The 115,343-nt window shown below is 35.6% G+C and carries 97 protein-coding genes and 1 tRNA gene (2 of these 98 running past the window's edge); 36 read left to right on the plus strand and 62 right to left on the minus strand.

What is annotated here, in order from left to right; translation table 11 throughout:
- A protein-coding gene (gene lolB1 / locus O6P34_RS04905) for a lipoprotein insertase outer membrane protein LolB1 (protein ID WP_269686210.1) crosses the window boundary here: on the plus strand, positions 1-366 show its 3' portion. The gene continues 405 nt to the left of window position 1, outside the view; only the last 366 of its 771 coding nucleotides appear in the window; its start codon lies off the left edge, out of view; its stop codon occupies positions 364-366.
- A 23-nt stretch (positions 367-389) separates the two neighbouring features.
- Positions 390-1,709: a murein hydrolase activator EnvC family protein gene (locus O6P34_RS04910; protein WP_269686211.1), complete on the plus strand. Its 1,320-nt coding sequence runs from the start codon at positions 390-392 to the stop codon at positions 1,707-1,709.
- A gap of 64 nt (positions 1,710-1,773) precedes the next feature.
- On the opposite strand, the gene O6P34_RS04915 is transcribed toward O6P34_RS04910, so the two are convergent.
- The 3 genes from O6P34_RS04915 to O6P34_RS04925 are packed head-to-tail and all read right to left on the minus strand — an operon-like array spanning position 1,774 to position 5,169.
- Complete coding sequence (locus O6P34_RS04915) at positions 1,774-2,721, minus strand: transglutaminase family protein (RefSeq protein WP_269686212.1); 948 nt, start codon at positions 2,719-2,721, stop codon at positions 1,774-1,776.
- A gap of 6 nt (positions 2,722-2,727) precedes the next feature.
- Complete coding sequence (locus O6P34_RS04920) at positions 2,728-3,681, minus strand: alpha-E domain-containing protein (protein ID WP_269686213.1); 954 nt, start codon at positions 3,679-3,681, stop codon at positions 2,728-2,730.
- A 51-nt stretch (positions 3,682-3,732) separates the two neighbouring features.
- Positions 3,733-5,169, minus strand: coding sequence for a circularly permuted type 2 ATP-grasp protein (locus tag O6P34_RS04925; RefSeq protein ID WP_269686214.1), 1,437 nt, complete (start codon positions 5,167-5,169; stop codon positions 3,733-3,735).
- A 455-nt stretch (positions 5,170-5,624) separates the two neighbouring features.
- Between O6P34_RS04925 and O6P34_RS04930 the strand changes: the two genes are divergently transcribed.
- A complete protein-coding gene (locus O6P34_RS04930) occupies positions 5,625-6,371 on the plus strand; it encodes a lysophospholipid acyltransferase family protein (protein WP_269686215.1) in 747 nt (248 codons plus the stop codon).
- Between the two features lie 105 nt (positions 6,372-6,476).
- On the opposite strand, the gene recA is transcribed toward O6P34_RS04930, so the two are convergent.
- The 4 genes from recA to O6P34_RS04950 form a co-directional block, all read right to left on the minus strand.
- The gene (recA, locus tag O6P34_RS04935) at positions 6,477-7,484 is read right to left on the minus strand and encodes a recombinase RecA (RefSeq protein ID WP_269686730.1); all 1,008 of its coding nucleotides are present in this window, start codon (positions 7,482-7,484) and stop codon (positions 6,477-6,479) included.
- A gap of 216 nt (positions 7,485-7,700) precedes the next feature.
- Positions 7,701-8,216 (minus strand): acyl-CoA thioesterase, encoded by a 516-nt coding sequence (locus tag O6P34_RS04940; protein WP_269686216.1) that lies wholly within the window; start codon positions 8,214-8,216, stop codon positions 7,701-7,703.
- Positions 8,217-8,255: 39 nt separating this feature from the next.
- Entirely contained in the window at positions 8,256-8,639 is a 384-nt protein-coding gene (locus O6P34_RS04945) for a DoxX family membrane protein (RefSeq protein ID WP_269686217.1), read from the minus strand.
- Between the two features lie 4 nt (positions 8,640-8,643).
- Positions 8,644-9,792, minus strand: a complete 1,149-nt coding sequence (locus O6P34_RS04950) for a DNA polymerase III subunit (protein WP_269686218.1) — start codon at positions 9,790-9,792, stop codon at positions 8,644-8,646.
- A 268-nt stretch (positions 9,793-10,060) separates the two neighbouring features.
- Between O6P34_RS04950 and O6P34_RS04955 the strand changes: the two genes are divergently transcribed.
- From O6P34_RS04955 to O6P34_RS04995, 9 genes are all read left to right on the plus strand, one after another.
- A complete protein-coding gene (locus tag O6P34_RS04955) occupies positions 10,061-11,248 on the plus strand; it encodes a phosphoglycerate kinase (protein ID WP_269686219.1) in 1,188 nt (395 codons plus the stop codon).
- Positions 11,249-11,584: 336 nt separating this feature from the next.
- Positions 11,585-13,636 (plus strand): LysM peptidoglycan-binding domain-containing protein, encoded by a 2,052-nt coding sequence (locus tag O6P34_RS04960; protein ID WP_269686220.1) that lies wholly within the window; start codon positions 11,585-11,587, stop codon positions 13,634-13,636.
- A gap of 48 nt (positions 13,637-13,684) precedes the next feature.
- Complete coding sequence (locus tag O6P34_RS04965; protein WP_269686221.1) at positions 13,685-14,659, plus strand: DUF4837 family protein; 975 nt, start codon at positions 13,685-13,687, stop codon at positions 14,657-14,659.
- Between the two features lie 115 nt (positions 14,660-14,774).
- Positions 14,775-15,578: an NAD-dependent epimerase/dehydratase family protein gene (locus O6P34_RS04970; RefSeq protein WP_269686222.1), complete on the plus strand. Its 804-nt coding sequence runs from the start codon at positions 14,775-14,777 to the stop codon at positions 15,576-15,578.
- A 2-nt stretch (positions 15,579-15,580) separates the two neighbouring features.
- Positions 15,581-16,504, plus strand: coding sequence for a DMT family transporter (locus O6P34_RS04975; protein ID WP_269686223.1), 924 nt, complete (start codon positions 15,581-15,583; stop codon positions 16,502-16,504).
- A 52-nt stretch (positions 16,505-16,556) separates the two neighbouring features.
- Complete coding sequence (locus O6P34_RS04980; RefSeq protein ID WP_269686224.1) at positions 16,557-17,027, plus strand: methylated-DNA--[protein]-cysteine S-methyltransferase; 471 nt, start codon at positions 16,557-16,559, stop codon at positions 17,025-17,027.
- Between the two features lie 81 nt (positions 17,028-17,108).
- On the plus strand, positions 17,109-17,822 hold the full coding sequence (locus O6P34_RS04985) for a 3'-5' exonuclease (RefSeq protein WP_269686225.1): 714 nt from the start codon (positions 17,109-17,111) through the stop codon (positions 17,820-17,822).
- Positions 17,823-17,876: 54 nt separating this feature from the next.
- Positions 17,877-19,316 carry a nucleoside recognition domain-containing protein gene (locus tag O6P34_RS04990; RefSeq protein ID WP_269686226.1) on the plus strand — a complete coding sequence of 480 codons (1,440 nt, stop codon included), beginning with the start codon at positions 17,877-17,879 and terminating at the stop codon, positions 19,314-19,316.
- Positions 19,317-19,473: 157 nt separating this feature from the next.
- Positions 19,474-21,075, plus strand: coding sequence for a fumarate hydratase (locus O6P34_RS04995; RefSeq protein WP_269686227.1), 1,602 nt, complete (start codon positions 19,474-19,476; stop codon positions 21,073-21,075).
- Between the two features lie 107 nt (positions 21,076-21,182).
- Here the strand turns inward: O6P34_RS04995 and O6P34_RS05000 are convergent, their stop codons facing one another.
- From O6P34_RS05000 to O6P34_RS05050, 11 genes are all read right to left on the minus strand, one after another.
- Complete coding sequence (locus O6P34_RS05000) at positions 21,183-21,842, minus strand: CoA transferase subunit B (protein ID WP_269686228.1); 660 nt, start codon at positions 21,840-21,842, stop codon at positions 21,183-21,185.
- 2 nt (positions 21,843-21,844) lie between these two features.
- Positions 21,845-22,546 (minus strand): CoA transferase subunit A, encoded by a 702-nt coding sequence (locus tag O6P34_RS05005; RefSeq protein ID WP_269686229.1) that lies wholly within the window; start codon positions 22,544-22,546, stop codon positions 21,845-21,847.
- A 164-nt stretch (positions 22,547-22,710) separates the two neighbouring features.
- Positions 22,711-25,023 carry a penicillin-binding protein 1A gene (locus tag O6P34_RS05010; protein ID WP_269686230.1) on the minus strand — a complete coding sequence of 771 codons (2,313 nt, stop codon included), beginning with the start codon at positions 25,021-25,023 and terminating at the stop codon, positions 22,711-22,713.
- A 10-nt stretch (positions 25,024-25,033) separates the two neighbouring features.
- Positions 25,034-25,513 (minus strand): gliding motility lipoprotein GldH, encoded by a 480-nt coding sequence (locus O6P34_RS05015; protein ID WP_269686231.1) that lies wholly within the window; start codon positions 25,511-25,513, stop codon positions 25,034-25,036.
- Positions 25,497-26,801, minus strand: coding sequence for a PSP1 domain-containing protein (locus tag O6P34_RS05020; protein ID WP_269686232.1), 1,305 nt, complete (start codon positions 26,799-26,801; stop codon positions 25,497-25,499). The genes O6P34_RS05015 and O6P34_RS05020 overlap by 17 nt, the downstream gene beginning before the upstream one ends.
- Before the next feature lie 187 nt (positions 26,802-26,988).
- Positions 26,989-27,219 (minus strand): ferredoxin, encoded by a 231-nt coding sequence (locus O6P34_RS05025; protein WP_269686233.1) that lies wholly within the window; start codon positions 27,217-27,219, stop codon positions 26,989-26,991.
- On the minus strand, positions 27,219-28,460 hold the full coding sequence (locus tag O6P34_RS05030) for a peptidase U32 family protein (protein ID WP_269686234.1): 1,242 nt from the start codon (positions 28,458-28,460) through the stop codon (positions 27,219-27,221). Before O6P34_RS05030 ends, O6P34_RS05025 begins: the two co-directional genes overlap by 1 nt.
- Before the next feature lie 6 nt (positions 28,461-28,466).
- On the minus strand, positions 28,467-29,825 hold the full coding sequence (trhO, locus tag O6P34_RS05035; RefSeq protein ID WP_269686235.1) for an oxygen-dependent tRNA uridine(34) hydroxylase TrhO: 1,359 nt from the start codon (positions 29,823-29,825) through the stop codon (positions 28,467-28,469).
- A 174-nt stretch (positions 29,826-29,999) separates the two neighbouring features.
- On the minus strand, positions 30,000-30,410 hold the full coding sequence (locus tag O6P34_RS05040) for a BrxA/BrxB family bacilliredoxin (protein ID WP_269686236.1): 411 nt from the start codon (positions 30,408-30,410) through the stop codon (positions 30,000-30,002).
- A gap of 105 nt (positions 30,411-30,515) precedes the next feature.
- Positions 30,516-31,676 carry a lycopene cyclase family protein gene (locus O6P34_RS05045; protein ID WP_269686237.1) on the minus strand — a complete coding sequence of 387 codons (1,161 nt, stop codon included), beginning with the start codon at positions 31,674-31,676 and terminating at the stop codon, positions 30,516-30,518.
- 17 nt (positions 31,677-31,693) lie between these two features.
- Positions 31,694-32,449 (minus strand): transporter, encoded by a 756-nt coding sequence (locus O6P34_RS05050; RefSeq protein ID WP_269686238.1) that lies wholly within the window; start codon positions 32,447-32,449, stop codon positions 31,694-31,696.
- 97 nt (positions 32,450-32,546) lie between these two features.
- Between O6P34_RS05050 and O6P34_RS05055 the strand changes: the two genes are divergently transcribed.
- Both O6P34_RS05055 and O6P34_RS05060 read left to right on the plus strand, forming a co-directional pair.
- Positions 32,547-34,418, plus strand: a complete 1,872-nt coding sequence (locus O6P34_RS05055) for an Nramp family divalent metal transporter (RefSeq protein ID WP_269686239.1) — start codon at positions 32,547-32,549, stop codon at positions 34,416-34,418.
- Positions 34,419-34,566: 148 nt separating this feature from the next.
- Positions 34,567-35,220, plus strand: coding sequence for a metal-dependent transcriptional regulator (locus O6P34_RS05060; RefSeq protein ID WP_269686240.1), 654 nt, complete (start codon positions 34,567-34,569; stop codon positions 35,218-35,220).
- Here O6P34_RS05060 and O6P34_RS05065 read toward each other — a convergent pair.
- The 4 genes from O6P34_RS05065 to O6P34_RS05080 form a co-directional block, all read right to left on the minus strand.
- Positions 35,217-35,339, minus strand: coding sequence for a FeoB-associated Cys-rich membrane protein (locus O6P34_RS05065; RefSeq protein WP_269686241.1), 123 nt, complete (start codon positions 35,337-35,339; stop codon positions 35,217-35,219). The genes O6P34_RS05060 and O6P34_RS05065 overlap by 4 nt on opposite strands.
- A gap of 6 nt (positions 35,340-35,345) precedes the next feature.
- Positions 35,346-37,445, minus strand: a complete 2,100-nt coding sequence (gene feoB / locus O6P34_RS05070; RefSeq protein WP_269686242.1) for a ferrous iron transport protein B — start codon at positions 37,443-37,445, stop codon at positions 35,346-35,348.
- A 6-nt stretch (positions 37,446-37,451) separates the two neighbouring features.
- Positions 37,452-37,685 carry a FeoA family protein gene (locus tag O6P34_RS05075; protein ID WP_269686243.1) on the minus strand — a complete coding sequence of 78 codons (234 nt, stop codon included), beginning with the start codon at positions 37,683-37,685 and terminating at the stop codon, positions 37,452-37,454.
- Between the two features lie 121 nt (positions 37,686-37,806).
- Positions 37,807-38,472, minus strand: coding sequence for an SCO family protein (locus O6P34_RS05080; RefSeq protein WP_269686244.1), 666 nt, complete (start codon positions 38,470-38,472; stop codon positions 37,807-37,809).
- Positions 38,473-38,609: 137 nt separating this feature from the next.
- Here O6P34_RS05080 and O6P34_RS05085 point away from each other — a divergent pair, with 137 nt between their 5' ends.
- Positions 38,610-40,673: a M13 family metallopeptidase gene (locus O6P34_RS05085; RefSeq protein ID WP_269686245.1), complete on the plus strand. Its 2,064-nt coding sequence runs from the start codon at positions 38,610-38,612 to the stop codon at positions 40,671-40,673.
- Positions 40,674-40,752: 79 nt separating this feature from the next.
- Here O6P34_RS05085 and O6P34_RS05090 read toward each other — a convergent pair whose 3' ends face one another.
- The 8 genes from O6P34_RS05090 to hemA all read right to left on the minus strand — a co-directional run bounded on the left by O6P34_RS05090 (position 40,753) and on the right by hemA (position 47,460).
- Positions 40,753-41,157, minus strand: a complete 405-nt coding sequence (locus O6P34_RS05090; RefSeq protein WP_269686246.1) for a c-type cytochrome — start codon at positions 41,155-41,157, stop codon at positions 40,753-40,755.
- 11 nt (positions 41,158-41,168) lie between these two features.
- Positions 41,169-42,161, minus strand: coding sequence for a porphobilinogen synthase (gene hemB, locus O6P34_RS05095; RefSeq protein WP_269686247.1), 993 nt, complete (start codon positions 42,159-42,161; stop codon positions 41,169-41,171).
- 99 nt (positions 42,162-42,260) lie between these two features.
- Positions 42,261-43,163, minus strand: coding sequence for an oxygen-dependent coproporphyrinogen oxidase (hemF, locus tag O6P34_RS05100; RefSeq protein ID WP_269686248.1), 903 nt, complete (start codon positions 43,161-43,163; stop codon positions 42,261-42,263).
- Positions 43,163-43,543 carry a hypothetical protein gene (locus tag O6P34_RS05105; protein ID WP_269686249.1) on the minus strand — a complete coding sequence of 127 codons (381 nt, stop codon included), beginning with the start codon at positions 43,541-43,543 and terminating at the stop codon, positions 43,163-43,165. The genes hemF and O6P34_RS05105 overlap by 1 nt, the downstream gene beginning before the upstream one ends.
- Before the next feature lie 12 nt (positions 43,544-43,555).
- Positions 43,556-44,581: a uroporphyrinogen decarboxylase gene (hemE, locus tag O6P34_RS05110; RefSeq protein ID WP_269686250.1), complete on the minus strand. Its 1,026-nt coding sequence runs from the start codon at positions 44,579-44,581 to the stop codon at positions 43,556-43,558.
- A gap of 22 nt (positions 44,582-44,603) precedes the next feature.
- Positions 44,604-45,287: a uroporphyrinogen-III synthase gene (locus O6P34_RS05115; RefSeq protein ID WP_269686251.1), complete on the minus strand. Its 684-nt coding sequence runs from the start codon at positions 45,285-45,287 to the stop codon at positions 44,604-44,606.
- A complete protein-coding gene (gene hemC, locus O6P34_RS05120) occupies positions 45,287-46,207 on the minus strand; it encodes a hydroxymethylbilane synthase (RefSeq protein ID WP_269686731.1) in 921 nt (306 codons plus the stop codon). Before hemC ends, O6P34_RS05115 begins: the two co-directional genes overlap by 1 nt.
- Complete coding sequence (gene hemA, locus O6P34_RS05125) at positions 46,204-47,460, minus strand: glutamyl-tRNA reductase (protein WP_269686252.1); 1,257 nt, start codon at positions 47,458-47,460, stop codon at positions 46,204-46,206. Before hemA ends, hemC begins: the two co-directional genes overlap by 4 nt.
- Positions 47,461-47,688: 228 nt before the next feature.
- Here hemA and O6P34_RS05130 point away from each other — a divergent pair, with 228 nt between their 5' ends.
- The 6 genes from O6P34_RS05130 (at position 47,689) to O6P34_RS05155 (ending at position 53,031) form a co-directional block, all read left to right on the plus strand.
- The gene (locus O6P34_RS05130; protein ID WP_269686253.1) at positions 47,689-48,561 is read left to right on the plus strand and encodes a helix-turn-helix transcriptional regulator; all 873 of its coding nucleotides are present in this window, start codon (positions 47,689-47,691) and stop codon (positions 48,559-48,561) included.
- A 97-nt stretch (positions 48,562-48,658) separates the two neighbouring features.
- Positions 48,659-49,672: a ferrochelatase gene (hemH, locus tag O6P34_RS05135; RefSeq protein ID WP_269686254.1), complete on the plus strand. Its 1,014-nt coding sequence runs from the start codon at positions 48,659-48,661 to the stop codon at positions 49,670-49,672.
- Between the two features lie 77 nt (positions 49,673-49,749).
- Positions 49,750-50,304 (plus strand): CopD family protein, encoded by a 555-nt coding sequence (locus O6P34_RS05140; RefSeq protein ID WP_269686255.1) that lies wholly within the window; start codon positions 49,750-49,752, stop codon positions 50,302-50,304.
- A 2-nt stretch (positions 50,305-50,306) separates the two neighbouring features.
- Positions 50,307-51,779 carry an ATP-binding protein gene (locus O6P34_RS05145; protein WP_432419585.1) on the plus strand — a complete coding sequence of 491 codons (1,473 nt, stop codon included), beginning with the start codon at positions 50,307-50,309 and terminating at the stop codon, positions 51,777-51,779.
- Between the two features lie 10 nt (positions 51,780-51,789).
- A complete protein-coding gene (locus O6P34_RS05150; RefSeq protein ID WP_269686256.1) occupies positions 51,790-52,572 on the plus strand; it encodes an enoyl-CoA hydratase/isomerase family protein in 783 nt (260 codons plus the stop codon).
- A gap of 60 nt (positions 52,573-52,632) precedes the next feature.
- Positions 52,633-53,031 (plus strand): hypothetical protein, encoded by a 399-nt coding sequence (locus O6P34_RS05155; RefSeq protein ID WP_269686257.1) that lies wholly within the window; start codon positions 52,633-52,635, stop codon positions 53,029-53,031.
- Positions 53,032-53,100: 69 nt separating this feature from the next.
- Here the strand turns inward: O6P34_RS05155 and O6P34_RS05160 are convergent, their stop codons facing one another.
- The 3 genes from O6P34_RS05160 to O6P34_RS05170 form a co-directional block, all read right to left on the minus strand.
- Entirely contained in the window at positions 53,101-53,754 is a 654-nt protein-coding gene (locus O6P34_RS05160) for an HD domain-containing protein (protein WP_269686258.1), read from the minus strand.
- Positions 53,755-53,843: 89 nt separating this feature from the next.
- Positions 53,844-54,830 carry an acyl-ACP desaturase gene (locus O6P34_RS05165; protein WP_269686259.1) on the minus strand — a complete coding sequence of 329 codons (987 nt, stop codon included), beginning with the start codon at positions 54,828-54,830 and terminating at the stop codon, positions 53,844-53,846.
- A gap of 11 nt (positions 54,831-54,841) precedes the next feature.
- Positions 54,842-55,576 (minus strand): lysophospholipid acyltransferase family protein, encoded by a 735-nt coding sequence (locus O6P34_RS05170; RefSeq protein ID WP_269686260.1) that lies wholly within the window; start codon positions 55,574-55,576, stop codon positions 54,842-54,844.
- 125 nt (positions 55,577-55,701) lie between these two features.
- On the opposite strand from O6P34_RS05170, the gene rnpA reads away from it, so the two are divergent.
- From rnpA to O6P34_RS05185, 3 genes are all read left to right on the plus strand, one after another.
- Positions 55,702-56,091 (plus strand): ribonuclease P protein component, encoded by a 390-nt coding sequence (rnpA, locus tag O6P34_RS05175; RefSeq protein ID WP_269686261.1) that lies wholly within the window; start codon positions 55,702-55,704, stop codon positions 56,089-56,091.
- 108 nt (positions 56,092-56,199) lie between these two features.
- A complete protein-coding gene (locus O6P34_RS05180) occupies positions 56,200-57,834 on the plus strand; it encodes a S41 family peptidase (RefSeq protein ID WP_269686262.1) in 1,635 nt (544 codons plus the stop codon).
- Positions 57,834-58,640 (plus strand): OmpA family protein, encoded by an 807-nt coding sequence (locus O6P34_RS05185; RefSeq protein WP_269686263.1) that lies wholly within the window; start codon positions 57,834-57,836, stop codon positions 58,638-58,640. Before O6P34_RS05180 ends, O6P34_RS05185 begins: the two co-directional genes overlap by 1 nt.
- On the opposite strand, the gene O6P34_RS05190 is transcribed toward O6P34_RS05185, so the two are convergent.
- The 4 genes from O6P34_RS05190 to O6P34_RS05205 all read right to left on the minus strand — a co-directional run bounded on the left by O6P34_RS05190 (position 58,641) and on the right by O6P34_RS05205 (position 63,492).
- Entirely contained in the window at positions 58,641-59,087 is a 447-nt protein-coding gene (locus tag O6P34_RS05190) for a GNAT family N-acetyltransferase (RefSeq protein ID WP_269686264.1), read from the minus strand.
- Between the two features lie 113 nt (positions 59,088-59,200).
- The gene (locus tag O6P34_RS05195; protein WP_349293441.1) at positions 59,201-61,597 is read right to left on the minus strand and encodes a M20/M25/M40 family metallo-hydrolase; all 2,397 of its coding nucleotides are present in this window, start codon (positions 61,595-61,597) and stop codon (positions 59,201-59,203) included.
- 21 nt (positions 61,598-61,618) lie between these two features.
- The gene (locus tag O6P34_RS05200) at positions 61,619-61,966 is read right to left on the minus strand and encodes a hypothetical protein (RefSeq protein WP_269686265.1); all 348 of its coding nucleotides are present in this window, start codon (positions 61,964-61,966) and stop codon (positions 61,619-61,621) included.
- Positions 61,963-63,492, minus strand: coding sequence for a bifunctional GNAT family N-acetyltransferase/carbon-nitrogen hydrolase family protein (locus O6P34_RS05205; protein ID WP_269686266.1), 1,530 nt, complete (start codon positions 63,490-63,492; stop codon positions 61,963-61,965). Before O6P34_RS05205 ends, O6P34_RS05200 begins: the two co-directional genes overlap by 4 nt.
- A 183-nt stretch (positions 63,493-63,675) precedes the next feature.
- On the opposite strand from O6P34_RS05205, the gene O6P34_RS05210 reads away from it, so the two are divergent.
- A complete protein-coding gene (locus O6P34_RS05210) occupies positions 63,676-64,008 on the plus strand; it encodes a single-stranded DNA-binding protein (RefSeq protein WP_269686267.1) in 333 nt (110 codons plus the stop codon).
- Between the two features lie 60 nt (positions 64,009-64,068).
- On the opposite strand, the gene O6P34_RS05215 is transcribed toward O6P34_RS05210, so the two are convergent.
- From O6P34_RS05215 to metG, 3 genes are read right to left on the minus strand one after another with little or no spacing between them, the layout of a single operon-like run.
- The gene (locus O6P34_RS05215; RefSeq protein WP_269686268.1) at positions 64,069-64,698 is read right to left on the minus strand and encodes a chloramphenicol acetyltransferase; all 630 of its coding nucleotides are present in this window, start codon (positions 64,696-64,698) and stop codon (positions 64,069-64,071) included.
- Positions 64,698-65,384, minus strand: a complete 687-nt coding sequence (locus O6P34_RS05220) for an HAD family hydrolase (protein ID WP_269686269.1) — start codon at positions 65,382-65,384, stop codon at positions 64,698-64,700. Before O6P34_RS05220 ends, O6P34_RS05215 begins: the two co-directional genes overlap by 1 nt.
- A 60-nt stretch (positions 65,385-65,444) precedes the next feature.
- Complete coding sequence (gene metG, locus O6P34_RS05225) at positions 65,445-67,505, minus strand: methionine--tRNA ligase (RefSeq protein WP_269686270.1); 2,061 nt, start codon at positions 67,503-67,505, stop codon at positions 65,445-65,447.
- Between the two features lie 286 nt (positions 67,506-67,791).
- On the opposite strand from metG, the gene O6P34_RS05230 reads away from it, so the two are divergent.
- Positions 67,792-72,582, plus strand: coding sequence for a DUF8693 domain-containing protein (locus O6P34_RS05230; protein WP_269686271.1), 4,791 nt, complete (start codon positions 67,792-67,794; stop codon positions 72,580-72,582).
- Between the two features lie 178 nt (positions 72,583-72,760).
- Complete coding sequence (locus tag O6P34_RS05235) at positions 72,761-76,675, plus strand: DUF8693 domain-containing protein (RefSeq protein ID WP_269686272.1); 3,915 nt, start codon at positions 72,761-72,763, stop codon at positions 76,673-76,675.
- Between the two features lie 58 nt (positions 76,676-76,733).
- On the opposite strand, the gene bioB is transcribed toward O6P34_RS05235, so the two are convergent.
- The 7 genes from bioB to O6P34_RS05270 form a co-directional block, all read right to left on the minus strand.
- Positions 76,734-77,819 carry a biotin synthase BioB gene (gene bioB / locus O6P34_RS05240; RefSeq protein WP_269686273.1) on the minus strand — a complete coding sequence of 362 codons (1,086 nt, stop codon included), beginning with the start codon at positions 77,817-77,819 and terminating at the stop codon, positions 76,734-76,736.
- Between the two features lie 104 nt (positions 77,820-77,923).
- Complete coding sequence (locus tag O6P34_RS05245; RefSeq protein WP_269686274.1) at positions 77,924-78,361, minus strand: hypothetical protein; 438 nt, start codon at positions 78,359-78,361, stop codon at positions 77,924-77,926.
- Positions 78,362-78,477: 116 nt separating this feature from the next.
- Complete coding sequence (locus tag O6P34_RS05250) at positions 78,478-79,407, minus strand: bifunctional riboflavin kinase/FAD synthetase (RefSeq protein WP_269686275.1); 930 nt, start codon at positions 79,405-79,407, stop codon at positions 78,478-78,480.
- A 98-nt stretch (positions 79,408-79,505) separates the two neighbouring features.
- A complete protein-coding gene (locus O6P34_RS05255; protein WP_269686276.1) occupies positions 79,506-81,563 on the minus strand; it encodes a M43 family zinc metalloprotease in 2,058 nt (685 codons plus the stop codon).
- Between the two features lie 156 nt (positions 81,564-81,719).
- Positions 81,720-82,394: an aminoacyl-tRNA hydrolase gene (gene pth / locus O6P34_RS05260; RefSeq protein WP_269686277.1), complete on the minus strand. Its 675-nt coding sequence runs from the start codon at positions 82,392-82,394 to the stop codon at positions 81,720-81,722.
- Positions 82,395-82,649: 255 nt separating this feature from the next.
- On the minus strand, positions 82,650-83,261 hold the full coding sequence (locus tag O6P34_RS05265; protein WP_269686278.1) for a 50S ribosomal protein L25/general stress protein Ctc: 612 nt from the start codon (positions 83,259-83,261) through the stop codon (positions 82,650-82,652).
- 89 nt (positions 83,262-83,350) lie between these two features.
- Positions 83,351-84,292, minus strand: a complete 942-nt coding sequence (locus O6P34_RS05270; protein ID WP_269686279.1) for a ribose-phosphate pyrophosphokinase — start codon at positions 84,290-84,292, stop codon at positions 83,351-83,353.
- 291 nt (positions 84,293-84,583) lie between these two features.
- On the opposite strand from O6P34_RS05270, the gene O6P34_RS05275 reads away from it, so the two are divergent.
- Positions 84,584-84,663 (plus strand) — tRNA-Leu (locus O6P34_RS05275).
- 225 nt (positions 84,664-84,888) lie between these two features.
- On the opposite strand, the gene O6P34_RS05280 is transcribed toward O6P34_RS05275, so the two are convergent.
- The 3 genes from O6P34_RS05280 to O6P34_RS05290 form a co-directional block, all read right to left on the minus strand.
- Entirely contained in the window at positions 84,889-85,287 is a 399-nt protein-coding gene (locus tag O6P34_RS05280) for a DUF2452 domain-containing protein (protein ID WP_269686280.1), read from the minus strand.
- 254 nt (positions 85,288-85,541) lie between these two features.
- A complete protein-coding gene (locus tag O6P34_RS05285) occupies positions 85,542-85,937 on the minus strand; it encodes a response regulator (RefSeq protein WP_269686281.1) in 396 nt (131 codons plus the stop codon).
- Positions 85,934-88,771 carry a PAS domain S-box protein gene (locus tag O6P34_RS05290; RefSeq protein ID WP_269686282.1) on the minus strand — a complete coding sequence of 946 codons (2,838 nt, stop codon included), beginning with the start codon at positions 88,769-88,771 and terminating at the stop codon, positions 85,934-85,936. The genes O6P34_RS05285 and O6P34_RS05290 overlap by 4 nt, the downstream gene beginning before the upstream one ends.
- A gap of 256 nt (positions 88,772-89,027) precedes the next feature.
- Between O6P34_RS05290 and O6P34_RS05295 the strand changes: the two genes are divergently transcribed.
- From O6P34_RS05295 to O6P34_RS05325, 7 genes are all read left to right on the plus strand, one after another.
- Positions 89,028-90,947, plus strand: a complete 1,920-nt coding sequence (locus tag O6P34_RS05295) for a glycoside hydrolase family 97 protein (protein WP_269686283.1) — start codon at positions 89,028-89,030, stop codon at positions 90,945-90,947.
- A 366-nt stretch (positions 90,948-91,313) separates the two neighbouring features.
- Positions 91,314-91,901: an MltR family transcriptional regulator gene (locus O6P34_RS05300; RefSeq protein WP_269686284.1), complete on the plus strand. Its 588-nt coding sequence runs from the start codon at positions 91,314-91,316 to the stop codon at positions 91,899-91,901.
- Positions 91,902-91,946: 45 nt separating this feature from the next.
- Complete coding sequence (locus O6P34_RS05305; RefSeq protein WP_269686285.1) at positions 91,947-92,150, plus strand: hypothetical protein; 204 nt, start codon at positions 91,947-91,949, stop codon at positions 92,148-92,150.
- A 19-nt stretch (positions 92,151-92,169) separates the two neighbouring features.
- Positions 92,170-92,445: a hypothetical protein gene (locus O6P34_RS05310; RefSeq protein ID WP_269686286.1), complete on the plus strand. Its 276-nt coding sequence runs from the start codon at positions 92,170-92,172 to the stop codon at positions 92,443-92,445.
- Between the two features lie 161 nt (positions 92,446-92,606).
- Positions 92,607-93,665: a ligand-binding sensor domain-containing protein gene (locus O6P34_RS05315; protein WP_269686287.1), complete on the plus strand. Its 1,059-nt coding sequence runs from the start codon at positions 92,607-92,609 to the stop codon at positions 93,663-93,665.
- A gap of 414 nt (positions 93,666-94,079) precedes the next feature.
- Positions 94,080-94,949, plus strand: coding sequence for a DUF5694 domain-containing protein (locus tag O6P34_RS05320; protein ID WP_269686288.1), 870 nt, complete (start codon positions 94,080-94,082; stop codon positions 94,947-94,949).
- A gap of 338 nt (positions 94,950-95,287) precedes the next feature.
- A complete protein-coding gene (locus O6P34_RS05325) occupies positions 95,288-95,443 on the plus strand; it encodes a hypothetical protein (RefSeq protein ID WP_281324531.1) in 156 nt (51 codons plus the stop codon).
- Between the two features lie 394 nt (positions 95,444-95,837).
- Here O6P34_RS05325 and O6P34_RS05330 read toward each other — a convergent pair whose 3' ends face one another.
- The 11 genes from O6P34_RS05330 to O6P34_RS05380 all read right to left on the minus strand — a co-directional run bounded on the left by O6P34_RS05330 (position 95,838) and on the right by O6P34_RS05380 (position 113,417).
- Positions 95,838-97,019, minus strand: a complete 1,182-nt coding sequence (locus tag O6P34_RS05330; RefSeq protein ID WP_269686290.1) for an aldose epimerase family protein — start codon at positions 97,017-97,019, stop codon at positions 95,838-95,840.
- Positions 97,020-97,252: 233 nt separating this feature from the next.
- Positions 97,253-98,767: an L-arabinose isomerase gene (gene araA, locus O6P34_RS05335; protein ID WP_269686291.1), complete on the minus strand. Its 1,515-nt coding sequence runs from the start codon at positions 98,765-98,767 to the stop codon at positions 97,253-97,255.
- A gap of 90 nt (positions 98,768-98,857) precedes the next feature.
- Positions 98,858-99,559, minus strand: a complete 702-nt coding sequence (locus O6P34_RS05340) for an L-ribulose-5-phosphate 4-epimerase (protein ID WP_269686292.1) — start codon at positions 99,557-99,559, stop codon at positions 98,858-98,860.
- Positions 99,543-101,234 (minus strand): ribulokinase, encoded by a 1,692-nt coding sequence (locus O6P34_RS05345; protein ID WP_269686293.1) that lies wholly within the window; start codon positions 101,232-101,234, stop codon positions 99,543-99,545. Before O6P34_RS05345 ends, O6P34_RS05340 begins: the two co-directional genes overlap by 17 nt.
- 166 nt (positions 101,235-101,400) lie before the next feature.
- Positions 101,401-103,386 carry an alpha-L-arabinofuranosidase C-terminal domain-containing protein gene (locus tag O6P34_RS05350; RefSeq protein ID WP_269686294.1) on the minus strand — a complete coding sequence of 662 codons (1,986 nt, stop codon included), beginning with the start codon at positions 103,384-103,386 and terminating at the stop codon, positions 101,401-101,403.
- 34 nt (positions 103,387-103,420) lie between these two features.
- Positions 103,421-104,407, minus strand: coding sequence for an arabinan endo-1,5-alpha-L-arabinosidase (locus O6P34_RS05355; RefSeq protein WP_269686295.1), 987 nt, complete (start codon positions 104,405-104,407; stop codon positions 103,421-103,423).
- 11 nt (positions 104,408-104,418) lie between these two features.
- Positions 104,419-105,411: a glycoside hydrolase family 43 protein gene (locus tag O6P34_RS05360; RefSeq protein WP_269686296.1), complete on the minus strand. Its 993-nt coding sequence runs from the start codon at positions 105,409-105,411 to the stop codon at positions 104,419-104,421.
- A gap of 93 nt (positions 105,412-105,504) precedes the next feature.
- Positions 105,505-107,121, minus strand: coding sequence for an arabinan endo-1,5-alpha-L-arabinosidase (locus O6P34_RS05365; protein WP_269686297.1), 1,617 nt, complete (start codon positions 107,119-107,121; stop codon positions 105,505-105,507).
- 10 nt (positions 107,122-107,131) lie between these two features.
- The gene (locus tag O6P34_RS05370; protein ID WP_269686298.1) at positions 107,132-108,679 is read right to left on the minus strand and encodes an alpha-N-arabinofuranosidase; all 1,548 of its coding nucleotides are present in this window, start codon (positions 108,677-108,679) and stop codon (positions 107,132-107,134) included.
- A 99-nt stretch (positions 108,680-108,778) separates the two neighbouring features.
- Positions 108,779-110,326 (minus strand): RagB/SusD family nutrient uptake outer membrane protein, encoded by a 1,548-nt coding sequence (locus O6P34_RS05375; protein ID WP_269686299.1) that lies wholly within the window; start codon positions 110,324-110,326, stop codon positions 108,779-108,781.
- Positions 110,327-110,354: 28 nt separating this feature from the next.
- Positions 110,355-113,417 carry a SusC/RagA family TonB-linked outer membrane protein gene (locus tag O6P34_RS05380; protein WP_269686300.1) on the minus strand — a complete coding sequence of 1,021 codons (3,063 nt, stop codon included), beginning with the start codon at positions 113,415-113,417 and terminating at the stop codon, positions 110,355-110,357.
- Between the two features lie 649 nt (positions 113,418-114,066).
- On the opposite strand from O6P34_RS05380, the gene O6P34_RS05385 reads away from it, so the two are divergent.
- Positions 114,067-114,756, plus strand: a complete 690-nt coding sequence (locus O6P34_RS05385; RefSeq protein WP_269686301.1) for an NUDIX hydrolase — start codon at positions 114,067-114,069, stop codon at positions 114,754-114,756.
- A 190-nt stretch (positions 114,757-114,946) separates the two neighbouring features.
- Here O6P34_RS05385 and fsa read toward each other — a convergent pair whose 3' ends face one another.
- Positions 114,947-115,343: the 3' portion of a fructose-6-phosphate aldolase gene (gene fsa, locus O6P34_RS05390; RefSeq protein WP_269686302.1), read on the minus strand. Its footprint extends 260 nt past the window's final position; the window shows 397 of its 657 coding nt (coding positions 261-657); its start codon lies beyond the right edge, outside the window; it ends in the stop codon at positions 114,947-114,949.

Below are 115,343 nucleotides of genomic sequence, written 5' to 3' on the forward strand. Positions count from 1 at the left end.
TTATTGGGTGAGGCATTTGATGATTTTAGCAAAGGAAAATACAGCGAATCATTTGACGAACAGACTTATAGATTGGATGATTTTTCTGATGATAATGTAAAAAAATCATTCTTTTTAGATGCCGATAGATTTTTAATTCAAAAACAAGAAATTTCCCAAACTGCCGAGGAGCGAATGATTCAGGTTGCTTACTCAGATAATAAAGTGTTTAGCGAGGCAATAGTTCCGTTGAATGTCTCTATAAATACCTTTCAGAAAAAAGGAAAAACAGAAATTAATTTGAATTACAATGTGGTTACTTTCAATGAAGAACTTTCTTTTCCTTATAGTGTTCCAAATGGGTACAAAAGAATTATAATTAAGTAAATTTGCAAAAATATATTTTCAATATGCCAAAATTTCTCCTAAGCCTGATTTTTGTATGCATGACTTCGCTAATGTGGAGCCAGGAATCGCAACAAGAAAAATTAGAACAACGAAAAGCTCAAATCCAGCAAGAAATCAGAGAAAATGAAAAGTTGTTACAGTCCGTTAAGAAAAAAGAAAAATCAGCGGTTAATGTAATTGTAATTCAAATCAATAAGATAAAGCTTAAAGAGAAATTAATCAATACTACCGAAAGGCAAACAAAGCTTTTGAGTAATGATATGTATATAAATCAGATGCAAATCAATAAGCTAAAAAGAGAATTGGCTTTGCTAAAGGAGGATTATGCAAAGATGATTGTCAAGTCTTACAAAAGCCGTTCCGAGGAAAGCAGAGCGATGTTTTTATTGTCTTCAGAGAATTTTTTGCAGGCATACAAAAGAGCGCAATACATGAAACAGTATACGAGCTATAGAAAAGTGCAAGGAGAAGAAATTAAATCTAAATCTAGTGAGCTTGTTCAGTATAACGAAAAACTGGATGTTCAAAAAACCGCTAAGAAAAAATTAATTGCCGAAAATGAAAAAGAACGACAAGCTTTAGAGAAAGAAAAGAAAGAGCAGGAAAAGCTGGTCAATTCTATCAAAAAAGATAAAAATAAAATTACGGCTGACATCAAGAAAAAACAAAAAGAGTCGAAAGCCATAGACAGACAAATAGACCGATTAATTCGGGAAGCCATTGCCGAAGCCAATAGAAAAGCGGCTATAGAAAGAGCAAAAGCAAAAGCTTTGGCCGCTGCTAATGCTAGTTCTAAGACACTTACAAAAGCAGAAATAAAAGAAGAGTCTAAAAAAATGGAGCGTGAAGCTGCTTCTGCCTCAGTGTCGTCCACTAAAATAGAGTTAACTCCAGAAGCTAAGATTATAGCGGATAATTTTAAAGCAAACAGAGGAAGACTGCCTTTTCCTGTAGAAAGAGGTTTTATCTCTTTGGGGTATGGCGATCAAGCGCATCCGGTTTACAAATCCTTAATGATTCATAATAGTGGTGTAGAAATCACAACAGATCAAGGTGCTAATGCCAGAGCAGTATTTGATGGTGTAGTTTCGAGTGTGATTGTATTGTCGCCGGTTAATAAAGCAGTTATGATTCAGCACGGGGATTTCTTCACTGTATATCAAAATTTGAGCTCGGTGAGTGTGAGTAAAGGAGATAAAGTAAGCCGAAAACAAAATATTGGTAGAGTGAGAACCAGTGGAGAAACGGGTAAAACGGTAATCAAATTTTTAATTCTTCAAAACACAACTTATAATAATCCAGCCAGTTGGTTGTCGATGTAGTAGATTGTTTTTTATATAAAAAAGAAGAGCCCAGTTTATTTAAACAGGGCTCTTTTGTTATTATTTATTGTTGCTGTTGCTGCTGTTGTTCGATGTAATCGAGCTGTTCTTGAACGGCTTCAGAAACTTTTTCTAATTGTACGTTGTTTATTTCTTCAAATTTTCTGCCGTCTTCGTATCCAATGGAAACCGATACGGAAAGCGTTTGTTTTGAGAGTCCCTTAAAAGTCCCTTTTACCAGTGTGCAGTCATAGAAATTTCTTCCTACCGAAAGTTTTACATGGTTGTCCATAGTCCAAATATTGTTGGTAGGATCGAGTCCTAACCAGCCTTGATTTGGCGAATAAATTTCAACCCATGCATGTGTGGCGCCTTCGCCTCTTAGACCGCCTTCGTTTGGACAAATATAGCCACTTACGTATCGGGAAGGAATTCCGGCTGTACGAAGGAGTTGTAATAAAACGTGTGCAAAATCTTGGCAGACTCCTTTTCTAATTTCCAAAATTTCATCAATAGTTGTTTCTATATTTGTTATTCCTTTCGAGTATGTAAAATTGTTGAAAATGTATGTATTGCATTGTTGTGCAATCTCAATAATTGATTTGTTGGTGTAATCAATTTCATTTAGAATTGCATAGATTTCATTTTCTTTTTTGATTACTTCCGGATAGCACAGTCTTAAAAGCATGACGCTATTTTGTTTTTCATGGGCTAAATCAGCAACAGTGGTTGATTCGATTTCGGGAATCTTTAACGAATGATTTACACGTACAATCATCCTGGACTCTATAGTCATTTCGGTATGTGCTTCAATGGTATTAAAATTCCCAACGCAATTCCCATAATAATCTTTAGAAATTTCAATTTCAGGATCATTATTTATTAAAAGTTGGTGCTGTAATACATCTTGATTTTCAAAGTTGTGCGGAAATAAACGAATCTCGTTTATGCTTTCTTTTATGGGCCAATTGTATTGGTATTTTGTAATATGAATGATGTTAAAAAGTGCCATTTATAGTTAGGTATAAGAGAAAAATAATTTAGAAAAATCGGTCGAAAATTGATTTAATTGCTCTTTCGTGTGGTTTAGAACTTCTTCTAATTGCTGATTACTCAGGTTGTGATAGTCCGTATATTCAACATAACTTTTAAGTCTTCCAAATTGGTTACTCAGTGTTCTGGCTTCGTTTAAAGTATTGTCTTTGAACAAATAATTTAAATGAGTGCTGATTAACTCTAAAGTATAAATTACAGAATGAGCGAAGTCTTTATTGAAAATTACTTGTTGAACCACTTTGCGATTGTGCGGAATATTGCTATAGCTTTTTAGATACATTTCATAACCAGAAAGCGACAATAATAATCGTCTCCAATACAATAAGTCTTCATCGCCCTCAAGGTTGTAGCCAATAGGGGCAAAGTAGGTTTGAGTCAAAGAAATGGTCTGCAAACATCTTTCGATATGTTTTCCAATTCCGGAAAAACACCAGCCGGAACCCCTCGGCATTGTTACTTGCAGAATACCATTGTAAAGCAAAAACTCTTTATTGAGTTTAGTAACAATCTTCAAAGCACCTGATGTTTCCAGTTTTTTGGGTAATTCAGGGGAGTTAATATAATGGTATAATGAGTTGATGTGTTCCCAAAGTTCTTTGGTAATTTTATCTTGTGATCCTCTGGCATTTTCTCTGGCTTTATTGACCAAGTTTTTTACGGAGTTATTGTTTTGACTGTCGCAGATGATATATTTAAGGATAAATGCGGTATCGTGTTGTACTTCCTTTATTTTTTCTTTAGGCAGGTCTGTATAATATTCTAATAATGGTTTGAATCCTTGGTTATCGTCAATTTCTTTATCAAAAGAGAGGATATAAAAGGTATTTAAAGTTAGCATCATTCCGTCTGTTCTTTCCATGTATCGGTCTAACCAGAACATTCCATCTGCTACTCGACTAAGCATATTTACTTTCATTTTTCGTATCGTTTTTTTAAATAGTGAAAAAGATTTTTTTCATTGTTTAAGTTATTGTATAATCCAAGTGTCTTTACTGCCGCCGCCTTGTGATGAATTTACTACTAGAGATCCTTCGGTAAGTGCGACTCTGGTTAGTCCTCCGGGTACTATTTCTACTCCTTTTGGACCACATAATGCATAGGGTCTTAAATCGACATGACGTAGTTTTAATTCACCGTCTATTAAACACGGAACTGTACTGAGTTGAATTATGGGTTGTGCAATAAAATTTCTAGGGTTATTACAAATGGCAATTTTTGCATTTTCTAATTCTTCATCGGTTGCTTTATTACCCATAATCATTCCGTATCCGCCACTTTGATTGGTTTCTTTGATAACCATGTTGCCCATGTCTGCAAATACAAGTTCGCGTTCCTCTAAATTTTCCATTTGATATGTCGGAACATTTTTAAGAATAGGTTCTTGATTCAGGTAATATTTTATCATGTCAGGTACGTAAGCATATACCGCTTTATCATCGGCCACACCGTTTCCTACTGCATTTACTAAAGCTACATTTCCTTCTCGGTAGGCACTTATAAGGCCCGGAATTCCTAAGGTACTGTCTGGTTTAAATACCAAAGGGTCAAGATATTCATCGTCTAATCTTCGGTAAATTACATCAACCTGATGAAGTCCCGAAGTAGTTTTCATGTAGACTTTGTTGTTGTTTACAACTAAATCTCTTCCTTCAACTAATGGAATTCCCATTTGTCTGGCGAGGAAAGTGTGTTCATAATAAGCAGAATTATAAATACCTGGAGTTAGTAAAACCACATTAGGGTTTGAGATGTTTCTTGGCGATAATGAAACCAAAATATTATGGAAAATCATGGGGTAATTGCTCACCATCCCAACATTGTTAGAAGAAAGAATGCCTGGAAAAATACGTTTGGTAATCTCTCGGTTTTCCAGCATGTAACTTACGCCGCTTGGACATCTGAGATTATCTTCCAGTACATAAAATTCTCCTTTTGCACCACGAATTAAATCAATTCCTGCGATATGAACATGAATATTATGTGGCAACTTAATGCCTTGAACTTCTTGAATATAATGCGGACAAGACGCAATTAAGGAAGCCGGAATTATTCCGTCTTTTATAATATTTTGATCGTTATAAATGTCTTCCAAAAATAAATTCAGCGCTTCCAGTCTTTGTTTAATTCCAGATTCAATTTCGCTCCATTCGTTTTTGGTAATAATTCTTGGAATAATATCAAATGGAAAAATACGTTCAATTCCTTGATTATCATCACTGTAAACAGTAAATGTAATTCCTTGATTCATAAAAAAATCGGCTGCTTGTTTTTGTTTATCGCTCAGGTATTCATAATCTGAGTTTTGTAATTTTTCTAATACCTCACGGTAGGAATCTCGAACTCCTTCATTTGAAAACATTTCATCCCAACCATTAAGGTTTAATTTAGGTGTCAACTTCATCATTTTTTCATTATTAAAAAATTAAACTTTTGAATGTTTTTGTCTAAAACATTAACTTTTTTAGCTAAAATATCATTTTATTTTCTTAAAAAATGGTATTTTAATGATTATTTGTTAATTTATGTCAAATTCTTTTTTTGATAATTCTTTTTTGACAATTCTTTTATTTTATATTATCCTTTTTTTAAATTTCACATTTGAAAAACATACAATTTAGTGCTAATCCCTGATATAATAGGGGTTTGTTTTGTTAAAGTATAAATATATTATTGTTAGGTATGTTTTTTAATGGGGGTAATTGTTAATTTAAAGTAAATTTAAAAATCGGAAAAGCTACAGTTTTTATTTACTACTAAAAGAAGGCTGTCTATTGAAAAATTAATCTTTTAAATACTTATTTCAACAGACATTTGAATTCTTTTGTCAAAAATCATTCGTGATTTCTTACTTTTGATATCATGAGAGGAATAAAAATAGTTTTTTGGATACTTTGGCGGGTTTGGTTTTATGTTTTAATGGCCATTCCTATTCTTGTTATGTTTCCTTTTTTAGTCGCCTCAATAGTTACAGAGAGCGGTTATCCCTATTTTTTTAAAATGGCCAGGATTTGGTCAAAATTCATTCTTTTCGGAATGGGATTCTATTATAAAATAGACAAGGAAGAAGCTTTAGATCCAGATAAAAGTTATATGATAGTTGCTAATCATACTTCGATGGCCGATATCATGCTGATGCTTGCCGTGATAAACAAACCGTTTGTTTTTGTTGGAAAAAAAGAATTATCAAAAATTCCGTTGTTTGGATTTTTCTACAAAAGAACCTGTATTCTGGTCGATAGAAATTGTTCTAAAAGTAAAAGAGATGTTTTTGATAGCGCCCAAAAAAGATTAAACCGCGGATTAAGTGTTTGTATTTTCCCCGAAGGTGGTGTTCCTAATGATGAATCGATAGTATTGGATACGTTTAAAGATGGTGCTTTCCGCTTAGCGATAGAACATCAAATTCCTATAGTTCCCATAACTTTTGCCGATAATAAAAAAAGATTTTCTTATACTTTTTTCAGCGGAAGCCCAGGAATTATGCGGGTAAAAATCCATGCTCTTGTTGATACTTCAGGTAAAACAGGCGATAATCGAAAAGAAATTCGAGAAGGAGTTCGTGAAATAATTTACACACAATTACAAGCATTTGAAAATAAAAAGTAAAAGGTTTTTATTCTTGTTATTTCGTTATTTGCAATTCATATGATTTTCTAAATAAAAAAAGAGTTCACCTTGGCGAACTCTTTTTTAGTATATTAAAACTATTATTTAGGCGTTTGCCAATTCTTTGATGTGCGCTTTAATTTTAGCTTCCAACTCATCCGCTAATTCCGGATTATCTTTTATTAAAGATTTTACCGCATCACGTCCTTGTCCTAATTTGGTTTCACCATAACTAAACCAAGAACCAGCTTTTTTGATGACTTCAAATTCTACGGCAAGATCTAAAATCTCTCCGGTTTTTGAAATTCCTTCTCCATACATGATATCAAATTCAGCTACTTTAAAAGGTGGTGCCACTTTGTTTTTCACCACTTTTACTTTGGTTCTGTTTCCAAGTACGTTATCACCATCTTTAATTTGAGTAGAACGACGAATATCTAAACGAACTGAAGCATAAAATTTTAATGCATTTCCACCCGTTGTTGTTTCCGGATTTCCAAACATTACTCCAATTTTCTCTCTCAATTGGTTGATAAAGAAAACCGTACAATGAGTTTTGCTGATGGTTCCTGTTAATTTTCTTAACGCTTGTGACATCAAACGAGCATGAAGACCCATTTTTGAATCTCCCATTTCACCTTCAATTTCACTTTTTGGAGTCAAAGCCGCAACGGAGTCAATTACTACAATGTCAATGGCGCCGGAACGAATTAAGTTTTCGGCAATTTCTAATGCTTGTTCTCCATTATCCGGTTGGGAAATGATTAGATTTTCGATATCAACACCTAATTTTTCCGCATAGTTTCTATCAAAAGCGTGTTCCGCATCAATAAAAGCAGCAATTCCACCCGCTTTTTGAGCTTCGGCGATAGCATGAAGTGTCAAAGTAGTTTTTCCTGACGATTCTGGACCGTAAATTTCTATAATTCTTCCTTTTGGATATCCGCCAACTCCTAAGGCTAAATCGATTCCTAAAGATCCAGAAGAAATAGTTTCTACTTCCTCGATAGCTTTATCGCCCATTTTCATCACCGTACCTTTTCCGTAGGTTTTATCAAGTTTGTCAAGCGTAAGTTGTAGCGCTTTTAATTTGGCTTCTTTCTCTGAACTCATCTTTTCTTTCATCTATTTTTGTTTGTTTTCCTTATGGTTTTGGAAACGTTCAGAACAAATTATATTTGCCTTGTTTCCGGTTTGTATAAACGTATATTTCGTAAAAATACTTCTTTTTTTTGAAGTTGCAAAGCCTGTTTCACAACCAAATTTTTTTTGAAAATATTTAAATCGAAACCATTTATTTCTTCTTGATTTTAAATCCGAAGCTGTGATCTATTTTTCTACAAATAATGCTCTCAATTCGGTGGCTTCACTAGGTTTAATTTTCCCAGCAAGAAGCAAGCTCAGTTGTTTTCGTCGTAATGCATCATCAAAACGGTGTTTTTCCAGTTCGGTTTCGGGCATTATCGGCGCGACTTCTACAGGTCTTCCGGTGTCATCAACGGCTACAAAGGTATAAATGGCTTCGTTGGCTTTGGTACGATTTCCAGATTCTCGGTCTTCTGTCCAAACATCTATAAATATTTCCATTGAACTTTTGAAAGCTCTGGAAACTTTGGCTTCGACAGTAACAACACTGCCTAGCGGAATGGCTCTGTTAAAGGCTACGTGGTTGACAGATGCTGTAACCGTAATTCTTCGCGAATGTCTTCTGGCAGCGATACTTGCTGCACGATCCATACGGGCTAATAATTCGCCGCCAAAAAGATTGTTTAAAGGATTGGTTTCGCTCGGTAGAACCAAATCGGTTAAAATGGTTAAGGATTCTGAAGGATGTTTTGGAGTCATTTTTTAGGATGTAAATTACTTTTTTAAATTTAAAATGGTTTAATTCAACCAATACACCGCTATTACAGCAGGAATAAAATAGATGACAATAGTTCTGGCGCCATCATAATCTTTGGCCAGGCGTTGTCCAAAAAGCAACATCAATAAGGTTATGCTGGAAAAAATTGCTCCGTAAAAACCAAATAATCTTCCGCTGTTTACGACTAATTCTATTGCGCCTACCACGCACAAAATACCTGAAATTAATTCTAAAATTAAAACATTAAGTAAGGCCAAAGGCACGTGGTTTTTTAATTGGGTTTTTGCAAAATGTTCTTTCAGCCATGCTACATTATCTTTCCAATAGAATAATTTGTCATAACCGGATTGCAGAAAAGTAATAGCTAAAAAAACTAGGATTAAAATAGAAGCTACGTTATTCATATTTTTATTTTTTATGGATTAGACGTGTGAGTTTAATGGATAAATCGGTTAAAACTATTTTTGCATTTCCGTTTCTTTCAATGTGGTACATCGCATCCGAAAGTTCTTTGAAAATATCATTTATATTATTTCCGTTTACAAAAGGAGCAAAGTTTTCCAGTTTGAATTTTTCGACTTTTGGTTCCAGATATACTAAATCTCTGGTTTCATAATTAAGCAACAAAGCTTGTCGGAACATTTCGATACAAAATTGCAGGAATTTTTTCTGCGTTTCTCGTCCTAAACCTGCAATTTGTTCACTCCAAAGAATCAAATCCTGAATTGCAGCTGCGTTACCTTTGGCTTTAAATGCGGCTCTGACCCAAGTTACGAACCATTGTTCAAAAGGAAATTCCTCGCCATCTTCTTCCAGCAAATGCAATGCTTTGTTGTAATTGCCTTGTGCTTGATGAGCGATTTTATAAGCCGTTTTTTGGTCTGTTTGATAGTGAAAAACTAATGCTTCGGCAATTGCTTTTTCGCTTAATCCATTGAAATTTAATACCTGACATCGGGAGCGAATCGTTTGTATAATATCCTCTTCGTTTTCAGAAATTAAAATAAACACCGTTTTTTCGGGTGGTTCTTCCAATAATTTCAGCAGTTTATTAGAAGCTGCAATGTTTAATTTATCGGCCATCCAGACAATCATAATTTTATAACCGCCTTCATAAGATTTTAAGGATAAAGACTTTAAAATTTCCTGAGCATCATCAACCCTGATTTCGCCTTGTTTATTTTGAACACCTAAAACAGCATACCAATCAAACAAACTTCCATACGGATTTTCGATGATGAATTGCCTCCAATCTGCAATGAAATCAATACTTTTTGGATTTTTTTTGACTTCATCTGTGCTTACTGTCGGGTAAACAAAATGCAAATCGGGATGCGAAATTTTTTCGAATTTGATATTGCAAGATTCGTTTTCGCCACAATTTTCACCATTTTTATTGTTGCATAAAATATATTGGGAATAAGCAATTGCCATCGCCAAAGTCCCGCTGCCTTCGGGCCCTACAAACAGTTGAGCATGCGGAATTCTGCCTAAATCAGCACTTTTTGTCAAATGACTTTTGATGTATTCCTGCCCTAATATTTCTGAAAATTGCATAAAGCAAAGATAGAAGAAAATGGTATAGTCAAAAATTTTCGGATGCAAAGTTTTAGCAAAGTGGTGTTTCTAAGGAGGGATTAAAAACATTTAATTTTTAGAGTTAAGCTGACATTTTAGTTTTTAAAATATCATAAAGCCTATTTAATTATTAAATTACAACGATTTCGTTGATAAAAGCTATATTTTTCTATTATTTTCGGATTTATTAGTAATTTAAAAGTATTATATTTGTTATTCTTTCAAAATAAACTAAAAAACAGATATAATGAAGACTATAAACGATTTTGATTTTGCTGCTAAAAAAGCCATAATCCGCGTTGATTTCAACGTGCCTCTAGACGAAAATTTTAATGTAACGGATGCTACTCGTATCGAAGCAGCAAAACCAACTATTGATAAAATTCTTGCTGATGGCGGAAGCGTAATTTTGATGTCACACTTAGGCAGACCAAAAGGAGCAGAAGATAAATATTCATTGAAACATATTTTGAAAACAGCTTCAGAAATTCTTGGAGTTCCAGTTCAGTTTGCTTCAAATTGTATTGGTGAAGTAGCTAAAACGGCTTCCGATAATTTAAAAGCCGGAGAAGTTTTATTATTAGAAAATTTACGTTTTTACAAAGAAGAAGAAGCTGGTGATGTTGCTTTTGCAAAAGAATTAGCCTCTCTTGGAGATATTTATGTAAACGATGCTTTTGGGACCGCACACAGAGCACACGCTTCAACTACAATTATTGCGCAATTTTTTCCAAATGAAAAATGTTTTGGTTTATTGTTAGCAAAAGAAATAGAAAGTTTAAACAAAGTATTGAAAAACAGCGAAAAACCAGTAACAGCAGTTCTTGGAGGTTCAAAAGTTTCTTCGAAAATTACAGTTATCGAAAATATTTTGGATAAAGTAGACCACATGATTATTGGTGGTGGAATGACTTTTACTTTCGTGAAAGCTTTGGGTGGAAAAGTAGGAAATTCAATTTGTGAAGATGACAAACAAGAATTGGCTTTGGAAATCTTGAGATTGGCTAAAGAAAAAGGAGTTCAAATTCACATTCCGGTTGATGTTGTTGCCGCTGATGATTTTTCGAATACTGCAAACACACAAATTGTTGATGTAAGAGAAATTCCTGACGGTTGGGAAGGATTAGATGCAGGACCAAAATCATTGGAAAACTTCAAAAAAGTAATTTTAGAATCAAAAACAATTCTATGGAACGGACCATTAGGTGTTTTTGAAATGGAAAGTTTCGCAAACGGAACAATACAATTAGGGAACTTTATTGCAGAAGCAACTGCAAACGGTGCTTTCTCACTTGTGGGTGGTGGAGATTCTGTTGCAGCTGTAAAACAATTTGGTTTTGAAGATAAAGTAAGCTACGTTTCAACTGGAGGAGGAGCAATGTTAGAAATGCTTGAAGGTAGAATTTTACCTGGAATCGCTGCAATTTTAGACTAATTTAAATTTGATTGGTATGCCGAAACACAATTTCAAAGCATATTTCAAAACAGAATAATAAAAAAGAAAAACCTTAGAGATATTAATTTATCTCCGAGGTTTTTTTGTTTTCTAAAGAGCGCAATCAAATTCTAATTTCCTTTTTCAGCTTTATTTTTTGGAAAGAAATTAAAAGTTCAAACGCGTTATTTTAGTCCAAAACAAAGAAAATTCTTTAGAAATACCCCGAATATTGATTTTTTAACAATATTTATTGAATTTTTTAGTTATAACCTATTAAGTTTGTAAAAATGGTTTTATAATCATTTGAATTTTAGTCTGTTGATCATAAAAAATATGAATATAAAAAATACCACCTTATCGCTTTTTCTACTGCTGACGGCCACTGTTTTTTCGCAAGGTATTGCCGAAAATAAATGGGAAACTAAAGTAGAAACAAAACTATCCTATTTAGACTCCATTAAAAAAACCTTCGTAAATGATGACATGGCTTCCTGTGTAGATAGCTTGTGGATGAAGGAGTTGACCAATGTAGATTTGTATAATAACTTAAATGACGATATTAAAAACATTAATATTGATGAAAAAGTAGATTATGAACTCCCTACAGAATTACTAAAAGAAAGACTGGCAGAAATGGATGCCAAATCTCCCTTTAATATAGAGTACAACCAAGGACTGGAAAACATAATCAAGTCATTTCTAAAAAACAGAAAGAAATCATTTGAACGATTAATGGCCATTTCAGAGTATTATTTTCCATTATTTGAAGAAGCTTTAGCAAAACAAAATGTTCCTTTAGAAATAAAATATTTAGCAGTTGTAGAATCAGCTTTAAACCCAAAAGCAGTTTCAAGAGTAGGCGCAACAGGACTTTGGCAGTTTATGTACCAAACCGGAAAACAATATGGTTTGAATATTGATTCCTATGTTGACGAACGAAGCGATCCTTTGAAAGCCAGTGAAGCAGCAGCCCAATACATGACAAATATGTACGCTATTTTTGGAGATTGGGATTTAGTTTTGGCATCTTACAACTCAGGTCCGGGAAATGTTTCTAAAGCCATCAGACGTTCCGGAGGACAACAGAATTATTGGAACATCAGAAAAAATCTTCCCAAAGAAACCCAAGGTTATGTTCCTGCTTTTCTCGCAACAATGTACATTTATGAATACCATAAAGAGCACGGAATACGTCCAGATCGTGCGTTAGTTAAGCATTTTGCTACTGATACAATAATGATCAAAAAGCAAATGTCTTTCAAACAAATATCTGATTTATTGGATATTTCTGTGGCTCAGTTGCAACTTTTGAATCCGTCATATAAATTAAATGTTGTTCCGTTTTATCAAAATCAAAGTCATTTTTTGAGATTGCCGCAAGATAAAGCAGCCGTTTTTGTGTCTAATGAAGATCGCATTTATGCCTATGCACAACACGAAGTAAACCGCAGGGAAAGACCGTTCCAAGTTACAAGAGCAATTGCTGTTCGTGATACGGTTAATTATACAAAACAACGAGTTACGCTTCCCAACACGAAGTATTATAAGGTGAAACGCGGAGACAATCTTTCGGCTATTGCCAATAAATATGATGTATCGGTTTCTGAAATAAAAAGATGGAATAATCTTCGCAGTAATTCCCTTGCTTATGGCAGAAACTTGAAAATCATTAGCAATGAAAGCATTGTAGAAACAGTCAAAAAAGAAACAAAATCAGATTCAATTTCTACAGCACTTGTTAAAGATAACCAACGATTAGCTGCAACAGAGGCCAAAAATAAAGAAGAAAAGAAATCAAATCGTTCGGATTCTGAAGCGACGACAGTAAGTTATTATGTGGTTCAAAAAGGAGATAATTTAAATGCAATTGCCAAAAAGTATAATGTTACCGTAGCCGAAATTCAGGAATGGAATAATCTTTCGAACGGAACAATTCAATTGGGTTCTTCCTTGAAAGTAGATAAAAAAGAAACGGATGCTAAAGAAGCTGTCGCTTCAGCAGCTGAATTCAAAGATGTGGAATATGTAGTTCAAAAAGGAGATAATTTAGGAAGTATCGCTAAGAAATTCGGTTCTTCACTTTCTGATTTGAAACAATGGAATAATTTATCCGATACTACGATTGCATTTGGAAACACTTTGATTGTTGCCAAAAAAGAAATTGCTATTACAACTAATAATGCAACTGCAGACACCTTCAAAAAGAAAGACGATTATACTAAAGCATCAAAAAAATCAGGCATTGAATACTATGTAAAAAAAGGAGATTCCTTATATAGTATTTCTAAAAAATATCCTGGCGTAACCATTTCTGATATTAAAAAATGGAATGATATTCGCGAGGAAGAATTGAAACCCGGAATGAAGCTTAAAATAAACGGATAATACAATAATCTTCTATAAATTTGGGTTTTATTTCATAATTGAATTATAATGAATAAAACCCATTTTTTATACCTTCTATTTACACTCATCTTTTTTTCTTGTTCTAAAAAGAACGATGTTTTGCCTCGTGAAACATCAGGGAAAATAAACACCATTTCGGTTATCATTGATGATCCGTTATGGAACGGCGAAATTGGTGACAGCATCCGGAACAAGTTTGCTTCGCCAGTAATCGGATTGCCTCAGGAAGAGCCCCTTTTCACTATAAATCAATATCCTGTAAAACTTCTCGAAGGATTTGCGACCGACAGCAGAACGATTATTGTGGTAAAAAAAGCGGCGAAAAATAGTTTTGAAATTAATAAAAACCAATATGCTTCACCACAAAACGTGTTTCATATTTCGGGAAAAACCAGCGCGGCCATTATCGACACTATTGAAAAAAATGCTCCGAAAATAGTGCAAATGATTAAGGAAATGGAAATCGCCGAAACCCAAAAAATCAATAAACAATCGCTGATTAACCCCAAAATCATTACCAATAAATTTCATATTACATTAAATATTCCTTCCGGTTACGAATACATGCTTCATAAAAGTAAATTTATTTGGCTGAAGAAAGAGATTATCAGCGGAAACATGAGTTTGTTAATTTACCAAGTTCCGTTGCATTCGATAAAAAAAGGAGACAACGAAATCGCATCTATTGTACGAATGCGCGATTCTATTGGTAAATACATTCACGGCACCGACCCGAATACTCCCATGATTACAGAAGAAGGATATGCGCCGTATCTATTTAAAATACAACTTGACGGCAAACCTACGTATGAAACCAAAGGAACTTGGGAACTCAAAAATGATTTCATGGCAGGACCATTTATCAATTATGCAATTGTAGATAAAGCTTACAGCAGGATTTTAGTTTTAGAAGGATTTTGTTATTCTCCCTCTAAAGAAAAACGAGATTTAATGCACGAATTAGAGGCAATTATAAAATCGGTTCATATCGTGAAAAGATAATTGATACCTTCAAAATATATTTTTTACTTCAGGATAATTTTGTCAAAACAATAAAAAAGCCTTCTTAAAAAAGCCTAGTTTTGCAGGATAAAAAGGGAAATTAATACACATAAACATGACAAAAATTAGTATTCTTGGTTGCGGTTGGTTGGGTTTGCCTTTGGCGAAAGCCTTATTGGCAAAAGGATTTTCGGTTAATGGATCAACAACTTCACAAGAGAAACTTTCGATATTGCAAAACGACGGAATTAATCCTTTTTTGATTCAGCTTGACAGCAAAAGCGTTTCGGGAACAATTGAAACTTTTTTGCAAGGAAGCACCATTTTAGTTCTTGACATTCCACCAAAATTAAGAGGAAACAGTAGTGAAGATTTTGTTGGAAAAATCCAAAACCTAATCCCTTTTATTGAAAAATCATCCGTTGAAAACGTACTTTTTATCAGTTCCACATCCGTTTATGGAGAAAAAAATGATAGTGTAACCGAAGAAACTCCCTTAAATCCGGATACCGAAGGCGGGCGACAATTGGTAATTGTAGAGTCGCTTTTGCAAAAAAACGAAAATTTTAAAACTACCATTCTTCGTTTTGGAGGCTTGATTGGCGAAGACCGAAATCCTGTAAAATTCCTCGCAGGAAGAGAAAATATAGAAAATCCTGATGCACCAATTAATCTGATTCATCAAGAGGATTGCATCGGTATTATTCTGAAAATTATTGAGGAAGAGTCTTGGAATGAAACCTTCAATGCAGTTAGTCCGTTTCATCCGTCACGGGAACAATATTATACCCAAAAAGCATTAGAATTGAATTTGGCAGCACCAAAATTCAGTCATGAAAAACCCTCTTTTGGAAAAACAATTGAGAGCACAAAAGTGGAAAAAATAGTAAAGTATACTTTTTTAAGAAAAGATTTATAGCTGTGAGAACTAAAATAAAAAATGCATTTTCGTCTAAAATAAATGCGATTGGTTTACCCATTCTTGCTTTATGCTGGGTGAGTTTTTTTTGGGGAACCACTTGGATTGCTTCAAAAGAAGGGGTGAAGCATATGCCCGCTTTGCAACTCGCAGCGATTAGACAATTTATAGGTGGATTTCTATATTTGGCTTTTTTTATATTAAAAAAAACGCCTTGGCCAAAAGGAAAACAGTGGAAAAGTATTTTGATTCTAAGTGTGCTGAATTTTGTATTGAGTAACGGATTAAGCACTTGGGGTGTAAAGTACATCAGTAGCGGTCTGGGTGCTATTATTGGCGCTATTTTCCCGTTATGGATTGTTATTATCACTTTTTTTAGAGGAGAACGATTGGCTCGATTGGCGGTAATTGGATTGTTTATAAGTTTTACAGGGGTTTGTGTCGTTTTTTACGATCATTTGGGTGATTTTCTGAAACCCGATTTCCGATTTGGAATTTTTATTTCTCTGATTTCTACCTTAACATGGGCGTTTGGATCTTTATATACGAAGAAAAAAGCGGCTAGTTTTAATCCATATTTTAGTTTAGGATTACAAATGTTTATTTCGAGTATTTTGCTTTTTGCATTTACCGGAGCAACAGGAACTTCGGTCAGTTTGGGTGAAATCCCTATGATTTCCTGGTGGTCAATTGCTTATTTAGTGCTTTTTGGTTCTGTTTTGACTTTTATTGCGTTTATTTATTCGTTGCAACATCTTCCGGCAGCGATCAATAGTGTTTATGCTTACATAAATCCAATTATTGCGGTGATTTTAGGATTTGTAATTTTTGGAGAACCGCTTACAGTTGCCCTTGCTATTGGTGGCGGAGTAACATTATTTGGGCTTTATTTGGTGAATTTTTCGATGCGAAAAGCCCGCAAATAACTTTGTTTAAACGTCTTTGAGAAGTTCATAATTTAATTTTTACACTTATAAAATGGAAATTACGAATATAAAAACACCTTTGGGAATTACTACCATCATGGGAGATGAAAATGGTATTTCGGTAATTTCGGTTTCGGATGAAGGGGAGATTTCAGAACAGATTCCGGCAGTTTTACAAGAAGCTGTTTCTCAATTAATGGCTTATTTTGAAGGGAAAAGAACCACTTTCGATTTTAAACTCAATCCAAAAGGAACGGAATTTCAACAAAAAGTATGGAACGGATTACTAGAAATTCCTTTTGGAAAAACGATTAGTTATTTGGAATTATCCAAAAAATTAGGTGATGTAAAAGCTATTCGGGCTGTGGCTTCAGCCAATGGTAAAAATCCGCTATGGATTGTGGTTCCGTGTCACAGAGTAATTGGAACGGATGGTTCGCTCACGGGTTATGCAGGAGGTTTATGGCGTAAAAAATGGCTTTTAGAACATGAAAATCCTACAACACAGCAAAGTTTGTTTTAGTTGGTTATGAATAAATTTCTTATATTCGTTTAAGAAAAACCGTGCAAATCTGTAAAATCCGCGTCGTCTGCGTGCCATAAAATGATAGAAAAAATAAACCTCAATAATATCTTATTTTTAGATATAGAAACCGTTCCGGAAGCTGAAGATTTCAATGCTTTGGATGCTGAAATGCAAAATCTTTGGGAACACAAAACGCAATATCAGCGTAAAGACGAATATACTCCTGAAGATTTTTATGACCGCGCCGGAATTTGGGCTGAGTTTGGAAAAATTGTTTGTGTTTCAGTAGGCTATTTTACGATTAAAGGTGATGTTCGAAATTTTCGGGTGACTTCTTTTTTTGGAGATGAAAAGAAAATTCTGCACGATTTTAATAATTTGCTGAACAATCACTTCAACCAGCCACAGCATGTTTTGTGCGGGCATAACGCTAAGGAATTTGATATTCCGTTCCTCGCCCGACGTATGATTATCAATCAAATTGCTATTCCAAATAAGTTGAATCTCTTTGGGAAAAAACCTTGGGAAATTCCACATTTAGATACGTTAGAATTATGGAAATTTGGCGATTACAAGCATTTTACTTCTCTGAAATTGATGTGTAAAGTTCTGGGAATTCCTTCTCCAAAAGGCGATATCGACGGTAGTCAGGTGGGACATGTTTTTTATGTAGACAAAGACATTGACCGCATTGTAACGTATTGTGAAAAAGATACGATTGCTGTGGCGCAAATTTTCCTTCGACTTCGACGTGAAGATTTATTGATCGAGGATGAGATTATTCATGTCTAAGTATTCTTCATTGCAATTGTTATTGATTTATTACATTTACAAAAATTATAAATTATGGTATTGAGTAGATTTTGGTTGGCTATTTTTATTTCTTCAATAGTATTTGTAGTCATCGGTTTGTTTTCCGAAAACAGTTACACCATTGATTATATCTTGAATGGTAAGAAAGATGACCCCATTTTACTAACCGAAAAATACATCGAGCAAGTTCCTGCTTTTATCCGAGACAGTATCAAAAAAGCGCCAGATCAAACGATGATTATCAATAGGGATACCATCAATGCTGATACGACTTATGTGTTTAAAAATAAAGTGGTTAAAGTTTATAGCGGAGTTCAAAAATCAGATGGATTATTACCCACTTGTAAAAACACATTAGTAGATTTAATTTTGCCGCTTATTGCTTATTTAGCTTTTTTTTGCGGCTTGATGGAACTTTTAATCATTTCTGGAGCCACAGAAAAATTAGCCAAAGTATTGAGCCCGGTGTTTGTGAAAGTGTTTCCAAGTGTTCCTGAAAATCATCCTTCAATTTCCTATATGACGTTGAATTTTGCCGCCAATTTTCTGGGTCTTGATTCTGCTGCAACTCCTTTTGGATTAAAGGCTATGGAGAGTTTGCAAACCATCAATCCAGATAAAGACAAAGCCAGTGATGCGCAAATTATGTTTATGTGTTTGCATGCCTCAGGTCTTACATTAATCGCAACCTCTATCATTGGGTATCGTGCAGCTGCGAATGCTGCGAATCCCGCCGATGTAATGTTGCCTTGTATCATCACTTCTTTTATCGGTACAATCGCTGCATTTTTAATTGTTGGAATTAAACAAAAAATTAATTTCAAAAGTGCCTCTTTGGTAGTTGGTTTAATGACATTAATAGCTGCTATTGTAGGTTTGTTATTGTATGTAAACCATTTGGATTTAATTGGAAAAAATTATTTCACATCCAATCTTTCCGCTTTAATTTTAGTTGGAATCATTGCATTTACTTTGATTCTTTCCTTCGTTAAAGAAAAGAAATTTACAGAAGCAAATACAACTGTTTATGAAACCTTTGTGGTTGGTGCCAATAATGGTGTTAAAACAGGAGTTACTATTTTCCCTTATGTTTTGGGAATGTTAGTGGCTATATCTTTATTCAGAAACAGTGGTTTGTTTGAAATTATTAGTGAATGGATTGCTTTTGGATTTTCAAATTTGGGAGTAAGTAAACAAATCACCGATGCTTTACCGGTAGCATTGCTTAGACCTTTTAGCTCTGCAGGTTCACGAGGATTTTTGATTGATTCGATGAATACTTTTGGTGCTGATTCCTTAACGGGAAGATTAAGTTCTATTTTTCAATGTAGTGCCGAAAGTACTTTTTATGTGATAGCGGTTTACTTTGGTTCCGTTAATATAAAAAATACGCGTTACGCTTTAGGAACGATGCTTTTGGTAGATTTAATCTGTGTAATTACCGCTATTTTGGTAGCAAGTTGGTTTTTTTAAAATAATTAAAAATCCAGATTTTTGGTTGTCAAAGTAGGCGAACCAATGACTTTTTTAGATCTAATTTTAAATCATTCTAAAGCATAAGTTGATATAAATCAGGTTTAGTTCTTTTGACAATTCTTATATTTACATTTCTAAAAATTAATTATAAAATATGGACTTTATATACCAGGATCCTTATCCTATTTTAAAAGACGATACCCAATACCGAAAAATTACTTCTGATTACGTAACTGTAGAAAAACTAGGAGATAGAGAGATTTTAACAATTGACCCAAAAGGATTAGAATTGTTATCGCAAGAGGCTTTAAAAGATGTTTCTTTTATGTTGCGTACGGCTCATTTAGAAAAATTAAAAGCAATTCTTGACGATCCGGAAGCAACCGATAATGATTGTTTTGTGGCATATAATTTATTGCAAAATGCAGTTGTGGCTATTGAAGGTGAATTGCCTTCTTGTCAGGACACCGGAACAGCAATTGTTATGGCCAAGAAAGGGGAAAATGTATATACCGGAGTTGATGATGCCGAATGGTTGTCGAAAGGGATTTTCAATACTTATCAAGAGCGTAATTTACGCTATTCCCAAATTGTTCCGATTAGTATGTTTGAAGAGAAAAACTCAGGTTCTAATCTTCCGGCACAAATTGATATTTATGCTAAAAAAGGAGCTACTTATGAGTTTTTGTTTTTAGCAAAAGGTGGAGGTTCTGCGAATAAAACGTATTTATACCAACAAACGAAATCGTTGTTGAATGAAAAATCAATGGATGCTTTCATTCGTGCAAAAATAAAAGATTTAGGAACTTCTGCTTGTCCACCGTATCACTTGGCTTTAGTGATTGGAGGAACTTCTGCGGAAGCGAATTTAGCAGCAGTTAAAAAAGCATCAGCAGGATATTTTGACCATTTGCCAACATCAGGAAATATGGCAGGTCAGGCTTTTCGTGATTTAGAGTGGGAGAAAAGAGTACAATTAATTTGCCAAGAAAGTCAGATTGGAGCACAATTTGGCGGTAAATATTTCACACATGATGTGCGCGTAATTCGTCTGCCCCGTCACGCTGCTTCTTGTCCGGTTGGATTGGGCGTTTCCTGTTCTGCAGATAGAAACATTAAAGGTAAAATTACTAAAGACGGAATTTTTGTAGAACAATTAGAGGTTAATCCAAAACGATTATTGCCGGAGACTCCACCACATTTGGAACCAGCTGTCGAAATCGATTTGAATCAACCAATGGCTGATATTCTTAAAAAATTGTCGCAATACCCAATCAAAACGCGTTTGAAATTAAATGGAACGTTGATTGTGGCTCGTGATATTGCTCATGCCAAAATCAAAGAATTATTGGATGCGGGTAAACCAATGCCAGAATATTTTAAAAATCACCCAATCTATTATGCCGGGCCAGCCAAAACTCCGGAAGGAATGGCTTCGGGAAGTTTTGGACCAACTACTGCCGGCCGTATGGATGTGTATGTGGATGAGTTCCAAAAACACGGTGGAAGTATGGTAATGCTTGCCAAAGGAAACCGTACCAAAGATGTGATGAATGCTTGTAAAACGTATGGTGGATTCTATTTAGGTTCTATCGGAGGACCAGCGGCTATCTTAGCCAAAGAAAATATCCTTTCGGTTGAAGTAGTTGATTTTGAAGAATTAGGTATGGAAGCCGTTCGTAAAATCACTATCAAAGATTTCCCAGCTTTTATTATCACAGATGATAAAGGAAATGATTTCTTTGAGAATTTGTAGGGATTAATCGTAAAGATTTATATAATAGAAAAACCGTTTATTCTTGATGAATAAACGGTTTTTTGTTTTTTAAAACTTTGACAAATATATTCAAGATGTTTTGTGATTTAATCAATAACCATTTCTGGAATTTCACCATCAATAATTAATTTCGCTTCGGTGGAAGCGATAATGTGTTCTACAGAAACGCCTGGTGCGCGTTCTAAGAGTTTAAAGCCTTTTGGAGTAATTTCCATAACGGCTAATTCGGTGACTACTTTTTTTACGCAGCCAACGCCAGTCAATGGCAAAGTACATTTTTTAAGAATTTTACTTTCTCCGGCTTTGTTGACATGCATCATGGCCACGATAATATTCTCGGCAGAAGCGACTAAATCCATTGCACCGCCCATTCCTTTGACCATTTTTCCGGGGATTTTCCAGTTGGCAATATCGCCGTTTTCGGCAACTTCCATCGCACCAAGAATCGTCAAATCGACATGTTGCCCGCGAATCATCCCGAAACTTAAAGCAGAATCAAAAAAAGAAGCGCCGGGTAAAGTGGTAATAGTTTGTTTTCCGGCATTGATTAAATCTGCATCTTCTTCGCCTTCAAACGGGAAAGGTCCCATACCGAGAACGCCGTTTTCACTTTGAAATTCTACATCAATTCCTTTTGGAATATAATTAGCAACTAAAGTTGGAATTCCGATGCCTAGGTTTACAAAAAAACCATCTTTCAATTCCTGAGCAATGCGTTTCGCTATTCCTATTTTATCCAATGCCATAATTAGTCTTTTTTTCTGGTTGTGCGTTGTTCAATTCTCTTTTCGTATTGCTCTCCTTGAAAAATGCGTTGCACGAATATTCCGGGAATATGAATTTGGTTGGGGTCGAGTGTTCCGGCTTCTACCAATTCTTCGACTTCGGCGATGGTGATTTTTGCAGCGCCAGCCATACAAGGATTGAAATTTCTAGCAGTTCCTTTGAAGATGAGGTTTCCTGCTGTATCGCCTTTCCAGGCTTTTATGATGGCAAAATCAGCGTTGAAAGCCAATTCCATAATATGCATTTTACCGTTGAATTCACGAGCTTCTTTTCCTTCGGCGACTTCGGTTCCGTAGCCTGCCGGGGTAAAAAAAGCGGGAATTCCGGCTTGTGCTGCCCGACATCTTTCTGCCAAAGTTCCTTGCGGAATCAAGTCTACTTCGAGTTCTCCGGAAAGCATTTGGCGTTCGAATTCGGCATTTTCTCCTACATAGGAAGAAATCATTTTTTTGATTTGTTTTTTTTGCAAAAGCAATCCGAGACCAAAATTATCGACACCGGCATTGTTGGAAATACAGGTAAGATTGTTGGTTTCTTTTTTGACAAGTTCGGCAATGGAGTTTTCCGGAATACCGCACAATCCAAAACCACCGAGCATTAGTGTCATTCCGTTTTCGATTCCTTGAAGGGCTTCTTGAACTGTATTTACTTTTTTATTAATCATAAATGAGTCTCGTATTAGCGGATTATTGTACTGGATTTGCAATTCAATTAGGAATACTAATGCCTAGCCCTGATGGAAGCGACATCCTTTTATGCCGGTTTTCGGCATGAAAGATATAGCGTACAGCGGGAAACAGCTCCTGATTAATTGAATCTGTTTGACTTTTATAATTCGAATTCGTCTGTGCTTTGTTCTACTGCGGTAGAGTCTTGAACGACTTTTGGCGCGGTGTAACAATCTACTTTTATGGATAGATTTGCGGGTCTGTCGAATTGTCCTTTGGATACGTGAAGTGCCGGATCGGCATAACAAAGTTTCATGAAATAACCCCAAACTGGTAATGCGGCTGTGGCTCCTTGTCCGTAAGTGATGCTTTTGAAACGTGCGGAACGGTCTTCGCAACCTACCCAAACTCCGGTCACCAGGTTAGGAACCATTCCCATGAACCAACCGTCGGATTGGTTTTGTGTGGTACCTGTTTTTCCTGCTATAGGGTTTTTGAACTGGTACGGATATCCTGTCCAGCGATTGTCTCCGTTTCCTCCGCCTGTTGTGCGCAAACGATCTCCTGATCCTCCTTCGGTTACGCCTTCTAATAATTTGATGACAGCAAAGGCGATGTCTTTGTTTAGAACATCATGAGATTCGGGTATGGGTTCGTAAATGATTACGCCACTTTTATCTTCAATTTTGGTCAAAAATTGTGGTTTGATGTATACGCCTTGATTGGCAAAAGTGCTGTAGGCTGCAACCATATCATGTACGGTAATTTCAACAGCTCCTAATGCAATTGAGGGTTGGTTTACAATTTCAGATTGAACGCCTAATTTGTGTGTTAAGTCAATTACTGCTTCAGGTCCTACTTTGTCAATTAATTTGGCCGAAATAGTATTGATGGAGTTGGCTAATGCTTTTTTCAAAGTCACCATTCCTCTGTATCTGTTGTCGGAGTTTCTTGGTTCCCAATCCTCGGTAACATGGTGTTCGCCTTTGCGAATCATGAATGGAGAATCGACGATAGAATCACAAGGAGACATGTTCAGTTGTTCGATGGCGGTTGCATAAACAAACGGTTTGAAAGTGGAACCTACTTGTCTGGCTCCTTGTCCTACGTGATCGTATTGAAAATATTTGTAATTGATACCGCCAACCCATGCTTTTATGCTTCCTGTTTGCGGTTCCATGGCCATAAGACCGGATTGTAAAAAGTGTTTGTAATACCGAATAGAATCCAGAGGTGTCATGATGGTATCTCTTTCTCCTTTCCAGGTGAAAACCTTCATTTTTGTCTTTACTTTGAATGAGGCTATAATTTCTTCTTCACTTTTATCCATTGATTCCATGATGTTCCAACGTGTGGATGATTTCATGGCTTGGTTCATGATTCGTTGCGTTTCGGCTTGTGATATGTTGACAAATGGTGCGTTTTTATTGTCCTTAGACTGTTCAAAAAACTCTTCTTGAAGGTTTGCCATGTGTGCTTCAACTGCTTCCTCGGCATGCAATTGCATTCTGGAATCGATGGTGGTGTAAATTTTTAAACCGTCTTTGTAAATGTCATAATCAGACCCGTCCGGTTTTTTGTTTTCTTCTACCCATTTTTTCATGTAATCACGCAAATATTCTCTAAAATAAGTGGCCGTTCCATCTTTATGACTTTCTAATTTGAAGTTCAGTTTGATAGGTAAACTTTGTAATCTTACTTTTTGATCTTTGGTAATGATGCCTGCTTTTTCCATTTGTAAAAGCACTACATTTCTTCGATTGGTAACGCCTTCCGGGTTTCGTACTGGATTGTATAAACCGGAATTTTTGAACATTCCCACCAAAATTGCAGATTCATCAATGGTTAAATCCTTTGGTTCTTTTGAAAAATAAGTTTTTGCAGCAGAACTAACGCCAACTGAGTTATTCCCAAAATCATATACATTACAATACATGGCTATGATTTCGTTTTTGGTATATTGTCTTTCTAATCGAATGGCTATAATCCATTCTTTGGCTTTTTGTACAATTCTAAAAGGCAAAAATTTAGACCCTTCTCCGTGAAATAATTGTTTGGCTAATTGTTGGGTTAGTGTACTTGCTCCGCCACTGGTTCCAAAACTCAAAATAGCTCTCATTGTTCCTCTTCCGTCAATTCCTGAATGTTCGTAAAAACGAGCATCCTCGGTGGCTACCAATGCTTGTACCAGATTTTTAGGCAAATCGGAATACTTTAATTGAGACCTGTTTTTTTCGAAATATTTTCCTATTACAACGCCATCAGCCGAAATGATTTCTGTAGCTAAATTGGAATCCGGATTTTCTAAGTCTTCAAAAGAAGGCATTGAACCAAAAAGTCCCCATGAAGCAAACAAGAAAAATAATGCAAGGCCTCCCATACTATACAAGAAAACTTTCCAAAATTTCTTTGAATAATATTGAATGTCTTTTTCGGAATTATTGATTTGATTGTTATTTTTTCTAATAGCCATAATACAATTTCTATTCTTTTTTTTCTATTCTAAAACCCACATCTGTAATGCCTTCCAGAAGTTCTACTCCAGGAACTTTTCCGGTTTCCCGAACGGCTTGTTTTATAAAAACTTTGTACTTCCCTCTGAATCGTACATTCTCCTTGTAGTACAATTTACTTTCTTTAATATCTGTAAATCCGTCTCCAAGTAAGGAACCGTCAGGATTTGCCATTTGGTATTCTAAAGTATCTACTTTTGTAAAACCATTTTGCATTTCCATACCCACAATGAGAAAGATATTATTAAACGGATAATTGTTGTTGTCTCTCAAAGTTACAAATAAATTATATCGTTTTGTACTGTCTAATTCCGGTAAATTGAAACTTACAATACTGTCTTTATGCCAAGCACTTCCAACGGATTTGTATTCGTCAAAAACTCTTTTTTTATCACACGAAAAAAGAAGTGTTGTGACCAAAAGCAGTATTGCACTATTTTTTATCCACATTTTTAGTAATAATTATAGGTTTTCTTGGTTCTGCAGGGGTTTTATCATTTGCAGGATTTGGACGTCTGTTATTTCTGTTGTTGTTTCCTGCAGGTTTGTTGTTATTGTTGTTTGAATTTGCCGGTTTGTTAGCATTGGCAACAATTGCATTTTCACCAGATGGTTTGCGTTTTTTATTTGGTTTTTTCTTCGCTTTTGGTTGGTCAAATCGAGTTAAACTTTCCTGCCCCATGGCATTATTAAAGTTTTTCTCCGGTTCGATGACAATTTCTATCGCATAATCTTCAAGTGCTGAAACTTTATTTTTTAATTTGTTTTCTGCAACAATTTCTTTGACTTGGTCGATTTTTAACACATGCCAATTGGCAAAATTATTAGTATATGCAAACCACATTAATCCTTTGAAAATATCTTGCTTTTGGCAAATGGCATCTCCTTTTTCAGTCACTAATTTAGTGTCAAAATCCGGAAAATCTTTCAAAGCATCCATGTAAGTGTCTAACTCATAGTTCAAACAACATTTTAATTTTCCGCATTGTCCCGCCAGTTTTTGAGGATTCAAAGACAATTGTTGGTAACGCGCTGCAGAAGTATTTACGCTTCTAAAATCCGTTAGCCAAGTAGAACAGCATAATTCTCTTCCGCAAGAACCAATTCCGCCCAAACGAGCCGCTTCCTGACGAAAACCGACTTGCTTCATTTCTACGCGAGTACTGAATTCTTTAGCAAAATCTTTAATTAATAATCTAAAATCGACTCTGTCATTTGCCGTATAATAAAACGTAGCTTTAGATCCGTCACCTTGAAATTCAATATCAGAAATTTTCATTTCCAGTTTTTGGGCAATCGCTAATTCTCGTGCGCGAACTTTCATCGGTTCTTCTTTATCACGGGCTACTGACCAAATATCGATGTCTTTTTGAGATGCTTTTCGGTATATTTTTGGAACATCATTACTATTCGGATTGACTCCTTTTTTCTTCATTTGGATGCGAACTAATTCACCTGTCAAAGTAACAATTCCAATGTCGTGTCCTGGTGAAGCTACTGTGGCTACTATGTCTCCAATGCTTAAAGTCAGCTTTTCGGTATTGCGGTAAAACTCTTTTCTTCCGTTTTTAAAACGAACTTCCACACAGTCAAATGCAGCTTCCCCATTAGGTAAACTCATATTCGAAAGCCAGTCGAAAACCGTTAATTTGTTGCAGCTGTCGGTGCCGCAAGTCCCATTATTTTTACAACCCTTAGGTGAACCACCATCCGAAGTTGAACAACTTGTACATGCCATAATTTTATATGTAGTGTTGCATAAAAGCAACTTAAGTTCTTAAAACGATTAATGTGTAAAGATAGTATTTTTTAGTTTTAAGTTACAACCGTTCAAAAAGCCAATAAATCATAAATTTATACTAAAAAAAACCCATTACAATTGAAGCTGTAACGAGTTGAATTTAAGTCTCTTTTTAATAAAAAATTCAGGTTTCTTTCACCGAAATTATTTTCACCGGACAGGCTTTTACGGCTAATTCACAACTTTCAACAATACTATGATCGTGTGATTTTAAGGTAAAAAAACCTTTGGCATTTTGGGAATGAATCAAAACTGATTTTCCGTCTTTCTTGGACATTTGAAACTGAACCGGAGCCATTTCGACGCAATAATTACAGCCAATGCATTTGTCTCTTTGTAACGTAACAATAACCATTAGGCTTCCACAATTTTATATAATTTGTCCGACATTCGGATTCTGAAAGGTAATTTTAAAGTACAATCATCGCCTTTGGTAGCTTTCTTGGCTGCTACATCATTGACATACATTTCCTCGATAATCATTTCTTGCGCGCCAGTACTTGGTCCTGTTACCAAAATTTTATCGCCAAGTTTGATGTCGTAAGCTTCAATTTTGAATTGACCAATAGTTGCTTTCGGAAAATAATGAGTGCCTTTACCTACATAGACTTTTTTCTGTGTAGCCATTGAGCCGGAAACATCACTCCATTCGCCTAATTCCTGACCCAGATAATAACTAGACCAAAAACCACGATTGTAAACTGTATTTAAAGCTTCCATCCAAAGTCCCACTTTTTCTTTCGAAAAGCTTCCGTCATAATAACTGTCAATAGCTTCACGATAGGTTTTGATGACTGTGGCAACGTATTCCGGAGCACGACCGCGACCTTCGATTTTCAAGACTTGAATGCCAGAATCAATTACTTGGTCTAGAAAGTCTAAAGTGCATAAATCCTTTGGCGACATTAAATACTCATTGTCAACTTCGATTTCAAAGCCAGTTTCTTGGTCAATAACGGTATATTTTTTTCGGCAATTTTGTTTGCAAGCACCACGATTTGCAGAAGAATTATTGGAGTGTAAACTCAAATAACATTTTCCTGAAACGGCCATACATAATGCACCGTGTCCAAAAATTTCTATTTCTACTAAATTTCCGTTTGGGCCTTTAATTTGCTCTTTTTCGATTTGTTCCGTGATTTTTTTTACTTGACGTAAACTCAATTCACGGCTCAAAACCATCGTATCAGCAAATAAACTATAGAATTTTATGGTTTCAATGTTCGTAACATTCAACTGAGTCGAAATGTGAACTTCCATCCCAATACTTCTTGCCATAGCAATAACCGCTTGATCCGAAGCAATAACCGCAGTAATATTTGCTTCTTTGGCTTTGTTCAATAATGTTTTTACAACCGATAAATCATGGTCGTAAATAATCGTATTTAAGGTTAGGTAGCTTCGCACATTTTTAGCTTCGCACCGTTTTGCAATTTCAGGCAAATCATCCATAGTAAAATTTACGGTAGCACGAGCGCGCATGTTTAATTGCTCTACGCCAAAGTAAACAGAATCAGCGCCATTATCTAACCCAGCTTGCAAAGACTCAAAGTTCCCAGCGGGAGCCATAAGTTCAATTTTGTTCGTCAATGTCATGATAAATTAGTTTGTAATTTTATATAATTTATCTGATAATCGGATGCGGAAAGGCAAAGTAAAAGTTACTTTATCGCCCATTTTTGCTTGAGCTCCTTCGGTTCCGTTGACTAACATTTTTTCTAAAACTAATTCTTGATTTCCAGTTGTTGGTCCTGAAATCAATATTTTATCACCAAGGTTTAATTCTTGGTTTTCGATAGTAAACAGCGCTACTTGTGCTTTTGCATAATAGTGTTCTGCTTTACCAAGCAATACTTTTTTTACTTTTATTTTTTGGCGAATAGCTGTTGGTTTTTCGGCTAAAGCCAATGATTTATCGGATAGTTCCCCAGAATGTTTGAAGGCCAATTTATCTGATTTTCCTTTGCGAAAGACTTTATTTCCTACCTGAATTCCTCTTCGTAATTTTACTTGTTCTACGAGAGGCAAGTGTATAATGTCTAAACATTCGGTAGAGCAGCAGTTTTCCATCGCTGCTTTACAATCGTCACATTGGATGAATAATAAATGGCAACCGTCGTTTTCACAATTAGTATGATTGTCGCAAGGTTTTCCGCATTGATGACATTGCGAAACAATATCGTCGGTAATTCTTTCGCCTAGACGATGGTCAAAAACAAAGTTCTTCCCTATGAATTTACTTTCTAGATTTTCTTCTTTGATTTGTTTGGCATAATTAATAATTCCGCCTTCTAATTGGAACACATTTTTAAAACCTTGATGTTTGAAATACGCAGAAGCTTTTTCGCAACGAATTCCCCCGGTGCAATACATCACTAAGTTTTTATCTTCTTTGAAATCTTTCAATTGTTCGTTGATGATTGGTAAAGATTCACGGAAAGTTTCCACGTCAGGCGTAATTGCTCCTTTGAAATGACCAATTTCACTCTCGTAATGATTTCTAAAATCAACTACAATCGTATTTGGATTGTCCAGAATTTCATTGAATTCTTGCGCTTTTAAATGCACACCAATATTAGTAACATCAAAAGTTTCGTCATTCAATCCATCGGCTACAATTTTATCACGAACTTTTACAGTCAGTTTTAAAAACGAATGGTCATCATGTTCCACAGCCACATTCAAACGAATGTTTTTCATGAAATCATATGCTTCTAAAGTTTCGCGGAAAGCTTCAAAATTTTCTGCAGGAACACTCATCTGAGCATTAATTCCTTCTTTGGCAACATAGGTTCGGCCAAGAGCGTCGAGCTTGTTCCATTCGATAAATAAATCGTCGCGAAATTTTTTAGGATCTTGAATTTTGGCATACGCATAGAAAGACAACGTGAGGCGTTGTTTACCGGCCTGATCAATCAGTTCAGCTCTTTCTTCTGCGCTTAAGGTGTTATACAGTTGCATGCTATAAACGTTTAAGTGAGAAAATATGTTGCGAGTTCTAAATGGAAGAATTCGGTGCAAATTTAGGATTTTACCGCAGATTAAAAAAAAATAAACCGCAAATTCACAAATTGATAAAAGTAATTTGTGAATTTGCGGTAAAAATCTTTTTAAGGAATTTGTAGTGTTTAAAAACTAGCAGTATTCGTTGAAAGCATCTTGTAAGTTCTCAGCGATTAATTCAGCTGGGCGACCTTCAATGTGGTGACGCTCTAACATGTGAACCAATTCGCCGTCTTTGAACAAAGCAATACTTGGTGATGACGGAGGAAAAGGAAACATAAATCCTCTTGCAGCATCTACAGCTTCTTTATCTACACCTGCAAAAACGGTGATTAAATGATCTGGTTTTTTAGCACCTTCTAAGCTCAATTTTGCTCCCGGACGTGCATTTCTTGCTGCACAACCACAAACCGAATTTACTACTACAAGTGTTGTACCTGTAGATTTTATTGCGTTTTCAACTGCTTCAGCTGTATGTAATTCTTGAAAACCTGCATCTGATAATTCAGCACGCATCGGTTTTACCATTTCTTCTGGATACATATTTTTTTATTTAAAGTTTAAACTTTTCGAAATGCAAAGTTACAAAGTTTAAAACCAACAAGTATAATCGAACTATAAAGTTTTGTTATAGTTTGATTACTATTTTTATTTTAAAAAAATCTGACGAAAAACAGCTTTGATAAAAGGTAATTTAGGACACTTTAAAATCACTTGAAGGTCCTCGCGAAAGGAAGTGTCTTCATCTAAGAATTTAAAAATTAAGCTCGGATTTCCAGCTTTGAAAAGTGAAGTGAAAATGACAGTTCCTAATTCATTATTTCGGTCCAAAACGCCTAAAAATAAGAGGTCGTAAAACCAAAATTTAGTCTTCTTATGAAATTGAGTAAAGTTGGTTTCTCTTTGCAGGAAAGAAACTAATTCGGTAGATTTTTTGTCTGAATTCTTGAAAGTATAGCCGGTGCTTGCTTTTGTCCAACCTCCCGAAGTGCCAATATTTAAGACACTTTTTGTATTATTTTTCCAAAATGGATAACAGGTCATCGGAATGCTGCCTTGTTCTTTTTCGATGATTTCATATTTTGAAATCCCTAGTTTTTGAATGTAATTCTTGATTTCGGATTCATATTCCTCTTTGGCTAAAAGTGTATGAGAAAACAAGGTATATTCTAATAATGCTTCGGTTTTTGATGTTGGTAAAACGTACATAAAGCGCGTATTTCCTTTCTGTTCTACCGAAAAATCCATGAAAGTAGCCTGCTCGGGATTGAAAACCGCTTCTTCACTTTTGATAAACCAACCAATAAAATGCTGTTGTAAAACGGGATATTTAGTCTGGTTTTCTACTTTGATTGCATTGTAAATGCTGTTGAATAATTTGTTGCAAGTGAATGTTTCGGTTTCGGTTTGTACTATAATTATGGTTTTCGATTCCTCAATTGCTACTGCTTTTTGATTTATGAAAGTGATATTTTTTTGTTTAGAAAGCAAACCAAAAACCTGATTGTAAAAATCCAATCCCTGAATCATGTTGTATTGATACGGATTTAAATTTAAATCTCGTTTCAAATCTTGGTTTGCAAATAAGGCAGAATCCCACGTTTTAGCAATTGCATCATCCCAAATCGTTTCAGTTTCTTTCCAAAAACACCAAGTTCTGTCATTGGATTTTTTGGTGTTTTCATCCAATAACAAAATGGTTTTGTCGTTAAATTTTCCGGATAAAACCATTTTATAAACGGTCATCAAAGCGGATAATCCCGTGCCGGTGAAAATGTAATCGAAAGCCTGTTTTTGTGTTAAAATCATGTTCAAAAATAAACAATTTAGATTTTAAATCGAAACGAATAGCCCAAAGAAACAAAATAGTCCGGGGAAGTTGCCGATAAACCAAAGCCTCCCGAAAGGTCTAATTGATGATTTGGATTGAATAAATAATTCAGTCCGGCATCAAACCGATGATCCGGTTTGTTTATTTGAGGAATAAAACCGTAAAATTCAACATAACCACTTATTTTTTCAGAGAAAGAATACCCAGTGGTTAAAGTGTAAATAAATGCGGGTTCAGCAGTTATTCCGTCCCATTCGGCACCAAGATTATAACTTAAAGTTTGTTTTTTGGTTAAAGTATGTTGCATGGTGAATCGGAATGCCGGGGCATAATAATTCGTTTTTAATACGGCAGAAGCTATTTTCGGAAAGTGTAAATGACCTATTAATGACGTGGTCGGGATGATTCCTTTTTCCTGCCAAAGTTTGGTTTTAAAGCCAATAGCCATTGGGCTTATTCCCGAAATGTTTTTTGAATTTTCGGACTCGATGCTATATTCTGTAATCAAGCGAAATTCAAAATGATCGTTAATTCCATATTTTGTCAAAATTGTTGGTGCAGTTATTTCACTTGAATTTTTTGTTTTTACTTCATAAGAAAATCCGTTTTCTAACTGAAAATATCCTTTTGGAGTTATAAACGGGCATTCCGTCTGATCGGGTCTGTCGGTCTGAATGGACGGTAATTCTTGTGCTTGACATATATTTTCAAACAGTAAAAAAAACGGAATAAACAGAAATTTATTTTTCATTTAGTTTTGCATTAAATTAAATTTAGACAAATCTAAAAATTAAATTTGTAAAAACTAATTTTAATCTTATATTTGCGTTAGTAATTCAATTTCAGTCATGAGCAAATCTCTCGAAGAGGTAAACCAATCGGTTTCCACACAAAATAAAACCACCGTTTTCAGGAAAATATTAGCCTTTTTTGGTCCCGCATATTTGGTAAGTGTCGGATATATGGATCCGGGAAATTGGGCAACAGATATTGCTGGCGGAAGCCAATTTGGTTACGCATTACTTTGGGTTTTATTAATGAGTAATCTAATGGCGTTGCTTTTGCAAAGTTTAAGCGCCCGTCTGGGAATTGTAACCCAAAGGGATTTGGCGCAAGCTTCGCGGGAAACTTATTCGCCTTTTATCAATTATATTCTTTATTTTCTTGCCGAAATTGCCATTGCAGCTTGTGATTTGGCTGAGGTTTTAGGAATGGCCATAGGGATAAATTTGTTATTTGACATTCCGCTTATTGAAGGGGTTTTAATCACCGTTTTAGATACTTTTTTATTGCTTTTTTTAATCAATAAAGGCATCCGAAAAATGGAAGCTTTTATTATCGTTTTAGTAGCTATTATTGGGTTTTCTTTCATTTTCGAAATGATTTTTGCAGAGCCGGAGATGAGCAAGGTAATTTATGGATTGATTCCATCGATGCCAAATGAAGCCGCACTTTATATCGCCATAGGAATTATCGGAGCAACAGTGATGCCGCATAATTTATACTTGCATTCTTCTTTGGTACAAACCCGAAAATTCTCCCGAACTCACGCCGGAATCAAGCAGGCCATAAAATATAATTTCATAGATTCTGCCATTGCGCTCAATTTAGCTTTTTTTGTAAATGCCGCTATTTTAATTTTGGCCGCAGCCACATTCTATAAAAACGGCATGTTTGAAGTCGCCGAAATACAAGATGCACATAAATTTTTGGCACCACTTTTAGGGACAAAATGGGCGCCAATATTATTTGCTGTAGCTTTAATTGCTGCAGGACAAAGCTCAACAATTACAGGAACTTTGGCTGGGCAAATTGTCATGGAAGGCTACCTTAATTTGCGCATTCAACCTTGGGTTCGTAGAATAATTACCAGAATAATTGCCATAGTTCCCGCCGTTATTGTCATCTTGATTTATGGCGAAAGTATAACCGGAAAACTACTCATTTTAAGTCAGGTTATTTTGAGTTTACAACTGGGATTTGCTATTATTCCACTCATTCATTTTGTGAGTGACAAATCTAAAATGAGAGGATTTCATATTAGTAAAATCACTCAGGTTGCCGCTTGGATTATTGCTTCAATTATAGTTTCGCTCAACGCCAAATTAGTTTTTGATGAAATTTCAGGATGGTTAGAAACGTCTCAAAACCCAATAATTCTTTGGTTAACCGTAGTTCCTTTGGCATTTGGTTTCCTTATTTTGTTGCTTTATATCGTTTTTAAACCGTTTATTTCCAAAGCCAAATTAGACATTCACAACCATTCGCCTCACAACATGGTTTTGAAGTTTTCAGAATCGGCAGCGCATTCCCAAAAGAATATTGCCGTTTCAGTAGATTTTTCTTTTGCTGACGAAAAAGCCATTAATTACGCCTTCAACATGGGCGGAATAGATGCAAAATATACCTTGATTCACGTGGTAGAAACCGTAGGCGCCATGATTTACGGAAAAAATGTAGATGACCATGAAACCACAATCGACGAAAAATTATTGCTCGAATACAAGCAAATGTTCCGCGAAAAAGGCTTTCATGTCAAAACGCAATTGGGTTTTGGAAAACCAAATAAAGTGATTCCAAAAATTGTCAATAAAGGTAATTTCGATATTTTAGTAATGGGAACACACGGCCACACCGGCATGAAAGATTTGCTTTTTGGCACTACAGTCGACAAGTTGCGCCATAAAATTTCAATTCCTTTGGTAATCGTAAATAATTAAAACAATATTCGTAGCATAATTTTTGAAGAGGAGCTAATCCCGCTATCCGTTACAATCTTACAGGCCAAAACCCGGCCCATAAGGATTTTCACTACTATCGGGGCTAGGAAATCTGCAATCAAGAACACTAATTTTCAATCAAAATCCTATGACTTTTTCAGAAGAAAATTATCTTAAATCCATATACCATCTTACCGCAGTTTCCGAAACGGAAGTCAGCACCAATGCGATTGCCGAAATGATGGAAACCAAAGCTTCCTCCGTAACGGATATGCTCAAAAAATTAGCCGAAAAAGAGTTCGTTAATTATAAAAAATATCAAGGCGTTTCCCTTACTAATAAAGGAAAACTTGCCGCCAAAATGATTGTGAGAAAACACCGTTTATGGGAAGTTTTCTTGGTCGAAAAACTAGACTTTTCCTGGGACGAAGTACATGATATTGCCGAACAATTAGAGCACATTAAATCCGAAAAATTAATCAATAAACTCGATGATTTTCTGGGAAATCCCACCGAAGATCCACACGGCGACCCCATTCCCGATGCAAATGGTCAAATGATTAAAATCGATAAACAATTGCTTTCGGAATTGATGCAAAACCAAACCGGAATTTGTGTTGGAGTAAAAGATACGTCTTCAGAATTTTTGAAATATTTAGACAAACAAGAAATAGCTTTGGGCTCAAAAATTGAATTTATATCCAAAGAAACATTCGATTTATCGCTAAAAATAAAAGTAGATGGCCGAGACTTGACCGTTTCTAATAAAATTGCAAGTAATTTATTTGTGAAGGTGATTTAATTGCAACCGCAATCGCCATCGCCACAATTCTTGTCTGATTTTTTCTTCCAAAAATACTTTTTAATCAAAAAAGCGACAGCAAATATTAATATTCCGAAGGCTATAATTTCTTGAATCATACTACTTTATTTTAGAATTTGATACGCAATTAAGGCTACTGCGTAAGCCAATCCACTCATAAAAATAAGTTGTCCCAACGGCCATTTCCAGGTATTGGTTTCTTTCTTGGTAATGGCGAGTGTACTCGCACATTGCATAGCAAAAGCATAAAACAAAAGCAGTGAAATTCCAGAGGCAAAATTGAAAATCTTTTCACCCGTTTTTGGGTTGATTTCAGCTTGCATTTTGTTTTTTATAGTGTCTTCATTATCCGTATCGCCCACGCTGTAAATGGTTGCCAAAGTGCCTACAAATACTTCTCTGGCAGCAAATGAACTGATAATCGCAATACCAATTTTCCAGTCGTAGCCTAAAGGAGAAATCACAGGCTCTATAGATTTTCCCATTAAACCAATATAGGAATTTTCTAGTTTTTGAGAAGCAATCGCATTGTTCAAAGCTGTTTCAGATAACGGATTGTCTTTTGTCTTTTCTATAATTATAGCTTCTGCGTTCTTAAATTGTTTTCCCGGACCGTAGGACGCCAAGAACCATAAAACGATAGATATGGCCAAAATTATTTTACCGGCACCAAAAATAAAAGCTTTGGTTTTTTCAATCACATTGATTCCCACATTCTTGAAAAGGGGTAATTTGTAATTGGGCATTTCTACGATGAAATAGGTTTTTCCTTTTATTTTCAATATTTTATTTAAAATATAAGCCGAAAAAATAGCCATTCCAAAACCCAAAAGATACAAAAGCATCAGGGTGAATCCTTGCATATTGATAATTCCAAAAATACGTTCGTCCGGAATAACAAGAGCAATAATAATGGCGTAAACCGGAAGTCTGGCAGAGCAGGTTGTAAATGGTGTTACGAGTATGGTGATGAGTCGTTCTTTCCAGTTTTCGATGTTTCGGGTGGCCATAATTGCAGGAATTGCACAAGCGGTTCCGGAGATTAACGGCACAACACTTTTGCCTGATAAACCAAATTTTCTCATGATTTTATCCATCAGGAAAACCACACGACTCATGTATCCGCTTTCTTCCAGAATAGAGATAAACATAAACAAAAAGGCAATTTGTGGTATAAAAATCAAAATTCCTCCAATACCGGGAATGATTCCTTGTGAGATTAAATTACTCAAAACACCAGCCGGTAATTTTTCGCCGGCAAGCGCACTTAAGGAAGCAAAAGCGGTGTCGATATAATCCATCGGAATTTTGGACCATTCAAATATAGATTGAAAAATCCCAAACAAGATGAAAAAGAAAATAAGATAACCCCAAATTTTGTGGGTAAGGATTCTGTCTAAAATACTACGGAAATCTTTGGCTATTGACGCATCTATTTTAAGCCCAACTTTTAGGACATCATTGATGAATTGATAGCGTTTTATGGTTTCTTTTTGTTGCAACCGTTTCAAATCAGAATGTGATTTGGTATAAGAATTCCGAATTTCATTTCGTTCTAAATTCAAGAAATTCACATCCTGAGTAATTACTAACCACAATTTATAAAGCAATTGATTTGGGAAAGTACTGCGCAACGTATTGAAATATTCGGGATCAATACTTGAAGCATTCAAGCAAGGTTCACTGGAAATGGACCTGTAGTTGACAATTAAATTTCTCAATTCGTCAATGCCAAAACCTTTTCTGGAACTGATTAGAGCAATCTTAGTTTTTAGGTGTTCTTCAAGGTAAGGAATGTCTAAGGAAATTCCTTTGTGCTTCATTCTGTCGGCCATGTTAATGACCAAAATGGTAGGGATTTCTAAATCTTTTATCTGTGTAAAAAGCAGTAAATTACGTTTTAGATTTTCTACATCTGTAACAACAAGAGCTACATCGGGATATAAACGGTCATTTTTATTCAGCAAAAGTTCAATAACAACGCTTTCGTCGATTGAGCTGGCATTCAAACTGTAAGTGCCTGGTAAATCAAGAATATTAGCTCTGATATTGTTGGGTAATCTGCAAAAACCAATCTTTTTTTCAACGGTAATTCCAGGATAATTTCCCACTTGTTGGTTCAAACCCGTCAATTGATTAAAAACAGAGGTTTTCCCAACATTTGGGTTGCCAATAAGAGCGACATTAATATTTTTGAGGCTCATTGTATGTTATTTTTTAATTTTTTCAACTTCAATTTGTGAAGCGGTTTCTATTCTAATGGCGACATGTGAGCCATTAATATTCAAATACAAAGGATCTCCAAAAGGAGCTACTTGAAGCAATTCGACTTCATTGCCAGGCAAACATCCCATTTCAAGTAATTTTAATGGAATAGCATCGATATCAAAATCTTTGATGATGGCTTTTTCGCCTTTTTTGAGAGAATGTATCGTTGTTCGCAAACCTTATTTAGATTGAATTTAGATTGCAAAAATACATATTATAATACAAACACAAATGATAATTATCACATTTGTATCTATTTTAAGTAAAACGGAAGAAAAGAATAATCAGGAAATTGGGTTATTCGGCACACAAAAAATTAATGTCTTCGATCAATTGTTTCATGTCTTCTTTTTTGGTTCCGTCATAAAAACCACGAACACGTCTTTTTTGATCTACTAAAACAAAATTTTCGGTATGAACCATATCATACAATTCAGAAGGTTTTCCGAGTTTTACGGCCAAATAGGATTTTCTCGCCATCGTGTAAATTTCTTTTTTATCTCCGGTGACTAAATTCCATTTGCTGTCAATTACGCCGTGTTTTTTGGCGTAAGCTTTCAAAACAGGAATACTGTCAATTTCAGGAAAAACGGTGTGGGAAAGCAGCATTACGTTCGGATTGTTTTGAACTGCTTTTTGAACTTCGGCAAGGTTAGTGGTCATTTTTGGACAAATAGAACCGCAAGTTGTGAAGAAAAAATCAGCCACATATACTTTGCCTTCATAGTCTTTTTGAGTAATTGTTTTCCCGTTTTGATTCACGAATGAAAAATCAGCAATGGTATGGTATTTACTGATGTATTGTACGGTGCTATCCACTAATTCCGGATTTACATCGGAAGGATTATATATAGGTAATGTTTTTGCAGGTTTTAAAGCCGAGTAAAATAAGGAAATAGTAATGACCGAAAACACGAATAAAACAGCAAAGAATTTTCGGTATTTGACAAAAATAGATTTCATAAAAACAATTTGATGCAAAAATACAAAAAGCAGTTCTTATTTTCAGAACATTTAACGCAATGTAATTCTCATTGAATTCGCGTTTTATTAAATATTTTATTAATAAGTTTGTGATAACCTCTAAAACGTTAATTAAAATGAAAAAATTATTTGCTAAACGCTTTATTTTTGTGATTCCTGCAATTGTTTGGTTGTCGGACAGTCAGGCGCAAACCGTTGTAAAACCAACAGAACCGGGGATTAATGTTACATTTATGGATAAAAGTGTAAAGCCCAATACTGATTTCTTCCGTTTTGTAAATGGAACCTGGTTGAATCAAACGGAAATACCAAATGATCGAACTTCTTGGGGAAGTTTTAATGAGTTATTGAAAAAAACCGATAAAGATGCGTTAACCATCTTGAAAGAAGCGGCAAATAATCCTGTTTATAAATCGAATACCGATCAAGGAAAAGCGGTTAATCTTTTTAAATCGATTTTAGATACGGTTGCCAGAAATAAAGAAGGAATTGCGCCATTAAAACCGTATTTAGCCAAAATTGATAAGGTAAAAACCATTCAGGATGTACAATCACTTTTGATAGAAATGGAACCTATCGGCGGGATTGGATTTTTTGGTCTGTACATTGGAGCCGATGATAAAAACAGCGATAAAAACGCTGTGAATTTAGGCGTTGGAAGATTGGGTTTGTCTGATAAAGATTATTATTCTTCAGAGGATAAAGATTCTAAAGAAAAGAAGGCTAAATATGAACTTCATATCGCTAAAATGTTAGGGTTTATTGGCGAAAGTCCAGCTGTAGCAAAAGCAAATGCAAGTAGAATAATAGCATTAGAAACCGCACTTTCTAACCCAAGATTAGACCGTGTGGAAAGTAGAGACAGCCGTTTGCAATACAACCCAATGACGGTTGCCGATTTACAAAAAATAACGCCGGCGATTAATTGGAATGCTTATTTTTCCGGAATTGGGCTCCCAAAATTAGATACAATTATTGTTTCTCAACCGCGATACATGAAGGCTTTGCAAACTATTTTTACAGAAAATAAAGTTGCCGATTGGAAAGCCTATATGCGTTGGACTTTGTTAAACGCATCCACAGGAAAATTATCCACGGATATCGAAGCCGCTAATTTTGATTTTTACGGTAAAACTTTAACTGGCGCCATTAAACAAAGACCCAGAGAAGATAAAGCGCTGCAAACCGTAAATAATACTATCGGAGAAGCTTTAGGGAAATTATATGTAGAAAAAATGTTTCCGGCTGAAGCCAAAGCCAAAGCGGAAAAAATGATCAAAAATGTAGTTTTGGCCTATCAAAACAGAATTAATAATCTGACTTGGATGTCGCCTGAAACGAAAGTAAAAGCGATTGAAAAATTAAATAAAATCACCATTAAAATTGGTTATCCTGATAAATGGAAAGACTATTCTGCTTTAGTAATCACCAGTCCGTCAGAAGGAGGAAGTTATTACAAAAACATGCAGAACCTTTCCCGTTGGACATTCCAGGAAGATTTAGACAAACTTTCTAAACCAGTTGATAAAACCGAATGGGGAATGTCGCCACAAACGGTGAATGCCTATTACAATCCTTCGTATAACGAAATTGTATTTCCGGCAGCAATTTTACAACCGCCTTTTTACAATTATAATGCGGACGAAGCTGTAAATTATGGCGGAATCGGAGCCGTAATTGGTCACGAAATTTCTCATGGATTTGATGATTCCGGAGCACGTTACAATGCCGATGGAAACTTGGTAGATTGGTGGACTGCCGATGATTTAAAACAATTTACAGTGCTTGGAACAGCTCTTGCAAATCAATACAGCGCATTAGAGCCTTTGCCGGGGATTCATGTAGACGGGAAATTTACACTTGGAGAAAATATTGGCGATTTAGGTGGTGTTAATGCTGCTTACGACGGTTTGCAATTGTATTTAAAAGAAAACGGAAATCCAGGATTAATAGATGGTTATACGCCAGAACAGCGATTCTTTATTTCTTGGGCAACCGTTTGGAGAACTAAAATGCGTGACGAAGCAATTAAAAATCAAGTAAAAACCGATCCACATTCTCCGGGAATGTATCGTGCTTATGTGCCGGTGCAAAACATTGATGCTTTCTATAATGCATTTGATATAAAATCAGGTGACGGAATGTACATTGCACCAGAGAAAAGAGTAAAAATTTGGTAATATTATCAATTTGTAAAAACAAAAAACCATTCGAATAAACGAATGGTTTTTTTGTTTTAATAATAAATGTACGCAGAGGTTATTTCAAACTAGAGTAAACATAAGCTTCCAAAGCTTTCAATTCTTCCTCAGACATCGTTTTTGTGATGGCAAAATTAGCTTTCATTACTTCATATTGAGTAGGATCGACTAATGCTTCTCCTTCGCCTTTTAAGAACGAAATCATATCTCCGTTTTTCTCTTTGTAGATTTTGGCAATATCTTGCAGGCTTGGGCCAATAAGTTTTGCATCTGTTTTGTGACAAGCAATGCACGTTCCTTTTCCTTCAAAAATTTCTTTTCCTAATGCTTCCGGAGTTTTTATTTCGGCAGTAGTTTTTTCGGTTGGTTCTGAAGTTTCGGTTGGTTTTCCAAAAGATTCTTCGCTTTCTTTTTTACAGGAAATAAATGCTAAAACGGATAATACGTATACAATTTTTTTCATGAGACTAGTTATTATTTGTTTAAAAGTATCGCAGCTTCTTTAGCAAAATAAGTCGAAATTAAACTGGCTCCAGCACGTTTGATGCACATTAATTGTTCCATCATAATCTTGTCATTGTCTAACCAACCTCTTTCGGCAGCAGCTTTGATCATTGCATATTCACCCGAAACGTGGTATACTGTTACAGGTACATTTACCGCGTTTTTAATCTCGCGAACGATGTCTAAATACGCAATTCCAGGTTTTACCATAACCATATCAGCCCCTTCTTCAACATCCCATAATGCTTCTTTGATGGCTTCAATACGATTGGCATAATCCATTTGGTAGGTTTTTTTGTCTTTTGGAATTTCTGTAGAATCTACCGGTGCGCTGTCTAATGCATCACGGAACGGTCCGTAAAATGCGGAAGCGTACTTAGCGGAATAGCTCATGATTCCAACATTTTCAAATCCTGCCGCATCCAATCCTTGGCGCAAACGCAATACGCGTCCGTCCATCATATCTGAAGGCGCTACAAAATCGGCTCCAGCCTGAGCGTGAGAAACAGCCATTTTTACCAAAGCATCATTTGTTGGGTCATTTGCAACATCTCCTTTTTCAATGATTCCGTCATGACCATAAATAGAATACGGGTCTAAAGCCACATCAGGCATAACAATCATTTCCGGACAAGCGGCTTTTATAGAACGAATGGCGTTTTGCATTAATCCGTCTGGATTCCATGCTTCTTTCCCGGTATTATCTTTCAGATTTTCGCTGACTTTCACGTAAATATTCACCGCACGAATGCCTAAAGCAAATAATTCTTGAATTTCTTTTACGGTTAAATCGATCGAACGACGAAATATTCCTGGCATTGAAGCAATTTCCGCTTGATAATTTTCGCCTTCAGCAATAAACATGGGAAACATGAAATCACTTGGACTTAATGTCGTTTCACGAACTAAACTTCGGATGGATTCGTTTGTTCTTAATCTTCTGCCTCTGTGTAATGGGAACATATGTTTTCGTTTAAAGTTGAACTTTAATTTATTTTTTGAACCATTAAGAAATTAAGATTTATTAAGGTTTTAAACTTAATTTCTTAATGGTTAAACTATTTAAATCCAATTTCTTGGGTTTTCTAGTACGTTTATTAATTTTTCTTCCTCGCTTCCAACTTCTGCATGATGGTCGTACACCCATTGCACATGTGGCGGTAAACTCATCAAAATACTTTCGATTCTTCCGTTGGTTTTTAGACCAAATAAAGTGCCTTTGTCGTGTACCAAATTAAATTCCACATAACGACCACGACGGATTTCCTGCCAGGTTCTTTGTTCTGGAGAATACGGTAAATTTTTTCTTTTTTCTACAATTGGAACATACGCTTGAAGGAAACTATTGCCAACTTCGGTTACAAAGTTGTACCAATCTTGCATTGACATCGCATCTGTTGCTTTGCAATAATCAAAAAATAATCCGCCAATTCCACGGGCTTCATTGCGATGCGCATTCCAAAAATAGGCATCACATTGTTTTTTGTATTTTGGATAAAACTCCGGATTGTGTCTGTCACAAGCGGTTTTACAGGTTTGATGAAAATGAATTGCATCTTCTTCAAACAGATAATAAGGTGTCAAATCTTGTCCACCGCCAAACCATTGCTGGATTACATTTCCGTTGTCATCGTACATTTCGAAATAACGCCAATTCGCGTGAACGGTTGGTGTCATTGGATTTTTTGGATGCAAAACCAAACTCAATCCACAGGCAAAAAAATCAGCTTCGCCTACATTGAACATCTTTTGCATAGCTTCCGGTAATTTCCCGTGAACGGCCGAAATATTGACACCGCCTTTTTCGAAAACTACTCCGTTTTCAATTACGCGTGTTCTTCCGCCTCCGCCTTCCGGACGTTTCCAAATATCCTCACGGAATTTGGCTTGACCATCAGACGCTTCTAATCCTGCACAGATTTGGTCTTGAAGGTTTTGTATGTAGCTGTAAAATTGTTCTTTCATTATAAATTTGCTTTTGCAGCAGCTAATTTTTTAAATATTTCAAACGAAAAAATCTTGCTTTCTTGTTGAACATAATCGTAAATGGCAATTGCTTTTTCTTGAAAATCAAATTGACTTTCTTTCGAAAATGCCAACAAAAAATCGGCAAATAATTCGAAATGATTCCAATCAAAATGAAGACGTTCCAAGTGGGTAATCAATTCTTTTTCGTCGAAATCACGAAGACTTTCGACATTCATTCCCAAATCTTTTAATTCATTTTCGAGATACAGGAGGTCTTCTAAATTCCAAAACTTAGGAGCGAAAGTCAGTGAATGCAACACCTTTAGAATGTTGTCTATTCGGATGCTTTCCTGATCTCGTAATCCTTTGTTTAGCATTTTTAAATCTAATTATTGATTGTATTCTTTCACCGCATCAATAAATGCTTTTGCGTGATCCACAGGAATATTTGGTAAAATTCCGTGACCTAAATTCACGATGTATTTGTCTTTTCCGAATTCGTCAATCATTTCATGAACCATTTTCTTAATTACCGGAATCGGAGAAAGCAAACGACTAGGATCAAAATTTCCCTGTAACGTGATGTTTCCACCAGACAAGTATCTGGCATTTCGTGGAGAACAAGTCCAGTCAACTCCTAAAGCAGAAGCCTTACTTTTTCCCATTTCGCCAAGCGCAAACCAACATCCTTTTCCGAAAACAATAACCGGAGCATCATCTGCCAAAGCTTCTACGATTTGGTTGATGTATTTCCAAGAGAATTCCTGATAATCAACCGGAGAAAGCATTCCGCCCCAAGAGTCAAAAATTTGAACGGCATTTACTCCCGCTTTTACTTTTTCTTTTAAATATAAAATAGTGGTATCCGTAATTTTTTGCAATAAAACATGTGCTGCTTCCGGATATTGGAAACAAAATCCTTTGGCCATATCAAAACTTTTAGACCCTTTTCCTTCCACAGCGTAACAGAAAATCGTCCAAGGTGAACCAGCGAAACCAATTAATGGTACTTCGTCATTCAACATTTCTTTGGTCAACTTGATAGCGTCAAAAACGTATCCTAATGTTTCATTTACATCTGGAACGATTACTTTTTCGACATCCTGAATCGTACGAATTGGATTGGGTAAAAACGGACCAAAACTTTCTTTCATCAAGACTTCGATTCCCATAGCTTGTGGTACTACCAAAATATCTGAGAATAAAATTGCTGCATCCGGCGCTATTCTGCGAATGGGTTGAACCGTGATTTCGGCAGCTAATTCCGGAGTTTGACAACGGGTGAAAAAATCATATTTATCACGTAAAGCGATGAATTCCGGTAAATATCTTCCGGCTTGACGCATCATCCAAACTGGCGGACGTTGTACTGTTTCTCCTTTTAAGGCGCGTAAAAATAGGTCGTTCTTAATCATGTGTTTAAATTTAAGCAGGTAGCTAGATGCTTTCCGTTTTATAATATTCAATAACTTCCAAAATCACCTCTTCGATAGTTGGCGTTTCGGCAATTACTATGTTTTTAATTTTTTTTGTTTCTAATGCTGATGCTGTAGTGGTGCCTATGCAAAAGCAAACTTCATTCTTGATTTTATTATTTGTCAAATAACTTTCAACGCCAGATGGGCTAAAAAATAGAATTCCGTCAAAATTTTCTTGGTCTGATATTTTAAAAGGCGCAAGAGTTGTTTGATAAACTTCAATTTCGTTAAAAGTTATTCCTGTACTTTTTAATGCTTTAGGTAAAGTCTCTTTGCGCAAATTTCCGCTCAAAAAAGTATAACTTTCCTTATTGTAAATTAGGGTGATTATTTCGGCTAATTCAGAGGCGTAATCCATGTAAACATCAACTTTAAAACCATGCAATTCAAGCAATTCCTTGGTTTTAATGCCTACGCAAAAAACCGGTTTAGTCTTTAAAACTTCCCAACCGTTTTGTTCTATCAAACTTAAAACAGCATTTTGACTGCTAAAAATTAAGTTGTTGTTGATGGTATTGAGCTCGAAAAGATTATTTTTAATTTCGATGAAATCTTGTTCTAAAAGATCAAAATTAGCGTCAAGAAATACTTTCCTTTGTTCTGCCGACAATGTTTTGGTGGATAAAATACTGGTTTGGCTCATTATTTCTTCAATGTTTCTTTAATAGATTTCATTAGTGTTGTTCCGCCGTTTTCTAGAATTTCTTTGGCACAATAAAAACCTAATTTCTTCCAGTCTTGCATTGGAACGGTTTTTTCGATTTCGATTTTTTGTTTCCCATCAATAGAAAAAAGAACGCCTTTAAACAAAATATCATCTTCAACAAAAGTTGCCAAAGCGCCAATTGGCGCCGTACAACCACCTTCGAGTGTCTTTAAAAACTGTCTTTCGATGTGCGTACAAATTTCGGTATCAATGTCATTGAGTTCGTTTAGCGCTTGTCTGGAAAACTCATCATTTGCCATAGCAACCACAAGCATTGCTCCTTGAGCCGGTGCTGGAATCATCCAATCTAAGTTGATGAAATTCTCCGGTTTCAAATTGATTCTTTCTAATCCAGCTGCTGCAAAAACAGCACCGTTCCAATCGTTTTCCTGCAATTTTTTCATTCTGGTGTTTACGTTTCCACGCAAATCTACTACGGTATGATTGGGATATTTGTTCCACCATTGCGCTTGACGGCGTAAGCTTCCGGTGGCAATTGTACCTTTTCCGGTAAGAAAATCAAGGTTTCCTTTGTGGACTAAAATGTCTAAAGTATTAGCTCTTTTAAGAACTGCAGCCTGAACAATGCCAATTGGCAAAGCGGTAGGAACGTCCTTCATCGAATGCACGGCAATATCAACTTGACCGTTGATCATAGCAATATCAAGTGTTTTTGTAAAAATTCCAGTGATTCCTAATTCGTAAAGGGGTTTGTCAAGAAGAAGATCTCCTTGTGATTTTACGGCTATAATTTGGGTTTTATATCCTAAATCATTTAGTTTTTTTTCTACGGTATGAGCTTGCCAAAGCGCGAGTTCACTATCGCGAGTTCCTATACGTATTGTTTTTGTCATTATTTTGCAGTCGCTTGAATTTGGAACACTTTTTCAATCCATTCGATACTTTCGTCGACCATGGTGTTGTCATCTTTGAGATGATTCGCAAAGTGCGTGGTTATTTTTTGGATAATTCTGTTGCTGATAATTTCGGCTTGCTCTTCATTAAAATCAACAATTTTTTTGCTTTGAAAATTCAATTCTGAATCTTTAATCGCGTTCAGTTTTTGTTTTAAAGCATGAATGGTTGGCGCAAATTTTCTTGATTTGGTCCATACCAAAAATTCTTCTTTGATTTCTTCAATAATTGCTTCAGCAGCAGGAATATGTTTTTTTCTGTTTTCTAAAGTTTCGTCCGTAATCTGAGATAAATGATCCAAGTGAATCAGTGTTACTCCTTCCAAATCTTTAACATTTTCATGAACATTTTTTGGAATAGACAAATCTAAAATTAACATTGGTTTTTTTAGATTCAAAATCGCTTTGTCAACCGTAGGGTTTTGAGCGCCGGTTGCTACTACAACTACATCTGCTTTTTGTAATTCGAGATGCAATTCGGAATAATCTTTAACAATCAGATTCAATTTTCCAGCTAATTTCTCCGCTTTGTCTTTGGTTCTGTTAATTAAAGTGATGTGTTCGTTTTTAGTATGTTTTACTAAATTCTCACAGGTATTTCGACCTATTTTTCCGGTTCCGAAAAGTAAAATATTTTTGGATCCAATATTTTCAACGTTTTTAATAATATACTGTACCGAAGCAAAAGATACGGAGGTTGCACCTGAACTTATTTCGGTTTCGTTTTTAATTTTTTTGCTCGCTTGGATGACAGAATTGATTAATCGGTCTAAAAAAGTATTTATTAAACCCAGTGATTTCGATTCGGCAAAGCCATTTTTAAGCTGGCTGATGATTTCAAAATCACCTAGAATTTGACTGTCTAAACCTGTTCCAACCCGAAAAATATGATTTATAGCGTCCTGATTTTTAAAAACATAAGCTACTTTTTGGAATTCTTCCACGGTTCCATGGCTGTTCTCACAAAGCAATTTGATTAACTGAAACGGATGTTCGGCATAGCCGTATATTTCTGTACGATTACAAGTAGAAGTCACAATCAGACTAGGTATTCCTTCCTTTTTGGCCTGTTCTAGTAAACGCGTTTTGGCTAAAGCGTCTAAACTAAATTTACCTCTTATTTCGGCATCGGCCTTTTTATAGCTCAATCCAACTGAGTAGAAATAGTGATGTTTTGCCCCGTGATTATTTTCCATAAGTACACTTTGACTAAAAGTGAAACAAAACTATAACTATAGTCTTGATAAAAGTAACGCTCAAAGTTCTTTTTGTGTCGCTCTGTGTTTTTTTGTATTTAAATCGTCATTTAATTGTAAAAACACTTATTTTTGTAGTGAAATCAGGGTGTTTGAATTCTTTTATTTAGAGCCGTTCTAAATAAAAGCAATTGTCAAATATCATTTTTTAAATAAAAAAATATCGCTATGGGTTCACAGGAGATTATAAAAATTGAAGATGATTTTACGCTTATTCGTTTTCAGAATGATGGTCTTGTTCCTTTTCATGCGCAACACGAGGTTAGCAGTGGATTGATTCAATTTCATTTTGGACTTAAAGGCAATGCAAAATTTATATTCAATCAAGGAAATTATGCTTTAGAACTGAAAGAGGAAAAGTCATTACTGTTGTATAATCCTCAAAAAGAATTGCCTTTAAATTTAGAATTGGCTCCTAATTCCTGGGTAATATCAGTGATTGTTTCTATCAAAAAATTTCATGCTTTGTTCTCTACCGAGGCGAATTATATCACTTTTTTGAGTGCAGATAATAAAGATAAGAAATATTATAACGAAGGAAATATCAGTCCTTCGATGGCAATTGTGCTTAGTCAGTTGTTTCATTACAGCTTGCATCCGTCCATTAAAAATTTATATTACAGAGGAAAAGGTTATGAATTATTGAGTTTGTATTTCAATAAAACCGAAGATCCAAATGCGGAACAATGTCCGTTTTTGATTGATGAGGATAATGTATTGAAAATTAAAAAAGCGAAAGAAATTATTATCGCCAATATGGCTGAACCACCCGGATTACAAGAATTAGCAGATGAAATTGGACTGAATTTAAAGAAACTGAAAATGGGTTTCAAACAAATTTATGGTGATACGGTTTACGGTTTTCTTTTTGATTACAAAATGGATTTTGCCCGTAAATTATTAGACAGCGGTTCATATAATGTAAACGAAGTAGGTTTGAAAATTGGCTACAGTACCGGAAGTCATTTTATAGCGGCATTCAAAAAGAAATTTGCTACAACACCCAAAAAATATTTAATGTCGATTAACCCGAACACCTAATCGTATCAATTTACTATATCAAACAATAAATAAAAAATAGTTCATCAACTTTTAACAAAAAGTAAGTTTATTTACTTTTATCCAAAAATAAAAACAAATGAAAGGCGTATTATTAGTCAATTTAGGTTCCCCGGAAAGTCCAACTCCCAAAGATGTAAAACCATATTTAGATGAATTTTTAATGGACAAATACGTTATTGACGTTCCGTTTTTGTTAAGAGCATTATTGGTTCGTGGAATTATTTTGCAAACCAGACCCAAAAAATCAGCTGCGGCTTATGCCAAAATATGGTGGGACGAAGGTTCACCTCTTGTAGTGATTTCGAAAAGAATGCACGAAAAAGTAAAGCAATTAGTTGATGTTCCGGTTGCATTGGCTATGCGTTACGGAAATCCTTCGATGATGGCGGGTTTAAAGGAATTGCAGGATAAAGGAGTAACTGAGGTGATGCTTTTTCCGTTGTATCCGCAACACGCTATGGCTTCTACAACAACTATTTTGGAACTGGCAGAAGACTTGCGCAAAAAACATTTTCCAGAAATGAAATTTACGATTGTACCTGCATTTTATAACAAACCGGATTATATCAAGAATTTAGCAGATTCTATCAAAGGCCATTTAGCTGGTTTTGAATACGACCATTTGTTATTCTCTTACCACGGAATTCCGGAGCGACACATTCGCAAAACAGATATTACCAAATCACATTGCAAAATTGACGGTTCTTGTTGCAACACGCCTTCGCCGGCACATGAATTTTGTTACCGTCACCAGTGTTACGAAACGACCAAACAAGTGGTCAAATTATTGGGAATTCCAGAAGGAAAATACAGCCAGACTTTTCAATCCCGATTGGCCGGTGACAAATGGTTGACGCCTTACACGGATGTTGAAGTGAACAAAATGCCAGAGAAAGGCATTAAAAATCTAGCGGTAGTAACTCCTGCTTTTGTTTCGGATTGTTTAGAGACTTTGGAAGAAATTGCTATGGAAGCGAACCACGAATTTAAGGCACACGGCGGTGAAAATTTTAAAGCGATTCCATGTTTGAACGACAGTGATGATTGGTGTAAAACGGTAAGTAATTGGATTACGGAATGGGCAAAATAGAATATTGTCTTTCTCTACTTTTAAGTATGATTTTAAAAAATCGAAAGTATTCAAACCTATATTAATTGATTTAATAAATGGACTATTATAATTACCTCAAATCCCTTCATCTTATCTTTGTAGTTACTTGGTTTGCCGGACTTTTTTACATTGTTCGTTTATTTGTGTACCAAATTGAAGCTGCACAAAAACCATCTCCTGAAAAAGAAATTTTGCGCAAACAATACAACATAATGACTTATCGTTTGTGGTATATTATCACATGGCCATCAGCAATTTTGACTAGTATTTTTGCGTTTTGGATGTTGTTTTTTACCGATTTAGGAAAGGCTTGGCTTCAAATGCCTTGGATGCATGTAAAACTTGGCTTCGTATTTGCGTTGTATTTATATCATTTAAAATGCCATCAAATATTCAAACAATTACAAAACGATGACGTGAGATATACCACAAATTTCATGCGGTTATGGAACGAAGGAGCTACTATAATTCTTTTTGCAGTTGTTTTTTTAGTGATATTAAAAAATGCCGTGAACTGGATTTACGGTGTAATCGGAATCATTTTATTCTCTGTTTTGATAATGCTCGGGTTTAGATTTTACAAAAGAATCAGAGAAAGAAATCAGTCATAATCATGTTCAAAAGCTTTAAAATATCGATGCTGTCTTTGCGAATTCGGATTTTTCTTTCGATGATCGTATTGATTGTTATGGCTTCGATATTGCTGGCGTCTATTTCTATTATTCAGTTTAAAAATGAAGCCAAAGAATACCATCAAGAACGCTTAGAACGAAAAGAAAACGCTATTAAAGAACACATAAATTATGTGCTTTCTACGACAACATATCCTTTGACCACCGAAAATTTAAGCTTAATTTTTAAAGATAAAATACATGAATTAGCTCAAATTCATTCTATTGAAATCAACATTTACAGTCTGGAAGGAAAGCTTTTAAAATCATCCAAAGAATCTTTCTCCGTAGATAAAGTTTCGCCTCCGGTTCCTAAATATATCTTGAAATTAGTGCGTTCTTCTATCGAAAAGAGATATGTAGACATCAAAACTATCGACGGCGTAAAAAACCGTTCTTCGTACAGCCAGATCAAAGATGACAAATTTAAACCGCTCGGAATTTTGAATTTACCGTATTTAGAAGATGATGGTTTCTATGAAAATGAATTAAACAGTTTCTTGATTCGCTTGGGTCAAGTCTATTCTTTTATGCTGATTGTGGCTTTTGCCCTGGCCTATTTCCTTTCGACATACATCACTAAATCGTTAAAAACAATTTCGGATAAATTAAGCGAAACCAGCTTGAATCAAAAAAATGAAAAAATAATGTTGGAAGCCAGTAGTAAAGAAATCAATTTACTGATAAAAGCATACAATGCAATGGTTGATGAACTCGAAATTAGTGCGATAAAATTAGCGCAAGGCGAACGTGAAGAGGCTTGGCGCGAAATGGCTAAACAAGTTGCCCATGAAATCAAAAATCCGTTGACGCCCATGCGATTGACGGTACAAAGTTTTCAAAGAAAATTTGATCCCAATGACGCAGATGTAAAGCAAAAAATGAAAGATTATTCCGAAACCCTGATTCAACAAATTGATACCATGAATGCGGTTGCTTCGGCATTTTCTAATTTTGCTTCGATGCCTGCGCAGCAAAACGAAACCTTGAATGTGGTGGAAGTAGTGGAACTGGCCATGGATATTTTTAATGAAGAGTATATTGTTTTTGAAAAAGATGCGCCCGAAATCATTTCGAAAATAGACCGGACACAACTCATCCGAATTATTACCAATCTGGTTAAAAACGCCATTCAATCCATTCCAGAACAGCAGGAAAATAAAGCTATTTCTGTGAAGGTAAAAAAAGTTTCTGATAACGTTTTGATTATCGTAAAAGACAACGGAATCGGAATCCAGCCCAAAGATATTAATCGCATATTTGAACCGAAGTTTACCACTAAAAGCAGCGGAATGGGATTGGGACTTGGAATCATCAAAAACATTATCGAAAATTATAAAGGAACGATTACCTTTGATACAGAATTTGGTAAAGGAACCACTTTTACGGTTTCACTTCCGATAATTAACTCTTAAAATCAGCATTATGAACTACGAGAATATTTTAATTTCAATAGAAAATAATACCGCTACAATTACTGTAAATCGTCCTACGAAACTCAATGCGTTGAATAAAGACACGATTGCTGATTTGCATAAAGCGTTTAAGACTTTGGCTAAAAATAAAGAAGTTGCTGTTATTATTTTGACTGGTAGTGGCGAAAAAGCGTTTGTAGCTGGTGCTGATATTGCTGAATTCTCCAATTTTTCTATCGAAAAAGGAACGGAATTGGCGGCTGAAGGACATGAAAAATTATTTGATTTTATAGAAAATTTAAAAAAACCTGTAATTGCTGCTATAAATGGTTTTGCATTGGGTGGCGGATTAGAATTAGCCATGGCTTGCCATTTCAGAGTCGCTTCCGAAAATGCTAAAATGGGATTGCCGGAAGTTTCTCTTGGTTTAATTCCTGGTTATGGAGGAACACAACGTTTGCCTCAACTGGTTGGGAAAGGTCGTGCGATGGAAATGATTATGACCGCAGCAATGATAACCGCACAAGATGCTTATAGGATTGGTTTGGTTAATCATGTTGTTCCTCAAGAAGAACTTTTGGCTTTTTGTAACAGCATCGCTCATAAAATAATGAAGAATTCTCCTTTTGCTATTGGCAAAGCTATAAAAGCGATTAACGCAAATTTCAAAGAAGGTAAAAATGGCTTTGAAACTGAAATTAAAGCGTTTGGAAAATGTTTTGGTACCGAAGATTTTAAAGAAGGAACTACGGCATTTTTAGAAAAAAGAAAAGCTAATTTTACCGGAAAATAGTTTTCTGTTTCGGATTACAGATTTCATTTTTTAAACTAATTCAACGATTAAATTATAATTATGTCCTTCCAGCCTGTATTTGCTCAATTTTGGGAAAAAGTAAAAGAAAGTATCGAAAACCATACGTATGCCAAGTTAACTTTGGCCAAAACCATTGGTGATACCGAACTAAAAAATATTTATGTCCGTCCGGTTTTATTAGAAAATGATGTTTTCAGTCTTTCGCTTACCGCACGTTATAAAACCGAAGAAATTGAAAGTTTTCATAGCCTGGACGAAGCTTTTTTCATATTGGCTCCTTATATGAACAACCCGTTTTTGACTGCTTTGTTGTTTACCACAGAAAACGATGTAACTTTTAAACTCAACAAGAAAAGAGTGGGAACTATTATAGAACAAGCACCTACTTTCAAAAATGCATCCGATGTAATTATTGAAATGAAAGAGAAAGGACTTTAAAAAGGAGTTGAAAAATACAATTAGTGTTCCTTTTTTTAGACTCAACACTAAAAAAAGGAACACTGATAATTACTTATTTCCTTCCCATTCTGCGTAAAATTGCGCTAAAAAACCTTCCATATAATGGTGTCTTTGATGGGCAATTTGTTTCCCGGTTTCGGTATTCATTTTGTCTTTTAGGAGTAACAATTTTTCGTAGAAATGATTGATAGTCGGGGCTTCATTATTTTTGTATTCTTCCTTAGTCATTTTTGAATTCGGAGGAATTGCAGGGTTGTATAGAGGTCTGTTTTTGAAGCCGCCATAATTAAATGTACGTGCAATTCCGATGGCGCCAATGGCATCTAAACGATCTGCATCCTGAACAATATCCAATTCAATGGAAGAGAATTTTTTGTCGAAATTTCCGCCTTTGAAAGAAATATTTTCGATAATATTGATTACATGACTGATTGTTTCTTGATTTACATTTTCGGATTCTAAGAATTCGCGTGCTATTTTTGGACCAATCGTTTCGTCACCACCGTGAAATTTACTATCGGCAATATCGTGAAGTAAAGCACCCAACTGAACAATTCTTATGTCACAAGTTTCTTCTTGGGCAATCAATAACGCATTTTTATACACGCGTTGTATGTGAAACCAGTCGTGTCCGCCTTCGGCATTTTCTAAATTTTGTTTAACAAAAAGAATTGTCTTACTTATCAAATCAGATGTACTCATAAATGGGGGATGTTTATAAAAAAAGCTGTTTTTCAAAGTTTATAAACCTCAAAAAGCAGCTTTTTAATGTGATTTTAAAAATCTGAAATTTACAATCTAGCGGGTTCTACCCATTTGAAAATATAAGATTCTTGAGGAATTACTAATCGTTCAGAAATTTTAGCCATTCTGCCAGGTAATTTCATCAAATAATCACGGGCTTTTTCGGCTTCATCAGTCAGACCGGATATTTTGTCAATTTCCCATTTTTCGATTAGTTTTTGCATGATGTCAACATAATCATTTGCGGTATAAACCCCAATTCGTTGTGCTGAATCTGAAAAATTTTCGAAAGCAGTCCCTATTTTTTGTCCTGATTCTCTCAAGAAATGAGCCGGCATAACAATTTTTTGCTTCATCATATATTGAAAAGCAAGCATCATTTCGCTTGGATCTACCTGAAAAATTCTATTCACAAATTCGCTGTAAGCATGATGATGACGCATTTCGTCGCCAGCAATCATTTTACACATTTTAGATAATTTTTTATCACCATAGTTTTTGGCTAGTTGCGAAACTCTGTTGTGAGAAACATACGTCGCTAATTCCTGAAAACTGGTGTACACAAAGTTTTTATACGGATCTCTTCCTGTCCCAATATCAAAACCATCATTGATAAGATGTTGTGTTGTTATTTCTACCTCGCGCATGTTGACACGACCGGAAAGATATAAGTATTTGTTCAGTAAATCACCGTGGCGATTTTCTTCACCTGTCCATTGGCGAATCCATTTAGACCAGCCATTTCGTTCCAGATTGTCTATTCCTTCTACTTCCATCAACCAAGATTCGTATGTTGGCAAAGCTTCCTCAGTAATGGTATCGCCAACCATGGCAACCCAAAAATCATAAGGTAAATCTTTGGCAATTTCTCTCAATTCTTTTACTTCTTCAAAAAAAGTATCACTTTCTGAATTGGGTAAAAAATCGGAGGGCTGCCATATTTTTTCTACTGGGATTAGATACTGATCGACAAAACTGTCAACGTTTTTTTCCAAAAACTGCATTACTTCTAATCGAATGTTTTTTATAGACATTATATATTAAATTAAAATTTTATTCCTTTTACTACTTCACTTTCTGTTTTAGCCATTAATTCAGCAAAATCAAATTCGCTTACTGCTAATGGTTTATGGACTGTAAAGGTAAGGCGATTTCCTAAACCAAGCGGAAAAAAACCAAATTTTACCATTTTCCAAGAATTATTAATGCTAATTGGCACGACATAAGCCGAAGGGGCGTATTTGCATAATATTTTCAATCCACTTTGGGCAAACTCTTTTGGTTTACCGGTCTTACTTCGTGTTCCTTCCGGAAAAATAACAGCAGTTCGCTTGTATTTCTCGATATATTCTGACAATCCTTTTATTGCCGGAATGGCTTGTTTGGGATCTTTTCTGTCAATAAGAACGGAACCTCCGTGGCGCAAATTATACGAAACACTTGGAATACCGCTGCCTAATTCTTTCTTACTTACAAATTTGCAATGAAAACGTCTCAAAAACCAAATCATCGCAATGATATCATACATACTTTGATGATTAGATACAAATATTAGAGGAACATTTTTTGGAATGTTTTCTACATTTTCAAATTTGTATCTTGTTCCTAAAAGTCTCGTACACAGTACTAAAAACAGGTTCAGATAATCAACGCTTTTTTTGTGGGCTTGGTAGCCAAAAACGTTCAAACAAATCCACTGAATTGGATGAAAAATAACCAATGTAAGACCGAAACACAAATAATAAATTACAGATATGGGATACGATATTAGTTTTTGCATGCGTTAAAAATTAGCTGCAAAAGTAAGAAATATATTTGTAGCTATATTTAAATCATAAACAATAAGTAGGTTTAGGGTTTAATTGTACCTTTGTCGACTAAAATTGTTGTCTTTTTTTACCAAAAATGAATTTTACCTATCCAAAAAACGAGAAGCTAAAAAGTAAAATAACCATCGGATTATTATTTTCTGAGGGGAAATCCGTGTCTAAATATCCATTGCGTTTGGTGTATTATTCAGGAGCTTTGGGCGATGAGCAAAAGATTAAAATAGGAGTTTCAGTTTCAAAAAAATATTTTAAAAAAGCGGTTGACCGAAATTATTTCAAAAGAGTATTGCGCGAAACCTATCGCCTGAACAAACATTTATTGGTAGATAATTTAGACAAACCGTATGCTTTTATGCTTTTTTACCAAAGTAAAGACCGATTGTCCTACGAAGAAATCAATACAAAAACGATTCAATTGTTTGAAAAATTTGTAGCCCAAACCCAAACGATTGTCGAGACAAAATAAAGCGTTTCTTTTTATGAAACACGCTTTATAAAGAGTTTAGCATTTGGCGTCAGCTATTATTGATGATTTATTCTTAATTTAGTAGTCTGAAATTAAGATAATAAACACATGGCCCTGTTTCAAAAAAAAATTATAATTCCTGTTGTCGCTGCTCTATTTCTTTTTATTGGTACCAGTTTCAAAGATGACTTTTTTGAAATCGCCAAACAAGTAGAAATTTTCACCACGTTGTTTAAAGAATTGAATAAGAATTACGTTGACGAGACCAATCCAGGCGACTTGATGGACAAGGCGATAAAAGGAATGTTGACCAGTTTAGATCCGTATACCGTTTATTTTAATGAGCAGGATGTTGTCCGATTTAAAATAAATAATACCGGTGAATATACCGGGATCGGTGCCTTAATTACCCGAACAGAAACGAAACTTATAGTCAAAGAACCGTATAAAAATTTCCCTGCAGATAAGGCCGGATTAAAAGCCGGAGACGAAATTATTCAAATTGGTGATATTATGGTATCGGATTTTAAAGACGAATCTTCCCAATTATTTAAAGGAGGAAAGAACACTAAAATAGATGTGAAATACATCCGTCAAGGGAAAACAAACACTACACAAATTATTCTGGATGAGGTTGAAATAAAATCGGTTCCGTTTTTTGCAAAAATCGACGCTAAAACAGGATATATCGTTTTGTCCCATTTCAGTAAGAAAGCTTCATTAGAAACCAAAGAAGCGCTGGAACAATTAAAACGTGAAGGTGCGGAGCGCATCATTTTAGATGTCAGAGATAATCCTGGCGGACTTTTGAACGAAGCGGTGGCTATTTGTAATTTATTTGTTCCAAAAAACGAAATCATCGTAACCACAAAATCAAAAATCGAAAAACATAATAATACGTATAAAACTACCCGAGAACCTATAGATACCGAGATTCCGTTAGTTATTCTGGTTAACGGAAGAAGCGCTTCGGCCTCCGAAATTGTTTCGGGAGCTTTGCAGGATTTGGATCGTGCCGTAGTCATTGGAAGCCGTAGTTTTGGAAAAGGATTGGTGCAAAGACCGGTAGATTTAACTTATGGAACACAACTAAAAGTGACAATTTCCCGTTATTATACGCCTTCCGGCAGATGTATTCAAGCATTAGATTATGCTCATAAAGACAAAAACGGAATGGCCATAAAAACAGAAGAGAAAAATTATAATGCTTTCAAAACCCGAAAAGGAAGAACTGTTTATGATGGCGGCGGAATTCAACCGGATATAGAACTCGACGAAACAAAACTGAGTCCAATTGCTAATGCTTTGGTAAAAAACGACGGAATTTTTAATTATGCCACAAGTTATTATTATAAAAATCCAAGTTTAGGTGATAAAATTCCCGTTTTTTCGGATGCAGATTATGCGGATTTTAAACAGTTTTTAAAAGTCCAAAAATTCTCTTTTGATACCGAAACAGAAATCGCTTTGAAAAACACTTTGGCTGCAGCCAAAAAAGAAAAAATAGAGGAATCCATAACCGCAGAATACCAACAATTACTTTTGGCGCTTCAAAAAAGCGAGAATAACTTATTGGATAAAAATCAAAAAGAAATTAAAGCTTTGATTCTCGATGAACTCATCAAGCGCTACCAATATCAAGAAGGATTGTACCAATATTACATTAAGAATAATTCTGAAATTATGAAAGCAGTCAGCGTTTTGAACAACAATACGCAGTATAAGTCGATTCTTAAAATGTAATGGGGAAATATTTCAAAATAGGATTTTTGTTGTGGTTTGGATGCCTTTTCGCCCAGGAAAAGACTATTGAAACTGTATATTTTGAATTTGATAAATATGTTTTGCCCGAAAAACAGGAACAGATTGTTGAAGATTTTATAAAAACAATTGACACCACAAAAATAGAATCCATTCAAATTTATGGCTATTGTGACGACAGAGGCGATAATGATTATAATTACAAATTATCTAAAAACAGAGTTGAAACGGTTCAAAAAATACTAACCAACAACGGATTCAATAAAAACAAAATCGTAATCATTGAAGGTAAAGGCCGAGTGGTTATTAGAAAAGATACTGTAGAAAACCTAAATGAAACCCGCTCAAAAAACCGACGTGTCGACTTGATTCTGGTGAAGAAAAACAGTTTTGGAAAAGGAATTTACAATTCGTTTCAAAAAAAGCATACAGTAGGCGATCGCATTTTTTTAGAAAACATTCTTTTTGTGATGGGAAGCAGTAAACTTACCACAAAATCCAAAGAGGAATTAGATAAAATTGCCGTTCAACTTCAAAAAGATAAAACCTTGGAATTCGAAATTAGAGGCCATGTATGTTGTACGCCAAGTTATTATAATGACGCCATTGACAAAGAAACTAAGGAACGAAAACTTTCTCTAAATAGGGCCAAAACGGTTTACAGATATCTCTTGTCGAAGAATATCAACAGCCTGCGAATGACATATAAAGGTTGCGGAAATCAATTCCCTTTAGGAAAAGGGGATGCCTTGGACCGCAGAGTCGAATTCCTGATTTCTAAGATATAATTATTCCTTTTTCATTTCAATATGCGGAATATCGTCTTCAAGATACATGTCGCTGGTTTGCATAAATCCGTGGCTTTCATAGAATTTTTTCAGGTATAATTGAGCTCCGATAGTGATTTGGCTTTCGCCAAAATGAATCAGAATACCCGCAATTGCTTCCCGCATTAAATCATGACCCCATTTTCTGTCGCGATAATCAGCAGCAACAGTGACTCTGCCAATAGAAGCATTTTCAAAACTTATTCCGGCTTTGAATAATCGGGCATGAGCCACAATTTTACCTTCAAACTCGCCAAAAAGATGTAAGGCCACTTTGTCTTTTCCGTCTAAATCTAAATAAACACAGTTTTGCTCAACTACAAAAATTTCGCTTCTCAACCGAAGTAAATCATAAAGTTCATGTACCGAAAGTGCCTCAAAGGACTTGATTTTCCATTCTATTGCCATGGATTGTTTTTATATTTTAGGATTCAAAGAAAATAAAAATTTGCCATTAACCATTAAAAAAAGGATTTAAAAAACACTTTTTTTAATGGTCTTGGATAATTTTGAAAGCAAACTTAGTTTACGTTCAAACTGTCTTTTGTGATTGTCAGACTGTCTTTTATGGCGCGGTTAACAATGGGATTTTTTAGAACAGTTCCGGCTACAACTGCACTTGGTTTTATTTTTTGTCTAATAACCACCGCATCATTCAAAACAAAAGGGGTTGGCATCATCCAAGGTTCTCTTTGAGCCATATTGAATAAAGGATTTGTCATCAAGTCAAAAGAACTTTCTAAAAGATTCATGTCGAAAATGGTTTTAGAATCCATGCTGAATTGCATTTCTAATGGCTCGTTTCCAACGACATAATAACTTAAAATTTTCTTGCCTTTTTGTTCGTATTTAGATCCTTTTTGGTCTAATGCTTTTGCGCCGTTCGCTTTGAAATTATGAATAATCATTGCTTCATTGGCAAAAATATCATACCGATTAACGGTTCGGTTTGGAGAGATTCGGATTCTAAAATACCGTTGATTTCCAGCAATTCGATCTTCCAAAAACTCTATTTTTGGTTTTAGAATTCCTTTATTTGGAGCTTCAGCTGCATAAGTAAAACCGGAATTGTATTTGCTGAACAAAGGCAATTCATTCATGATTTTGGCATCTTTTGGAGCATTTCCCAAATAGTTTTTAGTCCACGAGTCAAGATTGGTGTCATAAGTTACCCAATTCGCAACATTAGTGTCGGCATTGTAAACATATAATAAGCTATTGGATTTTGCTTTTCCGAATTCATAACCGGATTCAGAATGTGCTTTCGCAAAAAAAGCTGCGGCAAGGATAAAAAATGTGATGGACCAAATTCCTTTTTTGGCGTAAGCCCCAAAAATAGGCAACAATAATCCGAAAGTTAAAACACTCAGAATGGCACTTCCAAACAGGACTTTCAATCCTAAACCTATTGGGAACATTTGAATAAACGGAGCAATAATCAGTAAAGCCGGAAGACTACAAACGAGGTTGAGTATCCAATTTGATTTTTGGGTAAGAATAAAAGCCGCAAATGCAAACAACCCAAAATAAACAGGAATGATTAAGAATCCTGCACCTTGCAGACTATTTGCCAGAAATGAATTAATTAGAATCCAGACCAATAATGCGGAAACAAAATGATTCATAGTGATTTTTTTGGCCGAAAAACGATTGTAAAAAGCAAAACTAATGGCAATACTCAACAATACAAAACCAGCTATATAAGCGTGTCCGTTATAGGTAAATCCGTTTAATAAATCGTTGTACTGAGGGTAGATTAGTAAGAGTCCTTTCCAGCCTAAAAACGTAATTAAACCGGTAACAATTACAGCGCCAAAAAGCGGAATAAAGCCTTTTCCGATTTCTCTAAAGGAAATTATGCGTTTCCCTTTGCCTACGAAAATTAAAAATCCTAATAGCACCAAAGCAATTATCGTCATGGGGAAAACCCAACTAAAAGGATAACTTATAAAAGTATATGGAATGGTAAAGTATACATAATCTGTTGAGGCTTGTGTGGCACTTAAATCAACATTCGAAAAATAATTTAGTAACGGCATTAAATATGTTCCTTGATGCGCTAGTGTGTTTTTGTCTAAATGGTTGATGTCATCTTGGGCGGTGTGGTAATTAAAATGATTGTCTATGAAGGCAAAATTATATCCTTGAATGTTGCCTTGTTCTCTGAAAACAGTCAAATCGGTATCGTTTGGGAGCATTTTATAAATGCTGTACATCAGTGAATTTGAAACTGGGAATGTCGCTTTTGCGGAAGCAAACTCTTTTACAAGTGCTGCATTTCCTTTGTTGGTTTCCATTAACATATAACTTGGGCCGGAAGAACCGCGAGCTTCAAAATTTAAAACTAAGCCTACGTTTTTGGCCCATTGGTGCTGGGTTACAAAAAGTGCAGCGCCATTCAGACCTAATTCTTCGGCATCTGTAAAGAGAATGATAATATCGTTTTTATGTTGTTTTTTGGTATACAAAAAGGCACGAACACTTTCCAGAATTGTCGCTACTCCAGAAGCATCATCACTGGCACCAAGCGAGTAGGAATGAGGTGCGCTGTCATAATGAGAAAGTAAGAGTAAGGCTTTTTTTGAACTGTCAGTTCCTTTTATTCGAGCTAAAATATTTTTAGATTTTACTAAATTTCCCCAATCGCTTAACGTAAATCCTTCTTGTATAGAAGTGGTTAATCCTAATTTTTGGAGTTCAGTTTGAATATATTCGGCTACGACTTCATGATTTTGTGAACCCACAAAATGAGGTTTTTGAGCAATTGCTTTGACTTGTGTAAAAGCTCTTTCGGTAGAGAATTCCGAGAGGGAATTGTCTTCATCTGATGTCCATTTTGGCATCATAGTAGCGTAAATCAATCCTAGGAATCCTAAGATAAACAACGCGGATAAAATGGATGAATAATCTTTTTTCATAGTAGGTTGGGGTTGTGGTATTTAAATATCTTTTTTGACTAATACATAATAGTCATTGTCCAAATGCATATAGCCTTGGTCATATAGGAAATAGTAGGTATTTCCTGTTTTGGTGTTCAAAATATTGGTAAAAAAATCAAAATCAAATCCTTTACTCATTAATTTAGTTCGGGTAGTTTTACTTTTCCCTTCTACATTTAGCTCGCACAAAACGCGATAATTTTTGCGTAATTTGTTGTTAATGTTGCGCATATAGTTGGTACTGTCTTTGTTTATTTTGTTGTTGTAGGCATTGCGGCAACCATCGCTACAGAATTTTTTATCTTCCCGGCCTACAATTTTTTCGGAGCATTCGAGACAGGTTTTCATGGACTTATTTTTTTAATTTCATATAAATCAGTTCTACGATCTTTTAGAATTCGAACACTTCCATGTTCATGCAGTTCTTTTAATAAATTTAAATCAACGTCTACGATTAACGTCATTTCTGTATTTGTAGTAGCTTCGGCTTTTATACCATTGCTAGGAAAAGCAAAATCTGAGGGTGTAAATACAGCAGATTGGGCATATTGAATGTCCATGTTGTTTACTTTTGGAAGATTACCTACACAACCCGCTATGGCGACATAGCATTCGTTTTCAATGGCTCTGGCTTGTGCGCAATGTTTGACTCTGGTGTAAGCATTTTGAGTATCGGTCAAGAACGGGACAAATAAAATATTCATTCCTTCATCGGCCATTAATCTAGACAGTTCCGGAAACTCTACATCATAACAAATCATGATGCCTATTTTTCCGCAATCGGTATCAAAGGTTTTGATTTGGGATCCGCCTTTCATACCCCAGTGCTGTACTTCGTTTGGTGTGACATGAATTTTAGCATACATTTCAGAGGTTCCGTCTCTTTTGCAAAGAAAACCCACATTATATAAAGTGCCATTTTCTAAATAGGGCATGCTGCCTGTAATGATATTGATGTTGTAAGAAATGGCAAATTCCTGAAAGCGTTTGCGAATGGGTTCCGAATGTTTGGCTAATTCGCGGATGGCTTCGGCTTCTGATAAATGGTTGTAATCTGCCATTAACGGGGCTGTAAACAGTTCCGGAAATAAGGCAAAATCACTGCCGTAACCCGAAACGACATCTATAAAAAATTCGCATTGTTCGAATAAGGCTTCTAAATTGTTTAATTGGCGCATTTGCCACTGAATCAATCCGAGTCGGATAACACTTTTTTCGAGATTGATTAATTTTGGACTTTCATCATAATAAATGTTGTTCCATTCCAGCAAAACAGCAAATTCTTTCGAATCAGAGTCGCCCTCCAAATAGTTTTTCATTACTCGGATAACGTGAAAATCATTGCTCAGTTGAAACGAAAGTACCGGATCGTGTAATTCTTTTCTTTTAACTTTTTCTATGTAGTTTTTTGGTGTTAATTTTTTGGCGTGCTGACCATAATTCGGGATTCTTCCGGCAAAAACAATTGCTTTTAAATTGAGTTGTTCACACAGCTCTTTTCGGGCATCGTACAAGCGTCGTCCCAATCGAAGTCCTCTGTAATTGGGATGAATAAAAACGTCAATTCCATATAAAACATCCCCTTTTGGGTTGTGAGTTGAAAACGAATAATTCCCAGTTACATCTGAGTAATTGTGGTTTTTATCTACCAGACTTTCATCAATAATCAACGATAATGCAGAGCCTACAACTTTGTCATCAACTAAAATTACCAATTGACCTTCTGGAAAAATATTTAGTAATTTTTCGATATGATGTTCTCTCCAGTAGGACCCAACCATCTCAGGATAGGACTCTACCATTGAATTTTTTAGTTGTTTGTAGTCTTCAATTTCTAAATTTCGTAATTCAACTTTATTTATTTTGGCTTGCATAAGGGCTTGATTTCTACCAAATATACTTAAAAATTTCCATTTACAAACGTTTACAAATAGTTACAACCGAAAGTAAACAGTTAACAACCGAATAATTTTTGAAAGCTGATGCATCTTTGCAATGTCGAAATCAAACAACCATCGGCAAAAGATAAACACACTAACATTTAAATTTTACACGCCATGAATGCAATGAAAAACAGAGTTCAGTTAATCGGTCACGTAGGGAATGATCCAGAAATCAAAAATCTTGAGGGAGGAAAAAAAGTAGCTAATTTAACCATCGCCACAAATGACAGTTATAAAAATGAAAAAGGAGAAAAAGTAGAACAAACCGAATGGCATAAAGTAGTTGCTTGGGGAAAAACAGCCGAAATAATAGAAAAATACGTAACCAAAGGAAAGGAAATTGCCATTGAAGGTAAGTTGACGCACAGAAGTTACGAAGACAAAACCGGCGAAAAAAGATACATCACCGAAGTAGTTGCCAATGACATACTTTTATTGGGAAAATAGTGATACAACAGATTTCGGATAGCAGGAATAATACAACAACCTGCTATCCGAATTTGTATTTTATTGATTCATCAGATCCTGGAAATAATCCGCAAATTGACCTACATGTAAACCGTCCATCAAACCATGATGTACGTGAATTGACATAGGCATCGTTCTTTTTCCGTTTTCGGCAAGTGTCATTTTTCCAAAAGAAATTTTCGGGCAACTATCCGGGAAAGTATAACTTCGGGCGTGGGAAAGTGAAGTAAAATTCAACCACGGAATTGCAGAGAAATGAATTAAATTAGTTTCATCGAAAGTTCGTGTAAAAAGGCCTATTGTATTTTGAATCCGTTCTATTTCGGTTCGGGCGATTTGCTCAAAGACGTTGAAATCCGGGTGGTATTTTATTAATGAAAATCCAAAAGTTCCATCTTTACGGCTGATTGTTGCGGAACCATCAATACTGTCGTAAACAAAAACAGCATCACCTGAAATTCGATAACGAAAGTTTTCAATCGCATTTACAGCAACTAATGTTTGGTGTAAATAATAAATAAAAAAAGAAGTATTTTGTGCTTTTGCGGTTTGATAAGCTTTGGTACAATCAATTTCAATGGTCACGCCAAAAAACGGTTCTTCCATTTGTTTGAAAAACTGAAAATGTGTTGCTCTGTTCCAATTTTCAAGATCTAAAAGCGTTTTCATTATTCCAGTCTTTTTAAAACATCAGTCATTTTTTCAAAAGTACGGAAGTTTTCATGTTCTACTTTATGATCAATTTTCTCGTGAGCCCAAGTCGTGTGAAACGGAATATGAACAGCGTGTCCGCCAATGGCCAAAACCGGCAAAACATCCGATTTTAAAGAATTTCCAATCATAAAAAATTCCGAAGGTTGTATTTCCAATCGTTTAATCAAATCCGAATAATCCACTTCCTGTTTGTCTGACATCACTTCAATATGATGAAAGTAATGACCCAAACCTGAATTGTGTAATTTTCGACGTTGGTCTAATAAATCGCCTTTGGTGGCAACTACTAATTTATATTTTCCGTGTAAAGCTTCTAAAGTTTCTTCCACGCCATCCAATAAAACAATTGGTTTTTCGAGTAATTCTTTTCCGTATTCAATGATTTTTTCAATGATTTCTATCGGAAGCGTATGATTCGAAATAGTCATCGCCGCTTCAATCATAGAAAGAATATAGCCTTTGATTCCGTAGCCGTATAATTTTAAATTATCAATTTCGACCTTGAATAATTCTTTAGAAATTCCTTGATGTGACAAATAATCTTCCATCAAACCACAGAATTTCTTCTCGGTTTCATCAAAATACGTTTCGTTGATCCATAAGGTATCATCGGCATCGAAAGCAATTACTTTTAGGTTCATTCTTATATAATTTACCGCAAACTATTCTTTTTTATATTGAATTGAAATTTGCAGTTGAATTTAATTTATCGTTTCTCCATTGGCAACGCCATCTGTATCCGGATTTACAAAAACCAATTTTCCTTCGGTGTTTGTTGTCATCAAAATCATTCCTTGACTTTCTACGCCACGAAGGTTTCTTGGAGCCAAATTCACTAAAACAGTCACTTTTTTACCAATAATATCTTCTGGTTTAAAACTCTCCGCAATCCCTGAAACGATTGTGCGGACATCAATTCCGGTATCGACTTTCAAAATCAAAAGCTTGTTGGCTTTCGGCATTTTTTCGGCTTCCAAGATTGTTCCCACACGAATATCCATTTTAGCAAAATCCTCAAATTGAATGGCTTCTTTCTGTGGTTCCGCTTTTTTGTTTTCGGCAGTATTAGCAGTTTTTGTCGCTTCCAGTTTGTCTATTTGTTTTTGAATTTCCTCATCTTCAATTTTAGCAAACAATAATTCCGCTTCGCCAATTTGGTGACCAGCCGGAATCAAATCAGATGTTTCTGAGATCGTATTCCAGTTCAACGGACTTTCTATTTTTAGAATTCTTGATAATTTTTTTGCTGTAAATGGCAAGAATGGTTCGCAAAGTGAGCTCAAAGCAGCTGCAATTTGCAACGCCACATACATTTGTGTTTGTACGCGTTCCGGATTGTCTTTGATTACTTTCCAAGGCTCTTCGTCAGCCAAATATTTATTTCCTAAACGAGCCACATTCATCAATTCGCTCAACGCTTCACGGAATCTGTAGCGCTCCACAGAACTAGAAATCACAGCTGGATACGCTTTCAATTCAGTTAAAGTGGCTTCGTCTACTTCCGAAAGTTCATTCGGTTGTGGTACAATTCCGTTGTAATATTTATTAGTCAAAACCACGACACGATTAATGAAATTTCCGTAAATCGCAACCAATTCATTGTTGTTTCTTGCTTGAAAATCTTTCCAGGTAAAATCATTATCTTTCGTTTCCGGCGCATTCGATGTCAACGCATAACGCAAAACATCTTGCTGATTCGGAAATTCTTCCAAATATTCGTGCAACCAAACCGCCCAGTTTTTGGAAGTCGATAATTTATTTCCTTCCAAGTTCAAGAACTCATTTGCAGGCACATTGTCCGGCAAAATATAACTTCCTTCAGCCTTTAACATCGCAGGAAAAATGATGCAATGGAAGACAATATTGTCTTTCCCAATAAAGTGAACTAGTTTTGTGTCTTTATCTTTCCAGTAAGGTTCCCAATCTTTTCCTTCGCGCAAGGCCCATTCTTTAGTGGAAGAAATATAGCCAATCGGTGCGTCAAACCATACATATAATTTTTTTCCTTCGGCGCCTTCAACGGGAACATCAATTCCCCAATCTAAGTCACGAGTTACCGCGCGAGGCTCTAATCCGCCGTCAATCCAAGATTTTACTTGTCCATAAACATTCGGTTTCCAGTCGTTTTTATGTCCAACGAGAATCCATTCTTTCAAGAAATCTTCATAACGGTCTAAAGGTAAAAACCAGTGTTTCGTAGATTTCAAAATAGGAGTTTCTCCAGTGATTGTCGATTTTGGATTAATCAAATCCGTCGCATTCAGCGTCGAACCGCATTTTTCGCATTGATCACCATACGCTTCATCGTTACCACATTTTGGGCAAGTTCCCACCACAAAACGGTCTGCCAAGAACTGATCGGCTTTTGCATCATACAATTGTTTGGTCACTTCTTCGATAAAATCGCCTTTATCATATAGTGTTCTAAAAAATTCCGAAGCGGTATCATGATGAATTTTGGCAGAAGTTCGGGAATAATTATCAAACGAAATTCCGAAATCTGAGAACGATTTACGAATGATTCCGTCATATTTATCGATTACTTCCTGTGGCGTAATGCCTTCTTTTTTGGCTTTCATCGAAATAGCCACGCCGTGTTCATCGCTTCCGCAAACAAATAAAACGTCTTTTCCTTGCAATCGTAAATAACGGGAATAAATATCTGAAGGCACGTAAACACCTGCCAAATGGCCAATGTGAATCGGTCCGTTTGTATAAGGTAACGCTGCTGTAATCGTATATCTTTTTGGATTCTGTATCATAAAATTATTTTTAGATTCTGAAATTAATTCAGAATGCGCTGCAAAAATAAGCAATAGAATTGATAGTCCCGATGCTTCGCTGTGGTTTTATTAGCGACTCTTTATTGTTCTGTTTTTTAAAATGAATGTGGTTGATATGAAAAATAAATTAAATTCAATTTTAATTAATCAGTATTTGTTTTTAAATTAATAGTAAAAATTAACTATTAATTAATAAAAATCATTATAAGAAAACCTCTATATTTGCGCAAAAATTAACTTAATTAGGCTTTGCAATCAATACTTTATGAGAAATAAATTACTCTCTAAAAAAGCAAATAACTTGTTTTTCTTCTTTGTTTTAATCTTATTATTTACTGTTTCATTATCGAATGCTGCAAATCGTTTTTCTGTAGCAACGGGCAACTGGAGTTCAACTGCAACTTGGTCAGCAACTTTAGGAGGTGCATCGGGTGCATCGGTTCCTGTAGCTGGAGATGTTGTTACTATTGCCGGAGGTTTTACAGTGACGCTTTCTGCAAACGCAGCTTGTACGGATGTTACGGTTAATGCAGGAAGTGCTTTAAATATCGTAAATAGAACCCTTACAGCATCAGGTTTTTTTGTAAATAATGGGTCGGTTACTGGAACAACCGGAACTATATCACTTATGGGTAATTTTACGAATTCGGGGACATTTACTTTGAGAACAGGACGATTAGCAGTATCTGCCGGTACTTTTTCCAGTACAAATTCCTTTACTTTCACAGGAGCAGGAATGTTAGTTTTAGGAGGAAATTTTTCATATTCAGGAACATTTACTTTATTATCTGCACAAGTTCAGTTTACCGGAACAGCAAATCAATCAATACAAGGCTTTACTACAACAGGAACAGTTAGTATGCTCAAAACAGGAGGGACAGCCACCCTTTCAGGGAATGTAAATGGTGCCGGATTAACCATTAGTGGTGTTGGAGGGACTTTAAATTTGGTTTCAGGAACGCACACTTTTTCTGGAAATTGGACTAGAACAAATGGGACTTTAAATTGTGGTTCAAGTCTTTTGAGAATCCGTGGAAATATCTCGGGTACAGGAGGCGCGTTTACAGCAGGTTCCGGAACGGTAGAATATTATAGAGCAGGAGGACAGACTGCAGCTGTATTGACATACAATAATTTAATACTTTCAGGTTCAAATACGAAGACCTTTGCTAATTTACCTACGGTAAATGGTGTTCTGTCTATGCAAGGTACGGCAACAGTAAATGTGTTAACAGGAGCTATAACTTATGGCGCAAATGCTACACTTCAATATAATACGGCTACAGCAAGAAGCGTTGGAGCTACAGATGAATGGATTACACCATTTATAGCATCAGGGGGAGTTGTTATTGCTAATACTGGTAAAATAACAATGACTGTGGCGAAAACATTTAATGCCACAGCTCCACTTACTGTAAATTCTTCTGCACAATTAGGATTGGGGACTGTATTATTGACTTTGAATGGTAATTTTATTAATAATGGTTTAGCTACAGGAACAACAGGAGGTGTAACTATTACAGGAACAGCAACACAAAGCATAGGTGCTTTTACTACAACAGGTACAGTTTCAATGACAAAAGCATCAGGTACAGCAACGCTTACAGGAAATATAAATGGAGCAGGATTGACTATAAATGGAGTAGCAGGGACATTGAATTTAGGAACAGGATTGACTCATACACTTACCGGAGCGGTTGCATTGAACAGTGGTACATTAAATGGAGGTTCGAGTAGGTTGAATGTAAATTTTTCAGGCTCAGCATGGAATGGAACAGGCTCTAATTTTAACAGAGGAACAGGAACAGTAAATTTTGGAGGAGCTGCTCAAACACTTGATGTAGTTTCTACGTTTAATAACCTTATATTTTCTAATTCGGGAATTAAAACACTTGCAGGGGTACCTACAATAAATGGAATTCTTTCTATGGAGGGAACAGCTACGGTTTCTGTGGTTCCAAATTATGGCACATCAGCTACATTACAATATAATAGATCAGTATATCAAGGTACAGGTCCGGAATGGAAAACACCATTTACATCAACAGGAGGTGTTAATATTATTAATACTGGAACAATTACATGTGGTGGGGCTAAAGTTTTTAATGCAGGTGTGCCTTTAAGTATTTCAGGTGGTGCTACTTTAGATAACGGAGGTTTTGCAATTTCAGGTGGTTCAACGCTATTTGTTGCTGATACAGGAACATTGGTAGTAAGCGGAGCAAGTGTTTTTCCTTCAGGTTTTGGAACAACAACTTTAAGTCCAACGAGTACTGTGGAATATACCGGTACAGTACAAAGTATTGCAAATCATGTATATGGTAATTTAGTTCTTACGGGTTCGGGCAACAAAAATTTTACAGCTGCAACCACAATTGTGGGGAGTCTTGAAGTGACAGGTTCTGCAGTAGCTATTTTACCTAATGGAACACTCTCATCAGCAAGTTCAATATTATTTTCCGGAGTTTTACAAACATCAGGCAATTGGGGAGGAACTGCTTCAGGAGCAACTTTTAAAAGCGGTCCTAGATTTGGGAGTACTACAACGGGTATTATAAGTAACATATCTTGTACCGTTGGTTATTGGTTAGGCGGAATTAGTACGGATTGGAGCGTGGCAGGAAACTGGTGTGGCAGTGTTTTACCAACAGCAATAACGGATGTTACTATAGCTCCAGCTGTAAGGCAGCCTGTCTTATCAGCTTCAAGTGTATGTCGAAATATAACTATAGCAAGTGGAGCAAGTTTGGGCTTAGCTTCAAATACATTAACCGTTAGTGGTAATTGGACTAATAACGGAGGTACATTTACGGCGGGAACAGGCACAGTAGTTTTTAATGGTATTGCTGCACAATCTATAGGAGGGACAAGTGTCTCTGTCTTTAATAATTTAACGAATGCAAATACAAATGCTGCTATTACGGCAGGAAGAGGCATTACTGTCAATGGAATATTAAGTATGAGTAATGTAGCATCTTTGTTAGAAATGCAAACTTTTGCATTAAGCGGAGGAGCTTCTTTTTCTAATACGGGAGCAGGTCAAATACGAACTTCAAATACGACTTCTTTACCTATTCCGACTGGGAAAACTTGGAATAATACAATTGTATATTTGAATCCAACGGGTGGACAAACGATTGTTGGCGGAACCTATAATGGAACACCTTCTTTGGAAATAGATAATATATCTGGAATTCAAACTGCCTCTGGTGCTATAGTAGCCGGAGGACAATTAAATATCAATAATGGAGGAACTCCAACATTTAAAACGAATGGATTTCCTTTGACTGTACATGCATTAAATCTAAATTCTGGAGCAACATTAGATATGGGAACAGGAGTGTTTTCATATGCAAATCTTGTTGCTATGAATGGTACTGTTCGTTTTTCGGGCGCTACGAATGGATTAGCTTTTCCTTCGGGGACAGTCGAATATTATGCTGCAACACCTACGGTAGCTATTGTTGCTGATGGGGTTTATTATGATTTACTATTTTCGGGTACCGGAACATATACTATTGGTAGTAATATAGAAGTTGCTAATACTTTGACGGTGAATAGTGGAGCGTTAAAAGTTTTAGACTCATTTTCAGTATCTGTTGATGATGCAGTAATTGTTTCTCCTCTGGCAACATTCACATTAGAAAATAATGCAAGTTTGGTACAAATAGGTTATACAGGACCTAATACCGGTGAGATTAACGTGATAAGAAACACAACCCCAATTGTATTAGACGACTATACTTATTGGTCTTCTCCAACGACTGGGACCCAAACATTACATGATTTTTCTCCAAATACCTACAGTGGAAGGTTCTATAATTATAATAATAGTTGGGGAAGTCTAAATGAAACAACAACAGTTTTTGAACCAGGAATAGGCTATGCAATTCAAGCCTCTCAAGGAACGAGTTCTACAATACCTTCCGTTGATACCTCTTATCAATTTGTTGGAGTTCCAAATAATGGTACTACGGTTGTCCCGTTAGTTGTTAGAACATCCGACAATAAAGGGCACCGATTAATAGGGAATCCTTATCCATCAGCCATAGATGCGGATGATTTTATTAATGCTAATCTTGAATATACAGGAACAATTAATCAAACTATTACTGGGACCTTATATTTTTGGACACACAATCATGCTACATCCGGATATGATTATATGGCAACCGATTATGCTACTTATAATTTATTTGGAAGTGTAGGAGTAAGTTCAGGTACAGGAAATTTAACGAATCCAAGTCAGTATATTGCTTCAGGTCAAGGATTTTTTGTTCAAAATAAATTTGCAGGTGATATTACGTTTGACAACACTATGCGAATTATAGAAAACAACACCAATTTTTACAGACAGAATAAAGTTAATAGTGATGAAGATCGCAGCAGAATTTGGCTTAAACTCGCTAAGAATGCAGTTGATGTAACAGGAACTTTGATTGGTTATGGACCAAATTCAACAAATGAATACGATTCAGGTTATGACAGTTTTGTTTATGATAAGAATCAGTCTTTTTCTATTTATAGTTTTATTGGAACAAATAAAATGGCGATACAAAGTAAAGTTTTACCATTTGTAGACTCAGACACATTTCCTATAGGATATAGCATTAATTCAGCAGGAAACGCTACAATAAGTATTGAAAAAGTCGATGGATTCTTCTTGTATGATCAACCGGTTTATCTTGAAGATAAAGTATTAAATGTAGTGCATGATATTGTAAATTCTCCTTACATTTTTAGTACAGCTGCGGGTACTTTTAATGATCGTTTTGTTTTACGTTATACGGATAAAACTCTTGGAACAGATGATTTCGAATCCATAGAAAAAAGTGTTTTGATTTCTAAAAATAAAAGTGAACTGCGAATAAAATCAGCTGTTGAGAACATTAAAAATATTGCAGTATATGATTTACTTGGTCGAAAGGTTTTTGAAAAAAGTGACGTAAATAATACGGAGTTTTCAACATCAGATTTTGTATTAAGAAATCAAATAGTGGTAGTAAAAGTAACTTTAGAAAACGGAAAAACGGTCTCTCAAAAAGTAGTTTTTTAAAAATATATAATAGTATTTATGAAAAATCCCATCTTAATCAAAAATAAGATGGGATTTTTATTTGTAAGATTTTAAATATCACTAAATGTGGGTATTGTAGGAATAAACTAATGTTTTTATATTTGGAATTGATTCGGCTTTAAAAACAAGTCGAATCAATAACGCTAAAAAACTGCTTATGATATTTCCCCCACAGGTTAAGCAAAAAAACACATCACTTTTTTTGATGCAGAGTAGAACCAAAATTTGGTTTTTGATTGTGTTTATTCTTCTTTTTTTTAATTCCATTTATTCCCAACAAGGCAAAGTTGATCTCCAATTTAATACATATGATGACGGATTATTGGGAGATGGTTTTGATAATGCGGTAAGAACAGTTTCGTTACAAGCTGATGGAAAATTAATTGTCGGCGGTGATTATTTAAATTTTAACGGTGCCACAACTCCTTATTTGTGTCGTCTGTACTCGGATGGGACAAAAGACGTGTCATTTGATTTAGGGGCTGGTTTTAATGCGAAAGTATATTCCTCCTCTATTCAACCTGACGGAAAAATTGTTCTTGGTGGGTCATTTACAGCTTTTAATGGTACGGCTGCAGGGCGTTTAATCCGTTTGAATGCCAATGGTTCGCGTGATGCAACTTTTAACACTTCAATAGCCTCAAACACAGGAATCATTTACGCAACTGCTTTACAACCCGACGGAAATATTATTATTGTAGGGAGTTTTACAAAATACAATGGTATAACCGCAAATCGATTGGCGAGAATTTTACCTGACGGAAATCTGGATTCTACTTTTAATATTGGTACAGGAGCAAGCGGATTGGTCGAAGAAGTTCAAATACAATCTGATGGAAAGATACTTGTGGCGGGCTCTTTTGACTCTTTCAACGGATTTCCCAATAGCAGCAAAATAGTCCGGTTAAATAGCAATGGTAGTGTTGATGTTACTTTTGCCATTGGAACTGGTTTTAATGATACGGTAACGGCTTTGACTTTACAACCCGACGGTAAAATTTTGGTTGGAGGTATTTTTACAGTATATAATGGGTCGGTGGCCAATAGAATAGTGCGTTTAAATCAGGATGGTTCTATTGATGCCAGTTTTATTTCTGGTTTGGGATTCAATAATGGTGGTGTGGCAGTGATTCAAGTAAATGCCTCGGGTTCAATTATGGTTGGCGGTTCGTTTACGGATACTTATAATGGATCCGATGTGAATCGATTGGCGCTGTTGAATGCAACTGGCGTAATCAATCCGATTTTTGATATTGGAGCCGGACCCTTTTCTGCAACGGTATATTCTTTGGTTACAGATTTAGATGGTTCTTGTTATGTTGGCGGTTCTTTTTCGATTTTTGATTCTCAAAATCAAGGAAGATTGGCTAAAATTGATGCCCTTGGAACTCTTGATGTTGGGTATTTAACGGCAGGTGTTGGGTTTGACAATTCGGTGGTGAAAATACTTTCTTTGCCAAATGATAGTGCGATGATTTTTGGAAATTTTACGAAATTTAATGGCGTAAGCGTTCCCAGAATTGCCAGATTATCAAACAACGGAACTTTAGACGAAACTTTTAATACAGCAGGTTTAGGCGCTGATGCTTTAATTAAAACCGCCTTTATACAACCTGATGATAAAATCATTTTTGCAGGTAGTTTTACACATTATAATGGAATTGCAGTAAATAGAATTACCCGGATTTTAGCTGATGGAACTTTGGATACTACTTTTAATTCCGGGACAGGGTTTAATAATCAAATTTATACATTGGCACTGCAGCTCGACGGGAAAACAATAGTTGGGGGAAATTTCACGAATTATAATGGTGTTTTAATCAATAGAATTGCTCGATTATTACCTGATGGGACGTTAGATTCCAGTTTTAATGTTGGTCTTGGTGCCGATGCAATTGTAGAAACAGTTTTGATTCAGACGGATGGAAAAATTTTAGTGGGAGGACGATTTGCTTTTTTTAATGGTAGTTTGTGTAATCGTTTAGTTCGTTTGAATACTAATGGAAGTATTGATTCTAGTTTTTCGGTTGGTTCAGGTTTTGATAAATATGTTTATACTTTAGCGCTGCAATCAGATAATAAATTGATTGTTGGAGGAACATTTTTAAATTATAACGGAGTCGCTGTAAAACGGATTGTAAGATTGAATACGGATGGTAGTTTTGATGCTACTTTTACGACTGGAGCAGGATTTAGCAATGGAGAAATCAGGACAATTTTGGTTCAACCCGATAATCGGTTATTAATTGGCGGAACTTTTTCGGGAACATACAACGGAGTTGCCGTAAAACGAATGTTACGGTTGTTGTCTAATGGGGTCTATGATACTACTTTTTCAGTAAATCTGAATGGAACGTTATTTAGCAGTTGCTTCACGCCAGAAAATAAAGTGTTGATTGGCGGTAACTTTAATTCGGTTTCCGGAATAACGAAACATCGTGTGGCACGAATAAAATTGTGTACAAATAGTTCGGTTTGGAATGGAACTGTTTGGAGTAATGGCTTGCCTTCGGGAGAGAAAGAGTTGCTTTTTCACGAGGATTTTACATTTTTGGCTTCGGCCAATGGTTGCAATTGCTCCATTGACTTAGGGAAAAAAGTTGTTGTTCCAAGTGCTATGACTTTAGGTTTAAGTTTTAATTATATAGGTTCCGGAACTTTGATTTTAGAAGATACTGCCGCATTTTATCAATCGGATGACGAAATGATTAATACGGGCGTAGTTGAGGTTAAAAGGAAAACTACTCCAATTTTAAAAACAGATTATACTTATTGGTCTTCTCCCGTATCAAACCAGCAATTGATAGCTGTTTCACCAGATTCGTCTCCTGATAAATTTTACTCTTTTGGTCCTAATGTTGCAAATTGGATACAAGAGACAGTAACCAATACTATGGATTCCGGTAAAGGATATATTATAAGAGGGCCCGAAAGTTTTTCGGAAACAGTTCCTGCAATTTATGAATCTGTGTTTAAAGGGATGCCTAATAACGGTATCGTTACTGCTTCAATAGGTACGACAGGCACTTCAAATCTTATCGGAAATCCGTATCCTTCAGCGATAAATGCTGATTTGTTTTTGGCAGCGAATTCCAGTGTTATTAAAGGAACGGTTTATCTTTGGACACATAATACTGCCTTTGCAAACAATGTTTATACTTCAAATGATTATGCGGTTTATAATTTATTGGGTGGAGTTGGGACAAGTTCTGCGGTGAATTCCGGTATAAACAATGCAAAGCCAAATGGGAAAATTGCTTCTGGTCAAGCTTTTTTTGTAAAGGGAATAAATGGTGGCGGAAATGCTGTTTTTAATAATACTATGCGTATTGTGGGACAAAATGCTTCTTTTTTTAAGTCAAATGGAATTCGGAATACAAAATCTTTAGCAGTAATCGAAAAACATCGTATTTGGTTGAATCTGTCGAATGATCAAGGTGCTTTCAAACAAATTTTAATTGGTTATGCAACAGGAGCCAGTAATAATGAGGATGATTTATTAGATGCTAAAAGTTTTAATGGGAATGCATTTTTAGATTTTTATAGTCTTAATCAAGAAACTAAATTAGTCATTCAAGCCAGAGCATTGCCATTTGAAGAAACCGATGAGGTACCTTTAGGTTACAAAACCGCTATCGAAGGGATTTTTAGTATCAATATTGATGAAGTTGATGGAGTATTAAAGAATCAATCCATTTTTATTGAGGACAAACAAATCAATATAATTCATGATTTACAAAAAGAAGCGTATTCCTTTTTTACGGAAAAAGGATTATTTAAGGATCGTTTTGTTTTGCGCTACAGGGATAAAAATCTAGGAATTTCGGCCGTTGAACAAAAAGAAAATACAGTTTTAATATTTCATAATGACAAACAAATACAAATCAGTTCTTTGGACGAAAGAATTGATAAAGTAGTTGTTTACAATCTTTCGGGAAAGCAAGTGTATCAAAAAACGGATGTGAACTGTAAAGAATTAACGGTGTTTGATTTGGATTCAAGCCGTCAAATGAGTCTAGTGAAAACCACGTTACAGAACGGAAAAACAGTTACAGGAAAAATCATGTATTAGTAAAAAACTAAAAACCCATCACGGTAACCGGATGGGTTTTTTATAGAGTGTAAAATATTTATTTTCCTTTAACAGATGCTTCAAGGTTTCTTTCGATAGTATGTCCTGGTCTTGACCATTTTGGTTTTTCTCCCAAAGCGGCAAATTTTGAATCTGCTGCTTCTACCGTTTGTGGCTGAACTACTTTTGTAAATGGTTTTTGTGGTTTTAAACCTAACATTTCAAACATTTTCATGTCTTCGTTTACGTCCGGATTTGGAGTAGTAAGTAATTTATCACCAGCAAAAATAGAATTGGCACCAGCAAAAAAGCACATCGCCTGACCTTCACGACTCATGTTTGTTCTTCCTGCCGAAAGACGTACTTGAGTTTGAGGCATAACAATTCTGGTAGTGGCAACCATTCGAACCATTTCCCATATTTCTATTGGTTTTTCTTCTTCTAATGGAGTTCCTTCAACGGCAACCAATGCATTAATAGGCACAGATTCTGGTTGTGGGTTTAACGTAGAAAGCGCCACTAGCATTCCGGCTCTGTCTTCAATACTTTCTCCCATTCCAATTATTCCACCACTACAAACCGTCACGCTCGTTTTACGAACATTTTCTATAGTTTGTAAACGGTCTTCGAAACCACGCGTAGAGATTACTTCTTTATAATAATCTTCGGAGGTATCTAAATTATGATTGTAAGCATATAATCCAGCTTCGGCTAAACGTTGCGCTTGATTTTCGGTAATCATTCCAAGTGTACAACATACTTCCATGTCTAATTTGTTGATGGTACGAACCATTTCCAATACTTGGTCAAATTCAGGGCCGTCTTTTACATTTCTCCACGCTGCTCCCATACATACACGAGAAGAACCACTTGATTTTGCACTTAAAGCCTGAGCTTTAACTTGATTTACAGACATCAAATCGTTTCCTTCTATATCCGTATGGTAACGCGCTGCTTGCGGACAATAACCACAATCTTCTGAGCAGCCACCAGTTTTTATCGATACTAAAGTAGAAACTTGAACCACGTTCGGATCATGATTTTCCCTGTGAATTGTAGCTGCTTCAAAAAGCAAATCCATTAAGGGTTTATTGTAAATTGCAATAATTTCGTCTTTTGTCCAGTTGTGTTTTGTAATACTCATCGATACGATTTTTTAGTGCCCCAAAAGTAATCAAATTGTTTTAAACAAGCAATGCCGAAACCCGTGAAAAAGAAGGATAATACTAATTTAAAATCTATCTAAAATCAGTCGGCAACATGACGGTCATTCCAGTATAGCATCAACAATAAAGTGACAATTATTGTGGAAGCAATCCCTTCAAATAATAAAGAAATACAATAAGTGTTTACGGTAGGATTTCCGCCAAATAAAAAGGTTTCCGAAAGGGATTGCACATAAGAATCTCCTCCTTTCATATTGCTGTAAATGAGTAATCCAATGATGCTTAGCAAAACACCTACAAGTGAGGTCATCATTGCAGAAACAGCATTAGTGACAAAAACTTTTTTACCTTCGGCTAGGTTCATTTGAATGGTTCGGTTGACACCATAAAAAACAAAAATGATGTTGAATACGCGTAAGAAAGTAACATTCTCATATCCCAAAATAGTCATCAATAAAAAATAAAGAGCAATTCCGATGAAGATGAGAATTCCGTTTAATAATTCTTTTGGTAGTTTCATGTGATTCGTTTTTAAAAAGTTAAAAATAATAGTTCACTGATAAACAATTGGTTAACTACCAAATTTACAAAAACCACATGGATATATTGACGTTTGTCAAAAGAATTTTAGAATCACTACAATTTGTTTAAAAAGGCTTTTGCATAATTACGGTCTTTTTCTAGTTGCTCTTTTAAAAGAACAACCGAATCGAATTTTTGCTCGGAACGAATTCTGTGAAGTAAAGAAACGGTTATTTTTTGGTGGTATAAATCTGCTTCAAAATCAAAAAAGTGAATCTCGATAGTCTGGTTTTCACCGTCAACTGTTGGATTAAAACCGATATTCATCATGCCAAATACAGTTTTATTATTGATTATACTCGAAACAATATAAACGCCATTTCTGGGAATAAGCTTGTAATTTTCTTCGATTTTCAGGTTAGCGGTAGGAAAACCTATTGTTCTGCCTAATTGTTTGCCTTTAATTATGGTTCCGGTCAAAAAATAGTTGTAACCCAGGTATTTATTGGCCAAGACAATATCTCCTTCTTCCAGTGCATTTCTGATTTTTGTGGAACTCACAGAAATTTCATTGATTTCCTGTGCCGATATTTGTTCTACTTCAAAGCCGTATTTTTTTCCAAAATCTATTAAATCATCAATATTTGCAGTACGATTTCTTCCAAAACGATGATCGTGGCCAATGATTATTTTTTGAATATGAAATTGTTCTACCAGAATTTCCCGAACAAATTCTTCGGCCGTCAATCGTGAAAAACTTTCGTCAAAAGGATGGATAACCAGATTTTCAATACCGGTTTTTTCTAATAAATCTATTTTTTCGGTTATAGTGTTGAGCAGTTTAATAGCAGATTCTTCCTGTAAAATCATCCTTGGATGCGGAAAAAAAGTGAGAACTAAACTTTCGTATTTTTCGTTTTCTGTATTTTGTGTAATCTTTTCCAAGATTTTTTTGTGACCAATATGCACACCATCAAAGGTACCCAAGGTAAGGATTGTCTTTTTCGGAGAACTGAAATCGTTTATAGAATGAAAAATCTTCAAATTAACTGTTTTATAATGCTGCAAATTTATACTAATAATAACAGATAAAAAAAAGAGGATTGAAATAAATCAATCCTCTGTAATTTTCTATAAGGAGTTTATTCTTTGATAAATCGGAGTGTTTTTTTCTTATTGTCTTTTAGAACGGTTATAAAATAAACGCCATTGCTTAAGGATGAGGTGTTTATTGACAAGTCTTCTTGTGCCGAAACTTTTTTGGTATAAATAATTTGGCCTGAAGAACTGCTGATAGTAAGACTATCCGGTAAACCAAAAAGGTTTGAAACTTTTACGTTTAAAATTCCTTTGGAAGGATTTGGATACACATAAATTCCTTCTGAGGCTTCAAAGTCTTGAATTCCTAATGTAGCAATCAAAAATGATTTAGATTCACTAAATGTAAATACTCCGCCAGAGGTAAATTCAACACCATTCGCATCTTTTAAAATGTAGCTTCCTTTTCCGCCGTTAGTAGCAATTCCATCGCCAAACGAATCGTATATTGTAAAGGTGTAGCATTCTCCATTTGTTAAAGCAAAAGTTATGTTTTCTACAGGGTTCAAGATTATTGATGTTGGGGAATCTTTATAAGGCCCTCCGCTGTAAAGGGTGGTTCCAGTACTGTTTTTTAAGGTCCAAGTGGTTTCGGTACCATCTCTGTCACATTGCAAATCCAGTTTTACAGTTGTTGTGGTAACGTTAAAACTTGATTCTTGTGTAAACGCTTTAGACAGCGCATTATTAGTAGCATTTAAATCGGTTTGATTGTTTGCCGTATTAATTGTTGCGTAAAAAATGTGTGCTCCGGCCGTAGAGGCTATTGCGCTTAAATTGATGTCGGTTGTTGCATATTGAGGTAAACTGCCTGTCCAAGTATAGGTTTTTGGAGAAACATTATCAAGACTATAGGTAATGGGAACAGTGGTTAAAGTTGTTGTTCCTCTATTTTCAATAGTTATTGACGGTGAAAATGTAGTCTTGCAACCGTCAACGGTAACTGCAATGTTTGCAATTTTTGCGTCATGAGTATAGGCTGTTCCGGGAGTACCGGCTGTAGAGCTTGGTAATTCTTTTCGTCTGAGTGAATTGGTCATTACGGCAACCATACGGGCTTTTTGTCCTGCCGTAAAAGTGTTCATACACGCATCATTTGTATAGTCCATGTAGTTTTCAATCATGTCATTTCCGATGCAATGTGAAACGGTCACACAAGTGTAATTCTCTATATTTGAATCGGGAGTGTCTGTGACATAATCGCCTGAAGTGTTGTTGTTACCCGTACATGTTGCATCATCGCCCCATATGTGTATTAAACCCAACCAATGTCCAACTTCGTGAGTCATAGTTCGGCCAAGGTTGTAGCTTTGATTCATTTCAAAAGTGCCGTCATTTGCAGCTATAGTTCCAAAAGCGTTATAACTGGCAACTACTCCGTCTGAATTGGCTAATCCTCCGTTTGTGTTTATACCTCCTAAAGTTGAATTAGAAGGAAATTGAGCATATCCAAGTAAAGTTTCATCGGACAGTCTAACGACCCACATGTTTAAATATTTTGTAGGATCCCATTGTGTTTGAGGTTTTACAATTGCATCGATATCTTCTACAGACCAGCTGGTTTGTCCCATATTAACTCGGTCAACACCGTTGGTAAGGATTCCGTTTTCATCTTGTCGTGCCAATACAAAGTTTATTTCACAATCTACACCTAAATTATATCCTGTTGATCCATTCCCCGGTGTACCAAGCATTCTCCTGAAATCTTGGTTCAATACCGTAATTTGAGAAGCGGCTTGTGCATAAGAAATATTTTCTCCAGTATGGGAAGCGCTTGTGTTAATAGGATCGCCATTATGAATGACGTGAATTACCACCGGAATATTAAATACAACTTGTTGTGTTCTGCTGTTTTTACTGTTTTCTTTTTGTGCTGCAATAATTGGAGCAATCCAGTTCTCGAATTGCGCAGGACTTAATCGCTGTGGATTTTTTACTCTCAGGAATTCTTCATACTCGGTTGTTAAGCATCTGGAGTATCCGTTTTCAGAGTTTATTTTAGTACTCTTTACCGGTATAGAGAGGTTGTTTTTTACACCCTGTTTTTGTTGCCCATAAGTAAGGCAAAGCGTAAAAAAACAAATTAGAGTACAAATTTTCATATTAGAATTGGTTTTTGTTTTTGGATGTACAAAAATATTTATCAAATGTAGTAAATTTAGAAGAGTGATTAATTCTTAAAAGTTCAAAATAATGAAATTTATGTAAATAATTTGTTGGTATAATCCGTTAGTCCAATGGTGCTTAGACTGGAATTTTTATTTCCCGTTGAATGTGGTCATGGTATTTTCTAATCCGGCTGTTCCAAAAGATTTTATGATTTCCGAAGCTAATTCTAAACGTTCCGGGAGTGCGGTTTTCTCGGCATCATCCCATTCACCTAGCACGTAGTCTATTTGTTTTCCTTTTTTGAATTCATCGCTGATGCCAAAACGAAAACGAGCATATTCTTGTGAATTCAGGATCAGATTGATGTTTTTGAGTCCGTTGTGTCCGCCGTCGCTGCCTTTTTTTCGGATGCGGATGGTTCCGAATGAGAGGTTTAAATCGTCGGTAATGACTAAGATGTTTTCCTGTGGAATGTTTTCCTTGTCCATCCAGTATTTAACTGCTTTGCCGCTGAGATTCATGTACGTGTTGGGTTTCAGGAGGAAAAAGGTTCTGCCTTTGTACTTGTATTCGGCCAATGCGCCCAGTTTTACGGTTTCGAAAGTAAGGCTTTCTTTTTTGGCTAAAAAATCAACTATTTTAAAACCGATATTGTGTCGGGTATTTACGTATTCGGCACCGATGTTGCCTAGTCCAACGATTAGAAATTTATTACTCACGCTTTTCATATTGTTTTTTTGGTATTCGAGAACCTCTGGTTTTCTATAATCTGTATTGTCTGCTGTTTTTGTTGATAAAAACAGTTTTGTTATCCATTTTATCATGATGCAAAAATAGACTTAATTAGAATAATGCACTAATTAGCGGGTTGGATTTTTAGAAAAGGGGATTATAAATAAAGTATTTCAGGATAGCCCTGATGGAAGTGGCATCCTTTTATGCCGGTGTTCGGCAGGAAAGATAGAACGTACAGCAGGAGGGAAGTTGTTTTGAAAACTAATAGTGTGCTCCTAAAAAAGTATAAAGCAAAAAAAAGCACCAGTTTTGCAACTGATGCTTTCTTGAATGTGTGAAAAAAATTATTTTTTCTTTCCTTTTGCAGGAGCTTTTGCTGCTTTTGCTGCTTCTTGAGCTGCTTTCATAGCTGCACGAGAAATTCTTACTTGACAAACAACAGTGTTGTCTGGGTGCATCAATTTGTATTTGTCAGAAACAAGTTTCGTAACGTACAATTTGTTACCCATTTCAAGTGGAGTAATGTCAGCTTCAACAAAATCTGGAAGATTTGCCGGTAAAGCTTTTACTTTTAATTTACGAGTGTTCAAACGTAAAACACCACCTGCAAGAACACCTTTAGATGTTCCAACGATTTTTACAGGAACTTCCATAGTGATTTCTTTTTCATCAAATAATTGAAAGAAGTCAATATGTAAAATCTTGTCAGATACAGGGTGAACCTGAATATCTTGTAAAATGGCATTGAATGATTTTCCTTTTCCAAGATCAATCACAACTGTGTGTGCGTTTGGAGTGTAAACCAAGTTTTTGAAAGCCATAACTTCTGCTGAGAAATGAACTGCCTGATTTCCTCCGTATAATACGCAAGGAACCAATCCAGCATTACGTAAGGCTTTAGTCGCAACTTTACCCACGCTTTCTCTTTCTGATCCTTTAATTGTAATCGATTTCATTGTAAAAAAATATAGTTATTAATAATATTACTTGTTTGGCTTTTAGCATTTGGCTATCGGCATGACTTTATAATTTTAAGACTTAAGTCTTACATTATAAACTTTCCACTAATGGAATTGTTGTGGTGCACCATGTGCATAACTTCGGCAAAAAGAGGCGCACAACTCAACACTCTTATTTTATTCGATTTTTTCTTCAACGGAATAGAATCGGTAACGATCAATTCTAATAATTGAGATTTTTCTATTTTTTCGTAAGCATCTCCGGATAAGATGGCGTGTGTACAAATTGCTCTTACGCTCAATGCTCCTTTTTCCATCATTAAATCGGCGGCTTTCGCCAATGTGCCTCCGGTGTCAATCATATCATCCACCAAAATTACATTTCTTCCTTTTACTTCACCAATTAATTCCATGGTGTCAATTACATTGGCTGCTTTTCTTTGTTTGTAGCAAATAACTACATCCGAAGATAAAAATTTAGAATAGGCATATGCTCTTTTTGAACCTCCCATGTCTGGAGAAGCAATCGTCAAATTGTCTAAACCTAAACTTTCTACATAAGGTAAAAAGATAGTTGAGGCAAAAAGATGATCTACTGGTTTTTCAAAGAAACCTTGTATTTGGTCTGCATGCAAATCCATTGTCATTACTCTTGTTGCACCCGCAGCATCCAATAGATTGGCTACTAATTTAGCTCCTATCGGAACTCTTGGTTTGTCTTTTCTGTCTTGTCTTGCCCAACCAAAGTAAGGAATTACAGCTGTTATATGTCTTGCTGAAGCACGTTTTGCGGCATCAATCATTAATAACAATTCCATTAAATTGTCGGCACTTGGAAAAGTGGAACAAACAATAAAAACACGTAATCCTCTGATAGACTCTTCGTAAGAAGGTTGAAATTCACCATCACTGTATTTAGAAGTGGTGATTTTACCCAATGGGATTCCGTATGCTTCTGCGATTTGTTCGGCTAGATATACACTTTGTGAACACGCAAAAATTTTAGCTTCTGGTTCTAGGTGTGACATTTAATTTGTTGTTTTTATTCCGCTGCGCTACTTACAGTTTGACTTTGTTGTTCGAATAAAGCCTTGTGTTTGTATTAGCCTCGGGTGTAGTTAGTTAGTGTGTTCCGTTTTACGGAGGTGCAAATTTATAAAATTTATTCAACTCTGAAAGGAAAAATTTAAGTATTTTTAGTTGAACATTTAATATTATTTTTTACATTTGCACCGTGTTAAAGGAATCGATGGTTGATTTATAAACAATCTCCTCTTTTATTGCGTTGAAATAACTGTTGTTATTTCATGTCTAGCTAAGCCCGGATGGCGGAATTGGTAGACGCGCTGGTCTCAAACACCTGTGGGAAACCGTGCCGGTTCGACTCCGGCTCCGGGTACAAAAACCGCTTCGAAAGAAGCGGTTTTTTTGGTTTTAATCAGATACACATTAATGGTTAATTAGAAAAATACTCGTTAACCAAGGTTTATTTGGTTTGTTTTTACTCATTTTCATAGGGAGAAAAAGACCAGAAATAAAACAGTGTTTATAAAGAGGGATTATTGGAACTGGCCGCTTATTATTTAAAGCATATAAATGAATTGTAATATTGGTTGCGATTCCTTTATTTGATAAAAATCCATTTTTTATCACTGTTGAGTTTGAAAGAAGCAATGAATTCTTTATTCCATTCTTCGGGAGATATTAGCGATAAAAAGGATACGTCATCATCACCTAAATACATGTGATACGTCTCGCCGATTACCGGTTCAAACGAAAATTTAGCATTATATACGATTTCGTTCCATTTATATTCTTCCATCAATTTTTGATATTCTGCTTTAAGTTCATTGAACTTATTCTCAAATTCTTTGTTTACGTTGTGAATTCCTCTAGTTTTCCACGCTACTATATTATCTGTTTTTATGACAGGTGCTCCCACATTAGTAGCATAAGGTAATACGCTTGAATTATACCCTTTTTGTTCTGAATATACTACGTTATCTGGTTTTTTCTTTTCCATGGATTGGTTGTTAAGATACTTAGATCATGTTTTTTGGTTAGAATCTAAAAGTGTATTTCCTATTTTGTGAAACAGTTTGTCAAAGCTACAATAAATATTATTTTAAACCATCAGTGTTCTGCAAAAGAGGTGGAATTCGGCTAACTTTTGGATAAATACATAAGTATTTTTTTAAAAAAACAGACCCAAAAAAAGGTTCAAAAAGAAGCATTTTTCGGGTCTGTATTAGTTCCTTTTTATCGGATTAAATTTTTTTAGGAATTTTCGGCAATCATCATAATATCCTTTACGTTAACCGGTTTAGAGATAAACGCAAAAACATCATTAAATTCTTTTGACTTGTTTTTATCTTCTATAGCGATAGAAGAGCTTACAATATAGATAATCACTTTTTTGTCGATTTGCGATTTTATGGTTTTTATTTCTTCCATAAATTCCCATCCGTCCATTACCGGCATGTTGATGTCCAGTAGAATAATATCAGGAATCAGTTCTGTTTTTCCTATTATTTTATGCAAGGCACTTACTGCTTCTTTTCCGTTTTTGAAGGAAGAAAATGCCGAAAACATTTCGGATTTTTGAATGATTTTATGAATGATGACTTGGTAAATAGCATCGTCATCAACAACCCATATTATTTTTTTGCTCATTTTATATAAATTTTAAAAGTTGTTCCAATTGTAGGTTCGCTCGCCACGGTAATACTTCCGCCCATAGCCTCAATTTGATTTCGGGTGATAAATAGTCCAATCCCTTTTGAATCGACATTAGAGCTGAAGGTTTTGTACATCCCAAAAATTTTATCCCCATTTTTAATCAAATCAATTCCAATTCCGTTATCGCTAACTTCTAATGCATTCTGGTTGTTTTCTTCTATCCATTTTAGGGTGATGATTGGTTTCCTGTCGGAATGTCGGTATCGGATAGCATTTGAAATTAAATTATACAAAACACTTTGTAAGTAGGCCGGATTATAATTCACCATTAAATCATCCGGAATATCATTTATAATAGACGTTTGACTTAATTGTATTTGTTCAGAAAGGATAGCTTTTACAGTATCTATATATTGATTCAAACGCAACGGTTTAGTCACTAAATTGATATTTGTATTTATGTTTATTACGTCATTCAAATGATCCATAGTTTCATCAAGTGAATTGGACACGGTTTTTAACAAGTTCATCATTTCATGGCGTTCCTCTTCTGTTTCTTCGGTCTCGACCAGAGAAACAATAGACTTTATATTGCTGGTATGGGAGCGGAGGTTGTGGGAAACAATATAGGAAAAATTTAATAATCTTTTGTTTTGTTCTTTCACTAAGTATAAAGAGCTGTTCAGGTCTTCCTCTGCCTCTTTCATATTGGTGATATCAATCATTATTCCGCGTAGACCTATTATTTCTTTGTTTTTCAGCACCACATTTACAATGTCTCGTATCCAAATGGTTTTCTCATTTTTAGTAATCATTCGGTATTCAATAACGCGACTTTGTTTTTTTCTGTCGGAACAACTACTGAACTCAATTACCCAATCCTTGTCTTCAGGATGAATTTTACTCTCCCAAAAAAAAGGTATTTCAACATACTCTTTTACAGAATAGCCCAATATTTCAACTACTTTTGTACTTACAAAAGTTACTTTTTCTGATTTAAAATCATACTCCCATACAATACCATCAATTGTATTGATGATGGATTTGATTTTTTCCTGAGACTCCAGAATGATATTTTCGGAAGTTTTGCGCTCGGTGATATCTTCGGTAGAAAGGATGACTCTTTCATAGGTTTCTTCGTATCCTTTGATGACATTCCATCTCAAATGAATGTCTCTTAATTCACCATCTTTATTTTTTATTCGGGAATCAATTTTAAATTTTTGTACGTTCTGACTAATAGCAACCAACTGTCTTTTGATGTCATCAATAGCACTTACATCAACTAATTCGTTTAGGTTGGTGATTAATTCTTCCTTGGTTTTTACTTTATGAAGTTTCAGGCATTCGTAATTAACATTGATTATTTTTACTAACGAAATGCAATTGACGACTTCTTCGGGATGCGCATTGAAATAGGAATAAACCAATTCTGGATCTTTATTCATCAAATCCAATTCGGCAAGACGATTTTTTACTTCAGAGAAATCCTCTTCCCATAATGGAACCAGCGAATTTTCAAAAAGGGATTTAAATTGTATCTCGCTTTTTTGTATTAAGGACTGTGATTGTTTATTTAAAGTGATGTCTTTTATAAAAGCAATGTAGGAACTTGGTTTTTTATCAGATTCCCATAATGGAGATACGTTGATACTCACCCAGATGATACTGCCGGATTTTGTTATGTATCGTTTTTCATCCTTGTATTCTTTTATTGCTCCATTCTTAAGCTTTCTAAAATTTTCAAAACAGGCTGCCACATCATCCGGATGAGTAAAAAAAGCAAGATTTTTTCCTGTAACTTCCTCTATGGTGTACCCGAGCATTTCACAGTATTTAGTATTCACCTCAAGAAAATCTCCGGTATCCGCCTCCACAATAATAAATCCAATCGTGGCTTGCTCAAAAAATGCTTTAAATTTCATTTTTTTATTAGAAATATCCGTTAACTGCGCATCGACCAAAAGCTCTAATGCTTGTGGTTTTTTCAATAGTTTGACGGACAAAAACCCAATAATTAAAGATAAAACAAACCCAATAATTAAGGTCAAATAAGTCAGAGGATAGATTCCATAAGGTTGTTTTGCAATCAAATAAAGTTTCCATTCACTATTAGGCATCGTGTAGGTAACATAATTATCTTTTCCTAGGTTTATTTTATAGGGCATAAAAAAACGTTCCTCTTGTGTAAAAGGATTTTTTGTAGAAAATTGGAAATGATATTTATCGTGGTTTACATGGGCTATTTTTGCCGATTTCAATAAAGTTTCAAATTTAACAACCAACGAAATAAAACCCCAAAAGGTATCTTGTTTGTAAACGGGTTGTCTAATAATAATTCCGACACCACCTTGTTTTAAATTGAATGGTCCGTCAAAATGAATGTTTTTGTTTTTAGTATTAATAAAGTCGTATCCTTTAAGATAAGTAGATTTCAAAAGGTTTAAAGACAAAGCTTTTTCATTACCTTCCAGTGGATAGATGTATTTAATAATGCCTTCAGGCGCTAATTGAACAGAATTAATAATAGGATTTTCATCTATAATTTCTTTGCTTATAGATTCAAAATTTTCTGGAACACCCTTATCGTTAATGATCAGGCCCAGCTCAAAAGTAGACATATAAGAATCCCGCAGTGATTTTTCAAAATTTTGATGAATGTCTTTTAAAACCACATTCATTTTATTTTCTTCGCTTTCTGCCAAAACACGTTGTCGGGTGATACTAACAAAAATAGTCCCACAGATGCATAACAAAAAAATTAAAAGCCCTAAAATAGTTGGTCTATTGCTAAACCATTTGATAAAAGTCACCCATTTTTCTTTCATTACAGCGTGTAGTATTTGGCTTTTAAAATTAAATTTTATCAACAAATCTACTATTTTACAGCTTTTAAACCCTTTTAATACGGTTAACTCAAAATTTTTGATTACTTGCTTAAAATCAAACCGTATTAATTAGAATGCAAACCATTTTTTTGAGAATTATCCAAAAATAAGAAGCCACTCTTTTCTTTCGGTTTTTAAATAATTTAATCTCTTTATTTTTTTTGTAAGTTTGTAAGTGTAAACAAAACACTTAAATATGAAAAGAGTATTTCTTATAGCAATATTGTGGTTGACTTTAACTTCATTTGCCGAAAAAAAAGTAGATTATATATTTGTAAATACAGATAAAACGATACAAATAACCTTTCGTTTAGATACCAATAAAAGTCCGTATTATACCGTTCGCTATCATAATAAAACAGTCATCAATGCTTCTAATTTAGGAATTATAAGAGAAGATGGAAATTTCCATACCAATTTAAAAATAGTAAGTGTTTCAAAACCCAGGCCAATAAAACAAACCTATTCCATGCTTCAGGGTAAACAAAAAAACATCGCGTATTCCGCAAATCAATACACGGTGAGTTTAAAAAACAGTCAGGGAAAATCCATGAACATCATTTTTCAATTGTCTGATGACGGGATAGGATTACGATACCATTTTCCGGAAACTACTACCGACATCAAAAAAATCATCGAAGAAAAAACTACCTATAATTTTGATGCTTCCACAAAAGCCTGGTTACAACCCATGTCTAAAGCAAAAACAGGCTGGGCACAAACCAATCCCTCTTACGAAGAGCATTACGCCATGGATATTCCGGTAGATACAAAACCGGCTATTGGCGAAGGTTGGGTTTATCCTGCCTTGTTCAACGCCCATGATACCTGGGTTTTAGTATCCGAAGTAGGCATACCGGCAAATTACTGCGGTAGCCGCCTAGTTTATAACGACAATGCAAAAGCCCTGCAGGTGACCTTCCCTCAAAAAGAAGAAATCTTCCCGGGTGGCGCACTCAATCCAGAGTCGGTTTTGCCATGGTACACCCCGTGGCGCATCATTACCCTGGGTTCCCTCAAAACCATTACCGAAAGCACCTTAGGAACAGACTTAGCCGATCCTTCAACACTCACAGACACTTCATTCATCAAAAGCGGAATCGCCTCTTGGAGTTGGGTTCTGCTCAAAGACAATTCAGTAAACTACGAAACAACAGTTCAATTTATCGATTATGCAGCAGCTATGAATTGGCCGTATTGCTTGATCGATGCCGATTGGGATACCCGAATTGGAGACGAAAAAATGAAAGCTTTAGCCACTTACGCCAAAGACAAAAACGTAAAACTACTCGTTTGGTACAATTCATCAGGCACTTGGAACGACACCGAGTTCCATCCAAAAAGCAAATTACTCACCCATCCTGACAGACAGCGCGAGTTTACACGACTCAAAGAAATGGGTATAGCCGGAATCAAAGTCGATTTCTTTGGTGGCGACGGACAATCCATGATTGCTTATTACCACGATTTGCTCGCAGATGCCGCCGCTCAGCAATTACTCATCAATTTTCACGGCGCCACATTACCCAGAGGTTGGCAGCGCACCTATCCGCATTTACTCACCACAGAAGCCATCAGAGGCGAGGAGTTTATCACCTTTGGGCAACACGATGCCAATATGCAACCCACACATTGCGCCATGCTCCCTTTTGCCCGAAATGTATTTGACCCTATGGATTTCACGCCCATGGTCTTAGATTCCATCCCCAACATCACCCGCAAAACCACACCCGCATTCGAGTTAGCATTACCCGTTTTATTCCTCTCCGGCATTCAGCACCTGGCCGAAACACCAGACGGAATGGCAAAAATGCCCGCTTATGTAATCAACTATCTAAAAGACATTCCAACCAATTGGGACGAATCTAAATTCATAGCCGGCTATCCCGGAAAATACGCCGTCATGGCCCGCAAAAAAGACAATATCTGGCACATTGTAGGAATCAATGCAGAAAACACCACCAAAGAAATCGAAATCGATTTGTCTTTCGTAACCAATGCTGCCGGTTTCAGCATCTCCGAAAACCAATCCGGATTCCAGCAACTTCCCGTATCAAAAAACACTACACTAAAACTGATAATGAAACCTCACGGAGGCTTTGTAGTCAAAATATAGTTTCTTTAGGAGCTCTTTCCCGCTTTACACTGCAATCTTTTTTGTAATCCTCCCCGTGCAAAAACCCGGTACGGATTACAAAAAAGGATTTCCGTTGCAATCGGGGCTAGGGAATCCTGCATTTTGAGCACCTTTATTTTTTATCCAGATTTCAAGCAGTCAATCACCAGAGGCGTTAATGCTCACCGCTTACAACCAATGAAAAAATCTTTTCGATTATTTGTAAGAAAATTTTAATACATTTGAGAAGAGATAAAATCTGACGGTTATCAGACTAAGCGACCCAAATTAGGGAGGATATGTCTGACTTTGTCAGACATATAAACGAGTTGGCAGTAATTGAATCCAAAAATTATCGATGAATTTATGGAAAATGAAAATTTTGACATTGAAAATTCTCCTTTTCAAAGATTTCCAAAAATAATGGAAATAAATAGGGAACTACAAAAAGAAAGCGACAGAGGTTGTTGCTTAATAGCTTCTTCATTATTAGACAATGAGTTGGAACAATTATTAAAATGTAAATTAATTGGCAGTAAAAAACATAAAGATGAATTATTCAACTTTAATGGATCAATTGGCACTTTCTCTTCTAAAATAAAACTTTCTTATTCACTTGGATTAATATGCAAAGAAGCATTTAGAGATTTAGAAATTATTAGAAAAATAAGAAACGAATTTGGTCACAGTTTTGAAGTTATTAGTTTTGATACAATTAAAATAAGTAACGAAATCTCAAAATTAAAAGGACAATATTATAAGTCAGAAATAAAAGGAAGTAATCGTCAAATCTTTACAAATGCTTTTACAGGTATAATTGGACAAATATGGCTTTCAGAAGTTAAATTATCTAAATTTGTTGAATTGGAAACAAATGACAATTACACGGAAAAAGGAAAAGAAGAAAATTTAAAGTTCAACGAAAAATACATCAATTTCATTACAAAACAATAAATCACTACTGCAGAAACGAAAATTAAGCAATTTAAACCATTAGAAATGAGCGAATATACTTTTAGAGAACTTGAATTAAAATATGGAGAGTTAATTTATATTGTCAATGAAAAAGGCGAAGGAATTAGTGGATTATATGAAGATGAATATAATAATTCAAATGAAACATTTAGATTTAGTAACTATTCAAATGGAAAAACGGAAACTATCGAAATTAACAAAATGCATTCCATACAAAGAGTCAACTAAAGTATAATAGCATATCAAAATGAAAAAATTAGGGAAAGACAAAACGATTTGGGTAAAACAAGTTTTTTCCGAAGAATTATGGAGATATGAAAAAATTAAATTAATTGACTACAATAATTTTTTAAAAACTATTGTTAATGACGGGCCAAATCCTTTTTTAAAAATGGAAAAAGCTCCAAAACACATAGTTGCTTTCAAAAAAATATTAGAGTTTTTATCGAATAAATATGTGGATAAAGTTATCTTTATTATAATAGGATATTTTTTAAAAATATTACTTGATAAAATCATATAAAAGAAAGAACTACTGCCAACACACGCTACAACCAATTTGGGCAATTACCTTAATGCAAACATGATTTTATAAGAATTTTGTAAATCCCAAAATAGAGCATAATTTAGTACCAGAACATTGTGCGTCATATTAGAGAAACCCAAATGAACAAGAAATCGAAAATGATTTACATACTACTGATATTGGCACTGAACTTTTCTTGTGTTGAAAAGAAATCAACCGAAAAAGAAGTTAAGAACTCTGAATTGGTAATTTCTTTAAAAGCGGACACCTTAAAATTTACTTCTGGAATACGTGCTATCTTTCAGGACAGTAAAGGCAATTATTGGTTTGGAAGTCATAATGAAGGCGTAAGTTTTTATAATGGAAAATCATTTGAATACTTTACAACAAATGAAGGTTTATCCGATAACCAAATCCGTTCAATCCAAGAAGACAAGAGTGGAAAAATTTGGTTTGGAACCGCAAAAGGAATAAGTGTATATGACAAAGGAAAGTTTACCACCTATTCAACAAATTTTAATAATCCAAGATATGAATGGAATGAAACCAATGGAGATTTATGGTTTTATGCGGGTGAAGAAGACGGAATAAATCGTTTTGACGGAATAAATTTGAACTATTTAATTTTCCCAAAACCCAAAAATAAAAAACCTGATACTACTTATGGCGTAACTGATATTTCAAAAGATAAAGACGGCAAAGTTTGGATTGCGACTTATGGAGCACTATTCAACTATGATGGTAAAAGGGTCAATATCTTTGATAATGAAAAATTAAACTTAAAAGATAATGAGCTTTTGCATATACGAAGTGTATTAGCAGATTCAAAAAGTCGAATTTGGATAGGAAATAATGGAATTGGTGTACTACTTAAAAAAGGAGATGCTATAACTCATTTCTCAAAAGAACAAGGTAAGCTAATTCCAATAAATGAGTTTGAAGCGAACACTAAAACGCAACAATTTGCTAAAAATACAGGATTGCAATCCGTTTTTGCCATTGAAGAAGATTCAGAAGGAAACATTTGGTTTGGAGATAGAGATTCAGGAGCTTGGAAATATGACGGTAAGACATTGACAAACTATTCAATGAGTGACAAACGATCTAAACCAATGATTTGGACTATTTATAAAGACAACAAAAACAATTTGCTTTTTGGAATGGCAGACGGAAATATAGTTAAGTATAACGGAAAGGCTTTTGAAAAGCAATTTTAAGAAATACAAACGCACAACACCAGTTTGACAAAATGACGGGTTCAGCGCTAAATTCAAGTTCCGTTCTTCGATTGAACTTTTGTGCAAAACCGAACATTTGTACTTCGATTTCCGCCACTTCGCCAAGCGCTGGAGTTAATGTGCTAGCTTACACCAGCGCTGCGAAGTCTCTGACTTCGTAGCCATTTCAATGAGCTGTAAACCTAAGAAAAGAAAGGAAACTGTAACCAATGAGAAATTAGAATTAAATATAAGACTGAAGACACAATACTTACAACATCGGGTTGATGCAATTACCTTAACGGAAACTTGATTTTGTAAGAATTTGGAAAATTCGAAAATAGAACTTAATTTAGTACCAAACCCGCTCTACTGCCAAGAACCTTAGAGAATTGACTAAAAAAACGTTTACAAATGAGAAATATAGTATTAGTTTTAATGATGTCCCTTTTGTGTTATTCCACTTTTGGGCAAAAAAATCCGAAACGAATAAAAATAATTTTATTGGGTACTTTTCACTTTAATCAAAGTTTAGACAGTACAAGCAGATTGCATTCTAACTTGTTTTCCGAAAAAAGACAAAGCGAAATAACAGATTTAGTCAATAAGCTCGCAAAACAAAAGCCGGATAAAATATTTTTAGAATTTACTCAAAAATACCAACCTTACTACGATAGTATTTATAGCGATTATCTGCAAGGAAAAGAACCGTTACGATTAAAAACAAAAGCAAACGAAATATTCCAACTCGGAATGAAAACCGCCAAAATACTAAACCACAAAAAAGTATTTGGTATAAACTATCAACCGGAGGAATTAGCCGATTCTGCCTACAAACCAAAAAACAAAGTAGATGATGCAATCAAAAAATTGTATTTAGAATTAGGAAATTTCAACGATGAAAGCAGAACGAATGCCAAATTCTATGATTTGAAATATCCGTATAAATTCCCCAATCAAGATTCCCTTTTGCAAAAGGTAACTTTAAGCAAGTTCTTGTTACAAATAAATTCGGTCAAAAAATTGCAACAAGCAGAATATAACGAATGGAATTATTTCCTGAGTATGGGAACAGGAAATGATATGAGTTCAACAGAATATGTAAGTACATTTTGGTATGGAGCTAATTTGAGGAACTTTAATACTATAATGCGGCAAGTCGATTATAAAGAAGACAATTGTTATCTCATAATTTACGGTTCAAACCATATTCCTTTTTTAAAATATTTATTTAATTTGAATCCCTACTTTGAGGTGGTAGATTTAGATAAAATACTAAAATAAAAAAGCCTGCCCTGCGAAGTCTCTGACTTCGTAGCCATTCTAATGAGCTGTAAACCCAAGAAATAAAAAGCTCCAAAATCAGAATGGCATATAGCAATAAGTACAAAGTCCGGTCTCGTTAAGTAGAATTCTCGAGCCTTCACTTACGATTCTCGAGCCTGCAGTTGCGATTCTCCTGCCTGCATTTACGATTCTCGTATGCATTTCCCGATTCTCGCATGCAATTCACGATTCTCGTATGCATTTCACGATACTCGTATGCATTTCATGATACTCGTATGCATTTCCCGATTCTCGTATGCAATTCACGATTCTCGTATGCATTTCCCGATACTCGTATGCATTTCACGATACTCGCATGCAATTCACGATTCTCGTATGCAATTCACGATTCTCCTATGCACATTCACGATATTGCCATACACATTTACGATTCTCCTATGCACATTCACGATATTGCCATGCACATTTACGATTCTCCTATGCGCATTTAGGATATTGCCATGCATATTCACGATATTGCCATGCACATTTGCGATTCTCCTATGCACATTCACGATATTGCCATGCACATTTACGATTCTCCTATGCGCATTTAGGATATTGCCATGCATATTCACGATATTGCTATGCACATTTGCGATTCTCCTATGCAACTTTACGATATGGGCATACACATTTACAATAAAGCAATGCAGCAGCAGTCTTTTTTATAGCACAGCTCCCAAAACCAAGAGCAGAACAACAAAACACCAGACCCCATACAATAAAAAACCCCGGAAGTATAACTTTCCGGGGTTAGTAACTAATACCATGTGATAAACCAAACCATTCAACTTATTTATGGGATTAGATAAACCATCAGTGATGGTTATTATTTTCAAACGCTTATTTCACAGAGAATTTAAAGCTTGTTTTTGTTTTGTAATTCTCACCTGGATTCAAAACCGTAGTTGGAAAATCCTTCTGATTAGGCGAATCCGGATAATGTTGTGTTTCTAAACAAAAACCCGTTCTGTGCGCATACGTTCCACCAGCTCTCATCGGTAAAGTACCATCTAAGAAATTCCCGGAATAGAACTGAATTCCCGGTTGGTCTGTATACACTTCCAGCAATCTTCCGCTTGTTGCTTCATATGCCGAGGCGGCAAAACGCTCACCTTTATCTTGATTGTTAAGTACCCAGCAGTGGTCGTAACCCAATCCGTTTTTCAACTGTTCATCTTTCGCTTCAATATCAGCACCCACTTTTTTCGCTTTTCTAAAATCAAAAGGAGTATTCGTTACATCCGTCAATTTACCGGTAGGAATCAGAGTTGCCGCAACCGGAACTAATTGGTCCGCATCAATCCTGATTTCATGATCCAAAATAGGTTTAGAAAAATCAGATGACAGGTTAAAGTACGAATGTTGCGTCAAGTTCACCACCGTTTTCTTATCGGTAGTCGCTTCATAAAGCACGTCTAAGGAGTTGTCATTGTTCAAGGTGTAGGTAACAAAAACAGTTAGGTTTCCGGGATATCCTTCTTCCATATCTTTACTTACATACTTCAATTTTAGCACAGCGCTGTCTCCAGCTTTAGCCTCTTCAGCAGTCCAAACCACTCGGTGAAAACCTTCCGGTCCGCCGTGCAATGCATTAGGTTCGTTGTTGATAGCCAATGAATATTCTTTTCCGTCCAAAGTAAATTTACCCTTAGCAATTCGGTTACCATATCTCCCGATAAGAGCACCAAAATACGGATTAGGTTTCATGTATTGCTCCAAAGAACTAAAACCAAGTACCACCTCTTCCGATTTCCCGGCTTTGTTCGGCACTTTCAAAGAAGAAATAATCCCACCATAGGTAATGATGTTCACTTCCATTCCTTTTTGATTGGTCAGTTTGTAGCTGTCCACTTGTTCTCCTTTTGGAGTCGTTCCGTAAGCAGATTTTTCAATCGTTACGGCAGCAGCAGTAGTAGCTTCTTGAGGAGCATCTGCTGTTTTATTATCCCTTTTACATTGTACATTCATACTCGCTAAACTTAGTATGGAAATTCCATAAATGCAACGTTTTAATACATTCATAATTTATTTGGTTTTTTTAGTTATTGTTTAAGACATAAAGCAAAAAGTCATAAAGTCAAAAGTCATATAGTTAAAAATTATTCTAAAATGCATAAGTAAAACCCTGACTCTTCACCCTTCACTCTTCACCCTTCACTCTTCACCCTTCACTCTTCACCCTTCACTCTTCACCCTTCACTCTTCACCCTTCACTTTTCACCTTTCACGATTCACTCCTCACCACTCACTTTCCTCTATAAACCATGCTGAAACATATGATAGTACGCTTCGTTAGCATTGATTTTATCTTTAAAATCTCTGATAGTCGTTTTCTCATCAATAACAAGCAATTCTATCCCTGCAATATCGGCAAAATCTTCCATGTATTCAGTAGTCAAAACTTGACTGTACACCGTATGATGCGCACCACCGGCTAGTATCCATGCAGTAGCAGCAATATCTAAATTAGGTTTACAATCCCACAACACACGTGCCACAGGAAGTTTAGGTAAATCAGCCATAGGTGCAACAGCTTCCACTTCGTTTACAATCAAACGGAAACGGTTCCCCATATCAACCAAAGAAGCATTAATAGCATTTCCGGCAGCCACATTAAACACCAAACGAACCGGATCTTCTTTCCCTCCAATACCTAACGGATGTACTTCACAAGATGGTTTAGCATCCGCAATAGAAGAACAAATTTCTAGCATGTGAGAACCTAAAACGTATGATTTCTCTGGAGTGAAATGGTAGGTGTAATCTTCCATAAATGAAGTTCCACCTTGGTTTTCAAGACCTACATTCATCACTTTCATGGCTCGCAACATCGCTGCTGTTTTCCAGTCTCCTTCACCACCAAAACCGTAGCCATCCGCCATAAGACGTTGTACTGCAATTCCCGGAAGTTGTTTCAATGAACCTAAATTTTCAAAAGTATCTGTAAATGCACCAAAGCCACCTTCCACAAGGAACGCTCTCAATCCCAATTCAATTCGGGCTGCTTCTACCAATGATTCTCTTTGTGCTCCACCTTTTTGTAAGGCTGGCGCCAAAGTATAACTCGCTTCATATTCGGCTACTAATTGATCAGTATCTGCATCCGTAACTTTTTCAATTTGTTTAGTAATATCCGAAGAGTCGAAACCATTTACCGAAAAACCAAAACGGATTTGGGCTTCGACTTTATCTCCTTCGGTTACAGCAACTTCACGCATGTTGTCTCCAAATCTTGCCACTTTCAGGTTTTGGAACTCATCCCAACCTAAAACGACTCTGGACCAAATGCCTAATTTCTTTTGTACACGTTCGTCTTCCCAATGTCCTACAACTACTTTACGTTTTTTACGCATTCTGGACATGATAAAACCAAACTCTCTGTCTCCGTGAGCCGATTGATTTAAATTCATAAAATCCATATCCATAGAAGCCCATGGAATTTCAGCATTGAATTGTGTATGCAAGTGACACAATGGTTTTTTAAGAATACTTAAACCGCCAATCCACATCTTCGCTGGCGAAAAAGTGTGCATCCAAGCAACAATACCAATACAGTTTTTATTCGAATTGGCTTCTAAACATACATTCGTAATCTGCGCAGGTGATTTTACCACATCTTTATATACAATCTTTACCGGTATATGAGAGGATGCGTCTAAACCTTTAGCAATTTGTTGGGAGTGTTCCGCTACTTTTCGTAGTGTTTCTTCACCGTATAATTCTTGGCTTCCTACTACAAACCAAACTTCTTTTTGTGAAATATCTATCATTATATTTTGTTTAATTGTTTTATCTGCTTAGTTGTCTAATCGATTTTATGTTATTGGTTTAACCGATTAAACAGTTAACCAATTAATCTGTTATTGTCCGTAATAGGAATCTTTCCCGTGTTTACGTTCGTAATGTTTCTTAATCAAGGAATCTTTCAATCGGGGTGCGTTCGGATTGATTTGCAAAGTCAAATACGCCATTTCAGCGACTACTTCCAGCACTTTGCTGTTATAGACTGCTTTTGCTGCGTTTTTTCCCCAGGCAAAAGGACCGTGATTGCCAATCAAAACCATTTCTACTTCTTCATACGAAAGGTTTTTTTCTTTGAAACAATCTAAGATTTGAATTCCGGTATTGTGTTCGTAATTCCCTTCAATAAGCGCATCAGCCATTGGCGCCGCACAAGGAATATCAGCTGTCAAATGGTCGGCATGTGTAGTCCCAAAAATTGGAATATCTCTTTGCGACTGCGCCCAAGCCACAGAATACGTAGCGTGAGTGTGCGCCACACCACCAATTTTTGGCCAGTTTTTATATAAATAAGCATGCGTTTTCGTATCCGATGAAGGACGCATATTCCCTTCGATGATGTTGTTGTCAAAATCAACAATAACAATATCTTCCGGCTTTAATTCTTCGTAAGCCACACCGCTGGGTTTAATGGCGAAAACACCATTTTTCCGATCCACGGCACTCACGTTTCCAAAAGTATAGACTACTAAATTCAATGCATTCAATTGCATATTGGCTTCGTAGCATTCTTGTTTTAAATCGTTATACATAGAGCTCATCTTGTAAGTTTTTTATGGATGGATCTGCAAAAGCGCTTAGTTGTTCATATGCCAAAAGCAATTTATGATATGCCGCTACTTTGTCTAATTGCGGGAAATATTCACCATCAAATCCGCTTCCCATTTTTTGACTGGCTTCTATTACAGTAGGATAAATTCCTGCTGCAACAGCGGCATAAATAGCAGCTCCTAAAGCGGGTGTTTGATCCGAAGCCGCAATTTTGATAGGCTTGTTCAAGACATTCGCTAAGGTTTGCATGATGTAAGGCGATTTTCTCGCAACACCACCAATTCCGATAACGCTGTCGATTTTTACTCCTTCTTCTTCAAAACGATCTACGATTTTCTTAGAACCAAAACAGATGGCGTTTACTAAAGATTTGAACAAATGAGGTGCTTTTGTACCTAAAGATAAATTAGAAATAGCACTTTTAATTTCTTGATTGGCATCCGGAGTTCTTCTTCCGTTAATCCAGTCTAAAGCGATTGGTACACTTTCAGACAACGGTATTTTTTCTGCTTCGGCAGTTAATTTCAGGATTAAATTATCACTTAATTCCGCTTTTAATGCTTCTTTTTGAGCATCGGTCAAAAGGGTAGAAGCAGCTAATAAATTTTCTGTTGGCCAAAGCAGTAATTCTTTATACCAAGCCAATAAATCTCCAAAAGCAGATTGTCCCGCTTCAAGACCGATATAACCCGGAATTACAGAACCGTCTACTTGTCCGCAGATACCACGAACTGTTTTTGTTCCAACAGCCTCTTCCGAAGCCACCAAAATATCACAAGTTGAGGTTCCCATTACGCGAACTAAAGTATTTTCTTCAATTTTTGCTCCAACAGCTCCTGAGTGTGCGTCGAAAGTTCCTACAGCAATTAAAGTATCGGTTGTAAGTCCTAATCGGGTTGCCCATTCTTGGCTTAAGTTCCCGGCAACAAGGTCTGAGGTATAGGTTTCGTCGTATAAATTTCCGCGAAGTGCTGCAAGGTATGGGTGCAATTGTCCTAAGAATGCTTCAGGTGGTAAACCATTCCAGTCTTCGTGCCACATCGCTTTATGACCGGCCGCACAACGGCTTCTTTTGAATGTTTTTAAATCTTTATTTTCAATCAATAAATAGGTCATTAAATCACAATGTTCCATCCAAGTGAAAGCAGCATTTTTTACGGCTTCATCTTGTCTGGCGATGTGCAAAATTTTTGCCCAAAACCATTCTGATGAATAAATTCCTCCTACATATTTGGTAAAATTTTCACCACCCCAGTTGGCAGCAAGTTCATTAATTTCGTTGGCTTCTTGTATTGAAGTATGATCTTTCCATAACACCATCATGGCATTAGGGTTGTGTTCAAAACCTTTGGTCAAAGCCAGTGGAGTTCCGTCTGCAGTTACAGGCACTGGAGAAGATCCGGTGGTATCAATACAGATACTTCGAATTAAGGAAGGATCTACTTTGCTGTTTGCTACAACATATTTTATAGTGCTTTCTAATCCTTCGATATGGTCCAGAGGATGCTGACGAAACTGATTTATTGATGCGTTACAATATTCTTTAGTTGCCCATCTTTTATATTGACAAACGTTTGATGCTAATTCCTGTCCATTCTCGGTGTCTATCAACATAGCACGAACAGAATCTGTCCCGTAATCTAATCCTATAACATAATTTTTCATCACAAAATCTTTTTAAATAATTACAAATATACTATATTTATTTTATAAGTGTATAAAAAACACTTAATTTAATTCGATGGTATTATTTTTGTTAAAAGTGCAACAAAACAGCTGTTTACCACTAAAATTAAAAACAAATGTTTAACATAAATTTATTATGTTACGATTATTTCATTTTTATCTTCAAAACAGTCACAGAATAGGCTGGAAGACTGGTTTGCGCTTTGTTATTTTTTAGTTTAAAGGCAGCTTCTGTCGGACTTATTTTTTTAGGATTAGCAAACGAATTTTCGTCTTGTAAATTTGGACTTGTCAGTGTTGTTATCGTTCCTTTTGAGGCTAACTTGGTTCCTTTTAGGTCTACGTTTACTTCTTGTGCTGTCGCCGATGTGTTTACTAATTTTACGATTACTTCATTAGAATTAACATCTTTCACCGCCGATGCGAATAAATCGTTTTGTCCAATTACCGGTTTTCCGGCTGCGGTAATGGCTATTAAATCCGTACCTCTATTGGTGGCGAATAATTTTTGAACATAATAATTAGCAGAACCATAGGCCTCCAAATTGTTGAACCAAAGTAAATCCGGTGTCCATTGCCACGCTTCTTCATGAGCCATCAATGGTGCGTAAGAAGTTAAATTAACTACCTCGGCATTACGTTCTAAACCAGTCATAAAAGCAGCTTCTGAGAACGCACATTCCCAATTGTTTCTGTTATCCGGACTTGCAATAGCCACACTTTGGGCAGCATATTCTCCTGCAAAAACTTTAGGCCCTTTTCGATCATAATTGTCGTAACGAGTAGCATTTTCTCTAAACCATTGTGGGCTTTTGTAATAATGCTCATCAACGATTTCAGCGTTCAATTTTTTTAGTTCTTGCATACCATATTCAAAATAGTCTCCTTCCGGGAACGGACCACTTCCGGAAACGATAGTCATTTTTGGATATTTAGATTTTATGGCTTTTTCAAACACTTTATATCTTGCGATGTAATCTGGTCCCCATTGCTCATTTCCAACACCAATGAATTTCAGGTTAAATGGTTTTGGATGTCCCATGTCTGAACGAACTTTTCCCCAAGGAGTATCAAGACCACCGTTTGCAAATTCAATTAAATCTAGAGCATCTTGAACGTATGGATCTAATTCTTCCATTGGAACCAATTCTCCGGTATTGAACTGACATGCCATTCCGCAACTCAAAATAGGTAACGGTTGTGCGCCTAAATCTTCCGAAAGTTGGAAATATTCAAAGAATCCCAATCCAAAAGTCTGGAAATAATCTGGTGCCGGTTTGTGTGCAAATTCCGTATTCCAACGGTTGATTAAGGTTTCTCTTTGCTCCACATCACCCACGGTTTTTTTCCATTGGTAGCGTTGTGCCAAAGTTCTTCCTTCAACAATACAACCTCCGGGAAATCTCAAAAATCCGGGTTTCATATCGTATAATAATTGAACGATATCTTTACGCATTCCTTTTTTTCTGTTTTTCCAAGTGTCTTCCGGGAATAACGAAATCATGTCTAAATCGATAGTTCCATTTCCTTCGAAAGTGATTTTCAATTGTGCTTTTGCCTCCGTTTGAGTCGCAGTAAATTGTGCCGTATAACCTTTCCAATCGTTTGATGTTGGAACAATAGTCGTTTCTCCTAATACGTTTTTGTTTTTATCAATAAATTGAATGATGATTTTTTTGATTTCACCATTGTGATTTGCCGCTTTTAGCGAAAGATTGTATTTAGCATCTTTCTTAATTCCCATGCCACGGAATCCTTCATTAATCATCGAAAATCCTTTGGCATCATTGATCAACACTCTACAAAAACTTGGATTGGTTTTGTTTTCCAAAGCTTTGATAGTTGTTGCAATTCCGGATGTCGTATTGAACGAATGCTTGTCGCTGTTGGGTTGTTCCCAGCCCATAAGAGGAGCTTCAAACTCAAAAGAACGGTTTTTAATCATCTCGGCATACAATCCTCCATCAGCAGCAAAGTTGATGTCTTCAAAAAAGACACCATACATCGTTGGTTGAATTTTGGTTACGGTATTGGTAGTATTTACTTCCAGATTCGTTTTTTGCGCTTGTCCGTATAAGCCGTTTAGCAATAAGCCACAAAAGGTGATTTTGGTGATTAAATTTTGTTTCATTTCTATATTTATTTAAACGTTGTGTATTTTTTATTTAATTCAGTGGTGCTACAACAGGCCATAAATCAGCATTCCATTGCATTTCTTTTATTTTTAGAACAGGTCTTCCTTTTTGTTTGGAATCATATGCATGAAAAATGATATAATCTTTCCCATCAAAAGTATAAGCACTGTTGTGGCCTGCTCCGGAGTAGTTTTCGTTTCCTTGAATCAGTATCGTTCCGCCGCCTTCGCTTAATGATTTTCCGTCTTTATCCAGATAAGGGCCAGTAATATTTTTTGATCTTCCAATAACTACTTTATAGGTGCTTTTTTCGCCTCGGCAACACAAATCCCAAGAAAGGAATTGATAATAATATCCATTCTTTTTGAAAATAAACGGAGCTTCGAGTGCGCCATCTCCAGGATCAGTATCTGCTAATTTGAAGGTTCTTTGTCGTTTTGAAATAGTGAACCATTCTTCTGGTTTTGCAACTGATTTCAAATCGGAATTTAATTTTACCATTTTTAAACCATTCCAAAAAGAACCGAAAGCCAACCAAGGTGTATTGTTTTCATCTAAAGTCAAATTGGGATCTATGGCATTCCATAAATCACGATTTGGTACTGATTGAATGACAATTCCGTGATCGATCCATTTGTAGGCAGGGTCTTTTGGGTCTAAAGTAGTATTGGTTGTCAATGCTATCGCCGACGTATTTTTTGCGAAAGCAGAAACCGAATAATACAAGTAATAAGTGTTGTTGTGAAAAGAAACGTCCGGCGCCCAAATGTGATTGTCGAAATTAGGGACAACGGCATCAACCCATACTGGTTTCTCATTGAAAATTGGGGTTTCCGGTTTCCAGTTTTTTAAATCTTTGGAACTAAAAACACTGATTCCTTTTCCGGTACAGTATAAATAGTAGGTGTCTTTTTGCTTGATCATCACCGGGTCATGAACGGTAATGTCTTGCGCCCAAGCAGAAGTCGTCATGATTAGTAAGAGAAGTAGCGGTTGTATTTTTTGATATAATTTCATGCTTAATTTTTTTATTTTTGAATGCCCTCTGTAGTCATAATTACGCGTTTCAGGCTTCCATCTTGATTGTAATACAAACGGTCTACGCAAACGGATCTTCTGAAACTGTCACCGTTGGGTTGGGTTGCACCATTGTGATAAATGAAATAATCGTTGCCTTTGAACTCAATAATCGATTGATGGTTGGTATTCGAGTTTCCGGCGATTTCATTTAGAATTCCTTTGTATTCCCAAGGTCCGTTGATAGATTTACTCATAGCATAAGCGATTTTTTCAGGAAACTGATACGCATACGACAGGTAATACCAATCGTTTTTTTTGTGAATCCAAGGGGCTTCGGTGAAATTGGGTAAAGAAATGGTTTGAATCGGACCATCAAGTTCTAGCATATTTGCTTTTAATTTGGCATAATGACAAACAGTGTTTCCCCAGAATAAATAAGCTTGTCCGTCATCGTCTATCATAACGGTTGGATCAATATCATCCCAGCTAATACTGGTTTGGGTTGTCATATCATTAGTAATAATCGCTTTTCCTAATGCATCTTTGAACGGACCGGTTGGACTGTCGGAAACGGCTACTCCAATTGCTTTTCCGGGAATAGTCCCGTGTTCAACAGTTACATACCAATAGAATTTTCCGTTGCGTTCAATAACTTGAGCAGCCCAAGCATCAGATTTTGCCCAAGAAAAATCAGTCACTTTTAGCGGCACAGGATGTTCTTGCCAATTGACCATATCCGATGAAGAATAGACCAGCCATTCATTCATTTTATAAAAATTGAAATCATTTGGTGCTTCGTCATGACCGGCGTAGAGATAGACTTTGTCTTTGTAAACCAAAGCTGCAGGGTCACCGGTGTATTTATCTTTGATAATTGGGTTGTTGACAGATAGTGTTGGACTCGGATTTCCATCATTGGCGGAAGCCGTAACATCAGTTTTTATGGTCTTGCATGAGGAAACAAAAACCAAAAGAGATAGGGATATAAGTGTGTTTTTCATTTTATTTTTTTCTGTAGAAAGAATGAAAAGAATATTTTATTTGTAGCAGATGCCTTTTTTAAAGCGATAAAAAAGGCATCTGTTTACTATTTATTAATCAATTTTTTTACCCCAAACAGGTACGCCGGCAGCGGTAAATCCTGAATAAGTGATGGTAACTTTTCTGGTGGCTCTTTCCCAATCCCAGGCATCACTTACTTTACATTTTACACCATTGACTGTTAGTGTTTTATTGGTGCTGTCATACGACCAGCTTCCTGTTGCGCCACCACTTACTTTTTTGTCGGCGGTTAAGTATATAGTCGCTGATTTTTGAATGACTTTGTATTGGTAATTCATTGTAATTTGTTCCCAAGTTCCTATAAAAGAAGCTTCGGTAATGGTAGTTTTCGGCACTCCTGCGTAACGCTCGGGAGCTACTACCGGCCAACCGTCTTCAGTCCATTGAATTTCTCGAACGTGCCCCATCATAACTGCATTAGAAACGTTAATTCCGGGTACGCCTTCTGGCAAACGGGCTTGTGAGGCATAAAACCATTCTTTGGTTTCTGGATTTTGAAATATAGAACAATGAGAAATACCAACCCATCCGGTATGATTGTTAAAGGAATAAGGATGTGTTAACATTGGCCAAGCATCGGCTCCATTGGTTACATCGGCTCCATTGATTCCCAGATAAGGTCCCATAATGTTTTTGGAACGGGCAACACGAGTATTGTAAGGTATATCGAGTCCGTCATACGCCATAAATAAGTAGTAATATCCTGTAACATCATTATAAATAATTTCTGGTCCTTCTGAAGCTTGCCAACGACTCGTTGTACTACGAGAGGCGATTTTAGTTCCGTAATCACTCAACGTTTTTAGTTGATCAGGTTTTCCAGTTGTTGGATTTAATTTTAATGCTGCAATCCCGGAATGCCAAGAACCGTAAATTAAATAGTGGTCACCTCCGGGAGTAACCGTAAAAGTAGGGTCGATGGCATTGAATTGAAAATATGCATTTTCCCAATTTCGGGTACCTGCAAAAGAATACGGTTTTAAACCATCTGGCTCAGAGCAAACCACCATTCCTTTATCTACCCAAACATTAGTGGCTAAATCATCGGATTCGGCCAAACCGATAAAGGCTCTTTCGGACCATGATGTATTGAAATCAGTTCCTGTAATTGGTTCGTCTACCACAATACTGTAATACATTCTATATTTGCTGCCTACTTTTTTGATATAAGGTGCCCAATACCCATAACGTGGATTTGTAATAGCGGGCAAAGCAGGAACCATGCGGGCTCTTTTGTTATTTAGTGAATCTTTTACCCAATCTGGAGCCTGAGTCATTGCTGAACCCATGTATTCCCAAGTAATCAAATCTTTAGAACGTCTGTAAGGAAAATGTCCGTGTCCGTCAGCTGCGCCTCCATAAGAAGCATCGGTTTGATACATATAATAATAATCGCCACATTTTTCAACAGAAGGATCATGTACGTTAGCCAAGTTCCATTGGGAACGGTTATTCCAAGAGGAAATAGGAGTGTAATTGTCTGCATACGTTGGTCCTGGAAATGTAGGTGTAGGCGGAATTACTACTGGAGGTACTACTGGGTCTGGTGTTTTTGTGTCGTCACTGCTGGAACAACTAATTACAGAAAGCACTAAGCCAAAAATGACGGAGTATGATCCTAATTTTAAAAGAGATGATGACTTTTTCATTTTCGTTTTTTTATTTTCCCTCTAAAGTTATGACAGAAAAAGGAGGGATGATTAACTCTAACGTATTGGTTTTTATTTTAAAGCCTTTTAAAACGGTAGGTTGAATTTTTGTTGGATTATCAAAAGAATTGTAATCTTGAATTTTTGGAGAGGTTAAAATACTTCCAGTTACATTTTTAATTCCAAGTTCCTTTAGGTTAATTTCTATTTTCTGGTCTTTTTTAGCGTCAACATTTACTAATGAAATATGAATTAAACCGTTTTTATCTTTTGATGCCGAAGCAGATAAAGCCGGAAGCGTTTCGTTATTATAAGTGTATGAAGGAGAATTAAATGAAAGAGGTATTAATTGGGCATCTTGATGTACACGGTACATTTTCATAATATGATAAGTAGGTGTCAAAATCATTTTGGCTTTGTCTGTCAGAATTACAGCTTGCAAAACATTTACACATTGCGCTAAATTCGCCATACGGACTCTGTCAGCATGATTGTTAAAAATGTTAAGAGTTGCTCCTGCTAAAACGGCATCTCTCATAGTGTTTTGTTGGTATAAAAATCCAGGATTTGTTCCTTTTTCAACCTCATACCAAGCGCCCCATTCGTCTACAATCATAGCCACTTTTTTGTCGGCATCATATTTATCCATAATGGCAGAATGTTTGGTAACCAATTCTTCCATTTTCAAAGCAGATTTCATTGTCTGAAAATATTGATTTTCTGTATAATCTACGCCATCTCCTTTTTTTGCCCAATCGATTACGGCATAATGATGTACACCAACTCCTCCCAACATATTTACAGGAATGTTTTTCATTAAGGTTTCGGTCCAATTATAATCGGCACTATTTGATCCGGAAGCAATGCGAGTTAAGCCGCCTGTGTTTTCCCAATCAGACATAAAAGTGGCGTATTTGCGGTATTCTCCAACATAATAATCTGCTGTCATATTTCCTCCGCAACCCCAAGCTTCATTTCCGATTCCCCAAAATTTTACTTTCCAAGGTTCAGTTCTGCCGTTTTTTATACGTAAATCACTCATGGGACTTTTTCCTCCAAAGTTGGCATATTGCACCCAATCAGCTAGTTCTTGAACAGTTCCACTTCCTACATTTCCTGAGAGGTAAGGTTCTGCGCCAAGTAATTCGCATAGATTCAAGAAATCGTGTGTTCCAAAACTGTTATCTTCAGTCGTTCCGCCCCACCATTGGTTTACAATAGTTGGTCTGTTTTCTTTTGGGCCAATTCCGTCTTTCCAGTGATAAGTATCTGCAAAGCAACCTCCAGGCCAGCGAAGATTTGGTATTTTTAATTCTTTTAAGGCGGCAACTATGTCATTACGAACGCCATTTGTATTGGGTATTTTTGAAGTGTCACCAACAAAAAACCCACCATAGATAGACCTTCCCAGATGCTCTGCAAAATGACCATAAATGTTTTTATTTATAGTAGGAGCATTTGCAGTGTTCTTGATAGAGACTACTGTAGTTTCTTTTTGTGCAACAATTGTTTGATTGCAAAAAGTAAAAATAAATAAGATTAATAGGGCTTTTTTCATAATGTCTTTAAGTTATAAAATCACATGGTAAGCTATTGAGAAGCTTACCACATGATATTAAAAAATTCTAAAATTCTAATTAACTAACTCAAAATAATATTAATAACCACTGTTTTGTACTGTTCCTGGATTGTTATCCATTTCTAGTTGTGGTATTGGGAAAAATTCTCTTCCTGCTGCATAAGAGTTAAATTCAACGTCTCTTGATTTTAACCATGCTAATTTTGTTGCATCTTGTAACCATCCCCAACGACGAATATCATCAAAACGGTGTCCTTCTAATGGGAACTCTAAGAATCTTTCGTGACCAATTTGCTCTCTCATTGCATTTTGATCCATGCTTGGTTTTGCTGTAGCTAAATTAGGTAACCCAACTCTGCTTCTTACCATTTGGATATAAGTGTAAGCACCGGGAGTGTCACCAGTTTCGTTTAAACATTCAGCATACATTAACAAGATATCTGCATATCTTAATAAACGCTCGTTTATACCGGAACGCCAGTCAAATTCGTTTGCATAACCTCCATCAGAATTTTGGTATTTTCTACAAAATAAATCATTTAAATCTCCTGCATTGGCTGCATAAAAGGTAGCAAAATCTTTTCCGTAAAGTTGCATTCCTCCAGGTTTGTTATAGAACATGGTAGCATCTAAACGTGGATCTACTTGTCCTGAAGTTGTTAATTCATCATGGAATTCATTAAATAAAGTCCAAGTAGGTTGTACGTCTGTCCATCCAAAAGCTCTTGGTCCATAAGTAATGGCTCTGGCAGATGTTTTTCCCCAACCAACAGCTGGAGCTCCACCCCAACCTAAATCAACTCCTCCGGCACTTCTGCTGAATTGTACTTCAAAAAGAGATTCTGAATTGTTTTCGTTAGTGTCTGTAAAGTTATCGCGGTAATCAGATACTAAAGAATAAACTCCTAAATCAATAACTTGTTTGAATGCAATTTTTGCGTTTGGAAAATCCTTGGTAAACAAGTAGGCTTTTCCTAAATATCCTAGAGCAGCTCCTTTGGTAGCTCGTCCTTTATCTATGGCATTAGAGTACGTAGATGGAAGTAAATCAGCTGCTGCTTTGAAATCAGCAATTACTTGAGCCCAACCTTCGGCTTCTGTTTTTTGAGGATAGAAAGCGGCGATTTGTGTTGGTACGGGTACATTTTTGAACATATTTACCGCATGGAACAAAAATAAACCTCTTAAAAAATGAGCTTCACCCAAGACTCTGTTTTTCAGTGCAGTATCAGTAAATGCAATATTAGGTGCGTTTTCAAGAACTTGGTTTGCACGATAAATACCTTGATAGTAGGTTTCGTAAGCCCAACCATAAATTGCGGCATCTGTTACATTTGAGTTAAAACGACCTACATTGGCCATCGATCCCCATGGGCTGTTGCTACGTGAATCGTCACCTTTTAAGTCTAATAATAAAGGAGTGCTTCGCATGTAAGTTCCATCGGTAAGTAAACTACCATAAGCGGCATTTACACCTTTTACAGCGTCTTCGTCAGTTTTCCAAAAGGAATCCACAGCATCATTGTTAGGGTCAATTTGTAGTAAATCTTCATCGTTAACACAACTTGTTGTTATGATTGCCAGGGAGAAGAAACCAGCTATATAATTATATATTTTATATTTCATTTTGATTCGTTTTTAATGGTTTGCTAATTTAAAAATTTACTTCAACTCCTAAAGAAACTGTTCTAGGATTAGGGAAAGACCCTCCGTCATACCCTCTTGAAATCAATCCGTCGTTGCTATTAAAATCAGGGTCTGCACCAGTGTATTTAGTAAAGGTTAATAAGTTTTGCCCGTTTACAAACACTTTTGCTTTTTGGATAACACCGTTTGTTGGCATTGGGATTTCATATCCAATTTCCAAAGATTGGAGTCTTAAGTAATCTCCATCTTGAATGAATCTATTAGAATCTCTTCCGTTACCATTTGGATCACCAATGATTGGACGTGGTACATTAGTATTAGTATTTGTTGGAGTCCAATAATTAAGCATATCTGTATGATGATTACCAAAATCTCCAGCCATTAAGTTGCGATAGATACTATTGAAAACTTTGTTTCCACCAGCACCTTGCCAAAACATGGATAAATCCCAATTTTTGTACGTAGCACTAAAGTTGAAACCATAGCTGTATTTGGGAATTGTAACTCCTTGAAAAGTTCTGTCTTGATCATTAATTATACCGTCTTCGTTGATGTCTTTGAATTTAACATCTCCCACTCCTGCATTGGTTTGTGTTGGAGATGAAGCGATTTCTGCAGCGCTTTGAAAAATTCCAGCAGTTTCATAAGCAAAAATTTCACCCGCAGATCTTCCAACTATTGTTTTTGAAGCAGCACCATAGATTGGATTTCCATTGATACCAATTTGCATTACTTCATTTTTTAATGTTCCTAAATTAGCAGAGATGCTGTATTTGAAAGCATTTTTGTTGTTATTATAGGTTGTTGAAAATTCAAAACCTGTGTTTTTCATTGCTCCGGCATTTGTTCTAATTACTGCAGGAAATGCTCCTGTAGAAAACGGGATTGGAACATCAACCAATAAATTGGTAGAATTTTTTACGAAATATTCTGCGGTAAATTGTAAATCATTATTAAACAATCCAAGTTCTACGGCAACATCGCTTGTTTTTACATCCTCCCATTTTACATCTGGATCTAAAGATGCTACAACGGTTGTTCCCGGAGCCAATTTATTGTCAAAATCGTAACCTGCAAAACCATTGGTTGTTGTAGAGAAGAAATACGGAGGAATAGTATTGTTCCCTAATTTACCATAACTACCTCTTAGTTTGATATTGCTTACCCATTCTGGCAAGTGTATGAATTTTTCGTTACTTAATTTCCAAGCAGCTGAAAAAGAGTAGTTGTTAGCGGTATTGTTTTTTTCGCTAAAAAGTGATGTTTTGTCTTGTCTAAAGTTGGCTTGCAACAAATAACGATCATCGTATGAATAGTTGATACGGCTAATGTATGATTTACCAGTTATAGTTTCTTTGCGTTCACCTGTACTAGTTGCATCTGCATATTGCAACATACTTATTTCACCGTATTCATAACCTACACCTCTTGACCAGTGGTTGTATGAATCAGTGCGTTCTTGTACAAAACCGCCTAATACATCAAATTTATGTTTGTCTACATCTAATGAGTAGGTTAATATGTTGTTAAAGAAAGTTTTGTCTGTACTACCTGTTGATATATCTAGAGAAGCTTCGTCTTTGGTAGTAATATAATACCATCCCAAATCACTTTGTGGTATGTATCTATTGTTTTCATAATCCAATCGGTCAAAACTGGCATCGATTTTATATTTTAATCCTTTTACGATTTCAAATTCACCCCAAACATCTCCAATAAAACGATTTCTTTGTCCGTTATTTTCAATTAAATTATTGAATCCGATGACGTTAAGAGAAATAGCTTTTTGTGTTAAACTAGTTGTACCTCCAAAACCACCTAATCTATTGGCATCATAAACCGGCATTGTAGGAATGGCACTAACTAAAGCACCAACGGCAGTTTCTCCAACATAACTGTTGAAATTTTCTTTGTCAGATTGTGTATATCCAATTTTTGCACCGTATTTAAATTTTCCTTTTTTACCATTCAAATTCAAATTCATGGACAATCTTTCATAATCTTGAGGCGATTTTATGTAGCTACTATTTTTGAAATAGTCCATATTCATGTTGTAGGCCAAAGTTTCGGCACCTCCATTAAAGCCTAAGGAATGGTTTTCTATAACACCTGTTTGATAAGCAGCATCTTGCCAATTGGTATCAACATTATTAATATAACTACTACTTGTAGGGTCATTTCCAGGGGCAATATTAATTGCAACTCCATTTTGAAGATCTCTGTTTTTTTCTGCTTCATTTGTAATTGTTTGATAACCAACTCTATCAGTTACGTCCCAAGTTTTGGTCACATTTTGAAAACCTACAAGTGATTTGTACTTCACGCTTAATTGTCCTGATTTCCCTTTTTTGGTTGTAATGATTACAACACCATTGGCACCACGAACACCATAAATAGCAGCCGAAGAAGCATCTTTAAGAACTTGCATAGATTCGATGTCTCCAGGAGCAAAATCAAATGGAGAGTCTACAATCATCCCGTCAATTACAAAAAGTGGGTTGTTATTAGTAAAGGAGTTAGCACCTCTAATTTTCACGTTTACAAATCCACCAGGTTCTCCAGATGACTGCACAGTTACACCTGCTACTTGCCCTTGAAGCATTTTTGCAGTGTCATAGGTTACGGTCTTTTTAGCAGAACCCATATTTACAACTCCAACAGCTCCGGAAAGATCTGATTTCTTTTGTGTTCCGTATCCAATTACAACAACTTCATCAAGTTTGTTGACATCATCTTTCAGTGCGATGTTAATTGTAGTTTGATTGCCTACTTTAATTTCTTGTGTTGTTGATCCAATGTAGGAAAAAACTAGAATATCATTTGCAGAGGCTTTTATAGCATAATCTCCGTCCACACTAGTTGAAGTTACTTTGTTTGTTCCTTTAATCATCACGTTTACTCCAGGCAAAGGCATTGCATCTTTTGCCAAAGTCACGACTCCTGTAATTGTCTTATCATTTTGAGCCAAAAGCGAATAAGAAGAAAATAGCATAACTACTATTGCTAATAGCCACTCTTTTCTTGGTATTGATAGATGGCAAGAAAAAAATAATTTTTTGGTTGTTATCATACTGTTTTTATTAGGTTAATTATAAGTGTGTGTTTTACATTTGTAAATTTAATTAAAAAAAATCTACAAAAACAAATTAATCTGCTAAAAAAAAGGCGAAAAAAAAATACATCTCATAAATTAAGTGTAAAATCAACATTTAAAATTTGTGTTTTTTTTAAAAAACAGTCCGTTTTTATGTTTTTTTATGTTTAAAAGTGTAAATTTTGATTAAAAAACTATCTATTTCTACAAAAAAAGTTTCTTAATTATTATTTAAAAAAAACTTAATTTTTTGTCTTTTTTTTTCAAAAAACTGGAATAATTATAGAAGACAAAGGTCACTTTAAAACATTTTTGAACGAAAAAGACTATATTGATTGTTAATTTCAATCGTTTTCGGTTTTATAAATCGACTGATTTTCAAAAAAATGGACTTTAATTAACTTTTGCTGTCGTAATCGATGTAGTTTTTTTAAATCCTATTTTCTGATTTTAGAAATTCGAAGATTAGGATTACTTCTTTTTAAGTCGATTAATAGAGTCTGTTTCGACCTGTTTGGATTTAAATTTTCGTTCCTTTTAAATTCCTTAGTGTAAAAAGCACATTAATAAATTATGAAACTTTTATGGAAGTTGCTATATTTACCGTGAAAAAATAAATTAAAGAATGTTAAATAGTTATAGTACAGCAGATAAGGTATTATTGGCTGTAGATTGTATCATTTTCGGTTTTGATAATGAAGGACTGAAAATTCTTTTAATCAAAAGAGATTTTGAACCAGAAAAAGGAAAATGGTCTTTAATCGGAGGATTTCTCAAGAAAGAAGAAGTATTAGATACTGCAGCGATTAGAATTCTGGAGCGCTACACCGGTCTTCAGGATATATATATGGAACAATTGCATGCGTATAGCGAAATTGATCGTGATCCTGTTGAAAGAACCATTTCGGTAGCGTATTATGCTTTAATCAATATTGAAAATCATAATGAAGAATTAATTCAGAATTATCATGCCCAATGGTTTAGTGTTGCTAATGCGCCAAAATTAATTTTTGACCACGATAGTATGTTGCGACACGCCATTAGACGTTTGCGTTACAGAACTTCTATCAAGCCTGTTGGATTTGAACTTTTACCGGAAAAATTTACCATGCGTCAATTATTAGAATTGTATGAAGCTATTTTGAGTAAAGAATTAGACAAACGAAACTTTATCAGCAAAATAAACTCATTAGATATTTTGATAAAACTAGACGAAAAAGACATGATGTCCTCCAGAAAAGGCTCTTACCTTTATACTTTCGACAAAGAAAAATATGATGCAAAATTGTTGAACGATTTTGTCCTAAACTTGTAGTATATTTAATTTTACTAAATAATAAGATATAAAAAAAGGAAGTCTCTTAAACTGAGGCTTCCTTTTTTTTAAATAACTAACTATGAAAAAAAAGATATTCTTAAACAATTGATTGACTACAATTTCAATAATTTTAAGAATCGGTTTTTTATAAAAATACTGTTGATACAAAAGTTAAAGTCAATACGTATTAACTATTTCCTTTTTTGTAATCGGCTAAGAATGTGGCCAAACCAATATCAGTTAAAGGGTGTTTTAATAATCCTTCGATGGCGCTTAATGGTCCGGTAATTACATCAGATCCAACTTTGGCACAGTTAATAATATGCATGACGTGACGTACTGATGCGGCCAAAATTTGAGTTTCGTAACCGTAATTGTCATAAATCAATCTAATTTCTTCAATCAATGCCATTCCATCAGTAGAGATATCATCTAATCTTCCGATGAAAGGTGATACATAAGTTGCACCGGCTTTGGCGGCAAGTAATGCCTGACCTGATGAAAATACCAAAGTACAGTTGGTTCTGATTCCTTTATTCGAAAAATATTTTATTGCTTTTATTCCGTCTTTAATCATCGGAATC

The sequence above is a fragment of the Flavobacterium lacustre genome (assembly GCF_027474525.2).
In the GTDB taxonomy this organism is placed as follows: domain Bacteria; phylum Bacteroidota; class Bacteroidia; order Flavobacteriales; family Flavobacteriaceae; genus Flavobacterium; species Flavobacterium lacustre.

Coding starts and splice junctions, on each gene's coding strand:
- O6P34_RS04910 (WP_269686211.1), top strand. CDS start 390: ATGCCAAAATTTCTCCTAAGCCTGATTTTTGTATGCATGACTTCGCTA.
- O6P34_RS04915 (WP_269686212.1), bottom strand. CDS start 2,721: ATGGCACTTTTTAACATCATTCATATTACAAAATACCAATACAATTGG.
- O6P34_RS04920 (WP_269686213.1), bottom strand. CDS start 3,681: ATGAAAGTAAATATGCTTAGTCGAGTAGCAGATGGAATGTTCTGGTTA.
- O6P34_RS04925 (WP_269686214.1), bottom strand. CDS start 5,169: ATGATGAAGTTGACACCTAAATTAAACCTTAATGGTTGGGATGAAATG.
- O6P34_RS04930 (WP_269686215.1), top strand. CDS start 5,625: ATGAGAGGAATAAAAATAGTTTTTTGGATACTTTGGCGGGTTTGGTTT.
- recA (WP_269686730.1), bottom strand. CDS start 7,484: ATGAGTTCAGAGAAAGAAGCCAAATTAAAAGCGCTACAACTTACGCTT.
- O6P34_RS04940 (WP_269686216.1), bottom strand. CDS start 8,216: ATGACTCCAAAACATCCTTCAGAATCCTTAACCATTTTAACCGATTTG.
- O6P34_RS04945 (WP_269686217.1), bottom strand. CDS start 8,639: ATGAATAACGTAGCTTCTATTTTAATCCTAGTTTTTTTAGCTATTACT.
- O6P34_RS04950 (WP_269686218.1), bottom strand. CDS start 9,792: ATGCAATTTTCAGAAATATTAGGGCAGGAATACATCAAAAGTCATTTG.
- O6P34_RS04955 (WP_269686219.1), top strand. CDS start 10,061: ATGAAGACTATAAACGATTTTGATTTTGCTGCTAAAAAAGCCATAATC.
- O6P34_RS04960 (WP_269686220.1), top strand. CDS start 11,585: ATGAATATAAAAAATACCACCTTATCGCTTTTTCTACTGCTGACGGCC.
- O6P34_RS04965 (WP_269686221.1), top strand. CDS start 13,685: ATGAATAAAACCCATTTTTTATACCTTCTATTTACACTCATCTTTTTT.
- O6P34_RS04970 (WP_269686222.1), top strand. CDS start 14,775: ATGACAAAAATTAGTATTCTTGGTTGCGGTTGGTTGGGTTTGCCTTTG.
- O6P34_RS04980 (WP_269686224.1), top strand. CDS start 16,557: ATGGAAATTACGAATATAAAAACACCTTTGGGAATTACTACCATCATG.
- O6P34_RS04985 (WP_269686225.1), top strand. CDS start 17,109: ATGATAGAAAAAATAAACCTCAATAATATCTTATTTTTAGATATAGAA.
- O6P34_RS04990 (WP_269686226.1), top strand. CDS start 17,877: ATGGTATTGAGTAGATTTTGGTTGGCTATTTTTATTTCTTCAATAGTA.
- O6P34_RS04995 (WP_269686227.1), top strand. CDS start 19,474: ATGGACTTTATATACCAGGATCCTTATCCTATTTTAAAAGACGATACC.
- O6P34_RS05000 (WP_269686228.1), bottom strand. CDS start 21,842: ATGGCATTGGATAAAATAGGAATAGCGAAACGCATTGCTCAGGAATTG.
- O6P34_RS05005 (WP_269686229.1), bottom strand. CDS start 22,546: ATGATTAATAAAAAAGTAAATACAGTTCAAGAAGCCCTTCAAGGAATC.
- O6P34_RS05010 (WP_269686230.1), bottom strand. CDS start 25,023: ATGGCTATTAGAAAAAATAACAATCAAATCAATAATTCCGAAAAAGAC.
- O6P34_RS05015 (WP_269686231.1), bottom strand. CDS start 25,513: ATGTGGATAAAAAATAGTGCAATACTGCTTTTGGTCACAACACTTCTT.
- O6P34_RS05020 (WP_269686232.1), bottom strand. CDS start 26,801: ATGGCATGTACAAGTTGTTCAACTTCGGATGGTGGTTCACCTAAGGGT.
- O6P34_RS05025 (WP_269686233.1), bottom strand. CDS start 27,219: ATGGTTATTGTTACGTTACAAAGAGACAAATGCATTGGCTGTAATTAT.
- O6P34_RS05030 (WP_269686234.1), bottom strand. CDS start 28,460: ATGACATTGACGAACAAAATTGAACTTATGGCTCCCGCTGGGAACTTT.
- trhO (WP_269686235.1), bottom strand. CDS start 29,825: ATGCAACTGTATAACACCTTAAGCGCAGAAGAAAGAGCTGAACTGATT.
- O6P34_RS05040 (WP_269686236.1), bottom strand. CDS start 30,410: ATGTATCCAGAAGAAATGGTAAAACCGATGCGTGCTGAATTATCAGAT.
- O6P34_RS05045 (WP_269686237.1), bottom strand. CDS start 31,676: ATGATTTTAACACAAAAACAGGCTTTCGATTACATTTTCACCGGCACG.
- O6P34_RS05050 (WP_269686238.1), bottom strand. CDS start 32,449: ATGAAAAATAAATTTCTGTTTATTCCGTTTTTTTTACTGTTTGAAAAT.
- O6P34_RS05055 (WP_269686239.1), top strand. CDS start 32,547: ATGAGCAAATCTCTCGAAGAGGTAAACCAATCGGTTTCCACACAAAAT.
- O6P34_RS05060 (WP_269686240.1), top strand. CDS start 34,567: ATGACTTTTTCAGAAGAAAATTATCTTAAATCCATATACCATCTTACC.
- O6P34_RS05065 (WP_269686241.1), bottom strand. CDS start 35,339: ATGATTCAAGAAATTATAGCCTTCGGAATATTAATATTTGCTGTCGCT.
- feoB (WP_269686242.1), bottom strand. CDS start 37,445: ATGAGCCTCAAAAATATTAATGTCGCTCTTATTGGCAACCCAAATGTT.
- O6P34_RS05080 (WP_269686244.1), bottom strand. CDS start 38,472: ATGAAATCTATTTTTGTCAAATACCGAAAATTCTTTGCTGTTTTATTC.
- O6P34_RS05085 (WP_269686245.1), top strand. CDS start 38,610: ATGAAAAAATTATTTGCTAAACGCTTTATTTTTGTGATTCCTGCAATT.
- O6P34_RS05090 (WP_269686246.1), bottom strand. CDS start 41,157: ATGAAAAAAATTGTATACGTATTATCCGTTTTAGCATTTATTTCCTGT.
- hemB (WP_269686247.1), bottom strand. CDS start 42,161: ATGTTCCCATTACACAGAGGCAGAAGATTAAGAACAAACGAATCCATC.
- hemF (WP_269686248.1), bottom strand. CDS start 43,163: ATGAAAGAACAATTTTACAGCTACATACAAAACCTTCAAGACCAAATC.
- O6P34_RS05105 (WP_269686249.1), bottom strand. CDS start 43,543: ATGCTAAACAAAGGATTACGAGATCAGGAAAGCATCCGAATAGACAAC.
- hemE (WP_269686250.1), bottom strand. CDS start 44,581: ATGATTAAGAACGACCTATTTTTACGCGCCTTAAAAGGAGAAACAGTA.
- O6P34_RS05115 (WP_269686251.1), bottom strand. CDS start 45,287: ATGAGCCAAACCAGTATTTTATCCACCAAAACATTGTCGGCAGAACAA.
- hemA (WP_269686252.1), bottom strand. CDS start 47,460: ATGGAAAATAATCACGGGGCAAAACATCACTATTTCTACTCAGTTGGA.
- O6P34_RS05130 (WP_269686253.1), top strand. CDS start 47,689: ATGGGTTCACAGGAGATTATAAAAATTGAAGATGATTTTACGCTTATT.
- hemH (WP_269686254.1), top strand. CDS start 48,659: ATGAAAGGCGTATTATTAGTCAATTTAGGTTCCCCGGAAAGTCCAACT.
- O6P34_RS05140 (WP_269686255.1), top strand. CDS start 49,750: ATGGACTATTATAATTACCTCAAATCCCTTCATCTTATCTTTGTAGTT.
- O6P34_RS05145 (WP_432419585.1), top strand. CDS start 50,307: ATGTTCAAAAGCTTTAAAATATCGATGCTGTCTTTGCGAATTCGGATT.
- O6P34_RS05150 (WP_269686256.1), top strand. CDS start 51,790: ATGAACTACGAGAATATTTTAATTTCAATAGAAAATAATACCGCTACA.
- O6P34_RS05155 (WP_269686257.1), top strand. CDS start 52,633: ATGTCCTTCCAGCCTGTATTTGCTCAATTTTGGGAAAAAGTAAAAGAA.
- O6P34_RS05160 (WP_269686258.1), bottom strand. CDS start 53,754: ATGAGTACATCTGATTTGATAAGTAAGACAATTCTTTTTGTTAAACAA.
- O6P34_RS05165 (WP_269686259.1), bottom strand. CDS start 54,830: ATGTCTATAAAAAACATTCGATTAGAAGTAATGCAGTTTTTGGAAAAA.
- O6P34_RS05170 (WP_269686260.1), bottom strand. CDS start 55,576: ATGCAAAAACTAATATCGTATCCCATATCTGTAATTTATTATTTGTGT.
- rnpA (WP_269686261.1), top strand. CDS start 55,702: ATGAATTTTACCTATCCAAAAAACGAGAAGCTAAAAAGTAAAATAACC.
- O6P34_RS05180 (WP_269686262.1), top strand. CDS start 56,200: ATGGCCCTGTTTCAAAAAAAAATTATAATTCCTGTTGTCGCTGCTCTA.
- O6P34_RS05185 (WP_269686263.1), top strand. CDS start 57,834: ATGGGGAAATATTTCAAAATAGGATTTTTGTTGTGGTTTGGATGCCTT.
- O6P34_RS05190 (WP_269686264.1), bottom strand. CDS start 59,087: ATGGCAATAGAATGGAAAATCAAGTCCTTTGAGGCACTTTCGGTACAT.
- O6P34_RS05195 (WP_349293441.1), bottom strand. CDS start 61,597: ATGAAAAAAGATTATTCATCCATTTTATCCGCGTTGTTTATCTTAGGA.
- O6P34_RS05200 (WP_269686265.1), bottom strand. CDS start 61,966: ATGAAAACCTGTCTCGAATGCTCCGAAAAAATTGTAGGCCGGGAAGAT.
- O6P34_RS05205 (WP_269686266.1), bottom strand. CDS start 63,492: ATGCAAGCCAAAATAAATAAAGTTGAATTACGAAATTTAGAAATTGAA.
- O6P34_RS05210 (WP_269686267.1), top strand. CDS start 63,676: ATGAATGCAATGAAAAACAGAGTTCAGTTAATCGGTCACGTAGGGAAT.
- O6P34_RS05215 (WP_269686268.1), bottom strand. CDS start 64,698: ATGAAAACGCTTTTAGATCTTGAAAATTGGAACAGAGCAACACATTTT.
- O6P34_RS05220 (WP_269686269.1), bottom strand. CDS start 65,384: ATGAACCTAAAAGTAATTGCTTTCGATGCCGATGATACCTTATGGATC.
- metG (WP_269686270.1), bottom strand. CDS start 67,505: ATGATACAGAATCCAAAAAGATATACGATTACAGCAGCGTTACCTTAT.
- O6P34_RS05230 (WP_269686271.1), top strand. CDS start 67,792: ATGAGAAATAAATTACTCTCTAAAAAAGCAAATAACTTGTTTTTCTTC.
- O6P34_RS05235 (WP_269686272.1), top strand. CDS start 72,761: ATGATATTTCCCCCACAGGTTAAGCAAAAAAACACATCACTTTTTTTG.
- bioB (WP_269686273.1), bottom strand. CDS start 77,819: ATGAGTATTACAAAACACAACTGGACAAAAGACGAAATTATTGCAATT.
- O6P34_RS05245 (WP_269686274.1), bottom strand. CDS start 78,361: ATGAAACTACCAAAAGAATTATTAAACGGAATTCTCATCTTCATCGGA.
- O6P34_RS05255 (WP_269686276.1), bottom strand. CDS start 81,563: ATGAAAATTTGTACTCTAATTTGTTTTTTTACGCTTTGCCTTACTTAT.
- pth (WP_269686277.1), bottom strand. CDS start 82,394: ATGATAAAATGGATAACAAAACTGTTTTTATCAACAAAAACAGCAGAC.
- O6P34_RS05265 (WP_269686278.1), bottom strand. CDS start 83,261: ATGAAATCGATTACAATTAAAGGATCAGAAAGAGAAAGCGTGGGTAAA.
- O6P34_RS05270 (WP_269686279.1), bottom strand. CDS start 84,292: ATGTCACACCTAGAACCAGAAGCTAAAATTTTTGCGTGTTCACAAAGT.
- O6P34_RS05280 (WP_269686280.1), bottom strand. CDS start 85,287: ATGGAAAAGAAAAAACCAGATAACGTAGTATATTCAGAACAAAAAGGG.
- O6P34_RS05285 (WP_269686281.1), bottom strand. CDS start 85,937: ATGAGCAAAAAAATAATATGGGTTGTTGATGACGATGCTATTTACCAA.
- O6P34_RS05290 (WP_269686282.1), bottom strand. CDS start 88,771: ATGAAAGAAAAATGGGTGACTTTTATCAAATGGTTTAGCAATAGACCA.
- O6P34_RS05295 (WP_269686283.1), top strand. CDS start 89,028: ATGAAAAGAGTATTTCTTATAGCAATATTGTGGTTGACTTTAACTTCA.
- O6P34_RS05300 (WP_269686284.1), top strand. CDS start 91,314: ATGGAAAATGAAAATTTTGACATTGAAAATTCTCCTTTTCAAAGATTT.
- O6P34_RS05305 (WP_269686285.1), top strand. CDS start 91,947: ATGAGCGAATATACTTTTAGAGAACTTGAATTAAAATATGGAGAGTTA.
- O6P34_RS05310 (WP_269686286.1), top strand. CDS start 92,170: ATGAAAAAATTAGGGAAAGACAAAACGATTTGGGTAAAACAAGTTTTT.
- O6P34_RS05315 (WP_269686287.1), top strand. CDS start 92,607: ATGATTTACATACTACTGATATTGGCACTGAACTTTTCTTGTGTTGAA.
- O6P34_RS05320 (WP_269686288.1), top strand. CDS start 94,080: ATGAGAAATATAGTATTAGTTTTAATGATGTCCCTTTTGTGTTATTCC.
- O6P34_RS05325 (WP_281324531.1), top strand. CDS start 95,288: ATGCATTTCACGATACTCGCATGCAATTCACGATTCTCGTATGCAATT.
- O6P34_RS05330 (WP_269686290.1), bottom strand. CDS start 97,019: ATGAATGTATTAAAACGTTGCATTTATGGAATTTCCATACTAAGTTTA.
- araA (WP_269686291.1), bottom strand. CDS start 98,767: ATGATAGATATTTCACAAAAAGAAGTTTGGTTTGTAGTAGGAAGCCAA.
- O6P34_RS05340 (WP_269686292.1), bottom strand. CDS start 99,559: ATGAGCTCTATGTATAACGATTTAAAACAAGAATGCTACGAAGCCAAT.
- O6P34_RS05345 (WP_269686293.1), bottom strand. CDS start 101,234: ATGAAAAATTATGTTATAGGATTAGATTACGGGACAGATTCTGTTCGT.
- O6P34_RS05350 (WP_269686294.1), bottom strand. CDS start 103,386: ATGAAACAAAATTTAATCACCAAAATCACCTTTTGTGGCTTATTGCTA.
- O6P34_RS05355 (WP_269686295.1), bottom strand. CDS start 104,407: ATGAAATTATATCAAAAAATACAACCGCTACTTCTCTTACTAATCATG.
- O6P34_RS05360 (WP_269686296.1), bottom strand. CDS start 105,411: ATGAAAAACACACTTATATCCCTATCTCTTTTGGTTTTTGTTTCCTCA.
- O6P34_RS05365 (WP_269686297.1), bottom strand. CDS start 107,121: ATGAAAAAGTCATCATCTCTTTTAAAATTAGGATCATACTCCGTCATT.
- O6P34_RS05370 (WP_269686298.1), bottom strand. CDS start 108,679: ATGAAAAAAGCCCTATTAATCTTATTTATTTTTACTTTTTGCAATCAA.
- O6P34_RS05375 (WP_269686299.1), bottom strand. CDS start 110,326: ATGAAATATAAAATATATAATTATATAGCTGGTTTCTTCTCCCTGGCA.
- O6P34_RS05380 (WP_269686300.1), bottom strand. CDS start 113,417: ATGATAACAACCAAAAAATTATTTTTTTCTTGCCATCTATCAATACCA.
- O6P34_RS05385 (WP_269686301.1), top strand. CDS start 114,067: ATGTTAAATAGTTATAGTACAGCAGATAAGGTATTATTGGCTGTAGAT.